The sequence below is a fragment of the Acidimicrobiales bacterium genome (assembly GCA_040219515.1).
Taxonomy (GTDB): domain Bacteria; phylum Actinomycetota; class Acidimicrobiia; order Acidimicrobiales; family Aldehydirespiratoraceae; genus JAJRXC01.
The window spans coordinates 1-111,153 of record JAVJSI010000011.1 but is presented as its reverse complement, the minus strand read 5'-3'; the positions used below and the strand labels follow the sequence as shown (position 1 = coordinate 111,153).

Annotated in this window: 122 protein-coding genes and 1 other RNA gene (1 of these 123 only partly in view); 37 read left to right on the top strand and 86 right to left on the bottom strand. The window is 69.3% G+C overall.

Going from position 1 to position 111,153, the window contains the following annotated elements; all coding sequences use genetic code 11:
- A protein-coding gene (locus RIB98_10290; GenBank protein MEQ8841361.1) for a response regulator crosses the window boundary here: on the top strand, nucleotides 1-441 show its 3' portion. The gene continues 147 nt to the left of window position 1, outside the view; 441 of the gene's 588 nt are visible here — the last part of the coding sequence; its start codon lies beyond the left edge, outside the window; its stop codon occupies nucleotides 439-441.
- On the top strand, nucleotides 438-1,595 hold the full coding sequence (locus RIB98_10285; protein MEQ8841360.1) for a hybrid sensor histidine kinase/response regulator: 1,158 nt from the start codon (nucleotides 438-440) through the stop codon (nucleotides 1,593-1,595). The genes RIB98_10290 and RIB98_10285 overlap by 4 nt, the downstream gene beginning before the upstream one ends.
- 29 nt (nucleotides 1,596-1,624) lie before the next feature.
- Here the strand turns inward: RIB98_10285 and RIB98_10280 are convergent, their stop codons facing one another.
- Complete coding sequence (locus RIB98_10280; protein ID MEQ8841359.1) at nucleotides 1,625-2,356, bottom strand: maleylpyruvate isomerase family mycothiol-dependent enzyme; 732 nt, start codon at nucleotides 2,354-2,356, stop codon at nucleotides 1,625-1,627.
- Nucleotides 2,357-2,436: 80 nt separating this feature from the next.
- Here RIB98_10280 and RIB98_10275 point away from each other — a divergent pair, with 80 nt between their 5' ends.
- From RIB98_10275 to RIB98_10265, 3 genes are read left to right on the top strand one after another with little or no spacing between them, the layout of a single operon-like run.
- Complete coding sequence (locus tag RIB98_10275) at nucleotides 2,437-3,255, top strand: alpha/beta fold hydrolase (GenBank protein ID MEQ8841358.1); 819 nt, start codon at nucleotides 2,437-2,439, stop codon at nucleotides 3,253-3,255.
- Nucleotides 3,252-3,956, top strand: a complete 705-nt coding sequence (locus RIB98_10270; protein ID MEQ8841357.1) for a VOC family protein — start codon at nucleotides 3,252-3,254, stop codon at nucleotides 3,954-3,956. The genes RIB98_10275 and RIB98_10270 overlap by 4 nt, the downstream gene beginning before the upstream one ends.
- Nucleotides 3,957-3,999: 43 nt before the next feature.
- Complete coding sequence (locus tag RIB98_10265; GenBank protein ID MEQ8841356.1) at nucleotides 4,000-4,404, top strand: plastocyanin/azurin family copper-binding protein; 405 nt, start codon at nucleotides 4,000-4,002, stop codon at nucleotides 4,402-4,404.
- 17 nt (nucleotides 4,405-4,421) lie between these two features.
- Here RIB98_10265 and RIB98_10260 read toward each other — a convergent pair whose 3' ends face one another.
- A complete protein-coding gene (locus tag RIB98_10260) occupies nucleotides 4,422-5,189 on the bottom strand; it encodes a crotonase/enoyl-CoA hydratase family protein (protein ID MEQ8841355.1) in 768 nt (255 codons plus the stop codon).
- Nucleotides 5,190-5,279: 90 nt separating this feature from the next.
- On the opposite strand from RIB98_10260, the gene RIB98_10255 reads away from it, so the two are divergent.
- Complete coding sequence (locus RIB98_10255) at nucleotides 5,280-5,942, top strand: alpha-ketoglutarate-dependent dioxygenase AlkB (protein ID MEQ8841354.1); 663 nt, start codon at nucleotides 5,280-5,282, stop codon at nucleotides 5,940-5,942.
- A 1-nt stretch (nucleotide 5,943) separates the two neighbouring features.
- Here RIB98_10255 and RIB98_10250 read toward each other — a convergent pair whose 3' ends face one another.
- Nucleotides 5,944-6,585 carry a PaaI family thioesterase gene (locus RIB98_10250; protein ID MEQ8841353.1) on the bottom strand — a complete coding sequence of 214 codons (642 nt, stop codon included), beginning with the start codon at nucleotides 6,583-6,585 and terminating at the stop codon, nucleotides 5,944-5,946.
- A 58-nt stretch (nucleotides 6,586-6,643) separates the two neighbouring features.
- On the opposite strand from RIB98_10250, the gene RIB98_10245 reads away from it, so the two are divergent.
- Genes RIB98_10245 through RIB98_10235 form a run of 3 tightly spaced genes read left to right on the top strand, consistent with a single transcriptional unit; the run spans nucleotide 6,644 to nucleotide 8,824 of the window.
- On the top strand, nucleotides 6,644-7,396 hold the full coding sequence (locus RIB98_10245) for an SDR family oxidoreductase (protein ID MEQ8841352.1): 753 nt from the start codon (nucleotides 6,644-6,646) through the stop codon (nucleotides 7,394-7,396).
- Nucleotides 7,397-7,407: 11 nt separating this feature from the next.
- Nucleotides 7,408-8,160, top strand: a complete 753-nt coding sequence (locus RIB98_10240; protein ID MEQ8841351.1) for an SDR family oxidoreductase — start codon at nucleotides 7,408-7,410, stop codon at nucleotides 8,158-8,160.
- Between the two features lie 16 nt (nucleotides 8,161-8,176).
- Entirely contained in the window at nucleotides 8,177-8,824 is a 648-nt protein-coding gene (locus tag RIB98_10235; GenBank protein ID MEQ8841350.1) for a hypothetical protein, read from the top strand.
- Nucleotides 8,825-8,841: 17 nt separating this feature from the next.
- Here the strand turns inward: RIB98_10235 and RIB98_10230 are convergent, their stop codons facing one another.
- The 4 genes from RIB98_10230 to RIB98_10215 form a co-directional block, all read right to left on the bottom strand.
- A complete protein-coding gene (locus RIB98_10230) occupies nucleotides 8,842-9,219 on the bottom strand; it encodes a VOC family protein (GenBank protein ID MEQ8841349.1) in 378 nt (125 codons plus the stop codon).
- Between the two features lie 82 nt (nucleotides 9,220-9,301).
- Nucleotides 9,302-9,424, bottom strand: coding sequence for a hypothetical protein (locus RIB98_10225; GenBank protein MEQ8841348.1), 123 nt, complete (start codon nucleotides 9,422-9,424; stop codon nucleotides 9,302-9,304).
- A 48-nt stretch (nucleotides 9,425-9,472) separates the two neighbouring features.
- Nucleotides 9,473-9,754, bottom strand: coding sequence for a hypothetical protein (locus RIB98_10220; GenBank protein MEQ8841347.1), 282 nt, complete (start codon nucleotides 9,752-9,754; stop codon nucleotides 9,473-9,475).
- A 156-nt stretch (nucleotides 9,755-9,910) separates the two neighbouring features.
- Nucleotides 9,911-10,711, bottom strand: coding sequence for a crotonase/enoyl-CoA hydratase family protein (locus RIB98_10215; protein ID MEQ8841346.1), 801 nt, complete (start codon nucleotides 10,709-10,711; stop codon nucleotides 9,911-9,913).
- A 79-nt stretch (nucleotides 10,712-10,790) separates the two neighbouring features.
- On the opposite strand from RIB98_10215, the gene RIB98_10210 reads away from it, so the two are divergent.
- Entirely contained in the window at nucleotides 10,791-11,039 is a 249-nt protein-coding gene (locus RIB98_10210; GenBank protein ID MEQ8841345.1) for a hypothetical protein, read from the top strand.
- On the opposite strand, the gene RIB98_10205 is transcribed toward RIB98_10210, so the two are convergent.
- The 11 genes from RIB98_10205 to RIB98_10155 form a co-directional block, all read right to left on the bottom strand.
- Complete coding sequence (locus tag RIB98_10205) at nucleotides 11,040-12,395, bottom strand: NAD(P)/FAD-dependent oxidoreductase (protein ID MEQ8841344.1); 1,356 nt, start codon at nucleotides 12,393-12,395, stop codon at nucleotides 11,040-11,042.
- 107 nt (nucleotides 12,396-12,502) lie between these two features.
- Nucleotides 12,503-13,873 (bottom strand): FAD-dependent oxidoreductase, encoded by a 1,371-nt coding sequence (locus tag RIB98_10200; GenBank protein MEQ8841343.1) that lies wholly within the window; start codon nucleotides 13,871-13,873, stop codon nucleotides 12,503-12,505.
- Between the two features lie 77 nt (nucleotides 13,874-13,950).
- A complete protein-coding gene (gene trpA, locus RIB98_10195) occupies nucleotides 13,951-14,730 on the bottom strand; it encodes a tryptophan synthase subunit alpha (GenBank protein ID MEQ8841342.1) in 780 nt (259 codons plus the stop codon).
- Nucleotides 14,727-15,881, bottom strand: coding sequence for a tryptophan synthase subunit beta (trpB, locus tag RIB98_10190; GenBank protein ID MEQ8841341.1), 1,155 nt, complete (start codon nucleotides 15,879-15,881; stop codon nucleotides 14,727-14,729). Before trpB ends, trpA begins: the two co-directional genes overlap by 4 nt.
- Nucleotides 15,881-16,564 (bottom strand): phosphoribosylanthranilate isomerase, encoded by a 684-nt coding sequence (locus tag RIB98_10185; GenBank protein ID MEQ8841340.1) that lies wholly within the window; start codon nucleotides 16,562-16,564, stop codon nucleotides 15,881-15,883. The genes trpB and RIB98_10185 overlap by 1 nt, the downstream gene beginning before the upstream one ends.
- 57 nt (nucleotides 16,565-16,621) lie before the next feature.
- Entirely contained in the window at nucleotides 16,622-17,410 is a 789-nt protein-coding gene (gene trpC / locus RIB98_10180; protein ID MEQ8841339.1) for an indole-3-glycerol phosphate synthase TrpC, read from the bottom strand.
- Nucleotide 17,411: 1 nt separating this feature from the next.
- The gene (locus tag RIB98_10175; GenBank protein MEQ8841338.1) at nucleotides 17,412-17,717 is read right to left on the bottom strand and encodes an antibiotic biosynthesis monooxygenase; all 306 of its coding nucleotides are present in this window, start codon (nucleotides 17,715-17,717) and stop codon (nucleotides 17,412-17,414) included.
- A gap of 45 nt (nucleotides 17,718-17,762) precedes the next feature.
- A complete protein-coding gene (locus RIB98_10170; protein ID MEQ8841337.1) occupies nucleotides 17,763-18,323 on the bottom strand; it encodes a J domain-containing protein in 561 nt (186 codons plus the stop codon).
- A 9-nt stretch (nucleotides 18,324-18,332) separates the two neighbouring features.
- Nucleotides 18,333-19,124: a hypothetical protein gene (locus tag RIB98_10165; protein ID MEQ8841336.1), complete on the bottom strand. Its 792-nt coding sequence runs from the start codon at nucleotides 19,122-19,124 to the stop codon at nucleotides 18,333-18,335.
- On the bottom strand, nucleotides 19,125-20,639 hold the full coding sequence (gene trpE, locus RIB98_10160) for an anthranilate synthase component I (protein ID MEQ8841335.1): 1,515 nt from the start codon (nucleotides 20,637-20,639) through the stop codon (nucleotides 19,125-19,127).
- A 4-nt stretch (nucleotides 20,640-20,643) separates the two neighbouring features.
- Nucleotides 20,644-21,081: a phosphoribosyl-AMP cyclohydrolase gene (locus tag RIB98_10155; protein MEQ8841334.1), complete on the bottom strand. Its 438-nt coding sequence runs from the start codon at nucleotides 21,079-21,081 to the stop codon at nucleotides 20,644-20,646.
- Nucleotides 21,082-21,173: 92 nt separating this feature from the next.
- Between RIB98_10155 and RIB98_10150 the strand changes: the two genes are divergently transcribed.
- The gene (locus tag RIB98_10150) at nucleotides 21,174-22,628 is read left to right on the top strand and encodes an amidase (GenBank protein MEQ8841333.1); all 1,455 of its coding nucleotides are present in this window, start codon (nucleotides 21,174-21,176) and stop codon (nucleotides 22,626-22,628) included.
- Nucleotides 22,629-22,660: 32 nt separating this feature from the next.
- On the opposite strand, the gene RIB98_10145 is transcribed toward RIB98_10150, so the two are convergent.
- A complete protein-coding gene (locus tag RIB98_10145) occupies nucleotides 22,661-23,005 on the bottom strand; it encodes a co-chaperone GroES (protein ID MEQ8841332.1) in 345 nt (114 codons plus the stop codon).
- 30 nt (nucleotides 23,006-23,035) lie between these two features.
- Here RIB98_10145 and RIB98_10140 point away from each other — a divergent pair, with 30 nt between their 5' ends.
- Entirely contained in the window at nucleotides 23,036-23,671 is a 636-nt protein-coding gene (locus RIB98_10140) for a CocE/NonD family hydrolase (GenBank protein ID MEQ8841331.1), read from the top strand.
- 104 nt (nucleotides 23,672-23,775) lie between these two features.
- Here RIB98_10140 and RIB98_10135 read toward each other — a convergent pair whose 3' ends face one another.
- On the bottom strand, nucleotides 23,776-24,240 hold the full coding sequence (locus tag RIB98_10135; GenBank protein MEQ8841330.1) for an isochorismatase family protein: 465 nt from the start codon (nucleotides 24,238-24,240) through the stop codon (nucleotides 23,776-23,778).
- Between the two features lie 167 nt (nucleotides 24,241-24,407).
- On the opposite strand from RIB98_10135, the gene RIB98_10130 reads away from it, so the two are divergent.
- Nucleotides 24,408-24,815 (top strand): hypothetical protein, encoded by a 408-nt coding sequence (locus RIB98_10130; GenBank protein MEQ8841329.1) that lies wholly within the window; start codon nucleotides 24,408-24,410, stop codon nucleotides 24,813-24,815.
- 157 nt (nucleotides 24,816-24,972) lie between these two features.
- Nucleotides 24,973-26,121 carry a DUF222 domain-containing protein gene (locus RIB98_10125; protein MEQ8841328.1) on the top strand — a complete coding sequence of 383 codons (1,149 nt, stop codon included), beginning with the start codon at nucleotides 24,973-24,975 and terminating at the stop codon, nucleotides 26,119-26,121.
- A 5-nt stretch (nucleotides 26,122-26,126) separates the two neighbouring features.
- Here the strand turns inward: RIB98_10125 and hisF are convergent, their stop codons facing one another.
- The 6 genes from hisF to hisD are packed head-to-tail and all read right to left on the bottom strand — an operon-like array spanning nucleotide 26,127 to nucleotide 31,220.
- The gene (hisF, locus tag RIB98_10120; protein ID MEQ8841327.1) at nucleotides 26,127-26,900 is read right to left on the bottom strand and encodes an imidazole glycerol phosphate synthase subunit HisF; all 774 of its coding nucleotides are present in this window, start codon (nucleotides 26,898-26,900) and stop codon (nucleotides 26,127-26,129) included.
- Complete coding sequence (hisA, locus tag RIB98_10115; GenBank protein MEQ8841326.1) at nucleotides 26,897-27,628, bottom strand: 1-(5-phosphoribosyl)-5-[(5-phosphoribosylamino)methylideneamino]imidazole-4-carboxamide isomerase; 732 nt, start codon at nucleotides 27,626-27,628, stop codon at nucleotides 26,897-26,899. The genes hisF and hisA overlap by 4 nt, the downstream gene beginning before the upstream one ends.
- On the bottom strand, nucleotides 27,628-28,272 hold the full coding sequence (hisH, locus tag RIB98_10110; protein ID MEQ8841325.1) for an imidazole glycerol phosphate synthase subunit HisH: 645 nt from the start codon (nucleotides 28,270-28,272) through the stop codon (nucleotides 27,628-27,630). The genes hisA and hisH overlap by 1 nt, the downstream gene beginning before the upstream one ends.
- A gap of 1 nt (nucleotide 28,273) precedes the next feature.
- Nucleotides 28,274-28,864: an imidazoleglycerol-phosphate dehydratase HisB gene (hisB, locus tag RIB98_10105; protein MEQ8841324.1), complete on the bottom strand. Its 591-nt coding sequence runs from the start codon at nucleotides 28,862-28,864 to the stop codon at nucleotides 28,274-28,276.
- Complete coding sequence (gene hisC / locus RIB98_10100; GenBank protein MEQ8841323.1) at nucleotides 28,861-29,934, bottom strand: histidinol-phosphate transaminase; 1,074 nt, start codon at nucleotides 29,932-29,934, stop codon at nucleotides 28,861-28,863. The genes hisB and hisC overlap by 4 nt, the downstream gene beginning before the upstream one ends.
- Complete coding sequence (gene hisD, locus RIB98_10095; GenBank protein ID MEQ8841322.1) at nucleotides 29,931-31,220, bottom strand: histidinol dehydrogenase; 1,290 nt, start codon at nucleotides 31,218-31,220, stop codon at nucleotides 29,931-29,933. Before hisD ends, hisC begins: the two co-directional genes overlap by 4 nt.
- Before the next feature lie 60 nt (nucleotides 31,221-31,280).
- Here hisD and RIB98_10090 point away from each other — a divergent pair, with 60 nt between their 5' ends.
- Together RIB98_10090 and RIB98_10085 are read left to right on the top strand one after the other, a co-directional pair.
- Nucleotides 31,281-31,472 carry a hypothetical protein gene (locus RIB98_10090; protein MEQ8841321.1) on the top strand — a complete coding sequence of 64 codons (192 nt, stop codon included), beginning with the start codon at nucleotides 31,281-31,283 and terminating at the stop codon, nucleotides 31,470-31,472.
- Entirely contained in the window at nucleotides 31,459-32,157 is a 699-nt protein-coding gene (locus RIB98_10085; protein ID MEQ8841320.1) for a hypothetical protein, read from the top strand. Before RIB98_10090 ends, RIB98_10085 begins: the two co-directional genes overlap by 14 nt.
- On the opposite strand, the gene RIB98_10080 is transcribed toward RIB98_10085, so the two are convergent.
- Nucleotides 32,102-32,794 (bottom strand): VTT domain-containing protein, encoded by a 693-nt coding sequence (locus RIB98_10080; protein ID MEQ8841319.1) that lies wholly within the window; start codon nucleotides 32,792-32,794, stop codon nucleotides 32,102-32,104. The two genes, RIB98_10085 and RIB98_10080, sit on opposite strands and share 56 nt — an antisense overlap.
- 256 nt (nucleotides 32,795-33,050) lie before the next feature.
- The gene (nth, locus tag RIB98_10075) at nucleotides 33,051-33,692 is read right to left on the bottom strand and encodes an endonuclease III (protein MEQ8841318.1); all 642 of its coding nucleotides are present in this window, start codon (nucleotides 33,690-33,692) and stop codon (nucleotides 33,051-33,053) included.
- A gap of 26 nt (nucleotides 33,693-33,718) precedes the next feature.
- Here nth and mshD point away from each other — a divergent pair, with 26 nt between their 5' ends.
- The 5 genes from mshD to RIB98_10050 all read left to right on the top strand — a co-directional run bounded on the left by mshD (nucleotide 33,719) and on the right by RIB98_10050 (nucleotide 37,086).
- Nucleotides 33,719-34,426 (top strand): mycothiol synthase, encoded by a 708-nt coding sequence (gene mshD, locus RIB98_10070; GenBank protein MEQ8841317.1) that lies wholly within the window; start codon nucleotides 33,719-33,721, stop codon nucleotides 34,424-34,426.
- Nucleotides 34,423-35,505, top strand: a complete 1,083-nt coding sequence (gene rlmN / locus RIB98_10065) for a 23S rRNA (adenine(2503)-C(2))-methyltransferase RlmN (protein MEQ8841316.1) — start codon at nucleotides 34,423-34,425, stop codon at nucleotides 35,503-35,505. The genes mshD and rlmN overlap by 4 nt, the downstream gene beginning before the upstream one ends.
- 79 nt (nucleotides 35,506-35,584) lie before the next feature.
- Nucleotides 35,585-35,977 carry a hypothetical protein gene (locus tag RIB98_10060; GenBank protein MEQ8841315.1) on the top strand — a complete coding sequence of 131 codons (393 nt, stop codon included), beginning with the start codon at nucleotides 35,585-35,587 and terminating at the stop codon, nucleotides 35,975-35,977.
- Nucleotides 35,974-36,711 carry a class I SAM-dependent methyltransferase gene (locus RIB98_10055; protein MEQ8841314.1) on the top strand — a complete coding sequence of 246 codons (738 nt, stop codon included), beginning with the start codon at nucleotides 35,974-35,976 and terminating at the stop codon, nucleotides 36,709-36,711. Before RIB98_10060 ends, RIB98_10055 begins: the two co-directional genes overlap by 4 nt.
- Nucleotides 36,712-36,720: 9 nt before the next feature.
- Nucleotides 36,721-37,086, top strand: a complete 366-nt coding sequence (locus RIB98_10050) for a VOC family protein (protein MEQ8841313.1) — start codon at nucleotides 36,721-36,723, stop codon at nucleotides 37,084-37,086.
- A 21-nt stretch (nucleotides 37,087-37,107) separates the two neighbouring features.
- On the opposite strand, the gene RIB98_10045 is transcribed toward RIB98_10050, so the two are convergent.
- From RIB98_10045 to RIB98_09960, 18 genes are all read right to left on the bottom strand, one after another.
- Entirely contained in the window at nucleotides 37,108-38,031 is a 924-nt protein-coding gene (locus RIB98_10045) for a 1,4-dihydroxy-2-naphthoate polyprenyltransferase (protein MEQ8841312.1), read from the bottom strand.
- A complete protein-coding gene (gene purN, locus RIB98_10040; GenBank protein ID MEQ8841311.1) occupies nucleotides 38,028-38,654 on the bottom strand; it encodes a phosphoribosylglycinamide formyltransferase in 627 nt (208 codons plus the stop codon). Before purN ends, RIB98_10045 begins: the two co-directional genes overlap by 4 nt.
- A complete protein-coding gene (purM, locus tag RIB98_10035) occupies nucleotides 38,645-39,667 on the bottom strand; it encodes a phosphoribosylformylglycinamidine cyclo-ligase (GenBank protein ID MEQ8841310.1) in 1,023 nt (340 codons plus the stop codon). Before purM ends, purN begins: the two co-directional genes overlap by 10 nt.
- Complete coding sequence (gene purD, locus RIB98_10030; GenBank protein MEQ8841309.1) at nucleotides 39,664-40,950, bottom strand: phosphoribosylamine--glycine ligase; 1,287 nt, start codon at nucleotides 40,948-40,950, stop codon at nucleotides 39,664-39,666. The genes purM and purD overlap by 4 nt, the downstream gene beginning before the upstream one ends.
- 3 nt (nucleotides 40,951-40,953) lie before the next feature.
- A complete protein-coding gene (gene purF / locus RIB98_10025) occupies nucleotides 40,954-42,378 on the bottom strand; it encodes an amidophosphoribosyltransferase (protein ID MEQ8841308.1) in 1,425 nt (474 codons plus the stop codon).
- A gap of 5 nt (nucleotides 42,379-42,383) precedes the next feature.
- Nucleotides 42,384-43,523 (bottom strand): 5-(carboxyamino)imidazole ribonucleotide synthase, encoded by a 1,140-nt coding sequence (locus RIB98_10020; protein MEQ8841307.1) that lies wholly within the window; start codon nucleotides 43,521-43,523, stop codon nucleotides 42,384-42,386.
- 2 nt (nucleotides 43,524-43,525) lie between these two features.
- A complete protein-coding gene (gene purE / locus RIB98_10015; protein ID MEQ8841306.1) occupies nucleotides 43,526-43,987 on the bottom strand; it encodes a 5-(carboxyamino)imidazole ribonucleotide mutase in 462 nt (153 codons plus the stop codon).
- A 129-nt stretch (nucleotides 43,988-44,116) separates the two neighbouring features.
- Nucleotides 44,117-45,088, bottom strand: a complete 972-nt coding sequence (locus tag RIB98_10010) for a phosphoribosylaminoimidazolesuccinocarboxamide synthase (protein MEQ8841305.1) — start codon at nucleotides 45,086-45,088, stop codon at nucleotides 44,117-44,119.
- Nucleotides 45,085-45,873, bottom strand: a complete 789-nt coding sequence (gene purQ, locus RIB98_10005) for a phosphoribosylformylglycinamidine synthase I (GenBank protein ID MEQ8841304.1) — start codon at nucleotides 45,871-45,873, stop codon at nucleotides 45,085-45,087. The genes RIB98_10010 and purQ overlap by 4 nt, the downstream gene beginning before the upstream one ends.
- The gene (purL, locus tag RIB98_10000) at nucleotides 45,870-48,725 is read right to left on the bottom strand and encodes a phosphoribosylformylglycinamidine synthase subunit PurL (protein ID MEQ8841303.1); all 2,856 of its coding nucleotides are present in this window, start codon (nucleotides 48,723-48,725) and stop codon (nucleotides 45,870-45,872) included. The genes purQ and purL overlap by 4 nt, the downstream gene beginning before the upstream one ends.
- A gap of 80 nt (nucleotides 48,726-48,805) precedes the next feature.
- A complete protein-coding gene (locus RIB98_09995; GenBank protein MEQ8841302.1) occupies nucleotides 48,806-49,285 on the bottom strand; it encodes a hypothetical protein in 480 nt (159 codons plus the stop codon).
- Between the two features lie 11 nt (nucleotides 49,286-49,296).
- A complete protein-coding gene (locus tag RIB98_09990; GenBank protein MEQ8841301.1) occupies nucleotides 49,297-50,577 on the bottom strand; it encodes a thiolase family protein in 1,281 nt (426 codons plus the stop codon).
- Nucleotides 50,578-50,599: 22 nt separating this feature from the next.
- Nucleotides 50,600-51,085 carry an OB-fold domain-containing protein gene (locus RIB98_09985; protein MEQ8841300.1) on the bottom strand — a complete coding sequence of 162 codons (486 nt, stop codon included), beginning with the start codon at nucleotides 51,083-51,085 and terminating at the stop codon, nucleotides 50,600-50,602.
- A 95-nt stretch (nucleotides 51,086-51,180) separates the two neighbouring features.
- Nucleotides 51,181-51,834: a nitroreductase family protein gene (locus tag RIB98_09980; GenBank protein ID MEQ8841299.1), complete on the bottom strand. Its 654-nt coding sequence runs from the start codon at nucleotides 51,832-51,834 to the stop codon at nucleotides 51,181-51,183.
- Nucleotides 51,798-52,466 (bottom strand): hypothetical protein, encoded by a 669-nt coding sequence (locus RIB98_09975; GenBank protein MEQ8841298.1) that lies wholly within the window; start codon nucleotides 52,464-52,466, stop codon nucleotides 51,798-51,800. The genes RIB98_09980 and RIB98_09975 overlap by 37 nt, the downstream gene beginning before the upstream one ends.
- A gap of 134 nt (nucleotides 52,467-52,600) precedes the next feature.
- Nucleotides 52,601-56,203, bottom strand: a complete 3,603-nt coding sequence (gene dnaE, locus RIB98_09970) for a DNA polymerase III subunit alpha (protein ID MEQ8841297.1) — start codon at nucleotides 56,201-56,203, stop codon at nucleotides 52,601-52,603.
- Between the two features lie 151 nt (nucleotides 56,204-56,354).
- Nucleotides 56,355-56,876, bottom strand: coding sequence for a DUF2587 domain-containing protein (locus RIB98_09965; GenBank protein ID MEQ8841296.1), 522 nt, complete (start codon nucleotides 56,874-56,876; stop codon nucleotides 56,355-56,357).
- 44 nt (nucleotides 56,877-56,920) lie between these two features.
- On the bottom strand, nucleotides 56,921-58,030 hold the full coding sequence (locus RIB98_09960; GenBank protein MEQ8841295.1) for an alkaline phosphatase family protein: 1,110 nt from the start codon (nucleotides 58,028-58,030) through the stop codon (nucleotides 56,921-56,923).
- A 108-nt stretch (nucleotides 58,031-58,138) separates the two neighbouring features.
- Here RIB98_09960 and RIB98_09955 point away from each other — a divergent pair, with 108 nt between their 5' ends.
- Nucleotides 58,139-58,585, top strand: a complete 447-nt coding sequence (locus RIB98_09955; protein MEQ8841294.1) for an Rrf2 family transcriptional regulator — start codon at nucleotides 58,139-58,141, stop codon at nucleotides 58,583-58,585.
- A gap of 4 nt (nucleotides 58,586-58,589) precedes the next feature.
- On the opposite strand, the gene RIB98_09950 is transcribed toward RIB98_09955, so the two are convergent.
- The 24 genes from RIB98_09950 to RIB98_09835 form a co-directional block, all read right to left on the bottom strand.
- Nucleotides 58,590-59,510 (bottom strand): RluA family pseudouridine synthase, encoded by a 921-nt coding sequence (locus RIB98_09950; protein ID MEQ8841293.1) that lies wholly within the window; start codon nucleotides 59,508-59,510, stop codon nucleotides 58,590-58,592.
- Between the two features lie 25 nt (nucleotides 59,511-59,535).
- On the bottom strand, nucleotides 59,536-60,153 hold the full coding sequence (locus RIB98_09945) for a hypothetical protein (GenBank protein MEQ8841292.1): 618 nt from the start codon (nucleotides 60,151-60,153) through the stop codon (nucleotides 59,536-59,538).
- A gap of 117 nt (nucleotides 60,154-60,270) precedes the next feature.
- A complete protein-coding gene (locus RIB98_09940; protein MEQ8841291.1) occupies nucleotides 60,271-61,686 on the bottom strand; it encodes a DivIVA domain-containing protein in 1,416 nt (471 codons plus the stop codon).
- 64 nt (nucleotides 61,687-61,750) lie between these two features.
- Nucleotides 61,751-62,002 carry a YggT family protein gene (locus RIB98_09935; protein ID MEQ8841290.1) on the bottom strand — a complete coding sequence of 84 codons (252 nt, stop codon included), beginning with the start codon at nucleotides 62,000-62,002 and terminating at the stop codon, nucleotides 61,751-61,753.
- A gap of 14 nt (nucleotides 62,003-62,016) precedes the next feature.
- Nucleotides 62,017-62,625: a cell division protein SepF gene (locus tag RIB98_09930; GenBank protein MEQ8841289.1), complete on the bottom strand. Its 609-nt coding sequence runs from the start codon at nucleotides 62,623-62,625 to the stop codon at nucleotides 62,017-62,019.
- A gap of 61 nt (nucleotides 62,626-62,686) precedes the next feature.
- A complete protein-coding gene (locus tag RIB98_09925) occupies nucleotides 62,687-63,340 on the bottom strand; it encodes a YggS family pyridoxal phosphate-dependent enzyme (GenBank protein MEQ8841288.1) in 654 nt (217 codons plus the stop codon).
- Nucleotides 63,337-64,014 carry a laccase domain-containing protein gene (locus RIB98_09920; GenBank protein MEQ8841287.1) on the bottom strand — a complete coding sequence of 226 codons (678 nt, stop codon included), beginning with the start codon at nucleotides 64,012-64,014 and terminating at the stop codon, nucleotides 63,337-63,339. The genes RIB98_09925 and RIB98_09920 overlap by 4 nt, the downstream gene beginning before the upstream one ends.
- Nucleotides 64,015-64,019: 5 nt before the next feature.
- Nucleotides 64,020-65,123 (bottom strand): cell division protein FtsZ, encoded by a 1,104-nt coding sequence (gene ftsZ, locus RIB98_09915; GenBank protein MEQ8841286.1) that lies wholly within the window; start codon nucleotides 65,121-65,123, stop codon nucleotides 64,020-64,022.
- Nucleotides 65,124-65,248: 125 nt separating this feature from the next.
- Nucleotides 65,249-66,061 (bottom strand): FtsQ-type POTRA domain-containing protein, encoded by an 813-nt coding sequence (locus RIB98_09910; protein ID MEQ8841285.1) that lies wholly within the window; start codon nucleotides 66,059-66,061, stop codon nucleotides 65,249-65,251.
- Nucleotides 66,051-67,025, bottom strand: coding sequence for a UDP-N-acetylmuramate dehydrogenase (gene murB / locus RIB98_09905; GenBank protein MEQ8841284.1), 975 nt, complete (start codon nucleotides 67,023-67,025; stop codon nucleotides 66,051-66,053). The genes RIB98_09910 and murB overlap by 11 nt, the downstream gene beginning before the upstream one ends.
- Nucleotides 67,022-68,395 (bottom strand): UDP-N-acetylmuramate--L-alanine ligase, encoded by a 1,374-nt coding sequence (gene murC, locus RIB98_09900; GenBank protein MEQ8841283.1) that lies wholly within the window; start codon nucleotides 68,393-68,395, stop codon nucleotides 67,022-67,024. Before murC ends, murB begins: the two co-directional genes overlap by 4 nt.
- Nucleotides 68,392-69,534, bottom strand: a complete 1,143-nt coding sequence (murG, locus tag RIB98_09895) for an undecaprenyldiphospho-muramoylpentapeptide beta-N-acetylglucosaminyltransferase (GenBank protein MEQ8841282.1) — start codon at nucleotides 69,532-69,534, stop codon at nucleotides 68,392-68,394. The genes murC and murG overlap by 4 nt, the downstream gene beginning before the upstream one ends.
- A 3-nt stretch (nucleotides 69,535-69,537) precedes the next feature.
- Entirely contained in the window at nucleotides 69,538-70,737 is a 1,200-nt protein-coding gene (gene ftsW, locus RIB98_09890) for a putative lipid II flippase FtsW (protein ID MEQ8841281.1), read from the bottom strand.
- Nucleotides 70,734-72,059, bottom strand: a complete 1,326-nt coding sequence (murD, locus tag RIB98_09885; protein MEQ8841280.1) for a UDP-N-acetylmuramoyl-L-alanine--D-glutamate ligase — start codon at nucleotides 72,057-72,059, stop codon at nucleotides 70,734-70,736. The genes ftsW and murD overlap by 4 nt, the downstream gene beginning before the upstream one ends.
- A complete protein-coding gene (mraY, locus tag RIB98_09880) occupies nucleotides 72,056-73,087 on the bottom strand; it encodes a phospho-N-acetylmuramoyl-pentapeptide-transferase (protein ID MEQ8841279.1) in 1,032 nt (343 codons plus the stop codon). Before mraY ends, murD begins: the two co-directional genes overlap by 4 nt.
- Complete coding sequence (locus RIB98_09875; GenBank protein MEQ8841278.1) at nucleotides 73,084-74,490, bottom strand: UDP-N-acetylmuramoyl-L-alanyl-D-glutamate--2,6-diaminopimelate ligase; 1,407 nt, start codon at nucleotides 74,488-74,490, stop codon at nucleotides 73,084-73,086. Before RIB98_09875 ends, mraY begins: the two co-directional genes overlap by 4 nt.
- Nucleotides 74,487-76,310, bottom strand: coding sequence for a penicillin-binding protein 2 (locus RIB98_09870; GenBank protein MEQ8841277.1), 1,824 nt, complete (start codon nucleotides 76,308-76,310; stop codon nucleotides 74,487-74,489). The genes RIB98_09875 and RIB98_09870 overlap by 4 nt, the downstream gene beginning before the upstream one ends.
- A 56-nt stretch (nucleotides 76,311-76,366) precedes the next feature.
- Entirely contained in the window at nucleotides 76,367-76,846 is a 480-nt protein-coding gene (locus tag RIB98_09865) for a hypothetical protein (GenBank protein ID MEQ8841276.1), read from the bottom strand.
- On the bottom strand, nucleotides 76,846-77,856 hold the full coding sequence (rsmH, locus tag RIB98_09860) for a 16S rRNA (cytosine(1402)-N(4))-methyltransferase RsmH (GenBank protein MEQ8841275.1): 1,011 nt from the start codon (nucleotides 77,854-77,856) through the stop codon (nucleotides 76,846-76,848). The genes RIB98_09865 and rsmH overlap by 1 nt, the downstream gene beginning before the upstream one ends.
- A gap of 173 nt (nucleotides 77,857-78,029) precedes the next feature.
- A complete protein-coding gene (locus RIB98_09855; GenBank protein ID MEQ8841274.1) occupies nucleotides 78,030-78,479 on the bottom strand; it encodes a division/cell wall cluster transcriptional repressor MraZ in 450 nt (149 codons plus the stop codon).
- A 218-nt stretch (nucleotides 78,480-78,697) separates the two neighbouring features.
- Nucleotides 78,698-79,432 carry a hypothetical protein gene (locus tag RIB98_09850; GenBank protein ID MEQ8841273.1) on the bottom strand — a complete coding sequence of 245 codons (735 nt, stop codon included), beginning with the start codon at nucleotides 79,430-79,432 and terminating at the stop codon, nucleotides 78,698-78,700.
- Nucleotides 79,393-79,899, bottom strand: a complete 507-nt coding sequence (locus tag RIB98_09845) for an HNH endonuclease (protein MEQ8841272.1) — start codon at nucleotides 79,897-79,899, stop codon at nucleotides 79,393-79,395. Before RIB98_09845 ends, RIB98_09850 begins: the two co-directional genes overlap by 40 nt.
- 9 nt (nucleotides 79,900-79,908) lie before the next feature.
- A complete protein-coding gene (locus RIB98_09840; protein ID MEQ8841271.1) occupies nucleotides 79,909-80,160 on the bottom strand; it encodes a hypothetical protein in 252 nt (83 codons plus the stop codon).
- 8 nt (nucleotides 80,161-80,168) lie between these two features.
- Nucleotides 80,169-81,056: an ROK family protein gene (locus RIB98_09835; protein MEQ8841270.1), complete on the bottom strand. Its 888-nt coding sequence runs from the start codon at nucleotides 81,054-81,056 to the stop codon at nucleotides 80,169-80,171.
- Nucleotides 81,057-81,160: 104 nt separating this feature from the next.
- On the opposite strand from RIB98_09835, the gene RIB98_09830 reads away from it, so the two are divergent.
- From RIB98_09830 to RIB98_09820, 3 genes are read left to right on the top strand one after another with little or no spacing between them, the layout of a single operon-like run.
- Complete coding sequence (locus tag RIB98_09830; protein ID MEQ8841269.1) at nucleotides 81,161-82,195, top strand: MoxR family ATPase; 1,035 nt, start codon at nucleotides 81,161-81,163, stop codon at nucleotides 82,193-82,195.
- A gap of 1 nt (nucleotide 82,196) precedes the next feature.
- Entirely contained in the window at nucleotides 82,197-83,360 is a 1,164-nt protein-coding gene (locus RIB98_09825) for a DUF58 domain-containing protein (GenBank protein ID MEQ8841268.1), read from the top strand.
- Nucleotides 83,361-85,709: a DUF3488 and transglutaminase-like domain-containing protein gene (locus RIB98_09820; protein MEQ8841267.1), complete on the top strand. Its 2,349-nt coding sequence runs from the start codon at nucleotides 83,361-83,363 to the stop codon at nucleotides 85,707-85,709.
- A gap of 22 nt (nucleotides 85,710-85,731) precedes the next feature.
- Here the strand turns inward: RIB98_09820 and RIB98_09815 are convergent, their stop codons facing one another.
- From RIB98_09815 to RIB98_09795, 5 genes are all read right to left on the bottom strand, one after another.
- Nucleotides 85,732-86,118, bottom strand: coding sequence for a DUF3040 domain-containing protein (locus RIB98_09815; protein ID MEQ8841266.1), 387 nt, complete (start codon nucleotides 86,116-86,118; stop codon nucleotides 85,732-85,734).
- Between the two features lie 93 nt (nucleotides 86,119-86,211).
- Nucleotides 86,212-87,522: a DNA polymerase IV gene (locus tag RIB98_09810; protein ID MEQ8841265.1), complete on the bottom strand. Its 1,311-nt coding sequence runs from the start codon at nucleotides 87,520-87,522 to the stop codon at nucleotides 86,212-86,214.
- Nucleotides 87,519-88,010 carry an NUDIX hydrolase gene (locus tag RIB98_09805; GenBank protein MEQ8841264.1) on the bottom strand — a complete coding sequence of 164 codons (492 nt, stop codon included), beginning with the start codon at nucleotides 88,008-88,010 and terminating at the stop codon, nucleotides 87,519-87,521. Before RIB98_09805 ends, RIB98_09810 begins: the two co-directional genes overlap by 4 nt.
- Before the next feature lie 67 nt (nucleotides 88,011-88,077).
- Nucleotides 88,078-88,779: a helix-turn-helix transcriptional regulator gene (locus tag RIB98_09800; GenBank protein ID MEQ8841263.1), complete on the bottom strand. Its 702-nt coding sequence runs from the start codon at nucleotides 88,777-88,779 to the stop codon at nucleotides 88,078-88,080.
- A gap of 17 nt (nucleotides 88,780-88,796) precedes the next feature.
- Nucleotides 88,797-89,519, bottom strand: coding sequence for a polyprenol monophosphomannose synthase (locus RIB98_09795; GenBank protein ID MEQ8841262.1), 723 nt, complete (start codon nucleotides 89,517-89,519; stop codon nucleotides 88,797-88,799).
- 87 nt (nucleotides 89,520-89,606) lie between these two features.
- On the opposite strand from RIB98_09795, the gene RIB98_09790 reads away from it, so the two are divergent.
- Genes RIB98_09790 through RIB98_09770 form a run of 5 tightly spaced genes read left to right on the top strand, consistent with a single transcriptional unit; the run spans nucleotide 89,607 to nucleotide 93,508 of the window.
- Nucleotides 89,607-89,891 (top strand): hypothetical protein, encoded by a 285-nt coding sequence (locus tag RIB98_09790; protein ID MEQ8841261.1) that lies wholly within the window; start codon nucleotides 89,607-89,609, stop codon nucleotides 89,889-89,891.
- Nucleotides 89,888-90,673, top strand: a complete 786-nt coding sequence (locus RIB98_09785) for an inositol monophosphatase family protein (protein MEQ8841260.1) — start codon at nucleotides 89,888-89,890, stop codon at nucleotides 90,671-90,673. Before RIB98_09790 ends, RIB98_09785 begins: the two co-directional genes overlap by 4 nt.
- Nucleotides 90,674-90,729: 56 nt before the next feature.
- Nucleotides 90,730-91,410 (top strand): response regulator transcription factor, encoded by a 681-nt coding sequence (locus tag RIB98_09780; protein ID MEQ8841259.1) that lies wholly within the window; start codon nucleotides 90,730-90,732, stop codon nucleotides 91,408-91,410.
- Between the two features lie 5 nt (nucleotides 91,411-91,415).
- On the top strand, nucleotides 91,416-92,834 hold the full coding sequence (locus tag RIB98_09775) for an ATP-binding protein (protein ID MEQ8841258.1): 1,419 nt from the start codon (nucleotides 91,416-91,418) through the stop codon (nucleotides 92,832-92,834).
- Nucleotides 92,835-92,842: 8 nt separating this feature from the next.
- Nucleotides 92,843-93,508 (top strand): GerMN domain-containing protein, encoded by a 666-nt coding sequence (locus RIB98_09770; protein MEQ8841257.1) that lies wholly within the window; start codon nucleotides 92,843-92,845, stop codon nucleotides 93,506-93,508.
- Between the two features lie 5 nt (nucleotides 93,509-93,513).
- Here the strand turns inward: RIB98_09770 and RIB98_09765 are convergent, their stop codons facing one another.
- Nucleotides 93,514-94,542 (bottom strand): ATP-dependent 6-phosphofructokinase, encoded by a 1,029-nt coding sequence (locus RIB98_09765; protein ID MEQ8841256.1) that lies wholly within the window; start codon nucleotides 94,540-94,542, stop codon nucleotides 93,514-93,516.
- 73 nt (nucleotides 94,543-94,615) lie between these two features.
- Between RIB98_09765 and glpK the strand changes: the two genes are divergently transcribed.
- Complete coding sequence (gene glpK / locus RIB98_09760) at nucleotides 94,616-96,097, top strand: glycerol kinase GlpK (protein MEQ8841255.1); 1,482 nt, start codon at nucleotides 94,616-94,618, stop codon at nucleotides 96,095-96,097.
- An 18-nt stretch (nucleotides 96,098-96,115) separates the two neighbouring features.
- On the opposite strand, the gene RIB98_09755 is transcribed toward glpK, so the two are convergent.
- Genes RIB98_09755 through RIB98_09720 form a run of 8 tightly spaced genes read right to left on the bottom strand, consistent with a single transcriptional unit; the run spans nucleotide 96,116 to nucleotide 103,103 of the window.
- Nucleotides 96,116-97,294, bottom strand: coding sequence for an aminotransferase class I/II-fold pyridoxal phosphate-dependent enzyme (locus tag RIB98_09755; GenBank protein ID MEQ8841254.1), 1,179 nt, complete (start codon nucleotides 97,292-97,294; stop codon nucleotides 96,116-96,118).
- A gap of 29 nt (nucleotides 97,295-97,323) precedes the next feature.
- Nucleotides 97,324-99,318: a hypothetical protein gene (locus RIB98_09750; protein ID MEQ8841253.1), complete on the bottom strand. Its 1,995-nt coding sequence runs from the start codon at nucleotides 99,316-99,318 to the stop codon at nucleotides 97,324-97,326.
- A gap of 44 nt (nucleotides 99,319-99,362) precedes the next feature.
- On the bottom strand, nucleotides 99,363-99,605 hold the full coding sequence (locus tag RIB98_09745) for a hypothetical protein (protein ID MEQ8841252.1): 243 nt from the start codon (nucleotides 99,603-99,605) through the stop codon (nucleotides 99,363-99,365).
- The gene (locus tag RIB98_09740; protein MEQ8841251.1) at nucleotides 99,602-100,054 is read right to left on the bottom strand and encodes an SRPBCC family protein; all 453 of its coding nucleotides are present in this window, start codon (nucleotides 100,052-100,054) and stop codon (nucleotides 99,602-99,604) included. Before RIB98_09740 ends, RIB98_09745 begins: the two co-directional genes overlap by 4 nt.
- Nucleotides 100,055-100,085: 31 nt before the next feature.
- Nucleotides 100,086-100,517, bottom strand: coding sequence for a hypothetical protein (locus RIB98_09735; GenBank protein ID MEQ8841250.1), 432 nt, complete (start codon nucleotides 100,515-100,517; stop codon nucleotides 100,086-100,088).
- Entirely contained in the window at nucleotides 100,514-101,644 is a 1,131-nt protein-coding gene (locus RIB98_09730) for a glycosyltransferase family 4 protein (GenBank protein ID MEQ8841249.1), read from the bottom strand. Before RIB98_09730 ends, RIB98_09735 begins: the two co-directional genes overlap by 4 nt.
- 11 nt (nucleotides 101,645-101,655) lie before the next feature.
- Nucleotides 101,656-102,786 (bottom strand): tRNA epoxyqueuosine(34) reductase QueG, encoded by a 1,131-nt coding sequence (gene queG / locus RIB98_09725; protein ID MEQ8841248.1) that lies wholly within the window; start codon nucleotides 102,784-102,786, stop codon nucleotides 101,656-101,658.
- Nucleotides 102,787-102,821: 35 nt separating this feature from the next.
- Complete coding sequence (locus RIB98_09720) at nucleotides 102,822-103,103, bottom strand: hypothetical protein (GenBank protein ID MEQ8841247.1); 282 nt, start codon at nucleotides 103,101-103,103, stop codon at nucleotides 102,822-102,824.
- A gap of 46 nt (nucleotides 103,104-103,149) precedes the next feature.
- On the opposite strand from RIB98_09720, the gene RIB98_09715 reads away from it, so the two are divergent.
- The 3 genes from RIB98_09715 to RIB98_09705 are packed head-to-tail and all read left to right on the top strand — an operon-like array spanning nucleotide 103,150 to nucleotide 107,094.
- Nucleotides 103,150-103,665 (top strand): hypothetical protein, encoded by a 516-nt coding sequence (locus RIB98_09715; protein MEQ8841246.1) that lies wholly within the window; start codon nucleotides 103,150-103,152, stop codon nucleotides 103,663-103,665.
- The gene (locus RIB98_09710; GenBank protein ID MEQ8841245.1) at nucleotides 103,659-105,257 is read left to right on the top strand and encodes a GMC family oxidoreductase; all 1,599 of its coding nucleotides are present in this window, start codon (nucleotides 103,659-103,661) and stop codon (nucleotides 105,255-105,257) included. Before RIB98_09715 ends, RIB98_09710 begins: the two co-directional genes overlap by 7 nt.
- A gap of 43 nt (nucleotides 105,258-105,300) precedes the next feature.
- Nucleotides 105,301-107,094, top strand: coding sequence for a DEDD exonuclease domain-containing protein (locus tag RIB98_09705; GenBank protein ID MEQ8841244.1), 1,794 nt, complete (start codon nucleotides 105,301-105,303; stop codon nucleotides 107,092-107,094).
- On the opposite strand, the gene RIB98_09700 is transcribed toward RIB98_09705, so the two are convergent.
- Nucleotides 107,021-108,574 (bottom strand): bifunctional diguanylate cyclase/phosphodiesterase, encoded by a 1,554-nt coding sequence (locus RIB98_09700; protein MEQ8841243.1) that lies wholly within the window; start codon nucleotides 108,572-108,574, stop codon nucleotides 107,021-107,023. The genes RIB98_09705 and RIB98_09700 overlap by 74 nt on opposite strands.
- Nucleotides 108,575-108,626: 52 nt before the next feature.
- Nucleotides 108,627-109,655: an anthranilate phosphoribosyltransferase gene (gene trpD / locus RIB98_09695; protein MEQ8841242.1), complete on the bottom strand. Its 1,029-nt coding sequence runs from the start codon at nucleotides 109,653-109,655 to the stop codon at nucleotides 108,627-108,629.
- Nucleotides 109,656-109,689: 34 nt separating this feature from the next.
- Between trpD and RIB98_09690 the strand changes: the two genes are divergently transcribed.
- The 3 genes from RIB98_09690 (at nucleotide 109,690) to RIB98_09680 (ending at nucleotide 110,945) form a co-directional block, all read left to right on the top strand.
- A complete protein-coding gene (locus tag RIB98_09690; protein MEQ8841241.1) occupies nucleotides 109,690-110,094 on the top strand; it encodes a TIGR04086 family membrane protein in 405 nt (134 codons plus the stop codon).
- Nucleotides 110,095-110,112: 18 nt separating this feature from the next.
- Nucleotides 110,113-110,470: RNase P RNA component class A (gene rnpB / locus RIB98_09685), an RNA gene on the top strand.
- A gap of 100 nt (nucleotides 110,471-110,570) precedes the next feature.
- On the top strand, nucleotides 110,571-110,945 hold the full coding sequence (locus tag RIB98_09680; protein ID MEQ8841240.1) for a hypothetical protein: 375 nt from the start codon (nucleotides 110,571-110,573) through the stop codon (nucleotides 110,943-110,945).
- Nucleotides 110,946-111,153 lie beyond the last annotated feature (208 nt).

Genomic DNA, 111,153 nt, shown 5'->3' with positions numbered 1-111,153 from the left:
GCCGGCCTCGATGCCGACTTCGTCTTCCACGACGACGGGACGACGCTGCTGCACCGCCTGGAGAAGCTCACGTCGCTGGAAGCCCTCCCCGATCTCATTCTCCTGGATCTCCGCATGCCCGGTCTGGACGGTCATCGCACCCTCGAGGCCTTGCAGCGCCACGACACCCTCTGGCAGATACCGGTGATCGTCTTCACGAGTTCGACCCGAAAGGTCGACGAGACAGCCGCCTTCGCCAACGGGGCCCACTGGTTCGAAATGAAGCCCAGCGAGTTCAGCGGCATGGTCGACTTCGCCGAGAAACTGCCGGAGCGTGCGAATCACCTCCCCTACCGGCCGCCTGTCTCGTTGGAGCCGGTGATCGACCTCACCATCTCCGAAGACGAGCTGTTCGCCCAGATCGAGGACGTTCTCTCGAGTCACGACGGCTGGTTGACATGACCGCCACGGCCACGGCCGAGGAATCGCCCCCCGTCGAGTTCGGTGGTCTGCTGCTCATCGAGGACGACGACCTCGATGCGGAGATGATCAGCGGTTACCTTCTCGAAACGGTGCCGAGCTGGCCACTGCATCGAGCGACCACCCTCGCAGCCGGCCTGGCCATGCTCGACAGGCTGAACCCGGACCTCGTGATGGTCGATCTCACCCTCCCGGACGCCAGCGGGCTCGACAGCGTCAGGGCCATCTGCGAGCGAGTGTCGAACACGCCGGTCATCGTGCAGTCCAGCACCGCCACCGACAAACTGACCCTCCGGGCGCTCCGCCTCGGGGCGCAGGACTACCTGAAGAAGGACGAGCTCTGTGTCGAGAGCTTCGAACGATCGGTCCGCTACGCCATCGCGCGGCATCGTTCACAGCAGGAACTCGCAACCGCGGCCGAGACCATCGCTGAGCAGGATGCCGATCTCGGTGAGTTCGCCCAGGTCGTCGCCCACGACCTCAGGGCACCAGTGCGCACATCGCGGCTGCTCGCTGATCGACTGCTCGATCGGATCGAGACCGAGGACCCGGTCTGTCTCGATCTCGCCGGCCGCCTCGACGAGGCGTTGAGCCGCGTCGACTCCATGATCCTGACGATGCTCGACTACGCGGGACTGCGCGACGAGGTCTCGGATCCCGAGCCCCTGTCGTTGTCCTCGGTCGTCCATGCGGCGTGCGAGACCCTCGAAGCCGACCTCGATACCGTCGACTCGGACCTCGCCATGCCGACGAACCCGCTACTGCAGGTCTGGGGCCATCGGGTCCTCCTCCGGCGGGTCTTCACGAATCTGGTGTCGAACAGCATCAAGTACCGGCGTCCGAACGAGCGGCTCGTCATGCGCTTCGACATGGTCGCCAAGGGGCCCTGGGTCGATCTCACTCTCGTCGACAACGGTCTCGGGATCCCTTCCGACATGCGTGAGGAGGTGTTCGCGCCACTGCAACGAGCGCACCACGACACTGCGGCCGGTCTCGGTTTCGGGCTCGCGATCTGTCGTCGGATCGTTCGCGGACTCGGGGGAATGATCTGGATCGCCGAAGACGGGCCTGTTCAGGGGACCGCCGTCATCGTGCGGCTTCAACGCGCACCGGATGCCGGGCAGATCCTTCTCTGAGGGCGTGGGGCCCGACCACCCCTCCCGCTTCAGCCCCCGGCGATCGGTTCGGCCGGCACCGAGAAGAACGGCAGCACCATCTGCTCGACCATCCCGGTGCGGTCACCCGACCATGCGAGGGCCCCGATCTCGTCGAGGGTGCGTCGTCCCCCGAACGACCTGAGGTAGTCGATCACCGATGCCGTGACCGTCACGGTCGGCTCGTCGCGACCGATGCGCCAGTCACGATCGGCGTCGGTGGCGATCAGGCGCAGCGACGGCAGGTCGGCGGCGGCGAACTGGGCCCGCACGTTGGCGAGCTGTGCCGCCATGGCCGCGACATCGGCATCGAGCGCCACCCGTCGGGGCGTGCCTCGGGCACCGAGCAGATCGTGCTCGTGGTGGAGGAGGTCGACGTGAAAGGCCGCCTCGAACGAGGATTTGGGCACCGGTCCGAGCACGTGGTCGATGGTTTCGGGCAGTGAGGACCCGGCCAGGTCCCGGTTGATCGCGAGAAAGGCGGGCATCAGCCCGTCCCACTCCGCGAGCATGTCCGGGATCGAGTCTCCCGACCGAGCCCGTACTTGTGCCTCGGTCCACTCCGGGCCGGCGTAGCCCGACGTGCGACCCGAAACGACGTCGCTCGCCAGGCCCACGACATGGGCGACGACGTCGCGTGCGGTCCAACCCGGACACGCCGGCACCGCCGCGAACGGGTCGATCTCGAGGGCCAGTTCGACCATGCGTCGGCGCGTGGAGGCGTAGTAGTCGGCAGCGTGCATGGTCCCGATCATGGCAGACCTCCGGAGAACCCGTTCCGGTCGACGCACTACGCTGCGGTCGACCGAGCGGAAGGGCCCGGATGCAACGAACCGAGCACATGGTCGGCGGCACGTTCGCCTATCGATTCGAGGGACCCGACGCCGACCACGCGTTGATCGTGATCCACGGCATGGGCGGCCACGGTGGCATCTACGACGAGTTCTGCGCCCACCACGCCGGCAAGGGCGTCGATGTCTGGTCGATCGACCTCCCCGGTCACGGCCGTTCCGCGATGGCCAGCCGGAAAGGCACGTGGACGGTCGGGCGGTGGGTCGATGCGTGTGCCGAACTGGCGGGCCACATCCACGACCTCACCGGACTCCCGGTCTTCGTCAAGGGCTCGAGCCTCGGCGTGATGCCGGCCTACGCGGTTCTGGGCGCCTCCGAGCACGTGGTGGGCGCGGTCCTGATGGGATTCGCCGTGCCCGGCACCGCCGCCGCTCTCGATTCACCGTGGCGCACGCCCGACGGCCAGCGGATACTGGCCGAGGTCGGCGAGACCGGTCGCTTCGACATCCGCCGATTCATCGACCTCGACGAGGACTACGGCTACAAGGGTGCACTCGAGCAGAAGGAGTCCGACCCGCTCAACACCTGGTTCTTCGACCTGGCGTCGTACGCCACGCTCTACACCTTCGACCCGGTCGTGAGCCCGGCGGACAACACGAGCCCGATCCTGTTCACGGTCGGCGAGCACGACCCGATCGCCTCGCCGAGCACCGTCCGCCACGTGGCCGGGATGGTCGGCGGCCCCGTCGAGGTCCACGAACACCCCGGCGGCGTGCACCAGCTCATGATGTTCCACACTGCCGAATACTCCCCCATTGTGGTCGACTGGTGCCGGAGGCAGCTCTCATGACCGTGACCCATCCCAACGGCGTGCACCATCTCGCCATCTCGACCGCCGACGTCAAGGCCCAGATCGAGTTCTTCACCCAGGTGCTCGGTGCCGAGCTCGTTGCCCTCTACTGGATGCACGGACTCGACGCGTGGCACGCGTTCGTCGAGCTCGACGACACCTGCTCGATCGCGTTCGTCGAGATGAAGGCCAACCACGAGATCGAGCCGATCCCGGGTGTCTCGCACTCCGGCACGCCGGGCGACCCGTCGGCGCCCGGAACGATGCAACACGTGGCGTTCAACGCCGACTCGTTCGACGACCTGTTGCGGATGCGCGACCGTCTGCGGGCCCACGGAGTGACGGTCCTCGGTCCGGTCGACCACGGCATGTGCCACTCGATCTACTTCGCGGGGCCGGAGGGGCTCACCCTCGAGGTTGCCTCGTCGCCCGCGCCGATCCCGGCCGACAACTGGATCGATCCCGAGGTGGTCGCACTCGCCGGCATCTCGGCCGACGATCTCGCCCGTTACCGCAACCCGCCCGCCGATCCCGTCGGGAGCCCCGGCTCGGTCGCCCAGCCCTCCCTCGATCCGACGAAGCCGGCGATGGGTTACCCGCCCGAGGTGCTCCAGGTGCTGGCGTCGATGTCCGACGACGACATCGCCGCGGCGATGAACTATCCGGACCCACCCGTCCCGGCGCCGGTCGACGCAGACTAGGGTCGTCTCGCCGGCCGAATCGCCCGATCGAGCGGAGCTCTCGATGCCCAACTTCTCATCCATCCTGCGAGCAGTCGCCGTCGGTTGCTGTGCCGTCGCCCTCACCTCGTGCGGCGACGATGCCGGGGACGACACCGCGGTGGACGACACTGCGGTGGACGACACGGCCGACACCGCCGAGCAGACGGATGCCGCAGGAACCGCCGAGGTCGTCATCGACGACTTCGCGTTCGTGTCCGCCGACCTCACCGTGGATGTCGGAACCGAAGTCACGTGGCGCAACGACCAGGGTGTCCCCCACACCGTCACCGGCGACAACGACGAGTTCGACTCGGCCGAGCTGGCCGAAGGCGCCTCGTTCACGCAGGTCTTCGACGAGGTCGGCACCTTCGCCTACCACTGCGACATCCATCCCGACATGACCGGCGTCGTGAACGTTCAGGGCTGATCCCAGCGCACTCCTGATCAGGTCGCACTCTCGCCGTGGCGTCCCGCGCCCCCGGCGAAGCGGGCGGCGCCTTCATGCGTCTCGCCGCTCATGATCGTGGCCAGTCCGAGCTCGGCCTCGCGGGCCAGCGCGTCCGGCATCGACAGGTCCCACTGATCCTTCGTCGAACGCAGGTCCGACCGCATGCACCGCGGCGGGAGCGACGCGAGCTCGTGGGCCAGCACGAGCGCATCGGCGAGCGCCTCCCCGGGCGCACTCAGCCGGTTGACCAGACCCATGGCGAGCGCCTCGTCGCCGCCCACACCGCGGCCGGTGAGGATCAGATCGTTCGCGTGCGACGCACCGATCAGGCGGGGCAGGCGGATCGTGCCGCCGTCGACCAGCGGCACTCCCCAGCGCCGGCAGTAGACACCGAGCGTGGCGTCGCGGGCGGCGACCCGCAGATCGCACCACACGGCCAGTTCGATGCCGCCGGCGACGGCGAACCCCTCGATCGCGGCGATCACCGGCTTGTCCAGATCGAGCCTCGTCGGACCCATCGGCCCGGGTCCGCGGAGATCGACGCGGTTGCCGCCGCCCTCGGCGATCGCCTTGAGGTCCGCGCCGGCGCAAAAGGTGCCGTTGGCGCCGGTGAGGATCGCCACCCGGAGATCGTCGTCGGCCGCGAAGTCCTCGAACGCGTCGAACAACTCGGCCGCGGTGGACGCATCCACCGCATTGCGACGTTCCGGGCGGTCGATCGTGACGATCCGTACGGCCCCGTCGGTTTCCACGTGCACAGTCATGCGGCACCGTATGCCGCCGCTCCCCCGCCCACCAGGATCTCGCGACACCACAGGTTGTGCACGAACAGGCGTTCGCCTACAGTGCTCCGCATGGCGGCGCTCGGCACCTACCAGACCACCCTGTTTGCCCTAGGCCAACCAGCCGTGGTCGCCGACGCCGCCGTCCAACGCATTGCCCTCGACGAGGCCAGCTGGGTCGACGTGAGCCGCCACTGGTTGACCGGGGCCGACCAGTTGCTCGAGACCCTCGCCGCCGATCTCGAGTGGCGGGGCGGGAGTCGGCCCATGTACGGACGCATGGTCGAGGAGCCCAGGCTCCACGGCCGCCTCGACATCGACGATCCCGAACAGTCGGCGCTCATCGACGCCATCCGAGCCTGGCTCGAGGCCCGCTACGGCGGCACGATCAACAGCAACTTCGTCAACTACTACCGCGACGGCAACGACTCGGTGGCGTGGCATTCCGACCGCATCGGTCTCCAGAAGGTCGACCCCATCGTCGCCATCTGCTCCCTGGGGGGCGTGCGCCGGTTCAGCCTGCGCCCCAAGGGCGGCGGCGAGTCCGTGCGGCTCACCCTGGGCTCGGGCGACCTGCTCGTCATGGGCGGCGCGTGTCAGCACGCCTGGGAGCACTGCGTGCCGAAGATGGCGTCGGCCGCGCCGCGCATGAGTCTCACGTTTCGCCACGTCGACGACGGGCCCGGCGATGACTGGTGGTATCGAACCGTCGACGCCGACACCCCGAGCGGGTGAACTAGCGGGGATCCATCTCGCTGCGGATGAAGATCCCTTCGGCCTCGGCGCACAGCGTGTCGCCGTGGTGCAGGGTGCCCTTGGCGAAGATCTTGCGACCCTCGGTGCGGTCGTGCCAGCCCCGCAGCGTCAGCGGCGCCTCGAGCGGTGTGAGATTGCGATAGATCACGGTGAGCGTGCCGGTGAACCCGCCCAGGCCGTTGGACACGCACACGCACCCGAGCAGTTCGTCGAACACGAGCGCGATGATGCCGCCGTGAACCGAACCGGGTGGCCCGTTGTAGGCCGCGCCGAGTTCGGCGTCGCCGTGGATCTCGTAGCCGTGCTCACCGTCGACCCGTCGAAACGTGGCCGGCGGCGAGATCGGGTTCCGCCGGCCGACGACCGGGCTGTACGGGAAGAAGGCAACGGGATCAACCATCTCGCGACCCTCCATGGGGATGGTTTGCCCCGCGGCGACCTGGTCCATTCTCAGGCCCGCCTGCATGCGTATGCCATCGACGCGATGCGGTGCGAGATCGTCGGTCAACGCCCGGATCGACCGCACCGGCGATGACACGTCGACGCCCTCGAGGTCAGCCGTGCGGACCGCGTCGATGAGGCCTCGCAGCGCAGTGTTCAGGTCGTCGACGGTGTCAGCCATCCGCCGAACGTATTCGGTGGTTCGCCCGATCACGCAACCCACCGATAGTGTCCGCGCCGTGAACCGCTTCGAAGGAAAGACCGCCCTGCTCACCGGTGCCGCCTCCGGCGTCGGCCGGGCAACCTCCATCCGCCTCGCATCGGAAGGCGCCCGGATCTACGGACTCGACGTCAACGCCGCCGGCATGGCCGAGACCCAGGCCACGATCGACGACGCGGGCGGCACCATGGCCACCCGTGTCACCGACATCCGCGATGTCGCCGAGTGTCGTGCCGCAGTGGCCGACTGTGTGGCCGAGTTCGGCGGCATCGACGTCGTCGGCAACATCGCCGGCATCGCCAACCAGCGTCACGTCCACCAGGTCACCGAGGAGGAGTGGGACATGATGAACGACGTGAACCTGAAGGGCATGTTCTTCCTCACCCAGGCCGCGCTCCCCCACGTGATCGAGCGTGAGGGCAACATCGTCAACATCGCCAGCAACGCCGGGCTCATGGGCCAGGCCTACACGGTGCCCTACTGCGCGACCAAGGGTGCGGTCGTCAACATGACCAAGGCCCTCGCCATGGAGTTCGTGAAGCAGCCGATCCGCATCAACGCCATCGCCCCCGGGGGCATCGACACGCCACTGGTCCACAACTTCGAGATCCAGGCCGACGTCGACTTCGATCTGATGAAGCCCTACATGGGATTCCGGGCCGCCAGCACCGCGGAGCAGATCGCCGCGCTCTTCGCCCACATCGCCTCCGACGAGGCGGGAAACATCCACGGCAGCATCATCAGCGCCGACGGCGGCCTCACGGCCTCCTGAAACCGACGGACATGGGACGTTTCGACGGAAGGATCGTGGCCCTGACCGGCGCCGCGAGCGGCATGGGACGATCGACCGCACGGCGCATTGCGGCCGAGGGCGGCACCGTTTTCGGTATGGACATCGACGCCGATGGTCTCGCCGCAGCGGCCCAGGAGATCAAGGCCACGGGGGCCACGATGACCACCCGCGTGACCGACATCTCCGACCCGGCGGCGTGCGCGGCCGCCATCGCCGAGTGCGTCGACACGCACGGGCGACTCGACGTGCTCGGAAACTTCGCGGCGATCTCGTGGATGCGCAACACCGCCGACGTGACCTACGACGACTGGCGCCGCATCTTCGCCATCAACGTCGATGGCACCTACTTCATGTGCCAGGCCGCCCTCCCCCACATCGTCTCGGCCGAGGGCAACATCGTGAACATCGCCTCGAACGCCGGGTTCATGGGGCAGGCCTATCTCGCTCCCTATTGCGCCACCAAGGGCGCGGTCGTGCAACTCACCAGGGCCCTGGCCATGGAGTTCGTGAAACAGCCGATCCGCATCAACGCCATCGCTCCCGGCGGCACCGATACCCCGATGAACCAGGGCTACGTCCTCGCCGACGACACTGACTTCGACCTCATGGCGCCATCGATGGGCTTCCGGGGGTTCGGATCGCCCGACGACATCGCGGCGCTCTTCGCCTTCGTCGCGTCGGACGAGGCCGGCAACATCCACGGCGCGGTCATCAACGCCGACAGCGGCCTGACGGCGTCCTGACCGATCGATCGATGGCGTGACCGAACCGTTCGTGCTCGGCGTCGGGCTCGACGGCGTGTGCGCCGACGACACCGCCGGTTTCCGGACCGTCGTCGCCGATCGGCTCGGCGTTGCCGAAGCATCGCTGCCGCTCGAGCGGAGCTGGAGCTTCGCCGAATGGGGACTCGAGCCGAGCGATGTCGAGGATCACTATCGCCACGCAGTGATCGAACGGCACATGCTCCGAGACCTCGCCCCGGTCGAGAGTGCCGCAGAGACGCTGTGGCGCCTGTCCGACGCGGGGATCTGGATCCGCATCCTCACTCGTCGGCTGCATGTCAACGGCGCGCACAGGACCGCCGTGGCCGACACCGTCGAGTGGCTCGACGAGGCCCACATCCCGTATCGCGATCTGTGCTTTCTCGGCGCGAAGCCGGCGGTCGAGGCCGACCTCTACCTCGACGACTCACCGGTCAACATCGCCGCGCTCCGCAAGGCCGGAAACGAAGTGATCGTGTTCGATCAGCCCTACAACCGGGACGAACGCGACCCCCGGGCCATGAACTGGGCCGAGGTCGAGGAGATCGTCATGGAGCGCTTCACCGAGCGCCAGGGAGTCCACGGCGTGCAACCGCAGCTCCCCGGCGTCGATGGCGCCCTCGGCCGCCGCCTCGGCGCCGACTGACATTCACGCATTGCCGTTCAGGCGGACACGCAGTGAAGCCCGACCATGTTCCCCTCGGTGTCGGTGATGGTCGAGACCCACCCGTGGTCACCGATCGAGAACTTCGGTCGTACGACCGAGCCACCGGCGGACGCCACCCGAGCCTCCTCCACGGCGCAGTCCTCGCACGAGAAGTAGACCATGGAGCCGCCCGGTCCGGGCTGGGCATGATCGAGCTCGACCAGTGCGCCGCCCGCGCCGTGAGAGACGAAGTCATCGGCGAACGCCCGCATCCGGGCAGTCGGGTCGTTGGGATCGTCCATCGATGCCAACGTGGTGTCGAGCACCGTCTCGTAGAACGCCTGGGCGCGCGCCATGTCGTCTACGTAGATGTCGAACCATCCCACTTTTCGCATGATCATCGTCCCTTCCGAACGTGGAGGCGGTCTGCCCCTCGGGACCAATCAACCAGCGGACGAGCGGGAGTGATTGTAGATATCAGACATCGAACCGCTTCTTGAACTGGCCCGGCGTGTAGCCGGTCACCTTGCGGAACGAGTGTGTGAAGTGCGATTGGTCGGCGAAGGAGAGCAGATGGTCCTGCCGGAACGAGTGCTGCACCCGCAACACCTTGAGGAGGTCGTGGGGGGGTGAAACCGGTGGTCGCCTTCAGTGCCCGCTGGAGTTGGCGGGGCGAAAGGGCCTCGACGAGTGGCAGATCTCCCTCGTACGGCTCGCCGACGTAGTGACCGACCCCTCGGGATCTCCGCGCCACACGCCCGGGAAGAACTGGATCCCGGCGTAGTGAAACGATCGTCCGAGATCCAGCGTGGTATGGGTCGTGTGGAGCTGCGTGACCCCGGCGATGCGGGGGTCGAGCTGGTTGAACAGCAGATTGACGCAGGCGTCGGGCATGGCATGCAGCGTGAAGTCCTCGTCGAGATCGGCCAGCGTCCGGAGCTCCCAGTAGCAGTGGACCAGCTCGCGCAGCGCGACGGGCGGCGGGGCCTCGGTGTGTAGAGGACCGACTCCGCTGACTTCGGGACGCCGTCCTTCACCGGGTCGTACACCCTCCCAGACCAGGCAGGACGCTCCGGGCAGATCGCGCTACTTGCGCTGGAAGTTCGGCGTGCGCTTCTCGGCGAAGGCCTTGGGGCCTTCCTTCGAGTCCTCGCTCGCCATCACCGCACCGGTGTAGGTGTCTTCGTGAGCGAACGCCTCGGCCTCGGTCATGCCCGGGGTGTCGTGGAGCGTCTTCAGCACGGCCTCGACCGCGAGCGGGCCGTTGCCGGCGACGATCTCGGCCACTTCCATGGCGTGCTCGAGCGCGGTCCCGTCGGGTACGACGCGGCTGACGAGACCCATCGACTTCGCCTCGGCGGCGGTGATGTGCTTGCCGGTGAGCAGGATGTCGGCCGCCTCGGCGTAGCCGATCTGGCGGGCCAGACGGACCGCCGAACCGCCCATCGGGTAGAGCGACCACTTCACTTCGCTCACCCCGAATTTCGCCGATTCGGCGGCGATACGGATGTCGGTGCCCTGGAGGATTTCGGTGCCGCCGGCGATGGCGACGCCCTCGACCGCGGCGATGACCGGCTTGGTCGGGCGGGACGTCTTGAGCAGACCCTGCCAGATGAAGTCGGCGCCCTCGGAGGCCATGGCCCCCTCCACGTCCCAGTCGTCGGTCTCGGCCTTGTCGCCCGACAGTCCACGCAGGTCCATGCCGGCACAGAAGTCACCACCGGTCCCGGTGAGCACGATGCAGCGGATGTCGTCGTCCTCCGAGGCTTCCTTCCAGGCATCGCGCATCCGCCCGAACATCTGGAGGGTCATGGCGTTCTTGCGCTCGGGACGGTTCATGGTGGCGACCATCACGGCGCCCTGGCGTTCGACAAGCAGGTCAGGCATGGAACGAGACCGTAGGACCCACACTGCGAGATTTGCCAGTTCGCTCCACCCCGACCCCTGTCGTGCCGATGGGAGACCCATGCGCAGCAGGGTCGAGATCGTACAGATCCGAGTCGGTGACATCCAGAGTGGCGACGTCGTGAACAAGCGCGGACCGGAGAAGTCCGGCTGGATCGAAGTCGAACGGGTCGAACAGCTCGAATCGGCCGACTACGTGGTGCACGACGTGCGCGACGTCGACAGTTTCACCGCCACCGGCTACGACCTCGTCTGGCTCCAGACCGTGCTCCAGCTGCACGGCAACAGTCATCTCGCCCTGCCGGGCTGATCACAGCTCCCCCAACGCGTCCTCGATGCCCTTGTGGAAGGTCGGGTACGCATAGATCATCGACTCGAGCCGGTCGATCGGGGTGGCCTCTTGTATTGCGAGTGCGAGCAACCCGAGCACCTCCCCACCATGTGGTCCCATCGCCGTCGCGCCGATCAGGACTCCCCGGTCACGGTCGGCCACGAGTTTGATGATCCCCTCGTTGCCGACACCGTGGATCCATCCGCGTGCCGTTTCCGACACCTTCACGACGGCAACTCCGACGTCGAGACCGGCGTCTCGGGCCTCCGCCTCGGTCTTGCCCACCGAGCCCACCTCGGGATCGGTGAACGTCACCCGCGGCAAAACCGAGGGAACCGGGCCCGGTCCATCGGGATCGAGGATGTCGGTCCTGGCAATCCTCCCCTCGTGCACGCCCTTGTGGGTGAACAGGCCGTCGCCGGTGATGTCGCCCACCGCCCAGACGCCGTCGGTCACCCGCAGTCGGTCGTCGGTCGGGATGAACCTCGGCGGCTCGTCGAACCCGATCGTCTCCAGGCCGAGTCCCTTCACGTTGGTTCGCCGACCCGTGGCGACGAGAACACGCTCGGCGTGGAGGCGCTCGCCGCTCGAGAGCACGAGCTCCACGTTGTCGCCGGTTCGCGAGAACGAGTCGGCGCTGACGCCGACATGGACACCGATGCCCTCGGCCTCGAAGGCCGCAGCGAGCGCCTCGCCCGCCTCGGGCTCCTCGAGCGGGATCAGTCGGTCCTCCATCTCGACGATGTCGACCCGCGTCCCGAATCTCGCCATGACCTGGGCGAGCTCGACGCCGATCGCACCGGCACCGAGGACGCACACCGACGCCGGAAGCTCCTCGGCTTCGAGCACGTCGTGGTTGGTCCAGTACTCCACGTCCTCGAGTCCGGGAATCGGCGGCACTGCCGGCGACGTGCCCGCAGCAATCACGACGGCTCGGCCGACCTCGAACACCCGATCCGCCACGATCACTCGCGAGGGCCCGTCGAGGCGTCCGTGCCCGCGAACGAAGATCCCGCCCTTGCCGACGAAGCGGTCCACGGCGGCCTCGTCGTTCCAGTCGTCGGTGGCCTGCTCCCGGATCCGCTTCGCCACCGGCGCCCAGTCAGGAGTGACCGCTGCGTGGCCGGCGAGTTCGTCGACTCGCCGGGCCTCCGCCAGCGCGTTGGCCGCCCGGATCGCCATCTTCGAAGGGACACAGCCCCAGTAGGGGCATTCACCGCCGACGAGATCGGCTTCGACCCCGACCACACGCAGCCCTTTCTCGGCGAGCGGACCGGCCACCTCCTCGCCGGCCACTCCCATTCCGATCACCACGATGTCGACCTGCTCGGCCATGAAGTCCCTCCCTGTCGTCGCCACGTCGGCGGCGGTTCGGACAACGGCGTGGCCCCACGGTCCTGCCCACGCGCGTCGTCAGGGAAACGTCGGGCGGGCCACGGCCGTCATCGCCGGGCCGGACGAGCCGAGCGCCCCTCGATCTCCTGGAAGAACTGGCCTGCCGTCTTCTGGATGGCGTAGGACCATGTCGGGTAGGCGTGCACCGTCTGGGCGAGACGGCCCGCGAACATCCTGGTCCGCATGGCCAGCGCCAACTCGTGGATCATCTCCCCGGCGCGGGGGGCCACGATCGTGGCCCCGAGGATCTGCCCGCCGTACAGGTTGCGGGTGAGCAGCTTCGGGCCGGCGATGAGCTTCACGAAACCCTCGGTGCGGCCATCGGTGATGGCCCGATCCATCTCCGTCATCGGCAGCTCGGCCACCCGTCCGCCATGGTCGGCGGCCTCGGCCTCGGTCATACCGACCCGGGCGACCTCCGGGTTCGTGAAGGTCGCCCACGGGATCCACGACGTGCGGAATCGACCCCGCTGTCCCTTCTTCAGCGCGTTGCCCGCAGCCAGCCGACCCATCTCGTCGGCGGCGTGGGTGAACGGCAACTTCCCGGTGACATCGCCGACCGCGTAGATGCCCTCGACGGCCGTGGCCAGACGGTCGTCGGTGACGATGTGGCCCCGATCGTCGAGCTCCACGCCCAGGTCCTCGAGGCCCATCCCCGTCGAGTTCGGTGACCGTCCGACCGCCAACAGGAGTCGGTCCACGACCGTCTTGCCGGTCGCGGTCGCGAGGCCCACACCGTCGGGGCGGGGTGCCACTCGCTCGATCCGGGCGCCGGTCTCGACGGTCACCCCGGCGGCGGTGAGCGCCGCATGGATCACGGCTGACGCGGCGGGCTCCTCGCGGATGAGCAGCCGGGGCAGGCTCTCGAACAGCGTCACCGTCACGCCGAGACCGGCAAAGGCCTGGGCCAGCTCGCAACCGATCGCGCCGCCGCCGATGATTCCGAGCCGCTTCGGCGCATCCGCCAGGTCGAAGACCGTCTCGTTGGTCAGCGCATCGACCTCGTCCAGGCCGGGGATCGGCACCCTCGTCGGTCGACCGCCGGTGGCGACGATGATGCGGGGCGCCGTGAAGCGCGCGCCATCGACCACGACGGTGTCGGGCGCAACGAACTCGGCCCGCCCTTCGGCCACCGCCACCCCTTCGGCCCGGAGCACGTCGGCCGTCTCCGTCGCCGCAATGCGGGACACGGTGTCAGACACCCGTCCCATGGCGTCGGCGAAGCACAGCCCCTGGGCCGCAGCGGCGAGCAGGGTCTTCGAGGGCACACACCCGGTGAACGTGCAGTCACCGCCCAGGGGACCGTCGTTGACGAGCAGCACGTCGGCCCCGGCGGCCCGCGCGGCCCTCGCCGCACCGAGTCCCCCGGCGCCACCACCGATGATGAGCAGATCGAGCTTCACAGGGCGGGGAACCACGAACGGCGATGGGTCATTCCCCCCATCGTGACCGCTGGACGCCGCCGGTGTCGGTAGTGGTGGTGGTGCATCCGCTTCTATGGAGCGTCGAGGGCGGTCCGGAACTCGGCGATGAGCTCGCCGACACCCTCGGGACCGGCGCCGTCGAGCATGCGCTGCACCACGGCGGAGCCGACGACCACGCCGTCGGCGACCTCGCAGACCTCGACGGCCTGGGCCGGCGTACCGATACCCACACCGACCAGCACCGGCTGCTCGGTGAGCGCCTTCAACCGCTGGGCGATCACCTTGGCGCTGTCGGCCAGCTCGGTGCGCACGCCGGTGATGCCGACCAGACCAACGGCGTAGACGAACCCCCGCGACCGTTCACAGATCCGGGGCAGTCGTTCGTCGGGCGCCGTGGGCGCCGCCAGCAGTACGGTCTCGACGCCGGCCGCGTCGGCGGCCGTGGTCCACACCTCGCTCTCCTCGAGGGGGATGTCGGGGAGAATGCAGCCGCTCACGCCTGCCTCGGCCAAGGAATTGGCGAAGCGGTCCCAGCCCATCCGGTAGGCGATGTTGCCGTAGGTCATCACCGCTGTCGGCACCCCGAGGTCGGCTCCCCGCACCCGATCGAGGATGGATTGCGGCGTCGCCCCGGCGGCCAGAGCCTTGTCGTTGGCCAACTGGATGGTGGGCCCGTCCATTGCCGGGTCGGAGAACGGAATGCCGATCTCGATGGCGTCGGCACCGGCCGCGGCAACCGCCTGCATCGTCTCGAGCCAGTCGTCGCCGAGGCCGCCGGTGACGTAGGGCACGAGGCACTTTCCGCCGGCATCGAGGCGAGCTCGCAGCGCGGTTTCGATGGCACCGCTCACTGGAGGATCTCCATCATCTGGGCGACGTCCTTGTCACCGCGGCCGCTCAGGTTCAACAGCACCGTCTTTCCGGCCAGCTCCTCTCGAGCGCGGCTGACCCAGGCGAGTCCGTGGGCCGATTCGAGCGCGGGGATGATGCCCTCGGTGCGCGAGAGCAGCTTGAACGCCTCGACGACCTCGGCGTCGGTGACGGGCTCGTAGCGAGCGCGACCGGTGGCCGCGAGATGGGCGTGTTCGGGGCCGATCCCGGGATAGTCGAGGCCGGCCGAGATCGACTGGGCCTCGAGCACCTGACCCCACTCGTCCTGCATCAGATACGAGAACGACCCGTGCACGATACCGGGCAGGGCCCGACCGACCGCGGCGCCACCGGCGGGCTCGGCCCCGATCAGTTCGGCGTCGGTGTCGGCGAAACCGCTGAAGATGCCCGCGGCATTGGAGCCACCGCCCACACAGGCCACGACGACGTCGGGGGTGCCACCGAGCAGCTTCTGGCACTGCTCGCGGGCCTCGTCACCGATCACCCGATGGAACTCGCGCACCATCCACGGGTAGGGGTGGGGGCCCATGACCGAGCCCAGGCAGTAGTGGGTGGACTCGACCACGGCGACCCAGTGCCGCATGGCCTCGTTGACCGCGTCCTTGAGCGTCCGCGACCCCGACTCGGCGGAACGCACCTCGGTGCCGAGGAGCTTCATGCGGAACACGTTGAGTTCCTGGCGCTGGATGTCGACCGCACCCATGTAGACGACGCAGTCCATGCCGAACAGCGCGGCCGCCGTGGCGGTGGCCACGCCGTGCTGACCGGCGCCGGTCTCGGCGACGAGTCTCGTCTTGCCCATGCGCTTGGCCAGGAGCGCCTGACCGAGCACGTTGTTGATCTTGTGCGACCCGGTGTGGTTCAGATCCTCCCGCTTGAGCAGCACCTGACAACCGAGCTCCTGGCTCAGGTTGTCGCACACCGTGACCGGTGAGGGGCGGCCCGCATAGTCGGTGAGCAGGCGATGGAGCTCGGCCCGGAAGGACTCGTCAGCCCAGGCCTCGCGAAAGGCGATGTCGAGCTCCTGGCACGCGGGCACCAGCGTCTCGGGCACGTACATGCCACCGAAGTCGCCGAAGCGGCCGGTGTCGGTCGGGTCGGTCATGCTCATCAGAAATCGTCCTGCCAGTCGTAGGGGGCGCCGTCGTCGTCGTGTTCGTCGTAGTCGGGGTCGGCCCGACGGACCTCGTCGCCCGCCACCCGGGCGGCGTCGATGAACTCGCGCAGCTTCACCGGGTCCTTGCGGCCGGGCTCCCGCTCGACGCCGGACGACACGTCGACACCCCACGGACGCACCTGCCGAATGCCGTCGGCGACATTGCCCGGGTGCAGTCCACCCGCCAGCAACACCCGATGACCCGCCCTCGGGGCGTCCTCGGCGAGTCGCCAGTCGAACACCTCGCCGCTGCCGGGTGTCTCGCCCTCGACGAGGATCACATCGGCGCCGTAGTCGGGAATGTGGGAGAGGCCGGGGTGACCGGCCGGGAACCCCTTGATCACCAGCGGAATCCGGGCGCGGACCTGTCGGGTCTGCTCGGCCGTCTCGTGCCCGTGGAGCTGGGCGGCACCCAGGCCGGCCCGCTGCACGATGTCGACCACCCGGTCCGGAAGGTCGTCGCGAAACACGCCGACGGTGAGGATCTCCGGCGGCAGGCGGCGCACGATGTCGCGCGCCCGGTCGACGGCGACCTGGCGGGACGACGGTGCGAAAACGAAGCCCAGCGCATCGGCCCCGAGCGCCACGGCCAGCAGGCCGTCGTCCTCGGTGGTGATACCGCAGATCTTCACGAACACGAGGTGGACGCTACCGCTTGTCGTGGGTACTCAGAGTTCGTTTGTTCGCGGAACCGGCTACCCGCCGAACCCGGCGCGGAGCTCGGCCACCCCGCGGGCGGGGTCGCCGTGCTTCACCAGCGTCTCGCCGACGAGCACCGCGTGATAGCCGGCATCGCCGAGCACCCGTACGTCGTCGGCGTCTCGCACGCCCGACTCGGCCACCCGGGTCACCCCCGAGGGCATCAGCGGTGCCATCCGCACGGCGCGGGCGGTGTCGACCTCGAACGTGACGAGATCGCGCTGGTTGACGCCGATGAGCGTGGCATCGACGTTCAGCGCTCGCTCGAGTTCGGCTTCGTCGTGGATCTCGACGAGCACGTCGAGACCTACCTCGACGGCCAGCGTGTGGAGCTCGGCCAGCTCGGCATCGTCGAGCGCGGCCGCGATCAGCAGGACACAATCGGCACCCATGATCCGGGCGTCGAACACATCGTGTCGGTGCACGGTGAAGTCCTTGCGCAACACGGGCAGCGTCACCGCCGCCCGGGCAGCCTGGAGGTCGGCGACCGACCCGCCGAAGTACGCCTCGTCGGTCAGCACCGACAGACCGCTGGCGCCCCCCTCCTGGTACTGCCGTGCCAGGAGGGCCGGGTCGAGGTCGGGAAACAGATCGCCCTTGCTCGGCGACCGCCGCTTCACCTCGCTGATGACCGCCATGCCGGTGGCCGCCTCCAGCGCGGCGCGAAACCCGCGACAAGGCGCCACCGCGCCGGCGGCGGCGAGCAGGTCATCGGTGTCGCGATCGTCCGCCGCCGCCGCGGCGCGATGCGCAGCGAGGATCCGGTCGAGGTAGGTCGTCTGCAGCTCAGAGACCCTTGCCGGCGTGCGGCGTCAGGACGATCATCTCGGGTGCGCCATCCATCACGTCGCCCAACGCGCCGAGAAGGTCGGCCATGGCATCCGACGAGCTGTGTGTCGACATGGCATCGGCGTCGGTGTAGAGCTCGTAGATCCAGGCGATGTTCTCGTTGGCCTGCTCGAAGTTGAGGATGTAGATCTCGGTGCCGGCCTCGTCGTTGACGGCGGTGATCATGGCACCGAACTTCTCGATGAAGTACTCCTTCTTGTCGGCCTTCAGAGGGAGCTTTGCGATCAGGGATACTTTTGACATGGCCAGACTCTAGAACGCGGGACCGTCGCCGGGGCAACCGAGATCTCAGGGGTCGGTGTCCTGCCGGCTGCTCATCGAGAGCGCCACCAGTGGCGCCGACAGGAACAGCATGACGGAGAGCAGCAGCACGAGCATGCCGACCCTCGCCATCACGTCGAGTCCGACCAGGCCGCCGAGAATCAGTGCGGCCAGCCCGAACAGCACCCCCAGGGCCGGAACCGTCTTCATCCAGCTCGGCAGGCTGCTGCCGGTGATCGGCCGGTCGTCACGGTCGTCGAATCCGGCCGGATCGCCATCGTCGAAGGGGCGCCACGGGTCGGGCTCCTCGACGGTACCGTGACTGCGGGCATGAAACGTCGGGCGTGGCGCGCCGGCCAGTCGACGCCGGTCGTAGGCCGAACGGGCGTCGGGATCGCCGAGCACGGCCCACGCGGCGTTGATCTTCCGCATCCGGAGTTCGGCCGAGCGCCGTTCGGTTTCGCTCGTGTGGTGGAAGTCGGGGTGCGCGTCGCGGGCGAGACCGAGGTAGGCACGCCGGATCTCGGTCACCGATGCCGACGGGTCGACCCCGAGGACGTCGTAGTGGGCGTCGTCGCGGCCGGTCATGGACTCGCCTCAGCCGACAGTGGCGGCGACACCGCCAACGTCGACGCTCGCGCCGGGTTCGGCCTTGCGAAGCACCGGGGCGAGCGCAACCGCGCCGGCAGCCGAGGTGACGGTGCCGACCGACGAGCCCTCGAAGGTGACGTCGGCGCCGACCGCGAGCGGTGCGTCGGCGATGAGCACCCGCACCGGGCGGGGCACGTTGCCGCCCCGACTGTCGATGCGGGCCACGAGTTCCTGGCCGGTGTAACACCCCTTCGTGAAGCTGACGCTGCGCTCGATGAGCGCGGTGCCTCCCTCTGCGGGGATGGTGTCGGTGGTGAGGTCCGTGCCGAGCCGCGGAACGCCGGCCCGGATGCGGCCCTCCTCGAAGGCCACAGGATCGCTGGCGATCTCGGGATCGGGCGTGTCGGGCGCAAGCAGTGTGTCGGTCCCCTCCCAACCGGGCCAGGTCACCTCGGCCACGAGATCGCCGTCCGCGCCGGGGTCAGCACCGCGGCGGCTCACCATGCGCCATCCGTCCTCGGGGACGAACTCGACATCGGTGCGCAGCTTGAACCGCTCGAGACGGGCGACGGTGGCGTCGACCGCCGACGGTTCCATGTCGAACAGGAACTCCGCATCACCGATGCGGTGCACCCGAAACCACGAGACGAGCCTGCCCGTCGGATCGAGCACGAGCGACCAGGCCGAGTCGCCTTCGACGATCACGTCGATGTCCTGCGACACCTGACCCTGGAGATACCTGGCGGCGTCGGGGCCGCTCACCCGCACCACTCCTCGGGGCTCGATCGTGGTGACCATTCAGGACCTCTTCCGTCGGGCTGCACTCATACGACGGGCCGCAGGGACCGCCGCGAGCAGGGCTTTTGCCTTGTTCTGGCATTCGAGATGTTCGTCGGCGGCGACTGAGTCGGCGACGACTCCGGCTCCTGCCTGGATCGACGCCCGATTGCCGCTCACCAGCATCGTACGGATCGCGATGGCCGTGTCGATGTTGCCCGAGAAGTCGATGTAGCCGACCACGCCGCCGTAGGGACCCCGCTTGACCGGCTCGAGCTCGTCGATGATCTCCATCGCCCTCACCTTGGGTGCGCCGGAGAGCGTGCCGGCCGGCAGCGTGGCCCGCAGCACGTCGATGGGGGTCTTGCCCTCCTTCAGCTCGCCCGACACCTGCGACGTCATGTGCATGACGTGGCTGTACTTCTCGAGCGTCATCATCTCGTCGATCTGCAGCGTGCCGAACTCGACGACACGGCCGACGTCGTTGCGGGCGAGGTCGACGAGCATCACGTGCTCGGCCACCTCTTTCGGATGTTCGATCAGCTCGGCGGCGAGGCGTTTGTCGTGATCTTCGGTCTCGCCCCGCTTGCGGGTGCCGGCGATGGGCCGAGAGATGACCCGGCCGTCGAGCAGCTGCACCATGGGTTCCGGCGAACCGCCGACGATCTCGAGGTCGCCGTGACGCAGGAAGTACATGTAGGGGCTCGGGTTGACCTGGCGAAGCACCCGATAGAGGTCGAAGGCCTCTGCGTCGAGTTCGAGATCGAAGCGCTGGGCCAGCACGACCTGGAAGATGTCGCCGGCGTGGATGTGTTCCCGAGCCGCTTCCACCGCCGCGCAGTACACGGCCTCGCCCATGGTCGAGGTGACCTCAGGGAGCTCGTCGTCACGGGTGGCCGGTTCCACCAGCGGTTCGTCGAGCGAACGGGCGCCGTCCTCGGCCAGGGTGTCGAGGCGGGCCAGCGCGTCGGCGTAGGCGGCGTCGATGGCCGCCTCGTCGGCATCGTCGGCGATCAGCGCGTTGGCGATGAGCACCACCCGCTGCTTCCAGTGGTCGTAGACGGCCAGCTCGCCGATCATCGAGATGACGGCATCGGGATAGCCGAGATCGTCCTCCGGCACGTCGGGGAGGTGTTCGACCTCGCGCACGACGTCGTAGCCGAGGTAGCCGATCAACCCGCCGTGCAGCGGCGGCAGTCCCTCGATCTCGGGGGCTCGATAGTGGTCGAGCAGCAGCTCGAGGGCGGCGAGCATGCCCTGGTCGGTCGGGATGTCGATGCCGAGATCACCCTCGATGCGCAGCGTGCCGTGCTGCGACACGAGCGTGCCGTGGGGGCGCCGGCCGATGAACGACCAGCGACTCCAGCGGTCGCCACCCTCCACCGATTCGAGCAGGAAGCCGTCGCCGTCGCCCACGACCCGGGCGAACGCGGCGACCGGTGTGGTGAGGTCGGCCAGCACCTCGCGCCACACCGGCACGACCCGATGGTCGGCGGCCAGCCGGCGGAACTCGTCGATCTCGGGGGCGGCAGGCATCAGGTCAGTCGAACTCGAGCGAATCGGCGTCGGTCACGGTCCGGTAGTAGCAGGTCTGGCGGGTCGAACCGGTGTCGTCCTTGGTGTGGCAGACCCCCGTGCCGGCCTTGCGCACCAGGTAGAGCAGGCTGTTCTGCTCGCAATTCACCCGCACGTCGACGAGCGGGAGGGTGTCGCCACTGGTCGCTCCCTTGTGCCAGATCTCCTCACGCGACGTCGAGTAGAGCACGGCCGACCGACGCTCGAGGGTGAGTCGGTAGGCCTCCTCGTTGGCGTAGCCGATGAACAGCACGTCGCCGGAGTCGGCGTCCTGGAGCACCACCGGCACGACCTGGTGCCCGGCCCGCCCGATCTTCGCCACCTTGTCGAAGTCGAGTTGGGTGGTGAGCCCCTCTTCGAGCGCGTTGGTTTCCGTTTCGCCTGAGTTCGGTGCCTGCGTCATGGCCGCCGATTCTACGGGCGTACCGCTCCGCCCACTGATCGTTTCCAGAGTGGCCGCTCCGCCGGAACGACGGGAGTTGTACGTTCTCGGACATGTCTTCCGCACCTGCGCAGCCCTCCGAACTGGCCCGAATCGACGCCACCGGTCTCGCGGCGATGATCCGGGCGGGCGAGCTGTCGCCCGTCGAGCTGATCGACGACACGATCGAGCGCATCGAGCGGCTCGACCCGCAGGTGAACGCCGTCATCCACCCCGGCTTCGAGAAGGCTCGGGCCGCCGCGGCCGGCGATCTGCCGGATGGTCCGTTTTGCGGCGTGCCGATGCTGATGAAGGACCTCTGGCCGGCCGAGAAGGGCGAACCGTTCCACCAGGGCGTGCAGGGGCTGAAGAACGCCGGCCACATCGCCGACGTCGACGCCAACATCGTCACCGCGTACAAGCGGGCCGGATTCGTGATGACCGGGCGCACGAACACCCCCGAGATGGGGCTGTCGGCGACCACCGAACCGATCGCCTACGGGCCCACCCGCAACCCGTGGGACCTCGAACGAGGTGCCGGGGGCTCCTCCGGTGGTGCGGCCGCGGCGGTGGCCGCGGGCATGCTGCCGGCCGCCAATGCCAGCGACGGCGGTGGTTCGATCCGCATCCCGGCGGCGATGTGTGGCCTGGTCGGTCTCAAGCCCAGCCGGGGCCGCATCTCCATGGGTCCTCAGCGCGACGAATGGGGCACATCGGTCCAACACGTCGTCTGCCACACGGTGCGCGATTGCGCCGGCATTCTCGACGCCACTGCTCCCCCCTTCCCCGGCGACGGCGTGGTCGCGCCGTTCCCCGAGAAGCCGTTCGCCGACTACATCTCGGCCGACCCGAGACCGCTGAGGATCGGGGTGCTCGATCGCTCGATCCGCGACGGGATTCCGATCGACCCCGAGGTCGCCGCCGCGGTACGCGATATCGCTGACCAGCTACAACAGCTCGGCCACCACGTGATCGACGACTCGCCGCCCGCCCTCGACGACGAGGCGTTGATCGCCTCGTTCGGCGCCCAATGGGCGGCCGCTGTCGCCGCGTCACTCGACACGTTCGGCGAGTGGATCGGCCGCGATCTCACCGCCGACGATGTGGAGCCGATGACCTGGGCCCTCGCCCAGCGCGGCCGCAGCCTGGGTGCGGTCGAAGCCACCAGGGCAGCCGACCAGGCGATGATCTTCCGGCACCGGATGGCCGACTGGTGGGCCGAGTCGGCCGATCTCCTGCTGGCCCCTACGTGTCTGCGGCCGGCACCGCTCATCGGTGAGAGCTCCGGCACCGCCGACAACCCGTTCGCCAACATCCACGTGACCCTCGCCTATTCGACCCTGACGGCGCCCTTCAACAGCACCGGCCAGCCCGCGATCTCGCTGCCGCTGGCCACGTCGTCGGCCGGTCTGCCGATAGGGCTCCAGTTCGTGGCCGCCTACGGCCGAGAGGACCTGCTGCTGCAACTCGCCGGCCAGCTCGAACGGGCGATGCCGTGGGTGCACGACCGGGCGCCGATGCACGCCTGATGTCGCCGACCGGGTCCCCAGAGATGTCCCGGCTACAGATACAGCCCGGTGCTGCCTTCGTCGAGACGTTCGGCGGCCAGGGCGTGGATGTCGCGCTCGCGCAGGATGATGTAGTCCTTGCCCCGCACCTCGACCTCGTAGCGGTCCTCGGGGTTGAAGAGCACCTGGTCGCCGGGCTCCATGGCCCGCACGTTCGGGCCGACCGCAACCACGGACGCCCAGGTCAGCCGCTTTCCCATCTGCGCGGTGGCCGGGATCAGGATGCCCCCGGTGGACCGGCGCTCGCCCTCGGCTTCGCCGAGATGCACGAGGATCCGATCGTTGAGCATCTTGACGGGAAGGCCGTCGTCGGCGCTGAGAGTCTCTGGCTTGGACACGGTGGCTCACGCTACCGGTAGCGTCGCCACATGGAACCAGGTGAGAAGGAACCGGTCGACGTGTCGGTCGTGCAGTTCGAGAGCCACGACGGCACCCGCCTCGAAGGCGACCTTCTCACGCCCAAGAACCCCACGGGCAGTGCCGTGGTCTGTCATCCCCACCCGCTCTACGGCGGTTCTCGTCAGGACGCGGCGGTCGGCGCCCTCAGCCGAGCCTTCGTGGGGGCCGGGTTGCGGGTGCTGCGGTTCGACTTCCGTGGTGCCGGCGGCTCAGCCGGTGCGCACGACGACGGCGGGGCCGAACGCGGCGATCTCGCAGCCGCGATCGACTTCGTCGACCCCACCGATGGGCCGCTCACCCTCGCGGGCTACAGCTTCGGCGCCGACATCGCTCTGAGTGTGGCGCACGACGCGGCCACGGGCTGGCTCGTGGTCGCTCCCCCACTGGCCACCGTTCCCGCCACAGATCTGGTCGCGTCGGCCGACCCCCGTCCGGTCACCGTGATCGCCGCCGGCCACGACCAGTTCAACCCACCCGACCAGCTCCGCCCGCGGACAGCCGACTGGGTCAACACGACGATCCACGTCATCGAGACGGCGGACCACTTCTTCGCCGGCGCCCACCACCAGATCGGCGAACTCGCCACCAAGACCCTGGCGGGTTGACGCACGCCGCGGTCAGCTTGCGAACGACACCTCGGCGGTCGTGACCACATCGGCCGTGTGCTCCGGTGCTTCCTGGTACTTCCAGTAGAGGTTGGTGTGCGCGATCACTGCGTCCGGGGAGGGAGCGCCCCACTCGGTGTGTGGTCATCGGTGGTGTGGGCGTCGGCCACGAGCGTCACGTCGTAGCCACGGGCGAACGCACCGTGGATGGTCGAACGAATGCACGCGTCGGTCTGCGCGCCGGCAACGATCAGGCGGCCGACTCCGGCTGCTGCCAGTACATCTTCGAGGTCGGTGTTCTCGAACGAGTCACCGAACGACTTGTGAACGACGGCGTCTGTTGGTCGGATCTCGAGCTCCGGGACGTACTCCCATGCGTCGCTGCCTCGCGGAAGATCGTCGTCGTTGTGCTGGACCCATATGACGGCGACGTCGCCGGAGCGGGCCCTCTCGACGAGCGTGCCGATGTTGGCCACGACCGCGTCCCGCTCGAATGCGTCGGCGACCACGTCCCTTTGGACATCGATCACCACGAGTGCGGTCTTCGGCCGGTCGGGCAAGGTGGTCATGTTGCTCCTTCAGGGTGGTCTCCCGCGCGGGTCGTGGCCGGAGTTGACCGTGCCTTCGAGACTTCGCGCTCTAGGAACGCGGCGACGTCGACGACCGGATGGACCGGTTGTCAACCGGTACGGTGATTGCCGCGGAGTCTGCCGCGACGACACCACCAGACGCGGGAATGAGCATCCACACCGAGCAGATCGAATCTGTTGTCGAATCCGAGCAGACGGACTCGAGCCGTGTGATCGCGGCGTTCTGGTGGCTGGTCGTCGTCATGGCGATCGTCGGCGGCATCGCCTTCGTCATGTCGGCGCTGGGTGATCTTCGCTTCGCTCACCTCTACCGCCAGCGCACCGGAGAAGGCGGCGCTTTCTTCTGGTTCGGGATTCGCCTCTTGGTCGGGCACTGCCTCTTGGCGGTGGCCACGTTCGCGGGTCTTCGATGGCGTTCCGCCGTTTCGAGTACCGCCACTCGCCGGGTGGCACTCGGATGTGTCGTCATTGCCATCGCGTTCCTGGTCGCAGTCGATGTCGTGGTCGTGTGGGTCGAGGCCCACGGCGATCGCTGTGTCGGCGCGTGTGGGTGACGACGATCAGCGCAAACGAGTGTCACACCCCCTTCGTAGGGTGGGTGTTGCTCGGTCATCGGTCCCGGGCGTTTGTGAGTCTCTCGGCCGTTCATGTCGGCACTTCCCCATGTGAGTTCCCGGCCCTTGTGTGGCTCGGGCGAAAAGGGAGCGCGTCGTGTTCGAGTCGTGGCGTCGAGAGCTACAGGTGTTGCCGGTCGATGGTCTCGATCGGCGCGGGCTGTGCGATGCCGCCGCGGGGTCCAGTCGACTCCGTGCGGCGCTCGACGCGTTCGATGCCCGCATCGCCGCGGCGGTCGACCGTCTCGACGACAACGGACCCGGCCCCTCCACGGTCATTCGGGGCGCATCGAAATGTTCGCAACGCGAGGCCGACAAACGAGTCCGACGCGCCGAAGCACTCGAGAAGCTTCCCTCGGCGGCCGACGCGCTGGCCGAGGGCACCATCACCGCCGAACACGTCGACACCCTGGCCCGCGCCGCCGTCGCCACCTCCCCCGAAGAGGTCGAACAATCCGATCTGCTCACCAGAGCGCAGAGCCGGCCGGCTGATCTGCACGCCAACGACACCCGCGAATGGACACGACGACACCAAACCCAAGCCGACCTCGAAGCACAGCAGCGACGCCACGTCGACGCACGGCGTTGCGTGATCTTCAGCGCCGACAACGGCATGACTGTCCTTCACGCCGAACTCGACCCGATCACCGGCGCCCACATCCGCTCGGTGCTCGACACGGCCTGTGACCGGCTCTACCACGCCGACGGCGGCCGCGACGCGACCGACAGCCGCCGCACCCCCCAGCAACGCCGTGCCGACGCCCTCACCGAACTCCTCACCGGCGGTGCAAGTGGCGACCGGGCCCGATCCGGCCCGGTCCGCACCCAGATGCTCGTGATCGCCCACGCCGACGGCACCGCCGAGATCCCCGGCACCGGCCCCATCCCCGCCACCGAACTCGCCAAACTCGCCTGCAGTGCCGACCTCTACGGGTTGGTCCTCGACACCAACGGCCAGCCGCTCTGGCACGGCACTCGGGTTCGCCTTGCCGACGACAACCAATGGCGGGCCCTCATCGCCCGCGACAAGGGCTGCGTCATCTGCGGCGCCCACCCCTCGAGGTGCGAGGCGCATCACGTCGACTTCTACGGCCCGCCGATCAACGGACCGACCGACGTCGACAATCTCGCGCTCCTCTGTCGCCACGAACACCACCTCGTCCATGACCAAGGCCACGAACTCCGTCGCCGATGCGATGGATCGTGGGAGCTCCGACCACCCGATCAAGCGCGGGCCGGGCCATGAGTGCCTCAATCGGGCGGGCGGACCACCACGCCGGCGTCGAGAAGTACCTGCTTGGCTTCGGCCACCGTGTGTTCGCCGAAGTGAAAGATGCTGGCCGCCAGCACCGCGTCGGCGCCGCCGGCGGTCACACCCTCGACCATGTGCTCAAGGGTGCCCACGCCGCCCGACGCGATCACGGGGATGCTGACTGCGGCGGTGATCGCCGAGGTGAGCGGAATGTCGTAGCCGTCCTTGGTGCCGTCGCGGTTCATCGAGGTGAGAAGGATCTCGCCCGCCCCGAGGCGCTGACACTCCTTGGCCCACACCACTGCGTCGATGCCGGTGCGGGTGCGGCCGCCGTGGGTGTAGACCTCGAAGCCGCTGGTGGTGTCGTCGCTGCTACGAGCGTCGATGGCCACCACGCAGCACTGGGCGCCGAACTCACGGCTGATCTCCGAGACGAGCTCCGGTCGCTTGACCGCCGCGGTGTTGACACTCACCTTGTCGGCGCCGGCCCGCAGCAGCTTGCGGGCGTCGTCGACGGTGCGGATACCGCCGCCGATCGTGAACGGGATGAAGACCTGCTCGGCCACGGCCCGGGCCATGTCGGCGGTCGTGTCGCGCTGGTCCGAGGATGCCGTGATGTCGAGGAACACCAGTTCATCGGCACCCTGCGCGTCGTAGCGGGCCGCGAGCTCGACCGGGTCGCCGGCATCACGGATGTCGACGAAGTTCACGCCCTTGACCACCCGGCCGGCGTCGACATCGAGACAGGGAATGACGCGGATCGCACGGGTCATCGGGCTGCTCCCAGCAGCTCGACGGCGGCAGCCACGTCGACATGACCCTCGTAGATGGCCTTGCCCGCGATCACCCCGGAGAGGCGCCGCCCGCCGACCTCGATCGCGTCGAGTGCTTCGAGATCACCCATCTGGCCCACGCCGCCAGAGGCGATCACGTCGACGGGCGTGGCCCCGAGTACCTCGGTGAGCCCGACCAGGTCGGGGCCCTCGAGCGTGCCGTCGCGGGAGATGTCGGTGACGACGAAGGCATCCACCCCGACATCGGCGAACGAGCGGGCGACATCGAGCACGCTTCGGCCGCTGCCCACGAGCCAGCCGTCGGTGGCCACTTCGCCGGACTTCGCGTCGAGACCGACCGCCACCCGATGATCCATCGCCAGTGTCCGCACCAGATCCGGGTCCTTCAGCGCCGCAGTACCGATCACGACCCGCTCGACACCGGCCGAGAACAGCGCCTGGGCGGCTTCGACCGAGCGCACTCCCCCGCCGGTCTGCACCGGAACGTCGACGGCGCGGGCGATGGCTGCGACGACCTCGCGGTTCTCGGGCACGCCGGTGCGGGCCGCGTCGAGATCGACCACGTGGATCCAGCCGGCGCCGGCGGCGGCGAAGGCCTTGGCCTGGGCCACCGGGTCGTCGCCGTAGACGGTCTCCTGGGCGTAGTCGCCCTGGTGGAGCCGCACGCAACGGCCGTCGCGTAGGTCGATGGCGGGATAGAGGTCCATCAGGTTGCTCCTGCGGCCTGGGCGGCGAGGTCGACGAAGTTGCGGAGAATCCGGATGCCGTTGCCGCCCGACTTCTCCGGGTGGAACTGGGCGGCCCAGACGTTGTCCCGGGCGACGGCGGCCACGAGATCGGTGCCGTAGTCACAGGTGGCGACCACGTCCGGGCCATCGACGGCCGCGAACGAGTGCACGAAGTAGACCCATGCGTCGTCGTCCAGTCCGGCCAACATCGGATGATCGGCGTGCTCACCCCGGCGATCGAGCTTGTTCCACTGCATCTGGGGGCGCTTCACGGTGTCGGGGATCTCGATCACCTCGCGGTCGAACACCGCCAGGCCGTCGACCCCGGGCGCCTCGGTCGAGCCGGCGAACAGCAGCTGCATGCCGATGCAGATGCCGAAGAACGGCACACCCGCGGCGATGCGCTCGAGCGCGATCTCGTCGAGTCCTGATGCTCGCAACGCCTGCATGCACGGGCCGTAGGCGCCCACGCCGGGCAGCACCACGCCATCGGCCGCGTCGATGATCGCCTTGTCGGCGGTGAGGCGCGTGTCGGCACCGGCGTGCTCGAAGCCCTTGTGGGCCGAGTGCAGGTTGCCGATGCCGTAGTCGAGCACGGCGATGACCGGTCGAGAGGGGCTCACCTCAGAGCGTGCCCTTGGTCGACGGCACGGCGTCGCCCTCGACCCGCACTGCGTCACGCAGCGACCGGGCGACGCCCTTGAACGTCGCCTCGATGATGTGGTGGGTGTTGCGCCCGCGCCGGCCGACGATGTGGAGCGTGATACCCGAGGCCATCACGAAGGCCCGCCAGAACTCCTCGACCAGCTGCGGATCGAACGGCGGATCGCCGAGGATCTTCTCGCCGGGGAAGTCGACCTCGTAGTGCAGGAAGGGCCGACCCGACAGGTCGAGCACGATCTCGACGGCCGCCTCGTCGAGCGGCACCACGATCGACGCGAACCGCCGCACGCCGCGCTTGTCGCCCCATGCCTCACGGAAGGTCTCACCCAGCGCGATGCCCGCGTCCTCGACGGTGTGGTGGGCGTCAATCTCGAGGTCGCCGACCGCCTTGACGGTCAGGTCGAAGCTGCCGTGTCGGCCGAGCTGGTCGAGCATGTGATCGAAGAACGGCAACCCGGTGCCGACATCGGTGACCCCCGAGCCGTCGAGGTCGACGGCGATCTCGATCGACGTCTCCTTGGTGGCACGGGACGTGGTGGCAGTGCGACTCATGCGAGTATCTCCCTGAGTGCGTTGAGGAATCGGTCGTCTTCTTCGGCGGTGCCGACGGTGACGCGCAGGCAACCGTCGAGGCGGGGCCACGACGAACAGTCGCGCACGAGCACCGATCGTTCGGTGAGCTGCTGCCACACGTCGCGCCCGTCGACGGAGGTGGGCCGGAAGAGCACGAAGTTGGCCCCCGACGGCCAGATCTCGAGCGGCAGCGCGTGCATGGCGGCGGTCAACCGACCGCGCTCCTCGACGAGCATCGCGACGCGGGCATCCATCGCGTCGACGTGGTCGAGGGCGAGGGAACCGGCGATCTGGGTCATCGCGTCGAGGTGATAGGGCAACACGACCTTCTCGAGTTCCTCGACGACCCACTCGGGGCCGATCAGGTAGCCGAGACGGGCCGCGGCCATGGCCCAGGTCTTCGAGTAGGTGCGGCTCACGACGAGCGGGGTCTCCGGCCCGAGTAGCGACGTGGCCGAGTGGGCCGCGAACTGCCCGTAGGCCTCGTCGACACAGAGCAGGCCGCCCGTCTCCTCGACGAGATCGAGCACCGAGCGGATCTCGTCCTCGGTGTCGACCACGCCGGTGGGGTTGTTCGGCGAGCACAGGAACGTGACGGCGGGTCGGTGGGCGCGGACCACCCGCTCGACCTCGGCGAGATCGAGGGCGAAACCGGGCCCGCGCTCGCCCTCGGCCACCTCGGTTCCCGTGATGCGACTCAGGTGGGAGTGCAGGGCGTAGGTGGGCTCGAACATCGCGGCGGTGCGGCCGGGACCGCCATAGGTGAGCAGCAGGGTCTGGAGGACCTCGTTGGACCCGTTGGCCGCGAAGATGCGTTCGGGCCCCACGCCGTGGAGCTCGCCGATGCGGGTGCGCAGGGCCGTGGCGTCACGGCCCGGATAGCGATGCCAGTCGACGTCGGCGATCGCGGCCGCAACCGCGGCCGAGAACGCGGCGGGCGGCGGTTCGGGACTCTCGTTGGTGTTGAGCCGCACGTCGACGTCGATCTGCGGCGAGTGGTAGCCGGCCATCAACGCCACGGACTCACGCGGCTGCGGTCTCGTGCTCACGACGTCGCTCCCCGCCGGATCCGGATGGACGCGGCGTGGGCGTCGAGGCCCTCGGCGCCGGCCAGGGCGATGACGTGGTCGCCCATCGCCTCGAACCCTTCCTGATCGACGGTGACCACGTGGACGTCCTTCATGAAGTCGCGCACGGTGAGGGCGCTCGCGAACCGGGCGGTGCCGTTGGTGGGCAGCACGTGGCTGGGCCCGGCGACATAGTCACCGAGCGAGGCAGGGGCCCACGGTCCACAGAACACCGCGCCGGCGTGACGCACGAGCGGCAAGAGGGCCTCCGGGTCGGCGGTCTGGAGTTCGAGGTGTTCGGGCGCGATGAAGTTCGACACTTCCAGGGCCTGTTCAGGCGAGTCGCACACGACGGCATAGCCGGACTTGTCGAGCGTCGCCTCGATGTCGGCCCGGCGGGGCGCGTCGGCCACGAGACGAGCGACAGACTCGGTGACCGCGTCGGCGACCGCCTCGTCCCACGTGACGAGCCAGGCGAGCCCGTCGGGGCCGTGTTCGGCCTGGAGGATCACGTCGACAGCGGCGAACTCGGCCGGCGCCGAACCGTCGGCCACCACCACGACCTCGGACGGCCCGGCGAACGACGACGGCACGCCGACGACCCCCGCGACCTCCTGCTTGGCGATGGCGACATAGACGTTGCCCGGACCGACGATGACGTCGACCGGCCGGATGGTCTCGGTGCCGTAGGCGATCGCGCCGATGGCCTGGGCCCCGCCGACGGGAATGACCTCGTCGACGCCGGCGACCGCCGCAGCGGCGAGCGTCACGTCGGGCACCCGACCGTCGGGGCCGGGCGGCACGCACAGCACGATCTCGCCCACACCGGCGACCTTGGCCGGGACCGCGGTCATGAGCACCGTCGACGGATACACGGCCCGTCCGCCGGGCACGTAGCAGCCGGCGCGTTCGACGGCCCGGTGCACTCCGCGTATGACCACACCGGGTCGACGGTGTTCGACATCGGTCGGCATCTGCGCCCGGTGGTAGGCCGCGATCGACTCGGCGGCGGCCTCGAGTGCGGCCAGTACATCGGCGGGAACACGCTCCCGGGCCGCGAGGATCTCGGCCGGGTCGACCCGGGTCGACCCGAGATCGACGCCGTCGAATCGTTTGGTGAAATCGACCAGCGCGGCATCGCCGCGGGCCTTCACGTCGGCCAGGATCTCACGCACGGTGTCGACCGGACCATCGGCCGGTGCGGCGGGCCGAGGCAGACGCTCGGCGACGTCGCCGGTGAAGCCTCGGAGGTCGATGCGGGTGAGCACCCGCCCACGCTACCGGCCCGCGTCTGCGCCTACGGTTGGATTCCGCGCCAGACTGCCGCCATGAACTCCGATGCCGCCGAGCTGTCCTCGCTCACCACCGTCGTCGCCGATGTCGCGGCCCGAATCGGGAAGCTGGCCGAGCGTCGAGGTGTCGACCCCGACGATCCGCTCGTCGGTCGGCTCCACGAGATCGAGCGGGCTCTCATCACCGCCGAACGCCGGCTTCGCTCCACGGCCCGTGAACTCGACTGACTCGGACCACCCGACCGTCACCGAGCGGCGCCGCTCCTGGTCGGGCGGCCATCAGTTCCTGGCGCTCGGGCCCCTGCTGGTCGTGTGGGTGGCGACGTCGGCGCTGCTCTACGCCTCGGCGGCCCAGGACGAGGTACCGACGGACCTGCTGTTCCTGGACCCGGCGACCGTGGGCGACCAACCGTGGTACACCGGCCTGCTCCACGAGCTCGGCATCCTGGGCTGGGCGGTCGCCGCCACTGCGGCGGCGGGGGGCGCCTGGGTGGCGTGGCTGACCGGGCGGCGCAACTCCGTGTGGTTTCTCGCCTCCGGAGCCCTATTGACGATCGCGCTCCTCACCGACGAGGTGACGGGCTTCCATTCGGTGCTCGGTCCGCGTCTCGGCCTGGCCAAACAGGTGTCGATCGGCGCGATTCTCGCCGGCGCCGCACTGTGGTTCGTCGCGAACTGGCACGAGATCCGTCGCACCCGCTGGCCGATCCTGATCATCAGCCTCGCCGCCCTCGCCATGTCGGTGCTGTTGGACTACGGGCGACAGACCACGAGCTTCCACGTGTTCTACGAGGACGCACCGAAGCTGTTCGGCATCGTGGGTTGGGCCACCTACTTCGTGTTCACGACGATCGACATCACGCGATCGGCGGTGCGAGACCGCGAGCACGACGCGCTCGCCGCGCCCGCCTGATCCCGAGGGCGACGACGACCGCGGCCAGGACGCTGACGCGCATCCAGCGTTCGCCCAGCAGATCGATGATGCCGCCGCCGAGCGTCACGGCCAGGACGATCCCGGGGATGATGCCGATCGCGGTGCCGACCAGGAACGTCCCGGCACCGACGGTGCTCACCCCCAGTACCCAGTCCGCCGGCGTGAACTGCCCGGTGATCACCCGCAGCAGGATGACCTGCACGAGACCGCCGTCGGCGAGGCGACGATCCCAACCCCTGAGTCGAGTGGGCATTCGCTGCTGCACCCAGTCGCGAGCCAGGTAGCGGGCCATGGCGAACGCGATCGACGACGCACCCATGTTTCCCACCCAGGACAACAGCATCGCCGTCGGCAGGGGCCAGACCACGGCCGCCGGCACCATGAAGACCAGTCCGGGCACCCCGGCCGGTTGCAGCGCCCACATCGCGAGCACGAAGACGACCGGACCCACTGCACCCCGCTCGGTGAAGAACTCCTCGACGCGTTCGCCGTCGCGCACGAAGTCCCATCCTCCGAGCAACACGAAGAGCGCTGCGCCGGCGACGACGAGGGTGAGAGCGAACCCCTGGCGACGCCATCGCCGCCCCTGCGCCCGGTACCCCGCTCGCTCACGCACGGCGAGAGTGTGCCACGAGTCGGCACCGAATGTGCCGGCACAGTGCCCTATTGCGAGAGCGCCATTCTGCGCAGAAAACCTGCGCAGAAAAAGACGGTGGCCGCTCCCGTGCACGGGAGCGGCCACCAGACGACACAGGGCGGCGGATCCCTTATGTCGTCGACTTGCGTGAGCGACCTGCGCTCAGCTGTCCACGAATATAGGCCGGGCCACACGCCATCGTGGCATCAGCTGCCCAAAATTCGCGTGACCTCCGCTACACCTGGCTGGAGGGACAGAAGTCGTTCAGAACACAGTCCTCGCACCGTGGTCGGCGGGCGATGCACACACGTCGACCGTGGAGGATCATCCGCAGGCTGAACTCGCCTCGTTCCATCGCCGGCACCATCGGGTTGAGCTCGAGCTCGATCTTGACGGCATCGCTCTCCGTGGTGATGCCCAAAAGGTTCGACAATCGGATGACGTGGGTGTCGACCGGCAACCCGGGTTTGCCGAGGGCCACGCTGCGCACGACGTTGGCCGTCTTGCGGCCCACACCGGGGAGGCGCACGAGATCCTTCATCGCCGACGGGACCTCGCCGTCGTAGTCGTCGACCAGCATCCGGGCCATGCCCACGAGGCTCTTCGACTTCTGGCGGAACAGGCCGATCGTGTCGACGTAGGGTTCGACCTGCTCGGGTTCGACCTCGGCCAGCGACCACGGGTCGGGGAAACGAGCGAAGAGCCCCGGGGTGGCCTTGTTGACCCCGACATCGGTGGCCTGCGCGGAGAGAATGGTCGCGGCCAGCAGCTCGAACGGATTGCGGTGGTCGAGCTCGCAGACCGCGTCCGGGTACTCGAGGGTGAGCCGTTCGTTGGTGCGACGAGCACGACCCTTGGGCGTGCGGGGCTTGGCCATCCGGCGACACTAGCTACGCTGACCGGGTGGAACTGACCGTCGAAGGACCAAATCCCGGAGAGTTCCGCTGGACGATCGGTGTCGACGAGTCCGACGGCAGCCTCCAGGAGCGCCTGGCCGCGGCGCTCGACGACCGAGAGGCCGGCGATGGGGTGCAGCTCTGGATCCGACCGGTCGACGACCGGGCCCACGCCGTGGCGACGGACCTCGGGTTCGTCGCCTACCGCGACCTCTGGCAGCTCCGCTGCGACCTGCCGGCCCGCCCCTCCGGGCTGCCGACCCGGGCGTTCGACCCCGACAACGGCCATGACCTCGACGACTTCGTCCGGGTGAACAATCGAGCGTTCCACTGGCACCCCGAACAGGGTGGACTCACGGCCGAGGCCGCGCTCGCGACCATGCAGGAACCCTGGTTCGACCCCGACGGATTCCGGCTCTACCACGCCCGCGGCTCCGACGGCGCCGACGAACTGGCCGGATTCTGCTGGACCAAGGTCCATTCGGACCACGACCCGCCGCTCGGCGAGATCTACGTGATCGCCGTCGACCCGGGTCATCACGGCCAGGGCCTGGGCAAGCCGATGACGCTGGCCGGTCTCGAGTGGCTCGCCGACCGGGGCCTGCGCCACGGGATGCTCTACGTCGAGTCCGACAACGACCCGGCCAACGCGACCTACGCCGCCCTCGGGTTCACCCGGCACCACACCGACCGCGCCTACCGGCTCGACCGATGACCGCCATCGAGCCGCCGACCGCGGCGGGCCGGGCCGGCCGCAATGCGCCCACGCTTCGCTACGACCTGAACCGCGACGAGTTCGCCGCCCTGCTGGCCGACGAGCCGAGCTACCGACTCGACCAGGTCTGGGACGGCATCCACGAGCGCGGCACCGAGCTCGACGACCTCACCAACGTCCCCAAAGCACTGCGCCGAAAGCTGGCCGACCTGCTCCCCCTCGCACTCGACCCGATCGCGGAATCCGTGAGCGACGGCGGCGAGACCGTCAAGTGGCTGTGGAAGCTGCACGACGGCTATCAGGTCGAGACGGTGCTGATGCACTACGACGACCGCACCACGGTCTGTGTGTCGTCGCAGGCCGGCTGTGCGATGGGCTGCGGGTTCTGCGCCACCGGGCAGAGCGGGTTCGATCGTCACCTCTCGGTGGGAGAGATCGTCGAGCAGGTCGTGCGGGCTCGCCGCACGTCAGAGCCCCGACGCGTCAGCAACATCGTCTTCATGGGCATGGGCGAACCGTTCGCGAACTACGACCGCACGTGGGCCGCCGTGGAGCGCATCCACGGCGACCTCGGCCTCGGCGCTCGCCACATCACGATCTCCACCGTGGGTGTGGTTCCCGGCATCGAGCGCCTGGCCCAGGAAGCACTTCCGGTCAACCTCGCGGTGTCGCTCCACGCCGCCAACGACGACCTGCGCGACGAGCTCGTCCCGATCAATCGTCGGTATCCGCTCAACCATCTCGTCGATGCCTGCGAGCGCTATCTCGCCGCGAAGAACCGCCGCCTGTCGTTCGAGTGGGCGATGATCGACGGGGTCAACGACCAGCCGGTCGACGCCCAGGAGCTCGCCGTGTTGTGCCACCGGCTGCGGGCGCACGTCAATCTGATCCCGCTGAACCCCACGCCCGGCTACCTCACCCGCGGCACGCCGATCGATCGGGTGCGGGCGTTTCGTGACCAGCTCGACAACTACGGGGTCAACGCCACGGTGCGCGACACCCGCGGCACCGAGATCGACGCCGCCTGCGGACAGCTGGCCGCCAGCCGCCAACTCGTCGACCCGCCGCGCCGCCGCTGAGCCGCGCCCGCACCGTTCCGACCCATACTGACAACGTGAACAACCCCCCGCATGGACGACCTCGCATGAACAACCTCGCATGAACAACATGGTCTGGATCAACAACCGACAGCCGCAGACGCTCTACATCGCGCAGTTCCTTCTGTACTTCAGCGCCGTGAGCACGCTGATCTTCGGTGGCGCCGGCGTCGGGGCGATCTCGTCGGGACCCACCCGCTTCGTCGTCATCCTGCTGCTGACCGTGGGCGCCGCCGGCGGCGCGTTCGGCATCGCGAACGAGCGCAAGTGGGGCTACGGGCTCGGTATCGCCGCGGCCATCGCCCCATTCGTCGTGCGGGCGGCGATCTGGCAGCAGTCCGGGCTCGGCGACGCGATCGAGTGGAACGTCTTCGGCCTCGTGTTCGACGTCGCCCTGCTCGCCGCGCTGTTCCACCGGATGAGCGGCGAGTACCAGCGGATCTACTTCCGGTGAACGACCCCATTCGTCGCGACGGCGTCACCCTCGACCCCGAGAACCTGCCGCAGGGCGACGAGAAGCGGGAGGCGGTGCGATCGTTGTTCGACACGATCGCGCCCCGCTACGACCTCGTGAACCGGCTCATGACCTTCGGTCTCGACGTGCGATGGCGCAACAAAGCCCTCGCCGCATTGGCGCTGCCCGAGAGGTCACTCGTCCTCGATCTCGCGTGCGGCACCGGCGACTTCTGCCGGGTCGCCACCACGGCGGGACTGCGGCCGGTCGGCATCGATCTGTCGATGGGCATGCTCGCCGCAGCCCGCACCGATGCACCGCTCGTCCACGGCGACATCCTCGCCCTGCCCATGGCCGCCGGCACCGCCGATGGTGCCACCTGTGGCTTCGCGCTCCGCAACCTCGTCGAACTACCGGGGTTCTTCGACGAACTGGCTCGGGTGATCCGGCCGGGCGGGCGGATCTCCCTGGTCGACGCGGCCGAGCCCGAAAATCGGCTCCTGCGTTGGGGCCACGGCATCTACTTCGGCAAGGTCGTGCCGCGCATCGGCGGACTGCTGTCCGAGCGCACCGCGTATGAGTACCTGCCGAAGTCGCTGGCCTACATGCCCCCGTGGCCGGAGATGCAGGCCCGCATCGCCGACGCCGGGTTCACCGACATCACCCGCAAGGTGTTCGTCGGCGCCCATCTCATCACCGCCACCCGCAGGGACGAGCTCGGGCCCGCCAACTAGGGTCCGCGCATGACGACCAACGACCTCTTCACCCGCGGTGTCCACCACGTGTCGGTCAACGTCGACGATGTCGAGGCGAACCGGGCGTTCTATGTCGACGTGCTCGGCTTCACCGAGATCGACCGCCCCGACCTGGGCATCGGCGGCGCGTGGCTCCAGATGGGCCCACAACAACTCCATCTCGTCGAACTGCCGCTGATGGAGGGCTTCGGTCCCCACTTCGCCATCCCCGTCGACGACATCGAACAGGCCCGCGCCGTGCTGCAAAGCCGGGGCGTCGAAGTCAGCGACGTCTCCCCCATCGACGGCGTGTGCCTCCAGGCGTTCTTCCACGATCCCGCCGGCAATCAGATCGAGCTCAACCAGGCGCTCTGAGGCGTGACCTGATCAACCTCGTCAGCCGGTGACGGCGAGTCCGATGGTCATCCCGAGTCCGCCGAGCATCTGGGCCCGGGCCGTGGCCCCGAGCACCGGAATGAGCGCCGGCCCGCCTGCGCCGCCTCGGACCCGACGGATCGCGAGCCAGGCCATCGGCGCCGCGGCCAGCGCGCCGACCGCGCCCACGCGCAGCGTGGCCGCGATGCCCACCGCCACTGCGAGGGCCACCACGTGGAGCAGCACGTAGGCCTGCCGGGTCCTTGCGTCGCCGAGGCGGACGGCCAGCGTCTGCTTGCCGGCGACGGTGTCGCCGGGGATGTCGCGCAGATTGTTGGTCACCATCAGCGCGGTGGACCACAGGCCGACGGTGATGCTGCACCACACGGCGAGCGCCTCCACCCGCTCGGTGAGCACATAGGTGGTGCCGATCGTGGCCACGAGCCCGAAGAAGACGAAGACGAACACCTCGCCCAGGCCGAGGTACCCGTAGGGCCGAGGCCCGCCGGTGTAGGTCCAACCGGCGACCAGGCACAGCGCCCCGACGACGAAGAGTTCCGGTCCGACCACGAAGGCCAGAATCGTCCCTGCCACGCCGGCGACGCCGAAGGCGAGCGTGGCCGCCCGCTTGACCGTCGCCGGGGCAACGAGCCCCGACCCGACGAGGCGCAACGGTCCGACCCGCTCGACCCCGTCGGTGCCCCGCACGCCATCGGAATAGTCGTTGGCGTAGTTCACGCCCACCTGCAGCGCGACCGCCACGACCAGGGCGAGACCCGCTCGCCACCACTCCGTATCGGCCTCGGCACCCGCGGCGGTACCGAGGCCCACGGCAACGGCGGTGCCGACGGCCACCGGCACGACGGCGGCGGGAAGGGTGCGCAGGCGGGCGCCGGCCACCCACAGCGCCGCGCCGGTCGGGGCGGTGGCGGACGGCGTGTTCATGGCGAGACCAGCGCAGCGACGGCGTCGGTGAGCAGGCGGTGTTCGACCTCGTGGATGCGGGCTTCGAGATCGTCGCGGGTGTCGTCGGCGAGTATCGGCACCTCGGCAGTGGCCAGGACGGGACCGTTGTCGACACCCTCGTCGGGCACGAGGTGCACCATCACCCCGGTGCGCTCGAGACCCGACGACTGGTGGGCCGCCCATGCGTCGTCGATCGCGCGGGCGCCGGGGAACTCCCCCGGCAGCGCGGGATGGAGGTTGACCACCTTCGCGGAAACCGACTGGAGAAATGCCGAGGTGAAGAGGTGCATCCACCCGGCCAGCACCACGACATCGGGACCATGGGCCGAGATGCGGGCCGCGAGATCGCGGTCGTACGCCTCACGTCCGGCCCGCTCGGTCTCGCCGCCGTCGACCGCGGCCTCGAGAAACGGCCGCATCGGCACGAATTCCTGGGGGATGCCGGCAGCGTCGGCCCGCTCGCGGGCGAAGGCGCCTCGCCGGTTCACATAGACGGCAACGATCTCGGCGTCGAGTCGCCCTCCGTCGATGGCGTCGATGAGCGCTTGGAGATTCGATCCGGAGCCCGACGCGAGGACGACGAGTCGACCCGTCATCGCCATTCGCCGGTGAGCGTCACCCGCTCGTCGCCGCTCGCCGCCACCAGGCGGCCGATGATCGGCAAGCCGGCCTGGTGCACCAGGTCACGCTGGTCGGCGGGGACGACCACCACCATGCCGATGCCCATGTTCCAGACGCGGAACGCCTCGCTGTCGGGCAGATCGCCCCATTCGACGAGCGACCGGAAGTGGGTCGGAACGTCCCAGCTCCCGAGCTCGAACTCGGCCGCGAGGTGGGCGGGCAGCACCCGGGGAACGTTCTCGAAGAGCCCGCCGCCGGTGATGTGGGCCAAGGCCAACGGGCCGATGCCGGCCGCCTGCATCTGGTCGACGTGGGTGATGTAGGGCTGGTGTGGCGTGAGCAGCCAGTCGAGCATCTCGGCGCTGGGCTCGTGGGTCTCGAGCAGCAATCGGATGAGGGAGTAGCCGTTGGTGTGGGGGCTACGGCTGGTCAGGCCGACCAGCAGGTCGCCCTCGGAAAGGTCGGCGGTGCGGGGCCAGAGGGCGTCGCGATCGACGACGCCCACGATGGTGCCGGCGATGTCGACCGCGCCGGGCATGTAGACCCCCGGCATCTCCGCCGTCTCGCCGCCGAGCAGCGCACAGCCCACGGCCTGGCAGGCCTCGGCCATCCCCGTGACGATCTCCGCCACGACCTCGGGAACCAGCGACGCCGTTGCGATGTAGTCGAGGAAGAAGAGCGGTCGAGCCCCCTGGACGAGGATGTCGTCGACACAGTGGTTGACGAGGTCGGCGCCCACTCCCCGCCAGCGTTCGTGGCGAGCGGCGAGCTCGACCTTGGTCCCCACACCGTCGGTGGAGGCGACGAGCACCTTGCCGGGGCCGAGTCCGTCGGCCGCGAACAATCCGCCGAACGCGCCGACTTCGGACAGCACCGCAGGGGTGTTGGTGGCCTTCACCGCATCGGCGAGGAGACGAACGGTGCGATTGCCGGCGTCGATGTCGACACCGGCGTCGCGATAGGTGGTCGGTGTGGTCGGAGTTTTCCTGGTCATGACGCGACCTCGGCGGTGGCTCGGGCGATGTCGGTGCGGTGTTGCGCGCCGTCGAAGGTGATCGCAGCGACGCCCTGATGAGCGGCGTCGGCCGCCTCGGCCAGCGACGGGCGCACCGCGGTGACGGCGAGCACCCGCCCGCCGGCCGTATGGGGCACGCCGGCGACGTCCTTCGTGCCGGCATGGAAGACGGTGCACCCGAGCGCAGTAGCGGCGTCGAGTCCGTGGATGGTGACGGGGTCGGCGCTGCGGACCGGGTAGCCGGCGCTGGCCATCACCACGGTGGCCGCAGCATCGTCGCGCCAGACGATGTCGATGGTCGCGAGCGTGCCGTCGATACAGGCATCGAAGACGTCGAGCAGATCCGATTCGAGCAGGGGCAGGACCACCTGGGTCTCGGGATCGCCGAAGCGGCAGTTGTACTCGATCACTTTCGGGCCGTCGTCGGTCAACATCATTCCCGCGTAGAGCACCCCGAGGTAGGGCCGTCCCTCGTCGATCATCGCGTCGAGGGTCGGCGCGATCACCTCGTTGCCCACTCGTTCGAGCAGCGCGGCATCGGCGATCGGCGACGGGTGGAACGCACCCATCCCCCCGGTGTTGGGGCCGACGTCGCCATCACCGAGCCGCTTGTGATCCTGCGCGGCGGGCATGACGTGGAAGTCGGCGCCGTCGCAGAACGCCAGGATCGACACCTCGGGACCGAAGAGGCGCTCCTCGAGCAGCACCTCGCCACCGGCGTCACCGAATCGACGCTCCACCAGGATCTCGTTGATGGCGACGGCAGCCTCGGCCTTCGTCTCGGCCACGATCACGCCCTTGCCCGCCGCGAGGCCACTCGCCTTCACCACCGGTACAGCGGTGAGCGTGTCGAGATGGGCGAGCGCGGCCTCGGCGTCGGTGAAGGTGGCGGCGGCCCCGGTGGGGATGCCATGGCGAAGGAGGAACTCCTTGCAGTGCGCCTTCGAGCCTTCGAGCTGTGCCGCCGCGGCCGACGGGCCGAAGACGCGGATGCCGGCCGCGTCGAGCCGGTCGGCGAGTCCCGCGACCAGCGGGTCCTCGGGCCCGACCACGACCATCGACACCTCGTGCGCATCGGCGGCGGCGACGATGGCGTCGAGATCGGAGGCCGGGATCGCCAAGTTGCGGCACTTCGTCTCGACGGCGGTGCCGGCATTGCCGGGCGCGAGGAGGATCTCGTCGACCCGGGACGAGCGGGCCAGCGACCACGCGATCGCGTGTTCGCGGCCACCACCACCGACCACGAGGAGTCGTTCCCCCACCGGTCAGTCTCCCCAGACCTGGGCGAACTGCTCCTTGGTCTTGAGCTGCAGTTGCACGAAACGCTCGGACTCGAACGGGTAGACGCCGGTGAAGCACGCGTTGCAGTAGCCGTCGTCGGCCTCGAGGGCCCGCATCAGCGCATCGATCGACAGGTAGGCCAGCGAGTCGGCGCCGATGTGCTCGCAGATCTCCGCCACCGATTTCTGCGACGCGATGAGTTCGTCGCGAGATGCCATGTCGACGCCCATGTAGCAAGGGTCGGTGATGGCCGGGCAGGCCACCCGCACATGGACCTCGGCCGCGCCGGCGTCGCGCATCATCTGCACGAGCGGCCCGGACGTCGTGCCGCGCACGATCGAGTCGTCGACCATCACGACCCGCTTGCCGAACAGGTTGTCGCCCAGCGGGTTGAACTTCATCGCGACACCCGCATCTCGCAGTTGTTGCGTGGGCTCGATGAACGTGCGGCCCACATATCGGTTCTTGATGAGCCCCTCGGTGTAGGGGATGCCCGCTTCCTGGGCGAACCCGACGGCGTGGGGCGTGCCCGAGTCGGGCACCGGCACCACGAGGTCGGCCTCGACCGGCGCCTCTCGAGCGAGCTCGCGGCCCAGGCGCTGGCGGGTGGAGTGGACGAGACGGCTGTCGTGCACCGAGTCGGGCCGGGAGAAATAGATCTGCTCGAAGGTGCAGAACGACTTCTTCTTGGGCACCGCCCCCTGCTCGATGTGGAGCCCGGCATCGTCGATGCGCACGATCTCGCCCGGCTCGACCTCGCGCACGAACTCTGCGCCGATGGCCGAGAACGCGCAGGTCTCCGACGCCAGCACGTAGCCGCCGTCGATCTTGCCGATGACCAGCGGGCGGAAGCCCCACGGGTCGCGCACGCCATAGATGGCGTCGCGGGTGAGGATCGTGAGGGCGAATGCGCCCTCGGCCCGACTCATGAGCACCCGGATCCGGCTCAGCCAGTCGCCACCGGCCCCGGTGAGCAGGTGGACCATCACCTCGGTGTCGCTCGACGTCTGGAGCCCGACACCCCGCTCGAGCAGCTCACGGCGAAGGAGATGGGCGTTGACCAGGTTGCCGTTGTGCGCGACACCGAGCGGACCGTCGATGGTCTCGATGACCTGCGGCTGGGCGTTGCGGATGCCCGAACCACCGGTGGTCGAGTAGCGACAGTGTCCGATGGCCAGGTTTCCGTGGAGCGTCGAGAGATTCTCCTCGTTGAAAACGCTCGACACGAGCCCCTGGCCCTTGTGGACGTGGGCGACGCCGTTGTCGACGCTGACGATGCCCGCCGCCTCCTGACCGCGGTGCTGGAGGGTGTAGAGCGCGAAGAACGCGAGTCTCGCGGCGTCCTGGCCCGGGGCATGGATGCCGACGACACCACACTCCTCGTGAAGATCATCACCAGTGGGAAACACGGATATCACCGTCCGGAGAGCTCGACGCGAGCGTCGACTGCCCTTTGTAGTGTGTCGGCGGCGTTGTCGCCCACACAGGTCAGATGTCCCATCTTGCGGCCCGGCCGAGCGTCGGCCTTGCCGTAGAGATGGAGATGGATCGAGGCGTCCTCGAGGGCGGCGACCCAGTCGGGTTCGCCGTCGTGCCAGAGATCGCCGAGGAGCTGCACCATGGCCGCGGGCCGGCAGGCGCCGTCGCCCAGCGGGAGCCCACAGATGGCTCGCAGCTGTTGTTCGAACTGGCTGGCCGGTGCCGCTTCGATGGTGCAGTGGCCCGAGTTGTGGGGCCGCGGCGCGACCTCGTTGACCAGCAACCGGCCATCGGTGTCGAACAGTTCCACGCAGAGCACGCCCACGAGATCCCAGCCCTCGGCGACACGACGAGCGATGGCGCTCGCCGCGTCGGCGGTCTCGGCGGAGATCTCGGCGGGGACCCGGGTGGTGTCGAGGATGTGGTGGACGTGGTGGTTCTCCATCACGCCGTGGTCGACCACCTCGCCGTCGACACCGCGGGCGACGATCACCGACAGTTCGCGGGTGAACGAAACGACCGACTCGACGACGAGGCGCTCGCCGCCGAGCGCCGCCCATGCGGCATCGACCTCGGACGGCGCGTCGATCCGTATCTGTCCCTTGCCGTCGTAGCCGAAGCGGGCCGCCTTGGCGATGACGGGCACGCCCAACTGCTCGACCGCCCGGTGCAGTTCGTCGAGGGTCGATGCCGGGTGCCAGGGCGCCACGGCCACCCCGGCCGCCACCAGTGCCCGCTTCTCGCGCTCGCGGTCCTGGGCATCGGCGATGATCGCACCCGACGGATGCACGGGCACGCCGGCCGCAGCCGCCGCGTCGGCCAGCGCCGGCTCGACGTTCTCGAACTCCCAGGTGATGACATCGGCCTCGGTGAGAAAGCGGGCGACGCCGGTCTCGTCGTCGAAGGCGGTGGCGATCTCGATCTCGGCGATGCTCCCCGCCGGTGTGTCCTTCGCCCCGCCGGTCAGCACGACGACGCGATAGCCGTGCTGGTGCGCGGTCTGGGCGAGCATGCGGCCCAGTTGGCCTCCACCCACCACACCGACGGTGGAACCGGGGAGAAGGGTTGTCGCCATGCTCAGTGGTCCAACTCGATGGCGCGGACCTGGGCATTGCGCTGCGCCCGAAACGCATGGAGCGCCGCGGCGAGCGTGTCATCTCGACGAGCGAGCATCGCCACCGCCAACAGGGCGGCATTGGTGGCCCCGGCCGCCCCGATCGCCATGGTGGCCACGGGTACCCCTCCCGGCATCTGCACGATCGACAGCAGGGAGTCGATCCCGTTGAGCGCCCGGCTCTCGATGGGCACCCCGATCACCGGGACGATCGTGTGTCCGGCGACCATGCCCGGCAGATGGGCGGCCCCGCCGGCGCCGGCGATGATCACGTCGAGCCCGCGATTCTCGGCCGACTCCGCGTACTCGACCATGAGGTCGGGGGTGCGGTGGGCCGAGACGACCCTGGCCTCGAACGACACCCCGAAGTCCCGGAGCACATCCGCGGCGCCGCGCATCGTCTCCCAATCGGAGTCGCTGCCCATGATCACGCCGACGAGCGGATCGTCACTCACGCGGTCGTCCTCCCCGGATACCCCGCCCAGTCTGCATCCTCGCGCGCCATCGCGCGCCCGAGAGGGATGAGTTCCGTCGAGAGATCGGCCGGTCGTTCGTCACCCGACTGCGTTTCGGATCGCGTCGACCACGCGCGGTGCAGCCGGGTAGGCGCCGGGCGCCAGTTCGGCACCGGTGAGGGCCGCGAACGTCTCCTGGTAGACGCCGGCCGCGACGGCGGCCAGTTCGGCGTCGAGCGGGGGCGGATCGCCCTCGCCGCGATAGCCACGCTCGGCGTAGACAAGGCGGACGACCTCCTTGTCGAGGTTCTCGGGCTCCGATCCCGCGGCCAGGCGGGATTTGACCGTCGCGGCACGCCAGAAACGTGAGCTGTCGGGGGTGTGGACCTCGTCGATGATCGTCAGCCGATCGTCGTCGTCGAGCCCGAACTCGTACTTCGTGTCGACCAGCACCAGGCCGGAGGCTGCGGCGAGTTCGCGGCCCCGTTCGAAGACCGCGAGTGCGACGGTGCGGACCTCGTCCCAGCGATCGGCCGGCACCAGGCCCTGGGCCACGATCTCGGCCTCGGTGATCGGCGCGTCGTGGCCACCCTGCTCGGCCTTGGTGGTGGGCGTGATGATCGGCTCGGGCAGCGGGTCGTTCTTCTTCATGCCATCGGGAAAGCGAAGGCCGTAGATCTCGCGGGCCCCGGCGTCGTACTGCGTCCACAGCGCCGTCGACGTGGAGCCCGAGAGCCGGCCCCGCACGACGACCTCGACCGGGAGGGTGCGGCACTTCCGTCCGATCGTGACGTTGGGGTCGGGAACCGAGAGCACGTGCGACGGGACGAGATCAGCGATGCGTTCGAACCACCATGCCGCCAACTGGTTGAGGACCTGGCCCCGGTACGGGACCGTGCCCAGCACGTGATCGAAGGCGGAGATGCGGTCGGTGGCCACGAGCGCCAGCCGGTCGCCGAGGTCGACGATGTCGCGCACCTTTCCCTGCACCAGCGGGCCGAGATCGGCGAGCTCGGACGCCGAGATACCGTCGAACGGGTCGGCGACGGCCGGGGCGAGATCGACGGTCATCGCGCCGCGCCGACGAAGGCCTCGAACAGCGGCAGGCCCGAACCCTCGTCGGGTCCCGACGGGCGTTGCCAGGCGAGGACGTGGTCTTCGGGATGGGGCATGAGTCCGACCACTGACCCGGACTCGTTGCAGAGGCCGGCGATGTCGGCCACGCTCCCGTTGGGATTGGCCGGGTAGGTCCCGCCGGCCGGTCGGAGCGGCTCCACGGTCGGTGCCGGCCCCGTGTGCATGTAGCGAAACGCCACCAGCCCCGCGTCGTCGATCGACTCGGTGACCGACGGGTCGGTCACGGCGACCCGCCCTTCGCCATGGGCGATCGGACAGCGGATGACCGTGCCCCCGAGGGCGGACAGCCAGCTGTCGACGCCCACGTCGACGCGCAGCGTGACCCAGCGACACTCGAACGAACCCCGGGCGTTCTCGGTGAGCGTGACCTGGCGGGGCGACGCGAGCGGACCCGGCAGGAGGCCGGCCTTCACCAGCACCTGGAAGCCGTTGCAGATGCCCAGGATCGGCCGACCGGCATCGACCAGTGCGGCCAACTCGTCGGCGAACCACGTGCGCAGTTCGAGGGCGAGACGGCCGCCGGCGCCCAGGGCGTCGCCGTAGGAGAAGCCACCGGGGAGCAGCACCGCCGCATGATCGGCGATGCGCACGCGTCCGTCGCGGAGTTCGTTGATGTGCACGATCCGCGCGTCGCCACCGGCCATCTCGATGGCCTGCGCGGCCTCGCCGTCGCGATTCGTACCCGAGGCGTGGGGGATCAGGATCGGCGGCCGGCTCATCGATCGGCTCCCTTGAACGCCGCGAGCGCGTCGGTGATCGACACCTCGACGATCGTGGCACTCGCCTGAGGGAGGCCCGTGGCATCGTCGGGCGCGTCGGGGACCTGCAGGACGATGCGCTCGTCCGCGATCACCTCGCCGATGCGGCGAGCATGCTCGCCCAGCGATTCCTCGACCGCGGCCCGGTCGGTGGACGAGGACGCCAACACGAGTCGACCGGGCGCCTCGTTCGCGAACGCCTGGAGAGGGTCGAGCCCGTCCGAGGGAACCACCACGTGGACACCGTGACGGGCGGCGATCGCCATCTCCGCGATGGCCACCGCGACTCCGCCGTCGCTGCAATCGTGAGCCGAGCGGATCAGCCCGCCGGCGATGGCTGCATGCACCGCCCGGTAGCGCGGCAACGGGTCGTCGAGCGGTTCGGGCACGACCGTGGCGCCCAACCCGAGCACCGCGTCGACGAGCGACCCACCGAGGGCATCGGTACCTGTCCCGACCAGCCACAGGTCGTCGCCGGGCTCCATCGACGCGCTGTCGATCGCCCGGTGCAGATCGGGCACGAGGCCGACGGCCGAGATCAGGAGCGTGCCCGGAATGGCCTTGCCGTCGAACTCGTTGAACAGGCTGTCCTTGCCGGAGATGAACGGCATCCGGTAGCGCCGGGCCCCATCGGTGCAGCCCTGCACGGCGCGGACGAGCCCGCCGAGCCGGTCCGGCTTCGTGGGGTCACCCCAACAGAAGTTGTCGAGCACCGCCACCCGATCGGGGTCACCGCCGACGGCGACCAGGTTGCGCACCGCTTCGTCCATCGCCAGGAGGGCCATCGCCCAGGGGTCGTGGAGCCCGACACGCGGACAGATTCCGTTGCTCACCACCGCAGCCACATTGTTGTGGCCGGTCCCCAGCGGCTTGAGCACGGCCGCATCGGCCGGCCCGTCGGCCTCGGGTCCGACGAAGGGCCGGATCACGGTGCCACCCCGTACCTCGTGGTCGTAGCGCCGCACGATGTCCTCCTTCGAGGCGACATCGGGGTGTCGGAGCAGTGCCAGCAGGGTGGCGGCGTCGAACGGCGGGGCGTCGACCTCGGCGGGTGGCGTGTCCGCCCACGCGCCCGTCAACTCGCGACGCGGGAGACCGTCGTGGAGGAACGCCATGGGCATGTCGACCGCCACGGTGTCGCCATGGGTGACGACGAGCCGCTGATCGCCGCTGAAGTGGCCGAGGTCGGTCAGCTCGACATCCCAGCCGCCGCAGAGTGTCCGCAGCTCGTCGAGCTTCTCCGGCGGCACGGCGAGGACGATGCGTTCCTGCGCCTCGGAGATCCAGATCTCCCACGGCTGGAGGCCGGGATACTTCAGCGGCACTCCGGCGAGATCGATGTGCACGCCCAGCTCTTCACCCATCTCCCCCACTGCCGACGAGAATCCACCGGCGCCGCAGTCGGTGATGGCGGTGTAGAGCCCGGCGTCACGGGCCCGCTCGACGACCTCGATACAGCCCTTCTCGGTGATCGGATCGCCGATCTGCACCGCAGAACCCACGGTGTCGACGGTGGTCGCATCCATGCCCGCGGAGGAGAACGTGGCGCCGTGGACGCCGTCGCGCCCCACTCGCCCGCCGATGGACACGACCCGATCTCCCACCCGGGCCTGGGTGGGATGAGATCCGTGGGGCAGAAGACCGAGCGCACCGCAGTAGACCAGCGGGTTGCCGACATACCCCTCGTCGTAAATGACGGCGCCGTTGACGGTGGGCAGACCGAGCTTGTTGCCGTAGTCGCCGATGCCGGCGACGACACCGTCTCGAATACGCCGAGGGTGCAAGACGCCGACCGGCAGCCGATCGTCGGGCAGGTCACTGGGTCCGAAACACAACACGTCGGTGCAGGCGATGGGGCGGGCCGACACACCGAGAATGTCGCGGACCACGCCACCCACGCCGGTGTTGGCGCCGCCGAACGGTTCGAGGGCCGACGGGTGATTGTGGGTCTCGACCTTGAATGCGAGATCGAGTTCGTCATCGAAGGCGATGATGCCGGCGTCGTCGACGAACGCCGAACGCAGCCACCACGGATCGAGCTCCTCGGTGACCTCTCGCAGCGCCGGCAACAGCCCGTCGTGGTTCGTGACCGTGGCCGTGCCGTCGGCCGCGGTGTGGGTGAGCTCGATCCGCGCCCGGAAGGTCTTGTGCACACAGTGCTCGGACCAGGTCTGGGCGAGCGTCTCGAGTTCGGCGTCGTGGGGCGGCCGTCCTTCGCCGGCGAAGTGCTGCTGGATCGCCCGCATCTCCTCGACGTCGAGCGACAGCACCCGGTCGCGGCTCAATGCGAGCAGCTCGTCGTCGGAGAGCCCGGCGAGGACCACGGACTCGACCCGGGCGTCGACCGCGGCTTCGCCGGCGAACACGGGGGCGAGCTCGCCTTCGATCGACCGTTCGATCGTGTCGTTGGCCAGCAGGCGGCGGGTCAGCGTGGCCACGTCGGCGTCGTCGAGGTCGCCGACGAGGTCGTAGCGGCGGGCCGTCGACACCTGGATCGCCGGCAGCCCCAGCTCCTGCGCCGCCCGTTCGAGCTCGCGGGCGTCCTGATCGGTGACCCCGGCCATCGGCGCGACTTCGACCACCCGGCCCTCGGGGTGCGATGGCGCACCCACGGTGTGGCGGTCGACGACCGGGTCGACCAGTACCGACGCGCACAGTTGCTCGACCTCGTCGGCGCTGATGTCACCGGCCAGGTGGTAGACGCGCGCCACCCGGCAGGCGGTCAGGCCGTCGACACCGACAAGCGGCGCCGCGCCCACCACCCGCGAGCCGTCGGGGTCGTCGGAGGCGATCACGTCGATGCGTAGCGTCACTGCGCTGAACCTAGACGCGCGTTCCGGGGCCCGCGCGCATCGCGCGGCACCTTCTCGCGGGTGCTCTCGCCGGTCTTCTCTCAGGTCGGTTCCTGCACCACCAGGCTCACCGTGACGGCGTCGAGTTCACCGACCCGTGACGCCATCGTGTCGACCATCGTGCGCCACCGACCCCACGGGCTCCGCCGCTCGATCAGACCGTCCATCGCCACCAGCAGGGCGAGCAATGGCGCGGCCGAGAAGAGCTCGATCCGGCGCTCGATGGGCTCACCGGACACCGGCGCGGCCGCCGGCCAGGTACCCACACCGGTCGCCGTCTCGACGATCTCTCGCAGCTCGCGGAGGTCGTCGGGGGCCGAGAAGATCCGGACCCTCGGCTCCTGAATCTCGAATACATGACTGCCCGGTACGTGACTGTCATGGCCGAGCCGGAGATCGAGCGCGCCGGCGGCGACCAGGGCCGCGGCCGGATCGGCATCACCGAGCATGGCGACGTACGCGCGACGGGCACGGTCCCAGGCTCCCACGGAGCCGGGCCGTGCCCGCAGCGGTTCGTTCATGCGAAACCGGACTAGAGGCCCGACTTCTCCAGGACGTGGATGCCACACGCCGAGCCGAGCCCGATCACGTGGGCCAGGCCGACCTTGGCGCCCTTGATCTGACGGTCACCGGCTTCGCCACGAAGGTGGGTGGCGACCTCGTAGACGTTGGCCACACCGGTGGCGCCGATGGGATGACCCTTGGAGATCAGGCCGCCCGACACGTTGACCGGGGTGGAACCGTCGCGGAACGGGGCACCGGAGTCGATGAAGTCGCCGGCACCGCCCTTCTCACACAGGCCGAGGTTGTCGTAGTGGATGAGCTCGGCCGTGGCGAAGCAGTCGTGGAGCTCGACGAGATCGAGGTCCTTCGGGTCGACGCCGGCCGTGTCGTAGGCCTGGTTGGCGGCGTTGCGGGTGAGGGTGTTGACGTCGGGCTGCACCTGGGCCGACTCGGTGTAGGGGTCGGAGGTGAGGACCGAGGCCGAGATCTTCACGGCCCGCTTCTGCACCTTCTTCGGCATGCTCTTCAACCGCGAGCCCGAGACGAGCACGGCCGCCGCCGCGCCGTCGCCGGTGGGGCAGCACATGAGCAGCGTGTTCGGATAGCTCATCGTGGGCGCACCCATGATCTCCTCCATGGAGAACTCCTTGCGGTACTGCGCAAGCGGGTTCAGCGTGGAGTGGAGGTGGTTCTTGTAGGCGACCTTGGCGAACTGTTCGAAGCCCACGCCGTCGTAGTCGTTGGCGTACTCCATGCCCGCTTGGGCGAACACGCCCGGCATGCCCTCGGTGCCGAGGTAGCCGTCGACGCCGGTGACGGCGCCATAGCGACCGTCGGGCTCGTAGACGTTGCTCTCCTTCTTCGTGGCGCCGGTGAGCATGCCCATCTTGCCCATCTGCTCGACACCGACGGCCAGACCCATGTCGGCCTCGCCCGCCTTGATCGAGAGGTAGACGGTGCGCAGCGCGGTGGCGCCGGTGGCGCACGCGTTGGCCACGTTGAAAACGGGGATGCCCGTCTGGCCGATCTGCTTCTGGATGCGCTGACCCATGCCGGTCGAGGCCTGGAAAAGCGTGCCCGCCGCCAGCACGTCCATGTCGTGGATGGTGACGCCACCGTCGTCGAGGGCGTTCATCGACACGCCGGAGGCGAGGTCGACGGCGTCCTTGTCGGGGTAGCGACCGAACGCGGTCATGTCGGTGCCGATGAGCCAGACGCTGTTGTCGTCGATCTTCGACGCCGTCGTCTTCTTGCGCGGTGCGGGCTTCTTCGCCGCCGGCTTCTTCTTCACTGTGCTTGTGGGAGCCATGTTCAGGTGCCTTTCTGGGCCGTCAGACGGGTTCGTAGCCGAACGCGACGGCTTCGGTGCCCTCGTCGTCCTTGCCGATCGGATAGGTGGTCAGCTTCAGCTTCATGCCGAGGTTGACGGCCTCGGGCGTGGGGTCGCAGTTCACCACGTTGGAGCGAACCGTGGTGCCGTCGTCGGTCTCGACGATGGCCGACACGTAGGGCGCCGGGATGCCCGGCGCCGCCCGGTGCACGATGGTGAAAGCCTTGAGCTTGGCGCCGTTGCGCACCCGGGCCTTCTTGAACTCGCGCTGGCCGCAGTTGGCGCAGGCGTTGCGACGGTCGAAGAACCGAGCCCCGCAGTTGGTGCACTCGTTGGCCGAGAGATACGGGCGGGCGCCGAGCCGCAGGTAGTCGACCAGCGGCACCTGGGCCGCAGTCTTCTTGGATGCTGCCTTCTTCGCGGTCGCTGACTTCTTCGCGGGCTTCTTGGCGGTGCGCTTCTTCGCAACCGACTTCTTGGCGGCCATCGTGCCTCCGGTTCGGGACTGTGGGACAGCGCCGAGGGTAGTGGCGGGCTGTACTTTCGCACCAACCCACCGTGGCCCTGCGGGATTCCCCCGGGTCACCAGGTGCCGCGATGGACGACCTCGGCGAGCGGCCGGCGGGGCCGTGCTGCCGAGGCCGACGGCCGATCGGGCGCCCGATGCCCGAGTGCGATCGTGCCGACGGCACGCCGACCCTCGGGCACGCCGAATCGTTCCCGCACCGCCGCCTCGTGCTCGAACAGGCCGAACAGCAGTGCGCCGAGACCCTCGGCCTCGGCCGCGAGCAGCAGCGCCATCGCCACGGCACCGCCGTCGACGAACCAGTAGGGCACGGGCCACGCGCCGGCCGAGACGCCGAGACCGGTGTGGGCCTTGTCGGCCTCTCCGTAGCGGGCGACGTAGGCCGCGGGTTCGACCCAGGGCACGATGAGCAGCGGCGCACGCAACAGCTGGGGCCACGGAAAGGCGGCCCGCCGCTCGTCGCTCAACGTGGTCGCCCAGTAGCGGTCGACCGCGTCGGGGGTCTCGAGCACCAGGAACTCGGTGGCCGCGGTGTTGCCGGCCGACGGGGCCCGGCGGGCCTGGTCGAGCAGACGATCGACGACGGTCGTGGCGACGGCCGTGGGTTCGAACGATCGCGTCATCCGCCGGCGGCGGACGACCTCGGCGAACGTGGGCTCGCCTGGCGTGTCGTTCAGAGGAGCTTCTCGAGGTCCTCGGCCATCGCCCAACCGAACGCGATCAGTGTGTCGCCGGCGGCGATGTCGAGATCGTCGAGCTGGGCGGCCACTTCGGCGTCGATCTTCTCGGGCTTGGCGCTCGAGTGGTCGAGCAGCACCGGCTGGGTACCGCCACCCCGGCTGATGAAGGCCCGGTCCTCGTAGCTGCCGGAGTCGATGCCGAAGCGCTTGGCGAGACGGCGACCCCAGGCCCGCTCCTCGCCGGAGGCCTTGTGGCCGGGCCGGGGAACGATGTCGTCGAGCGACTTGTAGGCCTCGAACGCGCCCGCATCGTTGATCTGGGAACCGACGAGCACGTCTTCGTCGGGGAAGGCCAGCACGCTGCGGCGCAGCTGATCGGTCATGATGGCGCGCAGCACCGTGTCGCGCTTGGTGTTGCGGCAGATGTGGCCCGCACCGATCAACAGACTCGGGGTGCCGCCGATGCGCTCGAGCGTGCAGAACGAGTAGCCGCGGATCTTCCCGCCCTCGCTGGCGACGGTGACGAGCACCCAGGCCTCGCACTGCTTGGACAGAAGGCCGACCTCGAATGCGTTGGGCGACTCCGTGCACAGGTCTGCCATCTCCGCGAGTTCGGCATCGCTGACCGCCGTGCAATCCTTCGTTTCGACTTCAATCGCCATCGGCTGCCGGCCCCCACTCGCGTAACATCGGACCGACCTAGTTTTCAGGGTGAACGCGCGAATCGCAACCTCACGTTCGGTGAACGTGTCGCGCCGCAGCGTGTCCGGCCGTCGGTCGCCGCCGACGACGCAGCTCAGACCAGGATCGAATCGGGTCCGAGAAGCACCCGCAGCTCTGCAACGACGCCGTTCGCGTTGTTCACCGCGAAGTCGTCGGGCAGCCGGATCACCCGCCGATCGCTGAGGTGGAGTTCGACGGGCGAATCCCCCGGATGGGCGCTCAGGATGCTCTTCAGCTCGGCCAGCTTGCTCTCGGAGCCACCCGACGGGTCGAGCCGCACCCGCACCGGCTGATTGTCGCCCAGGTCCTCGATGACCTCGATGTCCTGGGCGAACAGCTTGGGCAGATCGCCGTCGTTCTCGAGCCGACCGCGCACCAGCACGATCTTGTCGTCCTCGAGTTTGGGACCGTGCTCCTGCATCGTGCGGGGGAACACCATGATCTCGACGGAACCCTCGAGATCCTCGAGCTCGAACACGGCCATGAGGTCGCCCTTGCGGGTCCACTTGCGCTGGAGGTTGGTGATGACGCCGCCCACCTTCTTGATCGCGCCGTCCTCGCCATCGGCGAGCTCACCGAGCGTGCAGTCGGTCTTGCGTCGCACATGACCTTCGAAACCGAGCAGCGGATGATCGGAGATGTAGAGCCCGAGCATCTCCTTCTCGTGGGCCAGCTTGGGCATCTTCTCGAACTCGGTGTCGGGGATGGCCGGACGCTCGTCGAAGCTCGGCCCGTCGTCGAGCTCGCCGAACAGCGACATGACCCCCATGTCGTGTTCCTTGCGCCGCTGCACCGTGAGATCGATGATCTGCTCGTGGACCTGCAACAGGCCCTTGCGGGGGTGGCCCAGCGAGTCGAAGGCACCGCCCTTGATCAACGACTCGATCGTGCGCTTGTTGAGCGCATCGAGTTCGACCCGCTCGACGAAGTCGACGAATGACGCGAACGGGCCGTTGGCATTGCGTTCGTGGAGCACCTTCTCGACGAAGCCGACACCGACGTTGCGGATCGCCGACAGCCCGAAGATGATGTTGCCGGGTGTGGCAGCTCTGTTCGTCCCGGCATGCGCCGGACTCGCGTCGGTCGACGGGTCGGCCCGGCCGGCGGCGGCCGTACGCCACTGGAGGTCGGGGACGGGCGTGAAGTCGGACTCGGAACGATTGATGTCGGGCACCTCGACCTCGATGCCCATGAGCCGGCACTCGTTGAGGTAGACGGCGGCCGACTCGAGCTTGGTCTTGACGCTGGTGAGCAGGGCCGACAGGTACTCGACCGGGAAGTTCGCCTTGAGATAGGCGATCTGGTACGCCACGTAGCCGTAGCCGTAGGAATGGCTCTTGTTGAACGCGTAGTCGGCGAACTGGGCGATGATGTCGAACATCTCGACCGCCAGCGACTGCTCGTAGCCGTTGGCCACCACGCCGTCGGTGAACTTCTGGCGCTCCTTCTCCATCGCCTCGCGGATCTTCTTGCCCATCGCCTTGCGCAACGAATCCGCTTCGGCCAGTGAGTAGCCGGCGAACTTCTGCGCCATCCGCATGACGCTCTCCTGATAGATCATCAGGCCGTAGGTGTCGCCGAGGAGTTCCTCGGCATCGGGGTGGATGTACTCGACGGGCTTGCGGCCGTTCTTGCGATCGGCATAGTCGTTGTGCATGTTGGCCGCCATCGGGCCCGGCCGATACAGCGCGACGAGAGCGGCGACGTCGTCGAACGAGTCGGGGGCCAGCGACCGGATGAGCGCCCGCATCGGACCCGATTCGAGCTGGAACACGCCGATCGTGTCGCCCTTCTTCAACAGGTCGAACGTGGCCTCGTCGTCGAGGGCCACCGCGTCGATGTCGAGAGCGACGTGTTGGGTCTGCGCGATGAGCTGCAGACAGTCCGAGATCACGTCGAGGTTTCGCAGGCCGAGGAAGTCCATCTTGAGCAGGCCCAGGTCTTCGACCCCGTGCATCTCGTACTGGGTGACGACCGGGGCCTCCTCGATGGACTTGCCCGCTTCCGGCTTGCGCTGGATGGGCAGGTACTCGGTGAGTGGTTCGTTGGTGATCACCACCGCGGCCGCGTGGATGCCGTCCTGGCGGCGGAGACCCTCGAGCCCCTTGGCCACCTCGACAACCCGATTGATGTCGGCGTCGGCGCTGACCATGTCGCGCAGTTCGCCGGCCGCCTTGTAGCCGTCGATGTACTTCGGGTGTTCCTCGAAGCAGTACTTCAGCGGGGTGTCGCGACCCATGATCAGCGGTGGCATCGCCTTGGCGACCTTGTCGCCGACGGCGTAGGGATAGCCGAGCACCCGGGCCGCGTCGCGCACCGCCGCCCGCGCCTTGATCTGGCTGAAGGTGACGATCTGGGCGACATTGTCGCGGCCGTATTTCTCGGCTGCGTAACGGATCATATTGTCGCGGTAGCGGGTGTCGAAGTCCATGTCGATGTCGGGCATCGACACCCGCGACGGGTTGAGGAATCGCTCGAACAGCAGGTCGTACTTGATCGGGTCGAGGTCGGTGATCCAGAGCGTGTAGGCGACCGCGCAACCGGCGGCCGAACCACGGCCGGGGCCCACCCGGATGTCGCGGTCGCGGGCGAACTTGATGAGGTCCCAGGTGATGAGGAAGTACGCCGAGAACCCCATGTCGTCGATGACCCCGAGCTCGTAGTCGAGCCGTTCGACGATGTGCTCGGGAAGGCTCTTGCCCCAGCGTCGCTCGGCGCCTTCGTAGGTGAGGTGACGGAGATACGCGGTGTCGCTCTCGAAACCCTCGGGGAGCGGGAACTCGGGAAGCTGGGGTTTGCCGAACTCGATGGTGACGTCGGCTCGCTCGGCGATCCACAGCGAGTTGTCGCATGCCGACGGCACCTCGCTGAAGAGCCGGCGCATCTCGCCCGCGCTCTTCAGGTAGTGCTGGTCGCCGTGGAACTTGAACCGATCGGTGTCGGCCAGGAGCGAGCCCGTCTGCACGCACAGCAGCGCGTCGTGGGCCTCGGCATCGTGCTGGTGGGTGTAGTGGCTGTCGTTCGTGGCCAACACCGGTGCCTGGATCTTCCTGGCGATGTCGAGCAGCATCGGGTTGGTCTGGCGCTGTTCGGGGATCCCGTGGTCCTGGATCTCGATGAAGAAATTGTCGCGTCCGAAGATCTCCTGGAAGCGAGCGGCCTGCTCCAACGCGACCTGTTCCTGGCCCTGCATCAGGCTCTGGAGCACATGACCACCGAGGCAGCCCGAGGTGATGATCAGTCCCTCGTGGTACTTGTCGAGCAGTTCCCAGTCGGCCCGGGGCTTGTAGTGGTAGCCCGACAGGAATGCCTGGCTCGAGAGCTGGATCAGGTTCTTGTAGCCGACGTCGTTCTCGGCCAGGAGGATCGCGTGGTAGTAGAGCTTCTGGCCGCCGCCGGTGTCGCCGCCGGAGTCATCGGCCTTGCCGCGGCGGCTCGGCCGCTCGGCCCGCGACTCGTGGGCGAGATAGATCTCGGTGCCGATGATGGGCTTGATGCCCTGGTCCCGACAGCCCCGGTAGAAGTCGAGGACGCCGTACATGTTGCCGTGGTCGGTGATCCCGAGGGCGGGTTGGCCATCGACGACCGCGGCATGGATCACGTCGTCGAGACGCGAGGCACCGTCGAGCATCGAGTACTCGGTGTGGACGTGGAGATGGGTGAACGAGTCCCCCACGGGCTCCCCTACTGGTTCGGGATGGATTCGGTGCGAGAGCGGCGGCTGTGGACCGCTCTGTGGACGCCCTGTGGACAAATCACATGGCTGTGATTCGACCCTATCCGCGCCCCCGGCGGACGCGCCAGCGCTCGCTCTCGCGACTTCCGGTTCAGAGGTAGGTGCCGGCTCGTTCGTCGGTCGGGTGGGGCGCGGCCGGGTTCGGGCCCCCGGGACCGAGCTGGCCCCGCATGCTCTGCAGCTGCTGCTGCGCAGCCATCTGTTGAGCGAAGAGCATCGCCTGCATGCCCTGCACCAGGCCTTCCAACCATCCCACGAGTTGGGCCTGGGCGATCTGGAGCTCGGCGCTCGTGGGGGTCTGACCATCGGTGAACGGTGAGGCGAGCCGCTGGAGCTCCTCGCGCAGATCGGGCGAGAGCGCCGATCCGACCTCCGTGATCGAGGTGTCGTAGATCTCGCGGAGTCGGTCGCGGGACGGCTCGTCGAGCGTGGCCGCCCGCACTTCCTCGAGCAACTGCTTCATCATCGTGCCGATCCGCATCACCTTCGCCGGATGATCGATCGTCTCGTCGATGCCGTCGTCCTCATCGGTGGCGGTGTCGTGGTCGGCGACCTCGAGCACCTCGGGGTGCTCGAGCAGTTCCGGCGTCTCGGAGGATGGGGCGTCGGTCACGGTGGCTCCAGGGTTTTGGCAAGCAGGGTTTCGGCAAGCAGGCGTCAGCTGGCGAAGCTCAGCATCGGCACGAGCATCTCGTCGGGGGTCAGTGAACCATGCCGACCGACCAGTTCGATACGTGGGGCGTCGGCCGAGTCGAGAAAGTAGTGCGGTCCCTTCGCCACGACGGCCACATCGCCGAGCCGGGCGCGAGCGGCGTCGGTGACCACAGGACCGAACCAGCCCTCGTCGATGACCTGGTCGACCGAGCGGACCCACGCCGTGTCGCCGTGAGCGCCGTCTGCCGCGTCGAGGAGGTCGCGACGATGACCCGCTTCGGCGTGCAGCCACCGGAACCGGGCCTCGCCGCTCTGCCGTTCGACGTGACGATCGACCTCGTCGGCGAGGGCCACGCCGTGACCCAGGCAGTCGACCTGCCCGTGGTCGGCCGTGACCACGATCGCCGTGCCCCGGGGCAGCGCCATCATCAGGTCGGCGACCAGGCGGTCGCACGCGACCAGTTCGGCGTCGTAGTGCTCACCGAAGCCGTAGACATGAGCGGTCTTGTCGATGCCGTCGTAGTACGCGTAGACGAACGGCTCGCCGGCCGCCACGGCCTGGCGGATGTTCACCGCGATACCGGGCAGCGTCTGCCACCCCCGATGCCGCACGTCGGCGAGATGCGCCATCGTGAACCCGGTGCCCTCGAAGCCGGCCATCGTGATCACGAGCGGTCGGTGGCCCAGGAACGCCGGCTCGCGCTGGAACTCGCCGGGCACGATGCGTTGCCGGGCATCGCCACGCGGGGTGGTCCAGCGCAACGCATTGAGCACTTCGCCGTCGACGTCGATGCGATAGCCCACCACGCCGTGTCGGCCCGGGGTCGTGCCCGTGCTGATGGATGTCAGGGCGGTGGCGGTGGTCGAGGGTGCCACGGTGGTGACTGGGCCACCGGCCATCGACGCGAGCGTGGGCGCGATCGCAGCCCGGGACTGGAGCTGGTTCCAGCCGAGGCCGTCGAGCACCAGCACCACCACGGATGGCGCGTCGACGATCTCCGGGCCGACGATCGCGTCGCTCGACGGATCGTCGCTCGGTTCGAGAATGGCGGGGATCAGATCGGTGACGCAACCGCGCCCGTAGGCGGGCAACGTCGGTTCGTCGTCGGTCATCGTGGATCCATCGGCAGAGGGCGTTGCCCGTCCAGTCTCGCGCCTTCCTCGCCCGACGACGACCCCGCCGTCCGTCAGATTGCCGAGGAAGGTTCTAGGCTCGCGGCGATGCGTGTCTCAACCCGAGGTGACTATGCGGCCCGAGCCCTTCTGTCGCTCGCGCTCCACACCGAAGCCGCCCCGACCTCCGTGCGGGAGATCGCCGAGCGCACCGGACTCCCGCAGCCCTACCTCGAACAGATCCTGCTCGCCCTGAAGGGCGCCGGTCTCGTTCGCTCGAAGCGAGGCGTCGGCGGCGGCTACGTCCTTGCCCGCGAGCCCAACGCGATTCGGCTCTCCGAGATCGTGCGGGCCGTCGACGGTCCGATCACCGCCGGCGACTTCGGCGAGCCCCACACCGACGGCGCCTGCGACCACGAGGGTCAGTGCGTACTGCTCACGATCTGGGGAGCAGCCGGCACCCACATGCGGACCTTCCTCGATTCGTTCACGTTGAGCGACATCGCCGAGATGGCCGGTGGCCGGGCACCGTGGCCCTCGCTCGACGAGACCTGAGCGATCAGGAACACAGGGCCAGACAGTCGACCAGGTCGGGTGGCAGCGGTGAGGTGATCGCCACGGGCGCCCCGGTGGCCGGATGCACGAAGCGGAGTTCGCCGGCGTGCAGGAACGGACGTCCGGGGTCGAGTCCGGGACGGCCGCCGTCGTAGTCGCGGTCGCCGACCACGGGGTGGCCGATGGCGCGTAGGTGCACGCGGATCTGGTGGGTGCGCCCGGTCTCCAACCGGCAGGTGACCAGCGTGGTCGCCCGGGGCAGATCGAAACGTTCGTCGACGGTGTAGTGGGTGACCGCTCGCCGACCCTGATCGCTCACCGCCATCCGGGTGGGTTGGCGCGGCGAACGCCCGATCGGCGCGTCGATCGTCCCCTTGTCGTGCTCGAGATGCCCCCATGCCAATGCCGTGTAGATGCGTTCGGGCTCGTGGGCCGACATCTGCCGGACCAATTCGGCGTGGGCCTCGGCCGTGCGGGCGACGACCAGCAGACCCGACGTACCCCGATCGAGCCGGTGGACGATGCCCGGCCGGTGGACCTCGCCGACGTCGGCCAGTTCCGGGAAACGGTGCACGAGCCCGTTCACGAGTGTGGCGTCGGCATTGCCGGCCCCCGGATGCACGACCAGGCCGGCGGGCTTGTCGATCACCACGATGTGGTCGTCCTCGTGACGAACCTCGAACAGGACCGCCGGATCGGGGGCCGGTCTCGGGTCGACCTCGTCGGGCATGGTCACCTCGAGCTGCTGACCCTCGTGGACCCGCTCCGAGGCCGAGGTGATCCGGCGAGCGTCGAGGCGCACCGACCCGCCGTCGATGAGCTTGACGACCGCCGACCGGCTGAGTTCGCTCACGAGCGCGACGGCGCGGTCGACTCGCTCCCCGTCCAGTGCAGCCGGGATGATCTCGTCGATGTCGCGACGCATGGCGGCAACCGCCGGCCGGGCCGGCTCAGCGCCGACCGAGACCGCCGACCTTGTATTCCACTCGCTCCGCGGCCCACGGGATCGCCCGGAGCCGCTCCTGGGGGATCGCCAGACCGGATTGGACGCAGACACCGTAGGTGCCCGCCTCGATGCGTTCGAGGGCGGCGTCGATCTGTTCGACCGCACCGCGGGCCTGAGCGGACAGCGCGAGATCGCGCTCCCGCTCGACCGCGAGGGTGTCGCCTTCGCCCGACTCTTCGTCGAATTGCACGTCGCCCGGCTCACGCCCCTCGATGAGGGCATCGGCTTCGAGGCGGTACTCCTCGGCGGAATGCAGGTATTTGGCTCGCTCGGTGATGAGGCGTTCCTTCATCTCGTCGACGAACTTCTTGCCGAAAGGCGATTTGACCGCCTTCTTCACGGCTTTGGCCACAGGTGCCTTCTTTGCGGGGGACTTGGACGGGGGAGATTTCTTCGCCGCCGGCTTCTTCGCGGCGGCGGCCTTCTTCGGGGTGGTTTTCTTCGGGGCGGCCTTCTTCGCTGCGGCTCTGTTGGCTGCCGGCTTCTTGGCCGACTTCTTCGTTGCCTTCTTGGCCGCCGGCTTCTTGGCCGACTTCTTCGTTGCCTTCTTCGCGGTCGCCATGATGAAAAGGCTCCTTGCCCCTCGAAACGAGGCCGTCGCCCCGGTTCGAAGCGCAGAGTCTAGACAGAAGTCCCACCGATGACGCGGATCCTCGGTGAGAAGGCACGAAAGGCGGTGTCAGCGTCGACGCCCGAACCACGAACGGCTGGCTTCCTCGTCCTCCTGATCGAAGAACGCGGTCAGTGCGTCGTCGTCGGTCGCGGGCATGGGCTCGCCGTCCATCGCATCGCGCAACTGGCTGAGGAAGGGATCGTCGTCATCATCGTCGACCTCGGGATCGAGGAAGAGCGTGCCCTCCTGCATCGCCGGCACCGCTTCGGTGATCGGCCCGCCGTCGTCGGAGGAGCGGTCGAACATCGAGGTCTCGAAACCCGGTCGCCCGGCGGTGTCCGGTGCCGATTCGAGATCGGCCACCGTGACGAGTCGGGGCGGCGAGGGTTCGCCCTGGCGGGACTCGACGAATCGCTCGCTCATCCCTGCGTAGGCGGGCTCGCTGCCACGCCCGGGGTCGGCGTCCGGGTCCGAATCGGGATCGTCGACGTAGGGGTCCGGGTCGGCGGAAGATTCTGTCGGTTCGACCGCTTCGGCGGCCACCAGATCGATGGTCGCACCATCGTCGTCGGAGTCGACGGGGGCGGCGTCGAACTCGTCGATCTCGTCGATCTCGTCGGGATGCTCCTCGACTGTCTCCTCGGCGATCGCCGTGACCGCCTCCACCTCGTCGGGCGCCTCGAGAACCTCGAATCCGTCGTGGCCCGTGATCTCGTCGTCGACGAACTCCTCTTCGAACCCCGCAGTCTCGGGGACCGAGACGTCGGCTGCCGACTGGAGCGCGGCGGCATCGACCTCGACGCCACTGGTGGCAGGCGGCCGGGCCACACGAAACGCCTCGGGCGATTCGAGCAGGTCGGTGAGGGCCGAGACCGACGCACTCAACTGATGGCGCTCCTCGGCGAGGTGACGCTCGAGGATCTCGATGTCGTCGGCCAGGAACGTCCGGTACTCCTGGAGCTCCGCCACCTCCGCAACGAGTCGCTCACGTTCGGCGGCGGCGGCCTCGGACGCGATCGACTCTGCCTCGGCCACCATGGTCCGACGGTCGGTCTCGGCCTCGGCCCTCAGCCGCGACGCATGCTCCTGCGCCTCTCGGCGGGTCCGCTCGGCTTCGGCCTGTGCTTCGCGCAACGCCAACTGGGCTTCGGCTTCCGATGCCGAAAGGATGGCGTGCGCGCTCGTGGCTGCTTCGGTGGTGACCCGATCGGCCTCTTCGCGTGCTTCGGCGATCGCCGCATCGGCCGTGCGCTGCGCCAGCACGAGGGTGCGGGTGAGTGTCTCCTCCGCTTCGGAGTGCGACGCACCGCCACCGCGTGACTCCGCGGCGTCGACACGTTCGTGCAATTCGGTGATGCGTCCACGCATGACCGCGGCGGCACGAGCGACACGATCGACGAACGCGTCGACCTCGTCGGGGTCGTAGCCGCGGTAGCGCTCGTGGAACTCGATCTCCTGGAACAGTGGTGAGAGTTCGTCCATGAGCCGATCGTAGACGCCGTCGGCGCCGCGAACGGGGAGCCTCGGCGCCACGCGAATCCCGGGGTCAGCAGATGAAGCCCTGCAGGATCTGAATGCCGATCAGCGCCACGATGGGCGACAGGTCGAGGGCGACGGACCCGAGCCGAACGGGCGGCAGGACACGTCGCAGGGGTCCCAGCACCGGGTCGGTGAGGATGAACAGCAGGCCGGCCACCGTGGCCATCGCCCCATCGGGGTCGAGCGGAAACCAGGTGAGCACGATCCGTACGAGGATCAACACGACATAGATCGTCAGCGCGAAGCAGAGGAGTTCCATCGAGAAGGCGCGCGTCAGTCGAGGGCGCGCCGGGTGTCGTCCGAGGACACCTCGACATCGGCCGGAATCAGCAGGTACACCTGATCGGCCACGCGATCCATCTTCCCGCCGAGCGCGTAGCAGAGCCCGCTGGCGAAATCGACGAGACGACGGCGCAGATCGCGCTCGACGCCCTGGAGGTTCACGATGACCGGCTGCCCGGCCTTGAACCGGTCGCCGATGGACTGGGCTTCGTTGAAGCTCGTCGGTGTGACGGCGTGGGGCTTGCTGGGAGCGCTCTCGACGATGCGAATGGCCGAGGCACCGTCGACGGTCGACGGTCCACCCGACCGGGACCCGGGCGCCGCCGGTCGGGTCTTGGGCGCCGGCGCCGCCGCGGCGGACGGTTCGATCGGCACGACGCGCACCGTGGACGGCTGCGAGGTCGGCATCGCCGGCGTGGCCGGCACCGGCCGCACCGTGGAACTCGCGGGCCGGACCGGAGGTGCGTCGCTCACCGACCGCACGGGCGGCCGCTCCGCGCTCGCGCCACCCTCTGCGGAACGCGACGGGGAGAAGTCGTCGTACTGCTCGTATTCCTCGTCGGGACCGAGCCCGAGATAGATCAGCGCCTTCTTCAACATGATCAGCTCCTACCTTGGTCTGAGGCTAGTCGCCCCGGGCCGCCAGAAACGGGCATCCCGCTCACGACCGGGGCGGGCGCGGACCGAAGAGCGCGGTTCCCACCCGGATCATGGTGCTGCCCTCCCCCACCGCCACCTCGAGATCGTCGGTCATCCCCATCGAACACTCGGCGAGCCCGAGGTCGTCGACCAGCCGGCGGAGCCGGCCGAAACCCGGTCGGGCGGCGGCCGGTTCACCGACGGGTCCGATTCCCATCAGTCCCTCCACCACCAGGCCGGCCGCAGCTGCGTGGTCGACGAGGCCGCCGGCCTCGTCGGGTGGACATCCCCCCTTCGCCTCCTCGCCGGAGATGTCGACCTGGACCATCATCCGCGCACCCGGCGAGCGGCGAGCGATCTCGTCGACGAGGGCGACCCGGTCGACGCTCTGCCACACGTCGACGACGCCGGCCAGCCTGCGGACCTTGTTGCGTTGGAGACCACCGATGAAATGCACGATGGGATTCGCGCCGACGTCGGCCTCGCCCAGTTTGGCCACGGCCTCCTGCGCGTAGCTCTCGCCCACGTCGTGCAGACCCGCAGATACCGCAGCCTCGATGGCGTCGGCCCCGAATCCCTTGGTCACCGCGACGACCCTCACGGCCTCACCGCCGGCCTGGCGGAGGCGGGCACGCACGACCTCGAGGCGCTCGGCGACCTCGCCGGGGTCGATCATCGCTCGACCATCCACGCCACGGTGACCTGACGCTCGGCGTCGCCCCGCACCCGATGGGAGAACCACTCGTCGTCGGCGGTGTCGGCGTCGAGAACATCGACCGACCCGACACCCAGATCCGCCAGCACGGCAAGCACGGCGGCGGTCATGTCGAGCGCGGTGTGGCCCTCGACCGTCCGTCCCCGCGCCGACGGACCGGCGACGGCGATCACCTCGGCCAGATCGTCGTCACCGAACGCGTAGTGGCCCACGCCGATACGCGGGCCGACGAAGGCCGTGATCTCGCCGTCGGCGAGCGTCCGCAGCGACTCGACCGCCGCGGGGATCACCCCTTCCACGACACCCCGCCAGCCGGCGTGGGCGACCGCCAGACCACCCGCGGCGGCCAGCACCACCGGCACACAGTCGGCGGTCTGCACGGCGAGCACCGCGCCCGTCGTGGTGGTGACGCCGGCATCGGCCTCGGCGCCGGCGTGCTCACCCGGCGCGTCGACCGTCACGACCCGCGGACCGTGGACCTGGCGCAGCCATGTCCACGGCGCCGGCGCGAAGGCGGCGCGACGAGACGCGAGCTCGGCGGCCGGACGGTCGATGTGGAAGTCGCCGTCCGCTCGGGAGCTGCACCGCACCCGGACCTCGTGGTGCGGCCCTGCGGGGAGGCGCCGCTCGATCATCGCCGCTACTTGAGGAAGGAGGGCACGTCGAAGTCGTCGTCGCCCAGGTCGAGATCGTCGTCGTCACCGGCGAAGACGTCGGCGATGGGCACCTCGCCGGTGGGCTCGCCGGGGTCGGACGACGGACCGCTCGACACCGAGGTGGAGGAACGGGGACTGTCGTCCCAACGATCGAAGCCGGCGGCGATGACCGTGACCCGCACGTCGTCGCCCATCTCGTCGTCGATGACGGCACCGAAGATGATGTTGGCGTCCTGGTGGGCCACCGCGTGGATGATCTCGGCGGCCTCGTTGACCTCGAGCAGACCGAGGTCGGGACCGCCGCTGATGTTGAGGAGGATGCCGCGGGCGTTCTCGATCGACGCCTCGAGCAGAGGACTGGAGATGGCGGCGCGAGCGGCGGTGATGGCCCGGCCCTCGCCGGTGCCCTGGCCGATGCCCATGAGGGCGCTGCCGGCGTCGGTCATGACCGTGCGCACGTCGGCGAAGTCGGTGTTGATCAGACCCGGTGTGGTGATCAGCGTGGTGATGCCCTGCACACCCTGCAGCAGGACCTCGTCGGCCATCTTGAACGCATTGAGGACCGAGGTGTTGTTGTCGGCCACCGTGAGGAGTCGGTCGTTGGGGATGACGATGAGGGTGTCGACCTTCTCCTTCAGCTTCTGGATGCCCTGCTCGGCCTGCACCGAACGACGTCGGCCCTCGAAGGCGAAGGGCCGGGTGACCACACCGATGGTCAGGGCCCCCTCGGACTTGGCGACCTCGGCGATGACCGGCGCCGCGCCCGTGCCGGTGCCGCCACCCTTGCCGGCGGTGATGAACACCATGTCGGCGCCTCGGATGGCCTCGCGGATCTCGTCGAGATGTTCTTCGGCGGCCTGCCGGCCGACCTCGGGATCGCTGCCCGCGCCGAGCCCACGGGTGAGGTCCCGACCGATGTCGAGCTTCTCGTCGGCGTCGCTCATCAGCAGCGCCTGGGCGTCGGTGTTGGCGGCGATGAACTCGACGCCCTTGAGGCCCGCGTCGATCATCCGGTTGACGGCGTTGACACCGCCGCCGCCGACGCCGACGACCTTGATGACGGCCAAGTAGTTCTGCGGATCAGACATCGGAAACGAATCCTCGTTGAGTGAGCGGTTGGGAAGCCGACCGCCGCACGACGAACGTGCGAATCGGGGGCCGACGGTATACGAGAAACGGGCGTTTTGGGCGGACGCTCGCACGAGCGGACGGCTCACGCATCGCCGTTCCCCGTCTCGGCGGAGGTCTCGTCGGCGCACAGATCGCCACGTGTCACCGTCGGGAGATCGGCCACGGCGACGTCGATCACCTCGACACACGAGAGATCGACACCCTCGAGAACCGACCTGACCGCGGCCAACTTGTCGTCCACGAAGTCACCGGCGCCGAGGTGCACCGAGGCCGACCCGAGCAGGTCGAGGCCCAGAACGACCCGGCCGTCGCTGCGCCGACCGTCGGCGAGAGTGACGGCCTCGACCCACGGCTGGAGATCCTCGGGCAGCGCCAGCGCCACGGCGATGCCCGGACGGGCGGGTTCGTCGACCTCGCCGAGCCCCACGCTCGGTTCGATGGCCACACGGGGAAGGGTCGTGACCTCGGGCGCGGGACGAACGAGGACACCACTCGCGTCGACGAGCACGGATTCGCGGCCGGGGAGGCCGATCACGGCGACCGGCGTGCGGGGTTGGACGGTCACCCGGACGGTGCCGGGCCACTCGCGCTCGGCCGTCGCGGTCTCCACCCACGGCAGTGCGGCCACGTCACGCTCGACGGCACCGAGATCGAGGTCGAACATGGCGGTGCCGGACGCGAGCGCGGCGGCGTCGACCACCTGCTCGGCGTCGGATCCCGTCACGCCGTCGTAGTGCACATGGTCGAGGTCGAGCAACGGGGTACGGGTGAGCGCCCACGCACCGACGGCGCACGCCACGAAGCCCACGGCGACCAGCAGGAAGCGCAGCCGTCGCCGCCCTTCGGCGCGCCGCACCGCGGTGCGGCGAGCTCGTATCCGGGGGTCAATCGCCATGGTGCGCCGCCCCGTCGTCGGGGAAACCGACCAGATGTGTCTCGGGCTGCAGCGCCACACCGTGGCGATCGAGCACGACCCGCTGGATCGCCAGCATCACGGCCCGCACATCGGCGGCGCGGCCGTCGGCATCGGCCTGGATGAAGTTCGCGTGCTTCTCGGACACCTCGGCGGTGCCGATACGCAGGCCCTTCAGACCGGCCGCGTCGATGAGTCGACCGGCACTGTCACCCTCGGGATTGCTGAAGACCGATCCGGCGTTCTGTCCACCGGGCTGGTGATCCCGCCGCCACTGCACGATCTCGAGCATTTGGGCCTTGCCGGCGGCGGCATCGCCCTCGTCGAGTCCGAGCCGAGCACGCAGCACGAGATCCCAGGGCCGCACGGCGGCGCGCCGGTACCCGAAATCCAGTTCAGCTCGCGACCGGACGGCGAGCGATCCGGTCCGCAGATCGAGCACCTCGGCGTCGACGAGCGAGTCGGCCATCTCCGCGCCGTGACCGCCCGCGTTCATTCGTACCGCGCCCCCGACCGATCCCGGCACACCGACGGCCCATTCGAACCCGGTGAGGCCCGCCTGCACGGTGGTCCGTGCGACCACCGGGAGCTTCGCCGCGGCCCCGCAGACGACGAGCGCGGCAGGGTCGGAGCCCGTGCCGGTCGCTGACGTGTCGATCTCGATCGCCGCGAACCCGTTGCCCAGAACGATGGCGATGCCGGCGAAACCGTCGTCGCTCACCAGGAGATTGCTCCCACGACCGAGGGCGAGTGCGGCGACGTCCCGACCGCGAAGCACCTCGGCGAGGGCGTCGACGTCGTCGAACGACTCGAGCGTCACCAGCGCCGCCGCGTGGCCGCCGACGCGGTAGGTGGTACGGGCGCCGATGGGCGCGTCGATCTCCAGGCGGGCGGCCAGCGGGCCGGCGCGCAAGGCGTCGACCGCCGCGGCGAGGTCGTCGGTCACGAGGCTCGACGTCGTTCGATGACGACGTCGGGGATGCTCGTGAGGTCGCCGGCGCCGAGCGTGAGGCAGAGGTCACCGGGTCGCAGACGATCGGCCAGCCAGTCCTGCACGTCGTCGAGCCGGGGCATGTAGGCGACGTTGGCCCAGGGGTGGGCGTCGAGCACCGCATCGACGAGGAGCTTCCCGGTGACGCCCGGGCGCGGCGTCTCGCCGGCCGGATACACATCGGTGAGCACGAGAAGATCGGCCGCGGCGAACGAATCGGCGAAGTCCTGCCACAGCGCGGCCGTGCGGCTGTAGCGATGGGGCTGGAAGACACAGACCACCCGATCCCAATCGCCGTCCCGGGCCGCCTCGACCGCGGCGGCCACCTCGGTCGGCAGGTGGGCGTAGTCGTCGACGAAGACCACACCATCGGCCTCGCCCCGGAACTCGAATCGGCGGGCGACGCCGCCGAAGCGACCGAGCGCGCGAATCGCCGCATCCATCGGTGCGCCGAGCTGCAACCCCGTGACGGCGGCGGCCGCCGCGTTGCGGGCGTTGTGCAGGCCGGGTGTGGGCAGGTTGATCCGGCCCAGTTCCACGCCCTCGTGGCGCAGCGTGAAGGCGATGGACGACCGATGCCGCTCGACATCGGTCATGCGATAGTCGGCCGACTCGCTGGTGCCGTAGGTGACCCCGCCGACCGTCGCGGCGAGGGCGGCGGACCCGGCGTCGTCAGCACACAGCACCGCGGCGCGGGCGGCACCGGCGAACTCCTCGAACGCGGCCGCGAGCACGGCCGGGTCGTTGCCGTAGGTCTCGAGATGGTCGGGTTCGACATTGGTGACCACGGCGATCTCGGCGCCGAGCGACAGGAACGTCCGGTCGGATTCGTCCGCCTCGATCACGAACCACTCACCGTCGTCCCACACCGCACCGGATCCGATCTCGTTGACGTCGCCACCGATGATGAACGACGGGCGCAGCTCGGCCTCGACCAGCACCAGCGCGAGCATGGAACTCGTGGTGGTCTTGCCGTGTGTGCCCGCCACGGCGATGGTCCGTCGTTCGGCGGAGATCGCCGGAAGGATGTCGGCTCGGCGCAGGACCTCGAGCCCTCGTTCACGAGCGGCCCGCACCTCGGGGTTGTGGTCGGGGATCGCGGTGCTGATGGCCACCATCTCCGCGTCGCCGACATGGTCGGCGTCGTGGCCGATCGCGATCTCGATGCCGTCGGCGCGGAGACGTTCGGCGACCGGGCCGTCCTTCAGGTCGGTGCCGGTGACGCGGTGACCCATTCGGTGCAGGACCGAGGCGATGGCGCCCATGCCGGCACCGCCGGCGCCGACCACGTGGATGCGTCGGGGAGAGCTGAGATCGGGGGTCATCGTGAACTTCCGGGAAGAGGGCGACGGGCGTGGGCCTCGACGAGATCGACGATCGCAGCGGGCGCATCGGGACGTCCGATGGCCGCCGCGGCCTCGGCCATCCGGGTACGACGGTCGGCGTCGTCCAGCAGCGACTCGACCTCGGCCCGCAGGCGAGCCGCGTCGAGTTGATCGTCGGCGACCAGCACGGCGGCGCCCGCGTCGGCCAGGGCCCGGCCGTTCGCCGTCTGATGATCGCCGGGGGCGCCGGGCAGCGGGACGAGGATCGACGGCAGCCCCACGACCGCCAGTTCGGCCACGGAGTTGCCTCCGGCGCGACAGAGCACGAGATCAGTGGCGGCGTAGACCGATGCCATGTCGCCTTCGTAGCGGACGAGTCGGTAGTCGAGGGGGTCGGAGGGGTCGATCGGGACACGGGCCGCGAGTTCGTCGTGATCTCTCGCCCCGGCGATGTGGTGGACGGCGAGGTCCTCGCGCTCACGCCAGGCCGGCAACACATCGAAGAGCGCATGGTTGATACGCCGGGCGCCCAGCGATCCGCCCATGACCAGCAACACCCGCCGGCCGGCGTCGATCCCGAGGGTCGTGCAGGCGTCGTCGTGCTGGGCCGCGCGATCCACTGCGACGATCTCCGGGCGCACCGGGTTACCGGTCCACGTGGCGTTCGGCAGGTCGACGTCGGGGAACGGCGTCGCACAGGCCTTGGCGAACCGGGACGCGAGCCGGTTGGCCACCGACGGCACCGCGTTCTGCTCGGTGAGCACGATCGGCACCCGCCACACAACCGCGGCGATCACGCCGGCGACCGAGGCGTAGCCACCCAGGGCGACCAGCACGGAGGGACGATGACGGGCGAATCCGACGACAGCCCGGACGACACCCGTGACGAGGCCGGCGATCGACACGAGGTTGGTCGGCGTGAGTCGCCGCTGGATTCCCCGACCGGGGAGGGCCGTGAGCAAGAAGCCGGCGTCGGGCACCAGGCGGGCCTCGAGCCCGCGTGAGGAACCGATCCACACCACATCGGACCGCTCGGCCCCACGACGCACGATCTCCTCGGCCACCGCGAGTCCGGGCGACACGTGTCCGGCGGTGCCGCCACCGGCGATCGCCGCCCACGGACGGCCTGTCTCGACCATCGATCAGCGACCTTGGCGAGCGATGTTGAGCAACACGCCGACGGCGGCCAGCGTGACCACGAGCGAGGTGCCACCGAACGAGAGGAACGGCAGGGTGACCCCCACCACCGGCACGACCTTGGTGACCGAGCCGATGTTGAGGAACGCCTGCGAGACGATCCACATGGTGATGCCCAGGGCCAGCAGCATGCCGAAACGATCGGGGGCACGCAGGGCGACCACGACACCGGCGAATCCGATGATGATGAACAGCAGCACCACCGCCCCGGCGCCGAGCAGCCCGAGCTCTTCGGCAATGATGGCGAAGATGAAGTCGGAATGGGCGAAGGGCAGGAACCCCCACTTGGCCTTGCTGGCACCGAGACCGACGCCGGTGAGCCCACCGACGGTGATGGCGTGGAGCGACTGCAGCGGCTGGTAGCCCAGCCCGCCCGGGTCACGCCACGGATCGATGAACACGTCCCAGCGATGGCGACGCCACGAGGTGCCGGCGATCGCGCCGAACAGCCCGACCGCGGTGATCACCGAGAGCCCGCCGAGATGAAGGAGCGGCGTACCCGCCAGGAACAACATGCTCCCGACCGAGATCGCGATCACGACGGAGTTGCCGAGGTGGGGTTGGAGCATCAGGAGGAAGATGAACAGCACGGTGACCGCCACGACCGGCCGCAGTGTCGTGGCCGTGTTCTCGATGTCGCGCGACGGACGACTGAGGATGTCGGCCGCGAAGAGGACCAGCGCCAGCTTCGCGAGTTCTGACGGCTGGAACGAGAGAGGACCGACGGCGATCCACCGAGTGGCGCCATAGACGTTCACCCCGAAGCCCGGCACGAGGACCACCAACAAGAGGACGAGCGAACCCACGACCGCCGGGGTGGACAGCACACGGAGGCGGCGGTAGTCGACGCGCATCGCGGCGAAGAGGAAGAATCCACCGATGCAGGTCCACATCACGTGACGTCGAAAGAGGCTCCATGCGCTGTCGGACGTGTTGATGCTGACGACGGCCGACGCGGACAGCGTCATCACCACGCCCAGCAGCACGAGCGCGGTCACGGCCAGGAAAAGGACCAGGAACGGTCCGGTGCGGCGGCCGACCGGTCGCCGGGGGCCGCGGCCATCCGCCGCGACCCGCGACGCGGGGTGGCGGCCGCGAGCGGCCACCTTCTGTTGCCGCCGCGGGCGGTTCTCGGTTGCCGTCATGATTCGGTCTCCAGCTTCCGCACCGCTCGGATGAAGTCGTCGCCCCGCTCGCCGTAGTTGCGATACCAGTCGAATGATGCACAGGCCGGGCTCAACAACACGGGACACCCCCCGAACGCCAGCACGCGGGCCGCGGCGACGGCGGCATCCATCGAGTCGGCCTGGACCACCGTGTGGGTCGACTCGAAGGCCGCAGTGATCTCGGCCGCGGCGTCGCCGATGGCGACCACGGCATGCACGTGCTCGGCGCCCTCGGTCAGTTCGGTGAGGTCGAGGCCCTTGTTGCGTCCTCCGGCGATCAGCACCACCTTGTCGAACCCTCGCAGGGCGGAGACGGTGGCGTGGGGAGTGGTCGACTTCGAGTCGTCGAAGTAGGTCGAACCGCCGATCTGGGCGACGGGCGAGACGCGGTGCGGGAGTCCGGAGAAGGTGGCGGCGGCGGCCGCGACCGCCGATGCCGGCGCACCGAATGGTGCCACGGTGGCGGCGACGGCGAGCAGGTCTTCGACGTCGTGGGGCAGCGACCGCCACATGCGATCCGTGGTGGTGAACGGTCCGTCGGGGCCGATGAGGGTGTCGCCCTCGGCCCGCCAGTCGGCCGTGGGTCCGCCGAACGTGACGACGGTGCGGTCGGTCGGGACGTGGCGCATGACCACCGGGTCGGCGGCATTGGCCACCGCAGTGCCGCCCGGTGCGATCGTGCGGAAGACCTGGGCCTTGGCCTGCTCGTAGCTGTCGAGGTCGCGATGGATGTCGAGGTGATCCGGCGCGAAGTTGAGCCAGGTGCCCACCTGCGAGATGAAGTCGCCGGACTTCGCGAGCCGGAAGGAGGACGCCTCGACCACGAACACCTCGATGTCGGGCTGATCGATGGCCGCCACGAGCGGCACGTCGGTGTTGCCCGCGGCGACCGCACGGATGCCCGCTCGTTCGAGCGCCGCGACACAGAGTTCGACGACGGTCGTCTTCCCGTTGGTGCCGGTGATCGCCGCGATCGGTCGCTGGTCCCACGCCGCTGCGAGATCGAGCTCGCTCAGGATCGGGATGGCGAGCGCGAAGGCCGGGTGGCTCTCGGGCAGACCGGGCGCGGGCACGACGAAGTCGGCGTCGGCGGCGAGATCGGTGAGCACCTCGGCCTCAGGTGCTTCGACGAGTTCGAGACCGAGGTCGGCGGCGGCCGAGCGGAGGACATCGTCGACGTTGTCGTCGACCGCGACGACCGAGTGGCCACGGCGGATCAGGGCCCCGGCGACGGCGCGGTTGGTGATGCCCATGCCCACGAGGAGGGCGCGACGCGGACCGGCGGTGAGGTTCGTGCTCACAGGTTCTCCGCGATCGCGTCGGCGTAGAAGAGTCCGAGTCCGACGGCGGTGCACAGGCCCGACATGATCCAGAGTCGGATGAGGATGGTCGTCTCGGGCCACCCGCTCAGCTCGAAGTGATGATGGATCGGCGCCATGCGGAAGAGCCGGCGACCGTTGAATCGCTTGAACACCATCACCTGGAGGATCACCGAGAGCGTCTCGATCACGAAGAGCCCGCCGACGACCGGCAGCAGCAGGTGGGTCTCGGTCGCGAGGGCCAGGGCCGCGAGCCCACTGCCGATCGCCAGCGAACCGGTGTCGCCCATGAAGATCTGCGCCGGTGGCGCGTTCCACCACAGAAAGCCGACGATGCCCCCGACCATCGCGGCCGCCACGACCGCGAGGTCGAGCGCTGCGGTGTTGTTGTAGGTGTCGAAGTGACGGAACTGCCAGAAGCCGATGACGGTGAACGCCGCGAAACACAGTGCGGCCGCACCGGAGGCCAGACCGTCGAGCCCATCGGTGAGGTTGACGGCGTTGGTCGTGCCGGCGATCAGCAGGACGGCCCAGCCCATCCAGAGCCAACGACCGATCTCCCAGTCGGGATTGTCGAACCGGGTGAACGAGATCGAGTAGTCGACTTCGGTGAACTCCGACATCAGGAAGGCGAAACTGACCGCGACGATCAGGAGTCCGAGCATCTTGGCCCGCTTGCTCAGCCCGAGGTTGCGGGCTGCCACGACCTTGATCCAGTCGTCCATCAGCCCGACGGCGCCACCCCCGATGATTGCCAGGACGACGAGAATTCCTCGTCGCGTGTAGACCCCGCCGCCGACGATGTCCGACACGACATAGCCGGCGACCACGCCGAGCACGAGGGTGATCCCGCCCATGGTGGGCGTGCCCGCCTTCAGGTGATGACCCTCGGGGCCGTCGTCGCGGATCGGTTGCCCGATGCGATGTTCGGTCAGCCACCTGATCAACCACTTGGTGCCGAACAGCGACACCATCATCGAGATCGCCGCGGCGATGAGCAGACGGGTCACGGACGCCGGCCTCCGAGTCGACGCAGCTCGTCACGAGCGACGTCACGGTCGTCGAAGTCGACGACCTCGTCACCGATGGTCTGGGTGGATTCGTGACCCTTGCCGGCGATCAACACGACATCACCTTTGCGTGCGCCGGCCAGTGCGTGGCGGATCGCCGTGCGGCGATCGACTTCGACCAGCTCAGGTGGGTCGTCCATGCCCGACACGATGCCCGCGATGATGACCTCGGGAGCCTCACTCCTGGGGTTGTCGCTGGTGACCACGACGCGGTCGGCGAGACGGCGGGCGACCTCGCCCATCTTGGGCCGCTTCGATCGGTCCCGGTCACCGCCCGCGCCGAAGACCACGACCAGCGACCGTTCGGTGACCGCCCGCGCGGCCGACAACACGGCCTCCAACCCGTCGGGGGTGTGGGCGTAGTCGACCACCACCGAGAACTCCTGGCCCTCGTCGATCGTCTCGAACCGACCGGGCACCGTCGGTGCGCTCGCCAGTGCGGCCGCGATGTCGGCCGGGGAATGGCCGAGCCCGTGCACGATCTCCGCGGCCATGATCGCGTTCGCGACATTGAAGATGCCGGCCAGGGGAAGTTCCACCCGCACGTCCCGCCACGTGAAGCTGGACGCCAACGGGCCAGTCTCGGCGTCCACGAGATGGGCGTCGTCGACGATCGCATGGGGGATCTCGACCGTCGAGGCCAGCGTCCGGCCCCACACCGTGCGGGTGTCGATCACCGCGAACTCGGCGAACTTGTCGATGAACAGACGACGCTTCGCGTCGAAGTAGTCGTCCATCGTGCCGTGGTGGTCGAGATGGTCGACGCCGAGGTTCGTGAACCCCACCACCCGGAAATGGGTGCCGTCGACCCGATGCTGGTCGAGGGCGTGGGACGACACCTCCATCGCCACGACCTGGTCGCCGACCCGCCGGGCCTCCGCGAAGAGCCGCTGCAGTTCGGGCGCCTCGGGGGTGGTGCGGGTCCCGGTGAGCGTGCCGATCTCGCGGGCCCGCACCCCCATCGCCGAGAGGATCGAGGCAACGAGGCGCACGACGGTCGTCTTGCCGTTGGTGCCGGTGACCCCCACCACGGCGATGTCGGTGCTGGGGTCACCATGCACGATCGAGGACGCCGGACCCATGGCCCGTCGCACCGTCGGCACCAACAACTCGGGAACGCCCAGGCCGAGCGGTCGCTCGACCACGAGCGCCACCGCGCCGGCCGCAACCGCCTGGGCGGCATGGTCATGACCGTCGCTGCGTTCACCGACCACACAGCAGAAGAGCGAGCGAGGCCGCACCCGACGCGAGTCGTGCTCGACATCGTCGACCACCACGATGGAGTCGCGCGCCGAGAGCGTCACGCCGAGCCGTTCGGCGACGGCGTCGAGTCGCGCGCTCACGGTGACTCTTGGGCGGCGGTCTCCGACGCCCCGGCTGCATCGGTCGCCCCGTCGGCATCGGTCGCCACGACCGGCACCGCGGCCGACGCCCGTACCCGGTCGGGCACCTCGCCGTCGGACAACGGCGGCACTCGCATCTGCTGGAGGGCGTAGGCCGCCAGCTCCGCGAACACCGGTGCCGCCACCGATCCGCCGCCTGCGTCGGGATCGGCGATGCCGTCGACGACGACGATCGCACTGAGCGCGGGACCGCTGTCGTTGGACACGATCCCCGCGAAGCTCGCGGTGCGGTGCTTGGTGCCGTCGTCACAGAAGTAGCCCACGTCGCAGGGCTGCCACGCGGTGCCGGTCTTGCCCGACACGGTGTAGCCGGCCACCTCGGCCCGATGACCGGTACCGCCGTCGACCACCTCGGTCAGCATGCGCATGAGCGTGGCGGCGGTCTCCGCCGACAGCACGCGGTCGACCGCGATGTCGTCGCCGTTCGCGAGGGGCTCCGCCAAGAGGGTCGGCTCGACCCGAACGCCACCGGCCGCGATGGTGTTGTAGGCCATGAGCATCTGCAGCGGCGTGACGGCCACGCCCTGTCCGATGGCGGCGTTGCTGAGTTCGAGTGCGTTGCTGTCGAGCGAGTCGAGGATGCCGCTCGCCTCACCGGTGAGGTCGAGACCGGTGGGCCGGCCGAGGCCGAGGTCGACGAACGTGTCGTAGAGCGCGTCCGGACCGACCTCCTGGGCCATGATGATCGTGGCGTTGTTGGACGACTTGGCCAGCGCCCATTCGGGCGTGTGCTCCTCGGCCTCGCCGGGGATGTTGATGTCGGTGTACGGGAACGTTCCCTCGGCCCCCAGATCGATCCTGAGAACCCGCGGCACCTCGATCGGCAGGAACTCGGGCCACGCGTCGTTCTCGAACACCGACGCGAAGGTGAGCGCCTTCATGATCGAGCCGGGCTCGTAGGCCCATGTGGCCGCGAGATTCGTCGTGGTGCACCGTCCGAGCCCGGTCTCGTCATCGCGGGTGACGTTGGCCATCGTCAGGATCTCGCCGGTGATGGGATCCGAGACGATGGCGATGGCGCGATCGCCGCCGGCCTCGTCGAGCGCGGTCTGGAGGAGTTCCTCGGCCCGGAACTGCACGCTGCGGTCGAGGGTCAGTGCGAGGTCGGTGCCCGGTGCCATCGGCTCGACGATGCGGAAACCACCGGGGATCTGCACGCTGCCGCCGGCCTGGGTCTGTCGCACGGCGGTGCCGGCGTCGCCCGTCAACAGGTCGTCGTAGGTCTCCTCGAGCCCGGAGATCCCGACCTGGTCGACGTCGACACGGCCGACGACCGCGATGCCCGAGCAGTCGCCGTGCGGGTGTTCGCGGCGCTGCTCCTCGACGAGGTAGACGCCGGGAATGGCCAGGGCCTCGACGGCCTCGCCGATCTCGGGGTCGACCTGACGTTCGAGGTTGACGTAGGCCTTGTCGCGGCTGAGTCGATCGCGCAACTCGACCGGGTCGGTGGAGAGGAGCGGGGCGAGCGAGGCGACGGCCTCGTCGAGGAGGTCGACGGTCTCGTCGGCCACGTCGGCAGCCTGGAGGAGACGGGGGTTCGCAACGACCGTCGGTCGGGGGAGCGAGAACGAGATCGGCCGCCCGAAGCGGTCGACGATCTGGCCTCGCGGGGCCGGGATCGTGTCGCTGCGCACCTGGCTGCCCACCTCGTCGGCGAGCGCCGCGTCGGGGGTCAGTTGCAGGTCGACGAGTCGCCAACTGAACGCGCCGGCCACCAGCGAGAGAACGACGAGCAGCGCGAAGACGCGGGGCTTGCTCACGGCGGGACGAGCGGCGACGACCTTCCTCGCCCTCTTCGTGCCCCGTCGGCCGCCGGTCACCCGGGGTTCCCCGCCAGTGTGGCGGTCTCCGCCGCGTCGGTCCCGGCTGCCGCGCCTGCGCCCGGCGCGAACGGATCGAACGAGGCCGGTGGCGTGAGCTCACCGGGAGGAACCGGTGCGAGGATGACGGTGTCGGCCGCGGGCACGTAACCGGCCGCGAGCGCCGTCGTCTCCAGGCCCACCGCCGACTGCGCCCACGCGAGGTCCGCCTGACGTTCGACCCGAAGCTCCTCGAGCGCGGTGATGTCGGCGTTGATGTCGTCGAGTTCGGCCTGGGTCTGGACCACGACGGCGTGCAGTCCGGCGAGCGCGAACAACACCACGAAGAAAAAGCAGGCGACGATGGTGCTGATCGCACCGACGGTGCGGGCCCGATCCTCGGGCCGCACGATGCGGAGGTCTGCCTTCCCGGGTTCGGCCCTGGTCGACCGCCGGCTCGGACGAGCCGTGGCGCGGGCGCTCGTCGGCGCAGCCATCAGGCGGCCAGCTTCTCGACGGCGCGGAAGCGAGCGGCTTCGGCGCGCGGATTGCGAGCGATTTCCTCGGCCGACGGCTTGCGGGCGCCCCGCCAGAGCAGTCGGACCTCGGCCACGTAGCCGGGCGGATGCGGCAGATCGTGACGGGGCGGGGGCCTCTCCCCTGCCGCATCGCGGAAGCGATGCTTGACGATCCGGTCCTCGCCCGAGTGGTACGCGAGGACGGCACATCGGCCTTCGGGGGCGAGCAGTTCGATCGCCTGGCGGATGGCATCGTCGAGGATCTCGAGCTCCTGATTCACCTCGATGCGAATCGCCTGGAAGCTGCGACGGGCGGGGTGCCCGCCCTTGCGGCGAACCGCGGCGGGGACCGCCTCGCGAATGACATCGGCGAGCTCGGCGGTCGTGACGATCGGCCGGGCGGCCACGATGGCGCGAGCGATACGGCGGGCGTGCGGCTCGTCGCCGTGGCGGCGCAGCAGCGACGCGAGGGCGCCTTCGTCGAGTGTGTTGACGAGTTCGTCCGCTGTCGTCGCACTCCGCTGGTCCATTCGCATGTCGAGTGGCCCGCTGTGACGGAAGCTGAATCCGCGATCGGCGGTGTCGAGCTGCGGCGACGAGACGCCGAGGTCGAACAGACATCCCGACAGGTGATCGACACCGAGCGATCGGACCACCTCGGTGATGGCATCGAATCGTCGGTGGTGGAGAGTGACCCGGTCGCCATGGGGAGCGAGCCGGGTACCGGCGGCGTCGAGCGCCATCTGGTCCTGATCGAGACCGATCAGCGAGATGCCGTCGTTGGCGCCGAGAAGCGAGAGTGCGTGGCCCGCACCACCGAGGGTGGCGTCGACGACGACCCCGTCGGGTACATCGGCGAGCACGGCGACGACCTCGGCCCGCATGACCGGATCGTGCGCGAAACCCGCTGCGGGGTCGTCGGTGGGCGTGTCGGACATGAGAAAATCGCCAACGCCGTCGAGGTCGACTGAAGAGTCGACATCGGTCATCTGCAGTCTCCCGACCGACGGCGTCCGCCGGGATTTCTCCCCGGTCGGACTAATGGCAAGCGGGCGGAGTACGGGTCTTCCATTTGTCGGTCGGAAGACTGCAGATGATCGAGTCGTCAAAGGTCAGACCTGGAGGCCCGGCACGCTCCTTTCATCGATGGGTGAGCGACGGTTCATGTGCGAGCCGCCGCACCGTGGCCACGCTCGATGGCGTCGGCCAACTTCTCGGAGCCGGCGGGCGACACGTTCGCCCAGCGCTCGGGATCCCACACTTCGATGCGGCGCAGCACACCGGTGACGACCACTGCCCGGTCGAGGCCGGCTGCCTCGCGAAGATGAGGAAGCAGGCGCACTCGCCCCTGCGAGTCCGGCACGACCTCGTCGGCGTTGCTCGAGAACACGCGAAGGGCATTCATCTCGACCTCGCCGGCCGACACCCGCGCTTCGAGCGCGTCGGCCATCCGGTCGAATTCCTCGACCGGAAGGATCGCCAGACAGCGGTCGAGCGCCGTGACGATCGCACCCTCGGCCAGCTTCGCCCGAAAGGAGGACGGGAGGATGAGCCGGCCCTTGTCGTCGAGCGTGTGCTCGAAGTTTCCCACGAAGCGTGCGTTTCCCGCCATGGCCTGCCCCCTTCCTCACTGTCGGTCCCCTGGACTCCATGTCGCTCCACGCTACTCCCTTTCCCCCCACCATGGCAAGCATTTCCTCCCCCTTTCCTCCACGATGAGCGCGAACGAACAGGCGTTCGCCAAAGACCCCACCACGAGCGCGCGTGGGCCCGCCGGTGGCCACACTGCGTGAGTTTCCGCTCGACCGGCTGGTGGTGCGGCCGCCGGCGTCAGCGCTCGACGGGCGTTTCGATCGCCGGTGCGGCCGCCGACAGCGCCGTGGTGAACGCCGACCGCAGGGGCGACGCCTCGGCGGTGCCGACACGGTCCGCCCAGTCGGTACCGGCCACGGCGGCGCCGGGTCGGGTCAGCAACCCGAAGGTCGTTGCGGCATCCCAGCGCTCGTGGACCAGGCACTGGAACCGGACCCAATCCCGCGTGCGGCGCTGACTGATGCCCACGAGCTTTCGTCCTCCGACGGTCACCTCGGCCGGTCCGATCCCGGCGAAGCACACCTGGCGGCCCCAGGCCCCGCGTTCGAGTGGTCCCGTCTGCACGTGGAGGTCCGTGGTGCCGAGGGAGCGCAGCGCCCGGACCCACACCGCGGCCAGCCAGTCGGCCGCCCGACCCACATCGTCGAGCCACAACGGGTCCGCGGCGGGCAACCAGACGTCGAGCCACAGGTGCTCGTCGGGAATCAGCAGCACTGCTCCCCCGCCACTACGACGGCGACCGACCGCGATACCGGCCGCGGCGGCGGCCGCCGCATCGACGTCCTCCGAGGCCTGAGTGCTGCCGAGCACCAGGCTCGGCTCGCTCACCCGCATGTCCCACACGGTGCGCGTCGCCTGTGTCGGTGGCGCCGGATCGTGGAGATCGGCGGCGCGGCCATGACGCATCGCCCAGTGCCAGGAGAGATCGTCGATCACGCGCTGCGGCGATCCGCAGTGAGGTAGGGCGTCCACGTGTGGGGAACCGACCCGGCCGCGACCTCGATCCACGTGCTCGGCGGCGGCGGGCCCGGGGGACGAGCAAGCCGCATGGTCGTCTCACCGACCAGGCGATCGCGCTTGCCGCCGTTGCAGCGACGGCACGCGGCGACGACATTGTCCCAGGTGTGGCCGCCACCACGGCTCCGCGGCACGACGTGGTCGATCGTCTCGGCGAGACCACCGCAGTACTGACACTGGTGCGCATCTCGGGCCAGCACACCCCGCCGATTGGGCGAGCGGTGCGTGGGATAGGGCACGTGGACGTAGCGGCTGAGCCGCACGACCGACGGTTCGTCGACGGACAGTCGTTCCGAACGGACAAGGCGTCCCGAGTGCTCGAGCATCTCCACCTTCTCGGCCAGGATCAGGCAGATCGCTCGGCGGGTGGGGACGACGGCAAGGGGCTCGAACGTCGCATTGAGAACGAGGACCCCGGCCATCGCAAGAACCTACCGAATCCGGTCCCGGCGGTTCTCGGCTTTGCACCATCGCAGCCAGGCGACCAGATCGTGTGGCTCGGGGGCACGACTGCCGTCGCCGTACTGCGTCGTCGCCCGGAACGCCAGCATTGCGGCATCGGGCACGGGGAGGAAGGGCGGTCGACGCCACCAGTCGTCGGGCAGCATCCGGCGGAACTCGACGAGCGCGGTGCCCCACAGCGGTGGATGCCCGGCCACGGCCCGGGCCCCGCGGAGCAGCATCGCCGCCCTCACCGTCGGTCCAGGAGATCGTGACCGAGCCCGGCGAAGCCGACCGCCGCGGCCCCGATCAACGGACCGTCGGCGCCGAGTTCGGCCGGCCGGATCCGGGTGCCCTTCGAGTGTTGCAGTGTCGCCACGCGATCGACCTCCCTCTGCGCGGCGGCGAAGAAGACCTCGCCGAAACCCAGGGCCACCGACCCGGCGACCACGGCGAGCTGGAGATCGAGCAGGTTCGCCACCGAGCCCACGGCCCGGCCGACCATCGTGCCCGCCCGAATGCGCTCTGCCTCGTCGGCGTCCTCGGCCGGTCTGCCCGTGCGAAACGCGATGGCGGTGCCGCTGGCCTCCGCCTCGAGCACACCCCTGATGTGCCCCGGGAGCGGTGTCCCCTCCGGCTCGACCACGACGTGGCCGATGTGGCCGGCGTTGCCCTCGTCGCCGTCGAGCAGCCGCCCGTCGAGCACGATGCCGCCGCCGACACCGGTGGAGACGACCATGCCGAGATAGTTGCGCACACCGCGCGCCGCGCCCTTCCACCCCTCGGCCAGGGCGAGGGCCTTCGCATCGTTGTCGACGAACGTCTCGAGACCCGTGAGCGCGGCCATACGACCGTGCAGCGGAAAGTCACGCCATGCCGGGATGTTGAGCGGCGACACCGCCGACCCACCGGCGCGCATCGGGCCACCCGACCCGACGCCGCAGACGGCTACGCCCTCGAGTGCCATCGGCTCGATCATCGCCTCGATGCGGGCGAAGAGCTCATCGGGATCGGTCGCGCCACTCGATGCCACGCGACGGCGCTCGCGGATCCGCCCGTCGAAGTCGACGAGGGCCACTTCGAACTTGGTGCCGCCCACGTCGAGCGCGAGCGCCGGGGGCATCGGAGCAACAACCACGGGGTCAACATAGAGCGTGGTCGCGGCGCAACGGTGTCCCGCTGTCCGGAGCCGCCGGATACGTCCTACGCTTTGCGCCGACAGGAACGGCGGCCGGAGGCTCTGTGACAGCGACTGACGACCATCCCGACGACGGTGCCATCGGGTCGGTGACCCTCCGGGAGTCCACAACGGCCCGCCATGGTGCCTCCGAGGGCTTCGCCGAACGGTTCACCTCCATCCGTCACAACATCGAACAGGTCGTACGGGGCAAGACCGACGTCATCCACCTGCTCGTGCTCGCGCTCGTGTGCGACGGCCATGTGTTGGTCGAGGACGTCCCTGGTGTCGGCAAGACCAGCCTCGGCAAGGCCCTCGCTCGCAGCGTCGACGGCAAGTTCGGCCGCGTGCAGTTCACCCCGGACCTGCTTCCCACCGATGTCACGGGCATGTCGGTGTGGAACCGATCGGCAGAGACGTTCGAGTTCCGGCCCGGTCCGATCTTCTCCGACGTGCTCCTCGCCGACGAGATCAACCGGGCCTCGCCGAAGACGCAGTCGGCGCTCCTCGAAGCCATGGCCGAGCGGCAGGTCACCTCCGACGGGGTCACGCATCAGGTCGGCTCGCCGTTCATGGTGATCGCCACCCAGAACCCCATCGAACACGAGGGCACCTACGCATTGCCCGAGGCCCAACTCGACCGGTTCCTCATGCGGTTGAGCATCGGCTACCCCGCCCGCGAGGCCGAGCAGGTCATCCTCGAACGCCAGGGCGGCGTGGCCCAGATGGTCGACAGCCTCCGGCCGGTGGTCACTGCCGCCGAAATCCGTGAGATGTCCGAGTCGCTGGAGAACATCTACGTCGCACCGGCGCTGCGGTCCTATCTGCTCGACCTCGCCGAGGCGACCCGTCGCCACGGCTCGTTGTCGCTCGGGCTCTCCCCCCGGGGCGTCCTCGCGCTCCAGCGGGTCGCCCGGGCCCAGGCCGCATCGCAGGGCCGCACCTACGCCACACCCGACGACGTGAAGGCGCTCGGACGGGTGGTCATGCCCCACCGGCTCCTCGTCACCCCCGAAGTCCGGATGCGCGGCGTCAAACCCTCCGACGTCGTCGCCGAGATCCTCGACGGCGTGCCCGTTCCGCGGCCCGAGTCGAGCTGACGTGCCCACCCGAGCCGGCTGGGGGGTCCTCGCCGGTGGGATCGTGCTGCTGCTCACCGGTCGGCTGGTCGGCGGTCTCGAGTTCATGATCCCCGGCGCGGCCGCCGTGCTGGCCGTCGCCGGTGCCGTCGCCGTTCGCCGGCTCCGACCCTCGCGCATCGCCGTCGCCAAGCAGCTCGCGCCGCCCCGGGTGCCGGCCGGCGATCCGGCCCGGGTCGACATCGAGATCATCAATCGTGCCGCCTCGCGCTCTCCCCTGCTCCGCTTGCACGATGCCGTCACCGGCACCCACGGCGTGCACCTCTCGATCGCGGCCCTTCCGGCCCAGGGCTCCGCCCGGGGCGCGTACCGGCTGCCCACCACCCGCCGCGGCGTCATCGCCCTCGGCCCGACGCGGATCGACGACGTCGACCCGCTCGGGCTCGCCCACCGCTCCCACCTGCTCGAATCCACCGTCCGCCTGATCGTCCACCCGATCATCGAGCAGATCCCCGTGCGACGGGTGCCGTCCGGCGACGACCCGCTGCTCGGCGAGGAACTCCGGCAGTCGCTCGGACTGAGCGACGAAGAGTTCGACGGACTTCGGCCCTACGCCCCCGGCGACGACCTCCGCCGCATCCACTGGCCGTCGTCGGCGCGTCAGGGTGAGCTCCAGGTCCGCCAGTTCCGTCCGCCCCGCCACGGCCGACTCACCGTCGCCATCGACACCCGACCGCCGGGCGACACCGCCGATGCCCTCGACATCACCACGTCGATCGCCGCGTCGGTGGCGGCGTCGGTGCTCGCCGCCGGCGACGCAACCCGGGTGGAGACCACCGACGGCCGGTCCACACCGCTCGTGCACGGCAACGCGCAACTCGACCAGGTCCTCGAGTTTCTCGCCCTCCTGGAGAACGGCAACACGCACATCCATCCCGCGGTGCCGAGCGAGGCCGGCACCGTCGTGGCCGTCACCACCGACCCGGCCATCGCCCGCGATCCGGTCGCCCGCGTGGCATTCGCCCAGCGCCTGCGGGCCCGCATCGTGATCACGTGCGATGCGACCGTGTGGGGCGCCGACACCGGCGGCCACTCCACGGGCGACTGGCTCCACCTCACCGGGCCGGGCCAACTCGGCGCACTCTGGCGTCTCGACCGGAACCGAACCACCGCGGTGGTGGGCTAGATGGAGCTGCGTCGCCGCGTGCTGCTCAGCGCCGAAGTCGCGCTCGCGACGCTCACGATCATCGTCACGATCTCGCTCGAACGCCTCTTCCTCGACACCACGTTCCTTCGGGACCTCCTGGTCCTGGTCATCGGCTCCCACGTCGTCGCCGCCGTGTGTCGCCGCGCCGAGCTCTCGATGCTGTGGTCCACCCTGGTCAGCGGCGTGGCCCTGATCGTGCTGGGCACCGCGGTCTTCTACCCCGACGTGTCGGCGCTCATCGTCCCCACCGGCGAGACGCTGACGGTGCTCGGCGACGACCTCCGCGAGGCGTGGCGGGTGTTCGGCGAGGAGGCCGCGCCCGTCCCGCCGCTCCGGGGCTTCCTGGTCACCACCGCCGTGCTGATCTGGTACGGGGTGTTCCTCGCCGACTGGGCCGCCTTTCGGCTCCGTTCCCCGCTCGAGGCCGTCGCCCCGGCCGGCGCCGTGTTCGTGTTCGCCTCGCTGCTGGGCCTCGACCGTCACGAGGTCGCCCACGGTGCGCTGTTCGCCGCCGGTCTGCTCGCCGTGCTCCTCACGCTGCGAGCCGAGCGGCAGGTCCGCGAAGAAGTCTGGGTGGCGAGCGGTGCCGCCGATGGCGTCCGCACCACACTGCGGGTCGGGGCGGCGGCCGGCGTCGCGGCCGTGATCCTCGCCGCCATGGTCGCGCCGCAGGTCCCCGGGGCGACGGCCCAACCCCTCGTCGACATCACCACCATCAACGACGGACCGGACACCCGGTCGGTACTGAGTCCACTGGTGGAGATCTCGGCCTCGCTCGTCAGCCAGTCCGACACGGAACTGTTCTCGGTGCGGGTCGAGCGATCGCAGCAGGACTACTGGCGGCTCATGGCGCTCACCACCTTCGAGGACGAGATCTGGCGACGGAGCTCGAACTTCGACGACGCGCGCGGCCCGGTCGACAGCGACATCGATGCCACCGTTCCCACCGACGCCGTGACCCAGGAGATCACCATCGCCGACCTCGGCAACATCTACCTGCCGGCGGCCTACGAGGTCAGCGAGATCGTCGACGACGGCGGCGTCCGACTCGAGTACGAGGTCGCCACCGGCGCCCTCGTCGTCGAGCGGGGGCTCGAGGAGATCCCACGAGGGCTGACCTACACGATCGAATCACAGGTCCCCGACTACTCACCCACGGATCTCCCCGCCGATGCCGACGAGGGACTCGACGGGGGCTTCGTCGCGGCGCACACCCAACTCCCGCCGACCTGCGAGCCGGGCGAGTCCAGCGCCGACACCGGCTGCTGGCCGACGGAGATCAGCGATCTGGCCGCCGAGATCACCGCCGGGGCCACCACCGACCACGAGCGGGTTCTCGCCCTCCAGCGGTTCTTCCTCGACCCCGATCGGTTCACCTACAACCTCGATGTCCGACTCGAGCACGACATCGACTCGATGACCGACTTCCTGGCGATCGGCGAGGGCTACTGCGAACAGTTCGCCTCCACGTTCGCGGCCATGGCCCGCTCGCTCGGCATTCCCACCCGTGTCGCCGTGGGGTTCACCTGGGGCGAGTGGAACGAGGCTCGCCAGTCCTACGTGGTGACCGGGAAGTACGCCCACGCCTGGCCCGAGGTGTACTTCGCCGGCGTGGGATGGGTCGTCTTCGACCCCACGCCGGGCCGCAGCCGCGGTCTCGATGCCGACATCACCCAGCTCCCGGTGCCCGAGCAGGACGGCGATCTCGCAGGAGGCGAGAACCTGCCCAGTACCACGACCACTGCGGCACCCGACCCCGACAGCGAACCCGGCAACCTCACCCCGGGTCCGGCCCGTCCTCCCTCCACGACCACGCCACCGATCCTCGGCGCACCCGGCGGGGCGGGACCCGGTGACGACACCGATGGCCCCGGCGGCGCCCTCCGGCTCGCGCTGATCGTCCTCGGGCTGGCGATACTCGTCCTCGGGTTCGTGCCCGGAGTGCAGTACCTCCGGCGCCGGCGCCGGATGGCCCGCGTGTCCGCCGACCCCGTCGGCCAGGGCGAGGTGGCGTGGGACGACGCGGTCCGGGCCCTACGCCTGCTCGCCCTCGTCAACGAACCCACCCAGACGCCGCACGAGTTCGCGTCCGTCGTCGAACGCTCCCATCGTCAACTGGGTCCGATTCGCCAACTGGCCGACCATGTCACCGCGCTGCGGTACTCGACCGGCGACGAGGCGACCGACCACGCACTGGCCGCCCACGCGGCATCAGCCGACATCGTGCGCCGCTGCCGTGCGCAGGTCAGCCGAGCCCGCCTGATCGGCGACACCATGGACCCCCGCACCCTGTTGCTGCCGGCACCCGCGCCACTCTCGATGCGCTGACGTCAGTGCTTGTCAGCGCTTGTCAGCGGTCCATGTCGTCAGGACGCTGGAAGCGCTCACGCATCCGCGACCCGGCACCACCGATGGCATCACCGAAACCGCCGGACCGGAAGTTCTCCGTCATCTGCTCGAGACCGGCGCGACCCAGCTTGCGAGCGTTGTTCTCGAACCACAGGAGGCTGGCCAGCATCAGCAGGAATCCGCCGAAGGCGAGAATGAACGACGTCGACAGCAGGATCACCATGAGCACCGCGCCAAACACGAAGCCGGCGGTGGCCCACTTCAGATTCCGGAAAGCATGGGTGTAGATCGTGGTCTGCGCGACCTCGCGGGCGAGCGCGGGATCGGACTCGTAGAGGTGATCCTCGATCTCGGTGAGGATCCGTTGTTCGTCCTCGGAAAGCGGCACCGACGTACTCCTCCAGCCCTTGACTCTGGAGTTCATTCTCGCACAGCCGCCACCCCTGGACAACGCGCGGCGAGCGCGAGCGCCAACTATCTCTCACCGCTCGCTTCGGCCGGGCTCGTCCGGCGCGCTCTCGTTCCGGTCGGGGCCCCACTGTTGTTGGCCGACCTCGAAGCGACGGATACCCCCTGTGCGGCTCGCCAGGGCGGCCGGCCCGATCGCCGTCGAGCCGAATCGTTCGCGGATCTCGTCGACCACCGAGTCGGCGTCACCCCATGCCGGTCCGTCGATGTCGTCGAGCGAGAGCTGACGGACCGACCCGTCGACCAACTGGGAGAGGCTGACGCCGAGCAGCCGGACCCCGGGTGTGGGATCGAGCTTGCGCAACATCGCCTCGGCCTCGCTCGCGATGGCCCGGGCGCCGTCGAGCGGCTCGGGCACGGTGCTCGACCGGGTGATGGTCGTGAAGTCGGCGAACCGGACCTTGATGGTCACCGTGCGGCCGAGCACCGATCCGGCGCGGAGGCGGGAGGCCACGGCGTCGGCCATGCGCAGCAGCTGGGGGCGGAGCGCCTCGTGGGTGCAGAGATCGCGGGCGAACGTCTCCTCGTGGCCGATCGACTTCAGTTCCTGGCCGGTGACGACAGGGCGCTCGTCTCGAGCGTGCGCCAAGGCGTGCAGGTGAGCCCCGGCCGCCTTGCCGATGCCGGCCTCGATCCGCCGGCGGGGTTGTGCAGCGAGGTCGCCCACCGTCTCGATGCCCAGGCTCGAGAGTCGGCGCGCCGTCGCCGGGCCGACTCCCCAGAGTTCGGTCACCGGCATCGGACGGAGGAACTCGATCTCACCGCCCGCCGGGACGACGAAGACCCCTCGCCCGAAGACCGGGCCGTTCGGCGACGGCGTCGGCTTGGCTCGTTCGGTTGCGAGCTTGGCCAGGAACTTGTTGGTGGCCACCCCCACCGAACAGGTCAGCTGCTGCTCCTCGAGCACGCGGGCCCGGATCTGATCACCGATCAGTGCGGCGCGGTCCTCGCCGTGCAACGCGCCGCGCACGTCGAGGAACGCTTCGTCGAGCGAGAGAGGCTCGACCAGCGGCGTGACGTCGTGCAGGATCGCCATGACCTCGGCGCTGACCTCGCCGTAGTGGGCATGGTCGCCGGGGAGGAACACCGCGTGCGGGCACAACCGGCGGGCCTTGGTGGACGGCATTGCCGAATGGATCCCGAAGCGCCGGGCCTCGTAGCTCGCGGCCGCGACCACACCACGGTCACCGGTGCCGCCCACCACCACGGGCTGGCCGCGCAGCTCGGGCCGGCGCCGCAACTCGACCGACGCGAAGAACGCGTCCATGTCGACGTGGACGAAGCCGAGGGTGCCGTCGGGCGGCCGACCGGTGGCCTCGCTCACGGCTGGAGGCGTTCGCTGGTCATCTCGTCCGGCGATCGCCCGACTGCCCGGTACTCGAAGTGGCGGCAGTCGTCCCACGGTTCGTCGAGCCAGTGCCGCATGGGCTCGGCCACCCACGGCGGGCTGGTGTCGAGACGGGCATCGACGGTCGCCGTGTCGAGGAAGTGGGCTTCGACCACGATGCCGTCGGGGTCCCCGATGCGGATGGAGCCGGTGTGGGCGGCGGCCAGATGGACCTCGACGGCGAGGTGCATCTCCATGTCCACGAAGTGCACCTCGGTGGTCCAACACATCCGGGACCAGTCGGCGACGGCCAGTCCGGTCTCCTCCTGCACCTCGCGGCTGAGCGCGACGAGCGGCGTCTCACCGGCGTCGATCACCCCACCGGGAGTGGACCAGTCGATACGGCCGTCGCGGCGCCGGTTGGCGACGAGGAGCAGGCCCTGATCGTTGGTGATCAGGCCTCCGGCGACCTTCCACTGGCGCATGGAGCCAGCATGCCAGCCGAGCACTGGTTCTGGGGAGGGTGTTGTGGAGACAGTGTTTCCGGGCGACTCAGTCGGGCGAGTTGATCTCGATCGCGCCGCCCGGGCCCAGGTCGGTGATGATGCCGGGTTCCTCGATGGCCGGGGTGCCGATCTGCGTCGCCCCCGGAACCACGGTCGGATCGCTGCCCGGGTCGGCGACCAGCACCAGCGTGCCGAGTCCGGTCGCGGCGATCACGACGCCGACGAGTGGCAGCAGCAACTGGCGACGGATGCGGCGCTGATCCCGCTCGATGTCCTCCTGGGTCGCCATCAGCCGGTGAAGGCGCGCCTCGATGTCGCCGTCCGCCAGCGACAGGGCGGAGCCGAGCACCTCGACATCGACGTCACGCAACGACACTTCGGTGCCGAGCGGCACGGCGCGTAGTCGGTACACGAGGGAGAGATACCGGGTGAGCACGGCGTCGGCGCCATAGGTGGTGTCGACATCGACGGCACTGTTCTCGACGGCGATCCGGCCCTCGTCGAGATCGATCACGAGCTGCGAGCGAGCGGGCACGATCTCGGCGTGGTCGATGCCGTAGGTCGCCACCAGTGCGGTGAGGGTCGATTCGTCGAGGGATCGCCGGCCGTGCTCGATGTCGTCGAGTTCGACCACGGTGAGCCCGGACGGTGTGGTCAGGTCGGTGAGTTCCCGGCCCGCGGCCACGCGGGCCTCGCGAAGGAGGGTGCCCAGGCGACGCGGCGGTACGAGAGTCGTGGTCGGGTCCATACCCCACGAATCGGCACTCAGCGGCGGAACCTGAGCACGCGGTCACGCACGCCCCACCACGTCACGAGCACGAGCGCCTCCACCACGATGCGACTCGACATCTTCGAGGTGCCCCGAACCCGGTCGGCGAACCGGATGGGCACTTCCTCGACCTTCCCGCCCGTCTGGAGCACCCGATGGGCCATCTCGATCTGGAAGCCGTAGCCGTCGGCGCGGACGGTCTGGAAGTCGATCTTCGCCAGCGCCTCGGCGGCGTAGGCGCGATAGCCGCTGGTGGCATCGTTCACCCGGAAGCCCAGTACGGTCGCCGCATAGCGATTGCCCCATTTGGAGAGCGCCCGGCGATGCCAGGTCCAATCGGGAATCGAGCCACCGGGGACATAGCGACTGCCGATGGCCAGGTCGGCACCGCCCTCGACCGCCGCCAGCAACGACGGCAGCGCGGCCGGGTCGTGCTGAAGATCGCTGTCCATCTCGACCATGATGTCGTAGCCGTTGACGAGACCGTGCCGGAAGCCGTCGCGATAGGCCGACCCGAGACCCGACTTCGACGGGCGCCGCATCACCTCGACATTGCCGATCTCGTCGGCCATGGCTTCGGCGAGATCGGCGGTGCCGTCGGGCGAACCGTCGTCGACGACCAGCACGCCGGCGTCCGGACAGGCGTCGCGGAGCAGGCGAAGCACCTCCCCGATGTTCACCGCCTCGTTGTATGTCGGAAGAACGACCAGAGCACGCACCGTCGGGAACTCTAGAGGTCGCGCCGCCTCGGTCACGCGTTCGTCTTCTCTTCCTCTCGTCGGATGCTGCTCGGTAGAGTGCAAAACGTGGATTCCCCCTCGTCGAGCACCCCGCAGACATCGGCGCCCCCGCTGATCGCCCGAGTCCTCGCCGTGCTCGCGATTCTCATCGGCGGGCTCTGCGGCGGACTGATCGGCTTCGCCTTCACCGATGTGTCGTGCAACGACTCGTGCACCGGCACGGCGAGCATCGTCGGCCTGCTCAGCGCCATCGGGTGCGCCATCGGCGTCGCGATCGTCGCAGTGCTCTCGCTGCGGGCCATGGCCGAATGGAACGAGAAGGAAACCCGGCGGCGAGCCCACGAGGCATGATCGACGCCGGCGACTTGCTGGCGGTCGCCGATGCCGCAGCCGATCTCGTCGTGCCGCGGCTTCGCGAGGCACTGCGTGACACCCACCACGGGGTGGAGACCAAGTCGAGCTCGACCGACCTCGTCACCGAGTTCGATCGCTGGTCGGAGACGACGATCGTCGCGTCGATCACCGCAGCGCGGCCGGGCGACGGATTCCTCGGCGAGGAGGGCGCCCGCGTCGACGGCACCACCGGGGTGGTCTGGCTGATCGATCCGATCGACGGCACCACCAACTTCGTCTACGACCTTCCGGGCTGCTCGGTGTCCATCGCCGCCGAGGTCGACGGCGAGGTGCATGTCGGAGTGGTGCACGATCTCGTGCGCGACGAACGTTTCCGGGCCACGATCGGGGGCGGTGCGTCGCGTGACGGCAAACCGATCTCGGTGAGCGCGACGACCGAACTCGCCACTGCGCTGGTGGCAACCGGCTTCTCCTACGACGCCGATCGGCGACGAGCGCAGGCCACCGCACTCGTCACCCTGCTCCCGCAGGTGCGCGACATCCGCCGCCTCGGGGGCGCGGCCGTCGACCTGTGCGCGGTCGCCTGCGGCCGCGCCGATGCCTACTACGAGCGCGGACTGAGCCCCTGGGACTCCGCCGCCGGGGCCCTCATCGCGACAGAGGCCGGTGCGAGAATCGACGACCGGACGGCGACCGGCGGCGGGCTGGTCGTGGCCACGCCGGGCGTCGCGAACGGGTTCTTCACCCTCGTCGAAGCAGCCGGCGGACACACGGCCTGAACAGAATCGGGCGAGTGGCGCCCATCGGGCCCGAGAATCTGGCAGCATCAGGCACCGTGGGAAGCCGAATTCTGACCGTTGAGGACGACGAGCGCATCAGGACCTCGGTTCGCCTCGCGCTCGAGGACGAGGGCTACGACGTCGTCGAGGCCGAATCCGGTGAGGACGCGCTTCTCGCGTTCGGTCAACAGCCCGCCGACGTCGTGCTGATCGACATCATGCTGCCGGGCATGGACGGATTCGAGGTCTGCCGGGCCATCCGCAAGATCTCCGACGTCCCCATCGTCATGGTCACCGCGCGTGCCGACACCCACGACGTCGTCGCCGGTCTCGAAGCCGGGGCCGACGACTATCTCACCAAGCCCCACGCGCCCAAGGAGCTCTCGGCCCGCATCCGCGCCCTCTTGCGCCGGGTCCGCCCCTCCGAACCGGGTTCACGTCAGCTGCTCTTCGGCGAGCTCGAGATCATTCCCGACGAGGGCGTCGTGCGGGTCGGCGCCGAGGAAGTCCACCTCACCAAGACCGAGTTCCGCCTCCTGGTCGAGCTGGCCTCCAACGCCGGTCGGGTGTTCTCCCGCGAGGTACTCCTCGAACGGGTCTGGGGCTACGGCTACTTCGGCGACGGTCGGCTGGTCGATGTCCACATCCGCCGACTGCGCACGAAGATCGAACCCGATGCGGCCAACCCGCGTTACGTCGTCACCGTGCGGGGCCTGGGCTACAAGCTCCAGGCCTGACGCCCGTGCGATCGAGATGGGAGCGCCTGGGCCTGCGGGCCCGCGTGGCACTCGTGTTCGCGTTCGGGGCGTTGCTGCTGTCGGTCATCATCTCGGTGGCCACTCTCACCTTCACCCGCCAGACGTTGCTCGAACAGCGCGATGCCGACGCCTTCGAGAGCTTCAACGCCAACGCCCGCAACGCACAGGAACAGCTCACCGAGGACGCTGACGCCGAGGCAATTCGAACCATCATCGAGGATGTGTTGTCCTCGACTCGGGGCGGGTTCCAGCTCCTGCGGGTCGACGACCTCTGGATCGGCCGCAACACCACCCGATTCGGCGAGATCCACGTGCCGGCCGAGTTGCTCGACGTAGTCGGCGGCAACGCCGGCACCATCCGCACCGAGATCGACGGCGTGCCGGCGATCGTCAGCGGCATCCGTCTCGTCAACAGTCCCCGCGACGCGGACTACTTCGAGGCGCTGCTGCTCGACGATGTCGAGGACACCCTCTCCTCGCTCGGAACAGTCCTCCTCGGGGCCAGTGTTGCCACCACCCTGCTCGCCGCATCGCTCGGTGTCTGGGCCGCCCGCCGGGCCCTGTCCCCCGTCAGTGATGTGCGGCTGGCGGCCGAATCGCTGGCCGCCGGCGAACTCGACACCCGCCTCGACACCCCGGCAGACCACGATCTCGCGTCGTTGGCATCGTCGTTCAACGGCATGGCCGCGTCACTCGAGGACCGCATCGAACGCGACGCCCGATTCGCGTCCGAAGTGAGTCACGAACTCCGGTCCCCGCTCATGACGCTGAGCGCCTCGGTGGAAGTGCTCAACAACAGTCGCGAGCTCATGCCCGAGCGAAGCCAGCAGGCGCTCAGCCTGCTCAACGACGACGTGAAGCGCTTCACCCAACTCGTCGAGGACCTGCTCGAGATCAGCCGCTTCGACGTCGGTACCGCCTCGTTGCAGAGCCAACCGCTGCACGTGGTGGAGTTCCTCCGCCAGGCCGTGGGCCACTCGACCCGACCCGACACCACGGTGAGCGCCCCACCCGATGTCGAGGATCTCGTCCTCGTGGCCGACAAGCGCCGCCTCGCCCAGGTCATGACGAATCTGATCGAGAACGCCGACAAGTACGGGGCCGGAGAGATCACCGTCGAGATCTCTCGCTACTTCGACACCCTCTTCATCGCGGTCGAGGACGAGGGCCCCGGCGTGCCCGAAACCGAGCGGGCGGTGATCTTCGATCGGTTCAGTCGCGGCGCGGCGGGTGGTCGTCGGGGCTACGACACCGGCAGCGGTCTGGGCCTCGCGCTGGTCGCGGAACATGTGGGTCTGCACGGCGGTACGGTTTTTGTCGAAGACCGCCTCGATGGCCGAGAGGGCGCCCGCTTCGTCATTCTCCTCCCGGTCGACGAGAACCTGCCGGATGACCTGGAGTAGCTGACCACGTGACCACTTTGGTGAGGAGAGTCGCATGGGTCGCTGCGCTCGCCGTGGGCGCGGCCGCCTGCTCGCTGCCGACCGACGACTCGGCCCAGATCATCGACCAGGAAGAACTCTCGCCGTCGCTCCAGAACGTGACGACGACCATCACCACCACCCAGCCGCCGGCCGCGTCCCGCGACTTCGCCTACTACCTGTTGGCGAACCGCGAGGGCACCGACCAACGCGTCGTTCAGCAGGTGGTCGTCCCCATCACCGCGAACTCCCCCTTCGAGGCGATCGATCCCATGGACACCGAGGGCTTCCGGGCCTCGATCGGTGCCGACGACACCCTGCTCAACACCGTCACGCAGTACGACATCGTCAATGTGACCGTCGACGACGGCGTGGCCACGGTGTTCCTCGAAACGCTCGAGGACGTACCGGGCGACACGGCGCTGCGAGACGTTGCCGCGCAGCTCGTCTGGACGCTCACGGGCGAGGACGGCATCGAGGCGATGCTCATCAACATCGACGGACTCCCGAAGGCCCTCAGCACCACCAATGGAGGGTCGGCCACCGAGGCGCCGGTACGCACGACCGACTTCGGTCTCTACGACGCCAGCACCGAGGCGACCACGTCGACGTCGTCGAGCACGAGCACCACCACCGTGCCGCCGGGCGACGGGTAGCCGGGTCAGCCGAAGAAGGTCCTCATCGCATCGAGCAGGGCCGGATGGGTGTATTTGAGTTCGGCGATGCTCTCGGCCAGCGGGGTGCGGACCACCTCGCCACTGCGCAACGCCACCATCGTGCCGAAGTCACGATCGTGGGCGGCATCCATGGCCGCCACGCCGTACCAGGTGGACAGCACCCGATCGAAGGCCGTCGGGGTGCCGCCCCGCTGCACGTGGCCGAGCACGGTCACCCGGGTCTCGAAGCCGGTGCGGGCCTCGATCTCCGAGGCGACCACGTTGACGATACCGCCCAATCGCTGATGGCCGTACTCGTCGACCGACGGTGCGGGGATCTCGATCGTGCCCGGCGCCGGGAGGGCACCCTCGGCGACCACCACGATCGAGGCGAACCGTCCCTTGGCATGGCGCCGCAACAGCGAGTCGCACACCTGCTGGATGTCGAACGGTTCCTCCGGCACCAGGGTGACCGTGGCACCGCCGGCGATGCCGGCCCAGGTTGCGATGTGACCGACGTGACGCCCCATCACCTCGACCACCATCACCCGGTTGTGCGACTCGGCGGTGGTGTGCAACCGGTCGATCGCGTCGGTGGCGATCTGTACGGCGGTGTCGAAACCGAACGTCATCTCGGTGCCGCCGATGTCGTTGTCGATCGTCTTCGGCACCCCGACGACGGGCACCCCGTCCTCGTGCAGCCGATTCGCACACGACAGCGTGCCTTCACCGCCGATGACGATCAGCGCTTCCACCCCCGTGGCGGCCATCGTCGCCTTCACCTTCTCGACACCGTCGTCGACCATGTAGGGCGTCATCCGGGTGGTGCCGATGATCGTGCCACCACGGGGCAGGATGCCGCGACAGGCCTCGACATCGAGCGGCCGCCACCGGTCCTCGAGCAGGCCCTGGTAGCCGTCGAGGAACCCGACGACCTCGTCGCCGTACTCCCGTTCGGCCTTGCGCACGACACCCCGGATGACCGCGTTCAGACCCGGGCAATCGCCGCCACCGGTCAGCACTCCGACTTTCATGGGTTCTCCCTCGTGACTGAGAACGGATCGTAGCGACCCGACGGACAGCAGGGTCGGGGTAACGTCGCCCGCCATGGGAATCGTCATCGCCATCGACGCGGGCACGACCGGTGTGCGGTCGTTCGCCATCGACGAGCGGGGGAATCCGCTCGGCTACACCTATCGCGAATTCGAACAGCACTTTCCGCGACCGGGCTGGGTCGAACACGACGCCGACGAGATCTGGGATGCCGTCATCGCAACGCTGGCCGAACTCGTGGCCACCGTGGACCAGCCGATCGCCGCCATCGGCATCACCGACCAGCGGGAAACCGTCGTGCTCTGGGACAAGGCCACCGGCCGACCTCGGCACCGGGCGATCGTGTGGCAGGACCGCCGCACCGCCGCCCGCTGCGAGGAGCTCGCGGCCCAGGGCGCGCTCGACCGCGTGCGCTCGACCACCGGACTCGTGCTCGACCCCTACTTCTCGGGCACGAAGGTCGAGTGGCTGCTGCGCGAGGGCGGCGTCGGGGTCGACGACGATCTCGCCTTCGGCACGATCGACTCGTGGCTGGTGTGGAACCTCACCGGCGGGGTCCACGCGACCGACGGCTCCAACGCCAGCCGGACGATGCTCTACGACATCCGCACGAACGACTGGTCGCCCGAGATGTGCGATCTGCTGCACGTGCCGCCGGGCATTCTTCCCGAGATCCGACCCTCGTCGGGCCGCTTCGGTGTCACCACCGCCGACATTCCGACCGGAGCGGGCGTACCGATCAGCGGCATCGCCGGCGACCAGCAGGCCGCCCTGTTCGGCCAGGCCTGTTTCGCCCCCGGCCAGGCGAAGAACACCTACGGCACCGGGTCGTTCGTACTGATGAACGTGGGCACCACGTGCCCCGAACCGGTCGAGGGCCTGCTCACCACCGTTGCATGGACGATCGACGGCCCCACCGGACTCGAGACCACCTACGCCTACGAGGGCGCGATCTTCGCCACCGGCGCGGCGATTCAGTGGCTGCGCGACGGCCTGAAGATCATCGACGACGCCGCCGAGACGGGACCGCTCGCCGCCTCGGTCGACGACACCGGCGGTGTGGTCTTCGTTCCCGCCCTGGCCGGGCTCGGCGCCCCACACTGGGACCCTCGCGCCCGCGGCACGATCATCGGCCTCACCCGGGGTACCGGTCGCGCCGAGATCGCCCGGGCCACCGTCGAGTCGATCGCGTTCCAGAGTCGCGACGTCGTCGACGCCATGGCGGCGGCCGCCGGCACCGGCCCCACCGACCTCCGCGTCGACGGCGGCGCGTCGGTCATGGACCTGCTGTTGCAGATCCAGGCCGACCAGCTCGGCGTGCCGGTCATCCGCGCCGCGGTGCCCGAGACCACGGCGCTCGGCGCGGCCTATCTGGCCGGCATCGCCGAGGGCGTGTGGAGCGGCACCGGGGACGTGGCCGCCAACTGGACCGCCGACCGCACCTTCTCCCCCGCCGCCGACCGGTCACGGGCCGACGCCGACTACGCGCGCTGGCGGCGGGCTGTGGAGCGTTCGCTCGAATGGGACCTCGACTGAGTCGTCGAGGGCACGGGCTCAGCCCAGCCGGGTGAGCGCTCGCCCGAGATTGCGGGTGGCCTGATTGGTCCGCTGCTCGTTCTCGATCAACGCGAACCGCACGTGGCCCTCGCCGCCCGGCCCGAAGCCGACGCCCGGCGACAATGCCACGTGGGCCTCGCGCACGAGCATCGACGCGAACTCGACGCTGCCCATCTCGCGGTACTGCTCGGGGATCGGCGCCCACGTGAACATGGTGCCGCGCGGCGGTTCGATGTCCCACCCGATGCGGGCCAGGCCGTCGATGAGCGTGTTTCGGCGGCTCTCGTAGATCTCCCGGGCCTGATCGGGATATTCCGGCGCCTCGTTCATCGTGACCGTGGCGGCGATCTGTACGGGCTGGAACGTGCCGTAGTCGAGATAGCTCTTCAGCTTCTGGAGAGCGGCCACGATCTCGGGGTTGCCCACCATGAACGCCACCCGCCAGCCGGCCATCGAGAAGCTCTTCGTCATGGAGTAGAGCTCGACGGCGACCTCCTTGGCTCCTTCGGCCTCCAGGATCGAGGGCGGCATGTAGCCGTCGTAGCCGAGGTCGGCGTAGGCGAAGTCGTGGACGAGGATGACGTCCTTCTCACGAGCGAAGTCGACGACCTTCTGCATGAAGTCGAGGTCGACACACATCGTGGTGGGGTTGTGCGGGAACGAGAGCACGATCACCCGGGGCCGTGGCCAGGAGTACTCGAAACGCTCCTGGAGGGTGGCCAGGAACTCGTCCTGGTCGTTGGTGACCGGCATCTCCCGCACGTTGGCACCCGCGAAGAGCGGGGCGAAGAGGTGGATCGGATACGACGGCGCCGGCACGAGTACCGAATCGCCGGCCTGGAGCAGCACCCACATGAGGTGACTGAACCCCTCCTTGGCACCGATCGTGTTGATGACCTCGGTCTCGGGGTCCAGCGCCACGCCGAAGCGCCGGTCGTAGAGCCTGGCGACCGCCTCGCGCAGCTTCGGGATGCCCCGGCTCGACGAGTAGCGATGGTTGCGGGAGTTGCGGGCCGCCTCGACGAGCTTGTCGACCGCGATCTCCGGTGACGGCAGGTCGGGATTTCCGAAGCCGAGGTCGATGACGTCCTCACCTGCTCGACGGGCCTCGATCTTGAGCGAGTCGATGATGGTGAAGACGTAGGGCGGCAGCCCGTTGATTCGACGGAAATCCATCGAGCCAGGCTAGCCAGGCGATTCCGTCGCTAGACGAGAGTTCCGGTGTCGAGTTCCACCGCGCACGCAGGACCGACGGCGGCCAGCCACTCATCCATCCCGCGTCCGTCGCCGATCACGAGAATCTGCACGTCCTCGGGCAGGGCCACGAGCCGATCGAGCAACTCGGCGGGCGAGTCGCCCATCACGATGACCACCGGCACGGGCCCGGCCGCGCCACGTGGCACCCGGTCGGCCAGCGCGGCCGCGGCATCGACATCGGCGTGTCCGTCCACGCGCCGGGCGGCGAGATCGACGAGCACCTGCGCGCTCTCGCGACGTACGAGCCGGTCGTCGTGTTCCTCGGCGAGACTGAGCTCGGTGGCCGCGAGCACATGGAGCCGCAGCCGGGCGTTGACGACCTGGCCGAGGGCATCTCGGGTGCGGGCGACGGCGATCTCCGCCTGTCGCACCGCCTCGCGTTCGCCGTCGAGGCGATCGACGCGGGAGCCGTCCCCGAGCAGCTCGAGCGCCTGGAGCTCGTCGATGGCTCGTTCACGGTCCCGGAGCAGACGCACGGCGAGCTCGTCGGCGGCCGCGAGTACCTGGATCCAGGAATCGCCGAGCGCCACGATGGCGATGTCGCTGGTGAGTTCGTTGTGGCCGGCGGCACCGGCGGTGCCCAGCGCGTCACGCAGGTGCTGCACGCCGGCGGCTCGGGCCACGCCGACCGATGCGGCGTCCACACGATGGGCCTGCAACGCCGCCATCACCAGTTCTTCGTCGGTGCCCTCACCGCTCGCGAGAGGATCCTCGCCGAGCAGTTCGACCGCATGTTCGAGCGCCCGATCGATGGCGGTCAGGACGTCCTGGAGTTCTGAGTCCTGCTCGATGCGGGCCATGAGCATCGTCCACTCGGTCTCCGCGATCTCGAGTGCGGCTTGAGCCTGCTCGTACTCGGCGATGACCTCGTCGGGCACCTGCGCCAGACCGTTGCCCATGCGGAAGGCCGCCCACGTCGGGTACCCGAGCGGCTCGAGGGCCTGCTGGAGCTCGTCGGCGGCCTCTTCGAAGGAGGCGCGCCCCGCGCTGCGACGGACACCCCGGCCCGCCTTCTGCTCGGCGGTGATCATCTCGTCGTGGAGTCGCTCGAGCTCGGCGGCCTCCTGCTCCGTCACCTTCCGCGGCACGGCGGCGTCCTCGGCCCGGCGAGCCGCCGCGCGGGCCTCGTCGAGACGCGTCGCCACGGCTTCGGTTCCACCGGCCGCGGCTTCGACGCGTGACTCGAGGCCCCGCAGTCGCTGGTGCAACGAGGACCAGGCTTGGGCCAGGGCCATCGCTTCGGGGCTCGGCACCGAACCCGTCACGAGACCGGCACGGGCGGTGGCCACCGCCGCGGCGAGGGCCGGGCGGTCGCCGGTCGGCAGGGCGGCGAGGCGTTCGTCGAATTCCTCGACCAGCGCTTTCAGGGCCGCGATGCGATCGGGGGTGTCGCGCATTCCCGTCCACGGGTCGGGTCGACCGGCAAGTCGAGCGGCGCGCCCGAGCAGGCCGTCGGCCGTGTCCAGGGCGTCGAAGGCCGAGGTCTCCACCTGGGCCAGCGCCGATGTGAGGTTGGCGGTCATCTCGGCGCGGACCTTGCCGCTCGCGTCGATTTCCGCAGCCAACTCGGCGATGCGCTCGTCCAGCACGGCCAGCTTCTGCTGCGCGGCGTCGAGGTTGGCCCGATCGGCGGCCGGGTCCGGCTGATGGCGCGTGCCTGCAAGATCGGGGTCGGCGGGGACCTCGGGCAGGCTCGCCGCATCGATGATCAGGGCCGAGTCGGCCGTCTCACCGAGGTCGGCGACCGTGTCACCGAGATCGGAACGCCGACCGTCGATCTCGATGATGCCCTCCCAATCGGGACGGAGGCCGAGGGCGACGTCGTGGACGAGGCCGACCACCGACACGCGCGAGGCCGGGTCGAGGCCCTTCAGCCACGTGATTCGAGGGTGAAGTGGAAGCGGGAATCCCAGAGGAGTCGGTCGCAGTTCGACGAAGCGCATCGGGGACCTATCGGCACGCACCGTGAGCGATCAAGTGGCTCGGATCAGGATTCCGCGTCCGCTTCCCCACCATGGGCGTTCGGATCGGCCGTCGCCGCGAATCCGCCCACGAAGCCCTCGACGAAGGCCCGACCGCCTTCCACGACCTCGGCGAACGCGTTCGGGTCCTCGACCACTCGTTCGGTCACCTCGAGCAGGCGCCGGAGCGAGGCGATGACCGCACCCGCCGCCTCTCGGACCTCGTCGAGCGGGGACTCGTCCGCCGGGAGGTCATCGGGCTCGTTCACCCGCCGCGAGACTCCACGTAGCGGGTGAAATCGTCGAGCGCGGTGCGCACGATGCGGGCCTCGGCCCGCCGCTTGACGAAACCGGGAAGCGGAACCGAGAGATCGACGGCCAGGTGGTAGACCACCTCGGTGGCGCCGGAATCGGAGGCCACCGGCAGGAACTCGTATTCGCCGTCGAGGCGCCGGGTGACGTCACCGCGCTGGAGCCGCCAGGCGAGCCGACGGGGGTTCGCGCCGTAGAAGTAGCGAAGGGTGTAGGTGGTGCTGCGGCCCATGGCTGCGGCCCGGAACTCGACGTCGACGGCGCGGCCGTCGTCGTCTCGCGACAGGATCCTCGCCATCTTGATGTCGGTCGCCCAATCCGGATAGCGCTCGAAGTCGATCGCCGCGTCGTAACACGCGTCCGGCGATGCGGTCACCGTCGTCTTCTCGGTTGTCTGATCGACCATCGGAACCTCCCAATCGGCGGGCGGACAGACCCTACCGGGCCGCGTCGGTCCGGGGAGCGAACTCGCCGTGACGAGCACACCACAGCCCGGCGAGACCGAGTCCCCACACCGGCACGAGGATGCCGAAGGCCAGACTCGTGAACACTCGGATCGAGGCGGTGACCAGTGCGACCAGGACCTGCACGGCCAGCGATCCCATGAGATGGCGCTGCACGTCACGCGGCGCGGATCCGGCGCCGAAGTAGAGGCCGCCGATACCGATGGCGACCTCTCGGCTGCGTTGCACCGCGATGAGGAAGGCCCAGAACATCGCCGTGCTTCCCCCCGCGAACAGGATCAGCGAGACGATCACCGCAGGCGCGCCGAGTTCGTCGGGGTCGATGGTGGCGATCACGGCCACGACCGCGAACACCGCGGTGCCGGCCCAGGAGGCCCTGATCAGGGAGGAACCGACGCCGTTCACCCGTCCACCATCGCATCGATCGCCGATCGGAGACGGTCAGCGAGGACGTCGTAGCTGAACTCGGTTTCCGCTCGGCGACGGCTGGCCGCCGCCATCGATCGCCGACGGTCGGGGTCGTCGAGCAGGTCGGCGATGGCGCCGGCCACGCCCCTTTCGTCGGTGGGGTCGTCGACCACCAGGCCCGTCTCACCATGGGCAACCGCCTCGTGGGCCCCACCGCTGCGCCCGGCGACCTGGGGCACGCCGGCTGCGGCCGCCTCGACGAACACGATGCCGAAGCCCTCCTGTTCGAGCCCTCCCCACCGGGTGCGGCACAACATCGCGAACACGTCGCCGCAGGCGTAGAGCGCCGGCATGTCGGCATCGGGAAGCCGGCCGAGCAGCGTGACGGGAGCGTCCAGCTCGTCGACGAGGCGCTGGAGCCGACGCTGATCCCGACCACCGCCGGAGATGGCGACGTGCACGTCGGGGTGACGGTCGCGCACGACGAGCGAGGCCCGGATCAGCACGTCCATGCCCTTGCGGGGCACCAACCGGCTCGCCGAGGTGACGAGCGGGCCGTCGACGGGAAGACCGAGCCGGGCACGGGCGGCCTGCTTGCCGGCGTCGTCGAGGGGCACGATCCGCGCGGCGTCGACGCCCGGCGGCACCACGGTGGTGGGAAGGCTCCGGCCGAGCGACCGTTCGGCCTCGGCCGCCGGATAGCCGCCGGCGGCGATCACCCCGGTGGCCGAGCCCAACACCCGGTTCAGGAGCGTGTGGGTGCCGGGAAGGCGGCCGGGGATCGTGACCTCGGCGCCGTGGAGCACGACGCCGTAGGGCCGGTCCAGGTGGGGGCCGATGAGCCCGACGGGCACCGCCGGATCGAGGATCACGAGCTCGGCGTCGTACTCGCGGGCCAGCGTGTTGACCCGATGGGTCAGCACCGGCTGGGGCAGCAGCCAGGGCTCCTTGCTGCGGATCACGGTGAAGTCCTGGGCGGCGTCGAAGTCGTCGGTGCCCGCATAGGGCGTGGTGTGGACCACGACATCGTCGGGCGGCAGTCGACGCCAGAGTTCCCAGAGGTAGCTCTGGATCCCGCCGACCTTCGGCGGGAAGTCGTTGGTCACGAGGAGATGACGCACCACAGCGGCGGACCCTACGCCGTCGACGGGCCCGAGCGCGCGTCGGCGAGCGGGACGACGTCGCGCTCGAGTTCGACCCGCACCATGTCGGCGGTGTCGTCGGCCACGGCCGCGAGCAGCGGGTCGAGGGCGAGGCGACGGGCCGCCCACACGGCATGGGCCCGCACGACCGGTCGAGGGTCGGCGAGGGCGTCGCCCAACGCCGCCGCGACCCGTGGATCGTCGCCTCGGCCGATGTTGCCGAGCACGACGAGCAGGTTCCGGCGCAGGTAGGCGGGGTCGCGATCGGGGATGTACCAGCGGCCCAGCCGGGACATGAGGGCGTCGTCGTCGAGCGCCAACACCTCGAGCAGGGGGACCCAGGCGCCGTCGTCGCCCGCGCCGGAGGGTCGGCGGCGGCGGATCTGGTTCGGCGGGCACACGTCCTGGCAGTCGTCGCAGCCGTAGACGCGGTCGCCCAGGGCGATGCGGAAATCGACCGGGAAGTCGCCGTCGGTCTGGAGAAGCCACGCCAGGCAACGGGCGGCATCGATCACACCCGGCTCGATGATGGCACCGGTCGGACAGCCCTCGAGGCACTTGGTGCAGGTGCGGCAACCGTCGTCGACCACGGGGGCCTCAACGATCTCGACCGGCGCGTCGGTGAGCACCGACCCGAGCACGACGAGACTGCCCACCCCGGGCACGAGCACGTTGCTGCTCTTGCCCCACCAGCCGATGCCGGCCCGGTGCGCGGCGGCCCGATCGACGAGATGGTTCTGGTCGGCCAGCACGATGGCCCGACTGCCGTCGGCTCGCAGCACGGCCGCCATCGCTTCGAGCCCGTCGCGCAGGGCCGCGTAGTGGTCTTCCCACGAGTAGGCGGCGACTCGTCCCGCCGGCTGTCCGTCCGGTCGACGTGGCGCCAGCCGTTGGTAGTCGTAGGCACCGACGATCAGCGTGGTGGCCCCCGGCAGCGACCGATCCGGGTCGGTCGAGCGGGCCGGGTTGCGATAGGTGAACTGCATCCCCGCATCGAGCCCGCGAGACTTTCGTTCCTCGAGATCGGCCCGTGCCGAGGGAAACGGCGCCGCGCTGGTGGCCCCGACCGCACACAGGCCGGCGCCGAGTCCGATGGCTTCGAGTGCGGCAAGGGTGGCGACCACCTCGCCATCGTGGCACGCCCGACGCGAATTCCCGCTCAGGCGACGCCCGGCCGCGGGGTGAAACGGCTGGCCGGCACCAGCCCGGCGTCGGCCAGGAGCTCGACCGCGCGCTTCTCCTCGGCATCGAGGACGACCGGCGTGCCGGCCTCGTGCCCCACGAGATAGCTGACGACGCAGTCGTCGCACGCATCGGTGTCGCGCACCTCGCACACGGCACAGTCGATCGTGCACGCGGCGTCGTCAGCCGAGGGTTCGGGCCCGGGGAGCAGGTCGTGCGGAAGGTCGGGGACGAGGCGGAGGTGGGAGGGAAGTGCCATGCGACGCACCCTACGAATGGGGTGTGACACCCACTAGATTCCTCGCGTGCCCGCCCCCTCGCCGCCCCCGGTTTCTCGGCGCGCCGCGCTGAAGGTCGGCTCCGGGGGCGCACTCGCCCTCGTCCTCGGCGGTGGGGCCGGATGGCTCGACCGTCGCGGCGGGTCCACCTCAGAGCCGAGCCTCGCCATCGACGCCCTGACGCCGGCCACGTCGCTCCCGGCGACGCCGACGACTGCGCCCACGAGCACCGCGCCCGTGGCCGTCCCCGGGGTCGGCGCGGTCGACGGCTCGATCGTGGCGCTGGGCGAACGGGTGGTGGCGGTCACGGGCGAGCGCGACGTGGCGACCCTGCTCGCGCTGCTCCCCTCCGGCAGTGCTGATTCGAACAGTGTCGGTGCAGGCAGGGTCGATCCGCTCGAACGCGCCGCCGCCCGAGTGCGCGACGACTTCCTCGCCGGCGACACCATCGTGGTCGACGGCTGGGTGCTGGCCGCGTCCGAGGCGCGCGCGGCCGCAGTGCTCCACCTGCTGTGCACGGGCGAGGGTGCCGACGCGTGCTGACCGACGCCCGCACGCTGCCGTCCGGCACCAGCCGCCAGGCCGACGTCTGCGTCATCGGTGGCGGCGCCGCCGGCATCACCCTGGCCCTCGAGCTGCACGGGAGCGGACTCGACGTGCTGCTCATCGAGTCGGGCGGCCGGGAGCAGGACCCCGCCTACCAGGACCTCAACGCCGGCGAGAACATCGGTCGTCCGAGCACCACGCTCGACAGCCCGGTGCGTCTCGACCAGACCCGGCTGCGCTACCTGGGCGGCACCACCAACCACTGGGCCGGGTTCTGTCGCCCGTTCTCGCCCGTCGACTTCGAGGTACGCGACCACCTCGCCGTGTCGGGATGGCCCTTCGGCCCCGAGGAGCTCACGCCCTATCTGGAGCGGGCGGCCGAGTGGGTCCGCATCGGCGGGCCCGACTTCTCGCTCGACACCTGGGTGCCGAGGATGGGCCTGCCCTCGTGGGAGCTCGGATCCGACCGGGTGGAGACCACCGTCTACCAGGTCACGTTCCCGACCAAGTTCGGCGAGCTCTACGGACCCGACCTCGAGTCGGCCACCGATGTCGAGGTGCTCACCCACGCGAGCGTGGTCAACCTCGCGTCCACCGACGGGCGCCGCGTCGAGCGGGTCGACATCCGCACCCTCGACGGCGTGCAGATCGAGGCCACGGCCACCGCCTACGTGCTCGCCACGGGCGGTATCGAGAACGCCCGCGTGCTGCTCGCCTCGACCGATGCCGACCCGGGCGGGCTCGGCAACGGCAACGACATGGTCGGCCGCTACTTCGCCGAGCACCTCCAGATCTACGCCGGCTTCGCCCTGCTCGACGACCATCCCGCCCTCCCCGGCTTCACCGGCACCGATCACACGATCGAGACCGGTCGCCACGCGGGAACGAACCACGGCGCGAAGTTCGCCCTCGGCCTCACCGACAGCCATGTGCGGGATGAGGCGACCACGGGGCTCGAGATCCAGCTCTCGATCGGCACCTACCCCGACGGAGTTCCCGTCTATCGCGACGGCACGCCCATCCAGGCCATCGACGCGCTGCTGCGCGCCGAAGGACGCGAGTTCGGGGCGACCGCCTACGTGCAGGGTCTGGCCGAACAGGCACTCGACCCCGAGAGTCGCGTGATGCTCGACACCACCCGTGACGCCCTGGGCATGCGGCGGGTGATGCTGGACTGGCGCTACAGCCAGGCCGACCGGCGGCGGGCCCTGGACGGCTTCCGAGTCGCGGCGGAGGCGATCGGCGCGGCCGGCCTCGGCCGGGTGCAGCTCGTGCCCGGCGGGGTGCACCCCGATGCCCTCGACAATCTCGTGCGCGACGAACTCGTCTCGGCCTACAGCGCGTCGGCCGCGGCCATCGACGAGGAGAACTTTCCGATCGGCATGGGGTTCCATCACATGTGCACGACCCGCATGGCCGCCGATCCGGCCGAGGGCGTGGTCGACCCCGACTGCCGCATGCACGAGGTCGAGAACCTCTGGATCGGCGGGAGCAGCGTGTTCGCCACCGGCGGTGTCGCCACGCCCACCTACACCCTGGTGGCCCTCGCGGTCCGACTCGCCGATCATCTGAAGGCCGAACTGCTCTAGCCGCGTACTTGACGACGAACGCGCGTTCGTCCATTCTTGGCCGATGCCCGAACAGACGTTCGTCGGAACCCAACGAAGCTTCGACGACCTGGGCACCGCATTGCACGACGTCACCTTCGTGGTGATCGACCTCGAGACCACCGGCGGATCGGCCGAAACCTGCGCCATCACCGAGGTGGGCGCGGTGAAGCTGCGCGGCGGCGAGTGCCTCGGCACCTACCAGACCCTGGTCGACCCGGGCCGGGCGATTCCTCCCGAGATCACGGTGATCACCGGCATCACCCAGGCGATGGTGATGCGGGCGCCGCGGATGGAAGCGGTGATGCCGTCGCTGCTCGAATTCATCGGCGACGCGATCGTCGTCGGCCACAACATCCGCTTCGACCTGGGGTTTCTCAACGCCGCTCTGACCCAGCAGGACCGACCGCGGCTCACCCAGCGATCGGTCGACACACTGGCGTTGGCCCGTCGTCTCCTGCGTGACGAGGTGCCCAACTGCAAGCTCGGCACCCTCGCCGATCGCCTTCGGCTGTCGCACCGCCCGAGCCATCGGGCCCTCGACGACGCCCTGGCCACCGGTGATCTGCTCCACGCTCTGCTCGAGCGCGCCGGGTCCCTTGGCGTCACCGGCCTCGACGATCTTCTGCTCCTGCCGAAGATGGCGGGGAGCGCCCACGCCAAGAAGCTCCCCCTCACCGATGATCTCCCGCGCGCCCCCGGCGTCTACCTGTTCATCGACAGCCGGGGCGAGGTGCTCTACGTCGGCAAGGCCGCCAACCTGCGGTCGCGGGTCCGCAGCTACTTCTCCACCGACGAGCGTCGCAAGGTGGGCCAGCTCCTGCGCGAGACCCGGCGCATCGACCACCACGTGTGCCGCAACGGGCTCGAGGCCGCCGTGCTCGAGCTCCGGTTGATCCACCGCCATCTCCCCCGCTTCAACCGCCAGGGCACCCGATCGAGCAAGTACCCGTATGTGAAGCTCACCCTCGACGAGCGATTTCCCCGGCTGTCGGTGGTCCGCGCCGTGAAAGACGACGGCGCGCTCTATCTCGGACCGGTCTCGTCCACGAAACGGGCCAAGCGGGTGATCGAGGCGATCGAGTCGGCCGTGCCGATCCGGCGCTGCACCGCCCGATCGACCCGGTCGACCTCACGACCCACGTGCGCGCCGGCCCAGATCGGCGTGGCCGCCTGCCCCTGCTCCGGTGCGATCAGCGACGACGACTACGCCCGGGTCGTCGACGACCTCGTCGACACGCTGACGAAAGACCCGGGCCGGCTGCTGGCGCCACTCGACGAGCGGATCGAGATGCTGGCCGCAGCCGAGCGCTACGAGGAGGCCGCCGACGTGCGCGATCGAGCCGAGGCTCTGGCGGGGGTCCTGCGCCGCACCCGGCGATTCGATCTCCTGCGGCGGGCCGGCCGCGTGCGGGTGTCGATCGGCGAGGCGTGGGCCGAGTTCGACCGAGGGCTCCTGGTGGCGTGTGGCGCCCACGGCCGGCAACCGTCGCTGTGGCACGAGGGACTGGCCATCGCCCCTCCCCACGCACCGCCGCCGAGATCGGGCCGCCTCCCCGTGCCCGGCCGCGACGAGGCCGACGAGCTCCTCACGATCGTCGCGTGGCTCGACCGCCACGCGGCCGACGTCCGGCTCGACTCGGTCAGCGGCGTGTTGGTCGAGCCGCTCCCCCGCCTTCCGTCCTATGCACCGCAGGGGAAGAGCCCGGCCCGGCGGACCACCGATCGCACCGGCGTGGACTCGCTCAGGCGCCCACGAACTGGGCTCGCGGCCCCGGCCGCTGGGGCGACTTCGCGGACTCGACGAACACCTTCGTGAGACGTTCCGCCTCCACGCCGCAGCTGTAGAGAAACCCCTGGTGATAGTGGATGCCGAGGCTGATCAGCTTGTCGGCCTGCCACGAGGTCTCGACGCCCTCGGCGACAACCACGAGGCCGGCCGCGGACGCGATGCGCGAGACCGCCTCGACCACCGCCTGGTCGATGGCGTCAGAGGGCAGTTCTGTCACGAAGACCCGATCGATCTTCACCTGGTGCACGACGTCGTTCAGACGCTTCAGATGCGACATCGTCGTGCGGCCGGTGCCGAAGTCGTCGAGCGACAGACGCACCCCCATCTCGGCGATCTGCTCGAGGACGGGCAGCGAGCCCGTCAGGTGCTCGGTGACCAGGTCCTCGCTGATCTCCAGGCACAGTTGACGGGCCGGGAGCCGCGCCCAGGCGAGCGTGTCGGCCACCCGGCCCGGAAACGACGCATCGAGCAGCTGGTGCTCGGAGATGTTGACGTTGATGCTCATGTCCCGACAGCGGGGATCGAGCAAGTTCCATTCCGCCGCTTGCGCGCACGCCTCCCGCAACACCGTGTCCCCGATCCGGCCCATGAGGCCGGCCTCCTCGGCCACGGCGAGGAAGTCCTTCGGAAAGAGCAAACCGTGTTCGGGGTGCTGCCAGCGCACCAACGCCTCGGTCGAGTACAGCGCCTTGCGCTGGGTGTCGATCACGGGCTGATAGTGCACCACGAGCTCGGAATCGAACGCCGCCGAGAGCGACTGCTCGATCTTCAGCTGGGCGAGCAGGTTCGACCGCACGCCGGTGTCGAAGACCGAGATCCGGCACTTGGTCCGTTTGGCCTCGTACATCGCCGCGTCGGCGTCTCGCACCAGGTCCTCGGCCGTGACCGACGTGTCGATCGAAGGATCCCAGATCGCCACGCCGATACTGGGCAGGATCGCCAGATCGCCGCCGTCGACCGAGAACGGCTCGCCGAAGGCGGCCAACATGGACTCGGCCACACGGGAGATCGACTCGGGTTCCATCAGCCCATGGCAGATCACGACGAACTCGTCGCCGCCGAAACGGGCGACGACGTCGGCGGTCCGCACCGAGTCGCGCAGCCGGTCCGCCACCGCAATGAGCAGATCGTCACCGGCAGTGTGGCCCAGGCTGTCGTTCACGACCTTGAAGCGATCGAGGTCGGAGAACACGACACCGACGCAGGTGTGGCTGGACTTCGCCCGGCTGATCGCCTGCGACAGCGCCTCCATCAGGCCCGAGCGGTTCAGCAGACCGGTCAACGGGTCGTGGCGGGCCCGATACTCGCTCTCTTCGAGATGAGAGACGGTCGAACGACCGAACGTGCGCTGCAGCAACGAGACGCCGCCGGCCAGAACCGCCGCGGTGCCGGCGCCGATGATCACGCCCTCGGCGCGCGACTCGAAGATCACCAGCGCAGCAGCCACGCCGCCGAGCATCGCGACGAGCGACACGATCGTCGGAGAAAGCAGGAGCCAGCGGACCACAAGATCCCATCGGCGGCGGTTCGTTGATCTGGAGGGGCTGAACGGCCCGTGTTCACGCAGCCAGTGCCGCGACCTTCGCCGCCGCGCGGCCGTTGTCGATCGCTGCAGCAGCGGCCTCGACCCCGGCCGGAAGGTCCTCGACCAGGCCGGCCGCCACGAGACCGGCGGCCGCATTCAGGACCACGATGTCGCGCTTCGGACCCGGCTCGCCGGCGAAGACGCGCCGGGCGATCTCGGCATTCACCTTCGCGTCACCCCCGGCGAGGTCGTCGGTGGTGGCCCGAGCCAGGCCGACGTCGATGGCATCCACTCTCAGCTCCGTGATCTCACCGTTTCGTAGCGAGAGCATCTTCGACGGCCCGGTGGTGGTCAGCTCGTCGAGGCCGCCCTCGCCGTGCACCACGAGTGCGCGGGTGGACCCGGTGGCCTCGAGCACCCGGATCATCCGTTCGGCGATGGACCAGTCGGCCACCCCGATCACCTGTCGTGAGAGGCGGCCCGGGTGGCTGAGCGGTCCCAGGATGTTGAACACCGTGGGGATCCCCAACTCGGCTCGCACCGGTCCGACGTGGCGCATCGCCGGGTGGAACGTGCGGGCGAAGGCGAACCCCACGCCGTGGTCGCGCACCTGCGCCTCGAGCGCGTCGGGCGCCACGTCGACATCGATGCCGAGCTCCTCGAGCAGGTCGAAGCTGCCCGAGGTCGACGACGCCTTGCGGTTGCCGTGCTTGCAGACGGTGGCCCCGGCGGCCGCAGCAACGAACGAGGCCATGGTCGACACGTTCAGGGCATGTTTCCGGCGGGTCGGTGCGCCGCCCACCCCGACGATGTCGATCGTGTTCTCGGGCACCGAGAGCGGCGTGGCGGCGTCGATCATCGCTCCCTGGAGGCCGGTCAGCTCCTCGACGGTCTCGCCCTTGATCCGCAGGCCGACGATGAACGCGGCGATCTGGGCATCGGTGGCGTCGCCGCTCAGGATGGTGGCGAGCACGGCCCGAGTCGCCCCGGCCGAGAGGTCGTCGCCGTTCGCGAGCGTGCCGAGAATCTCCGACCAACCGCCGTGGGCGTCGAGTGTCGTCATTCGAAGGACCGTAGCGCGCCGGTAGCATCGCCTCGTGCTCGAATCGTTGAACCGATCCGTGGTGATGGCCGGCGCCATGATGACGCTGCTGATCGCGGTGCCCGCAGCAATCGTCACCGCATGGTTGTCCGACGACGGCGCCACCGACGAGTCCAACTGGACCCTGCTCGCCCTGCTGGCGATCGTCATCGCCTACCTGCTGGGCGGCGCATTGGCCGGGCGGGCCGAGCCGACGATGCCCTTCACCAACGGTGCCGCCGCAACCCTGCTCGCCTTCGTCATCATCCAGGCCGCCGGCATCATCCTGCGCCTCACCCGCGGCGACGACGTCAACCTCATCGCCCTGGTCTTCAACGGCCTGCTCGCCGCCTCGTTCGGCACCTTCGGGGCCTGGTTCGGCGCCCGCTGGGCGGCCCGCTACCCCTCGCGCCGGCCGTAGACTCGTCCGCGGTGGCGGGGAGCCGACTGGATGGCCGCGGCGCACTTCGGTGCGTCGAGGAAAGTCGGGGCTCCGCAGAGAAGGGTGCTGGCTTGCGCCAGTCGAGGTGACTCGCAGGAAAGTGCCACAGAAAACAGACCGCCGGCCCGGTTCGCCTGGGTCGGTAAGGGTGAAACGGTGCGGTAAGAGCGCACCAGCACCCCGGGTGACCGGGGTGGCTAGGCAAACCCCACCCGGAGCAAGGTCATACAGGGAGAGGGCGTCTCGTCCGCAGACACTCCCGGGTAGACCGCACAGATGGATGGTCATCCACGGCGACACCGGCTTCCACCCGGTGTCGCCCGGACAGAACCCCGCTTACAGGTCGACTCCCCGCCACCACCTGGAAAAGAGTCGAAACACGTCGCCACTCGGGGTGAGTCCGAGTCCCCCGCGTGGTTTCTCGAATGCGCTGCCGCCGGGTACTTTGGCCGGCCATGGATTCTCACGACAAGCGCATCGTTGGCCGATGGCTGCTCCCGTCCCCGATCTTCTGCAATTGGAACGTACGCCGGCGCGCCCTTCGCCGACGGGAGACCTACATCGAGGCCGAGATCATCGACCTTTCAGTCGCTGGAGCCCTCGTCCGCACGTCTCGACCGGACCCGCGACGCCGTGGCGACGAAGTCGTCTTACGTAGCGGCGACCGGCACGCCGTGGTGAAGGTCCGATACACCAACAGCAGTCACACCGAGTTCGGTGTCGAGTTTCAGGGGCGCAGCCAGCTACGTGACGAGCTCCTCGACCATCTGGAGAGTGTCCTGCCCGACGGAAAGGACCGCCGCCGCTACTGGCACTCCCGCATGCCCTGACCCACCCGAGGCAACCGGTCGGCGGTCCACGGAGCGTTCCATCGATGGCACCGGCGCTGATGTTGGCTGTCATACCCTCTCGGTATGTTTCGTGTATGGAAGTTTCGGAGCTGGACGACCTTGGCGAAGCGATAGGACTGGCGGCGAAGGTCGACTATGCGCTGCTGCCGGGTGCGGTGGTGCAGGCCGCGGCGGAGAAGGTCCAGAC

What these genes read in the sequence shown, in the direction of transcription:
- RIB98_10020 (MEQ8841307.1), bottom strand. Translation starts at nt 43,523, where the DNA reads ATGGCGACAACCCTTCTCCCCGGTTCCACCGTCGGTGTGGTGGGTGGA.
- RIB98_09855 (MEQ8841274.1), bottom strand. Translation starts at nt 78,479, where the DNA reads ATGGCGGGAAACGCACGCTTCGTGGGAAACTTCGAGCACACGCTCGAC.
- purN (MEQ8841311.1), bottom strand. Translation starts at nt 38,654, where the DNA reads ATGGCGATGACGGGTCGACTCGTCGTCCTCGCGTCGGGCTCCGGATCG.
- RIB98_09925 (MEQ8841288.1), bottom strand. Translation starts at nt 63,340, where the DNA reads ATGATCGACCCCGGCGAGGTCGCCGAGCGCCTCGAGGTCGTGCGTGCC.
- RIB98_09975 (MEQ8841298.1), bottom strand. Translation starts at nt 52,466, where the DNA reads ATGGCGATTGAAGTCGAAACGAAGGATTGCACGGCGGTCAGCGATGCC.
- RIB98_09820 (MEQ8841267.1), top strand. Translation starts at nt 83,361, where the DNA reads ATGGAGCTGCGTCGCCGCGTGCTGCTCAGCGCCGAAGTCGCGCTCGCG.
- hisA (MEQ8841326.1), bottom strand. Translation starts at nt 27,628, where the DNA reads ATGGACCTCTATCCCGCCATCGACCTACGCGACGGCCGTTGCGTGCGG.
- trpD (MEQ8841242.1), bottom strand. Translation starts at nt 109,655, where the DNA reads ATGACGACACTCGACGCCCACGGCGGTTGGTCGGAGATTCTCGGCACG.
- RIB98_10210 (MEQ8841345.1), top strand. Translation starts at nt 10,791, where the DNA reads ATGCGCAGCAGGGTCGAGATCGTACAGATCCGAGTCGGTGACATCCAG.
- RIB98_09785 (MEQ8841260.1), top strand. Translation starts at nt 89,888, where the DNA reads ATGATCGACGCCGGCGACTTGCTGGCGGTCGCCGATGCCGCAGCCGAT.
- murG (MEQ8841282.1), bottom strand. Translation starts at nt 69,534, where the DNA reads ATGGTCGAGACAGGCCGTCCGTGGGCGGCGATCGCCGGTGGCGGCACC.
- RIB98_10135 (MEQ8841330.1), bottom strand. Translation starts at nt 24,240, where the DNA reads ATGACCACCTTGCCCGACCGGCCGAAGACCGCACTCGTGGTGATCGAT.
- trpB (MEQ8841341.1), bottom strand. Translation starts at nt 15,881, where the DNA reads ATGAGCATGACCGACCCGACCGACACCGGCCGCTTCGGCGACTTCGGT.
- RIB98_09750 (MEQ8841253.1), bottom strand. Translation starts at nt 99,318, where the DNA reads ATGCGCTTCGTCGAACTGCGACCGACTCCTCTGGGATTCCCGCTTCCA.
- RIB98_09950 (MEQ8841293.1), bottom strand. Translation starts at nt 59,510, where the DNA reads ATGCGTCGCGACATCGACGAGATCATCCCGGCTGCACTGGACGGGGAG.
- ftsW (MEQ8841281.1), bottom strand. Translation starts at nt 70,737, where the DNA reads ATGACGGCAACCGAGAACCGCCCGCGGCGGCAACAGAAGGTGGCCGCT.
- RIB98_10045 (MEQ8841312.1), bottom strand. Translation starts at nt 38,031, where the DNA reads ATGAACACGCCGTCCGCCACCGCCCCGACCGGCGCGGCGCTGTGGGTG.
- RIB98_09910 (MEQ8841285.1), bottom strand. Translation starts at nt 66,061, where the DNA reads ATGGCGATTGACCCCCGGATACGAGCTCGCCGCACCGCGGTGCGGCGC.
- RIB98_09680 (MEQ8841240.1), top strand. Translation starts at nt 110,571, where the DNA reads ATGGATTCTCACGACAAGCGCATCGTTGGCCGATGGCTGCTCCCGTCC.
- RIB98_10270 (MEQ8841357.1), top strand. Translation starts at nt 3,252, where the DNA reads ATGACCGTGACCCATCCCAACGGCGTGCACCATCTCGCCATCTCGACC.
- RIB98_10150 (MEQ8841333.1), top strand. Translation starts at nt 21,174, where the DNA reads ATGTCTTCCGCACCTGCGCAGCCCTCCGAACTGGCCCGAATCGACGCC.
- RIB98_09720 (MEQ8841247.1), bottom strand. Translation starts at nt 103,103, where the DNA reads ATGGCACTTCCCTCCCACCTCCGCCTCGTCCCCGACCTTCCGCACGAC.
- trpE (MEQ8841335.1), bottom strand. Translation starts at nt 20,639, where the DNA reads ATGCCTGCCGCCCCCGAGATCGACGAGTTCCGCCGGCTGGCCGCCGAC.
- RIB98_10240 (MEQ8841351.1), top strand. Translation starts at nt 7,408, where the DNA reads ATGGGACGTTTCGACGGAAGGATCGTGGCCCTGACCGGCGCCGCGAGC.
- RIB98_09985 (MEQ8841300.1), bottom strand. Translation starts at nt 51,085, where the DNA reads ATGGCCGCCAAGAAGTCGGTTGCGAAGAAGCGCACCGCCAAGAAGCCC.
- RIB98_10215 (MEQ8841346.1), bottom strand. Translation starts at nt 10,711, where the DNA reads ATGCCTGACCTGCTTGTCGAACGCCAGGGCGCCGTGATGGTCGCCACC.
- purQ (MEQ8841304.1), bottom strand. Translation starts at nt 45,873, where the DNA reads ATGAGCCGGCCGCCGATCCTGATCCCCCACGCCTCGGGTACGAATCGC.
- RIB98_09920 (MEQ8841287.1), bottom strand. Translation starts at nt 64,014, where the DNA reads ATGATCGAGCGGCGCCTCCCCGCAGGGCCGCACCACGAGGTCCGGGTG.
- RIB98_09865 (MEQ8841276.1), bottom strand. Translation starts at nt 76,846, where the DNA reads ATGGCTGCGCCGACGAGCGCCCGCGCCACGGCTCGTCCGAGCCGGCGG.
- RIB98_09765 (MEQ8841256.1), bottom strand. Translation starts at nt 94,542, where the DNA reads ATGAAAGTCGGAGTGCTGACCGGTGGCGGCGATTGCCCGGGTCTGAAC.
- RIB98_10140 (MEQ8841331.1), top strand. Translation starts at nt 23,036, where the DNA reads ATGGAACCAGGTGAGAAGGAACCGGTCGACGTGTCGGTCGTGCAGTTC.
- glpK (MEQ8841255.1), top strand. Translation starts at nt 94,616, where the DNA reads ATGGGAATCGTCATCGCCATCGACGCGGGCACGACCGGTGTGCGGTCG.
- RIB98_09845 (MEQ8841272.1), bottom strand. Translation starts at nt 79,899, where the DNA reads ATGGCCGGGGTCCTCGTTCTCAATGCGACGTTCGAGCCCCTTGCCGTC.
- RIB98_10285 (MEQ8841360.1), top strand. Translation starts at nt 438, where the DNA reads ATGACCGCCACGGCCACGGCCGAGGAATCGCCCCCCGTCGAGTTCGGT.
- RIB98_10155 (MEQ8841334.1), bottom strand. Translation starts at nt 21,081, where the DNA reads ATGACGCAGGCACCGAACTCAGGCGAAACGGAAACCAACGCGCTCGAA.
- RIB98_10170 (MEQ8841337.1), bottom strand. Translation starts at nt 18,323, where the DNA reads ATGACCGGCCGCGACGACGCCCACTACGACGTCCTCGGGGTCGACCCG.
- RIB98_10280 (MEQ8841359.1), bottom strand. Translation starts at nt 2,356, where the DNA reads ATGCACGCTGCCGACTACTACGCCTCCACGCGCCGACGCATGGTCGAA.
- RIB98_09940 (MEQ8841291.1), bottom strand. Translation starts at nt 61,686, where the DNA reads ATGGACGAACTCTCACCACTGTTCCAGGAGATCGAGTTCCACGAGCGC.
- RIB98_09995 (MEQ8841302.1), bottom strand. Translation starts at nt 49,285, where the DNA reads ATGAACGAACCGCTGCGGGCACGGCCCGGCTCCGTGGGAGCCTGGGAC.
- RIB98_10250 (MEQ8841353.1), bottom strand. Translation starts at nt 6,585, where the DNA reads ATGGCTGACACCGTCGACGACCTGAACACTGCGCTGCGAGGCCTCATC.
- RIB98_09960 (MEQ8841295.1), bottom strand. Translation starts at nt 58,030, where the DNA reads ATGACCGACGACGAACCGACGTTGCCCGCCTACGGGCGCGGTTGCGTC.
- rsmH (MEQ8841275.1), bottom strand. Translation starts at nt 77,856, where the DNA reads ATGACCGATGTCGACTCTTCAGTCGACCTCGACGGCGTTGGCGATTTT.
- RIB98_09705 (MEQ8841244.1), top strand. Translation starts at nt 105,301, where the DNA reads ATGCCCGAACAGACGTTCGTCGGAACCCAACGAAGCTTCGACGACCTG.
- rlmN (MEQ8841316.1), top strand. Translation starts at nt 34,423, where the DNA reads ATGACCGCCATCGAGCCGCCGACCGCGGCGGGCCGGGCCGGCCGCAAT.
- RIB98_09755 (MEQ8841254.1), bottom strand. Translation starts at nt 97,294, where the DNA reads ATGGATTTCCGTCGAATCAACGGGCTGCCGCCCTACGTCTTCACCATC.
- RIB98_10060 (MEQ8841315.1), top strand. Translation starts at nt 35,585, where the DNA reads ATGAACAACATGGTCTGGATCAACAACCGACAGCCGCAGACGCTCTAC.
- RIB98_09955 (MEQ8841294.1), top strand. Translation starts at nt 58,139, where the DNA reads ATGCGTGTCTCAACCCGAGGTGACTATGCGGCCCGAGCCCTTCTGTCG.
- RIB98_10205 (MEQ8841344.1), bottom strand. Translation starts at nt 12,395, where the DNA reads ATGGCCGAGCAGGTCGACATCGTGGTGATCGGAATGGGAGTGGCCGGC.
- RIB98_09805 (MEQ8841264.1), bottom strand. Translation starts at nt 88,010, where the DNA reads ATGCGCCAGTGGAAGGTCGCCGGAGGCCTGATCACCAACGATCAGGGC.
- ftsZ (MEQ8841286.1), bottom strand. Translation starts at nt 65,123, where the DNA reads ATGTCTGATCCGCAGAACTACTTGGCCGTCATCAAGGTCGTCGGCGTC.
- purE (MEQ8841306.1), bottom strand. Translation starts at nt 43,987, where the DNA reads ATGGGCAGCGACTCCGATTGGGAGACGATGCGCGGCGCCGCGGATGTG.
- RIB98_09740 (MEQ8841251.1), bottom strand. Translation starts at nt 100,054, where the DNA reads ATGGTCGATCAGACAACCGAGAAGACGACGGTGACCGCATCGCCGGAC.
- RIB98_10260 (MEQ8841355.1), bottom strand. Translation starts at nt 5,189, where the DNA reads ATGACTGTGCACGTGGAAACCGACGGGGCCGTACGGATCGTCACGATC.
- RIB98_09935 (MEQ8841290.1), bottom strand. Translation starts at nt 62,002, where the DNA reads ATGGAACTCCTCTGCTTCGCGCTGACGATCTATGTCGTGTTGATCCTC.
- RIB98_09840 (MEQ8841271.1), bottom strand. Translation starts at nt 80,160, where the DNA reads ATGCTGCTCCGCGGGGCCCGGGCCGTGGCCGGGCATCCACCGCTGTGG.
- RIB98_10050 (MEQ8841313.1), top strand. Translation starts at nt 36,721, where the DNA reads ATGACGACCAACGACCTCTTCACCCGCGGTGTCCACCACGTGTCGGTC.
- purM (MEQ8841310.1), bottom strand. Translation starts at nt 39,667, where the DNA reads ATGACCAGGAAAACTCCGACCACACCGACCACCTATCGCGACGCCGGT.
- RIB98_10255 (MEQ8841354.1), top strand. Translation starts at nt 5,280, where the DNA reads ATGGCGGCGCTCGGCACCTACCAGACCACCCTGTTTGCCCTAGGCCAA.
- RIB98_09945 (MEQ8841292.1), bottom strand. Translation starts at nt 60,153, where the DNA reads ATGGCGACCGCGAAGAAGGCAACGAAGAAGTCGGCCAAGAAGCCGGCG.
- RIB98_10090 (MEQ8841321.1), top strand. Translation starts at nt 31,281, where the DNA reads ATGAACTCCGATGCCGCCGAGCTGTCCTCGCTCACCACCGTCGTCGCC.
- RIB98_10130 (MEQ8841329.1), top strand. Translation starts at nt 24,408, where the DNA reads ATGAGCATCCACACCGAGCAGATCGAATCTGTTGTCGAATCCGAGCAG.
- RIB98_10230 (MEQ8841349.1), bottom strand. Translation starts at nt 9,219, where the DNA reads ATGCGAAAAGTGGGATGGTTCGACATCTACGTAGACGACATGGCGCGC.
- RIB98_10010 (MEQ8841305.1), bottom strand. Translation starts at nt 45,088, where the DNA reads ATGACCGTCGATCTCGCCCCGGCCGTCGCCGACCCGTTCGACGGTATC.
- hisF (MEQ8841327.1), bottom strand. Translation starts at nt 26,900, where the DNA reads ATGACCCGTGCGATCCGCGTCATTCCCTGTCTCGATGTCGACGCCGGC.
- murC (MEQ8841283.1), bottom strand. Translation starts at nt 68,395, where the DNA reads ATGACCCCCGATCTCAGCTCTCCCCGACGCATCCACGTGGTCGGCGCC.
- RIB98_10265 (MEQ8841356.1), top strand. Translation starts at nt 4,000, where the DNA reads ATGCCCAACTTCTCATCCATCCTGCGAGCAGTCGCCGTCGGTTGCTGT.
- RIB98_10165 (MEQ8841336.1), bottom strand. Translation starts at nt 19,124, where the DNA reads ATGGTCACCACGATCGAGCCCCGAGGAGTGGTGCGGGTGAGCGGCCCC.
- RIB98_09990 (MEQ8841301.1), bottom strand. Translation starts at nt 50,577, where the DNA reads ATGGCTCCCACAAGCACAGTGAAGAAGAAGCCGGCGGCGAAGAAGCCC.
- RIB98_09800 (MEQ8841263.1), bottom strand. Translation starts at nt 88,779, where the DNA reads ATGGACCCGACCACGACTCTCGTACCGCCGCGTCGCCTGGGCACCCTC.
- RIB98_09930 (MEQ8841289.1), bottom strand. Translation starts at nt 62,625, where the DNA reads ATGTTGAAGAAGGCGCTGATCTATCTCGGGCTCGGTCCCGACGAGGAA.
- RIB98_10175 (MEQ8841338.1), bottom strand. Translation starts at nt 17,717, where the DNA reads ATGTCAAAAGTATCCCTGATCGCAAAGCTCCCTCTGAAGGCCGACAAG.
- RIB98_10275 (MEQ8841358.1), top strand. Translation starts at nt 2,437, where the DNA reads ATGCAACGAACCGAGCACATGGTCGGCGGCACGTTCGCCTATCGATTC.
- hisB (MEQ8841324.1), bottom strand. Translation starts at nt 28,864, where the DNA reads ATGAGTCGCACTGCCACCACGTCCCGTGCCACCAAGGAGACGTCGATC.
- nth (MEQ8841318.1), bottom strand. Translation starts at nt 33,692, where the DNA reads ATGGCCAAGCCCCGCACGCCCAAGGGTCGTGCTCGTCGCACCAACGAA.